The 114,824-nt window shown below is 60.0% G+C and carries 107 protein-coding genes, 1 other RNA gene and 1 pseudogene (1 of these 109 cut by a window edge); 41 read left to right on the plus strand and 68 right to left on the minus strand.

Annotated elements, in window-relative coordinates; genetic code table 11:
• The first annotated feature begins 56 nt into the window (after positions 1-56).
• Positions 57-395, plus strand: coding sequence for an ArsR/SmtB family transcription factor (locus ACN0SW_RS02805; protein WP_417726379.1), 339 nt, complete (start codon positions 57-59; stop codon positions 393-395).
• A 22-nt stretch (positions 396-417) separates the two neighbouring features.
• Here the strand turns inward: ACN0SW_RS02805 and ACN0SW_RS02810 are convergent, their stop codons facing one another.
• The 8 genes from ACN0SW_RS02810 to ACN0SW_RS02845 form a co-directional block, all read right to left on the minus strand.
• The gene (locus ACN0SW_RS02810; RefSeq protein WP_417726380.1) at positions 418-1,002 is read right to left on the minus strand and encodes a carboxymuconolactone decarboxylase family protein; all 585 of its coding nucleotides are present in this window, start codon (positions 1,000-1,002) and stop codon (positions 418-420) included.
• A 129-nt stretch (positions 1,003-1,131) separates the two neighbouring features.
• Complete coding sequence (locus ACN0SW_RS02815) at positions 1,132-2,367, minus strand: acyl-CoA dehydrogenase family protein (protein ID WP_417726381.1); 1,236 nt, start codon at positions 2,365-2,367, stop codon at positions 1,132-1,134.
• Between the two features lie 70 nt (positions 2,368-2,437).
• Positions 2,438-3,466, minus strand: coding sequence for a GlxA family transcriptional regulator (locus ACN0SW_RS02820; RefSeq protein WP_417726382.1), 1,029 nt, complete (start codon positions 3,464-3,466; stop codon positions 2,438-2,440).
• Positions 3,447-4,553: an ABC transporter ATP-binding protein gene (locus ACN0SW_RS02825; protein WP_417726383.1), complete on the minus strand. Its 1,107-nt coding sequence runs from the start codon at positions 4,551-4,553 to the stop codon at positions 3,447-3,449. The genes ACN0SW_RS02820 and ACN0SW_RS02825 overlap by 20 nt, the downstream gene beginning before the upstream one ends.
• Entirely contained in the window at positions 4,550-5,350 is an 801-nt protein-coding gene (locus ACN0SW_RS02830) for an ABC transporter permease (RefSeq protein ID WP_417726384.1), read from the minus strand. The genes ACN0SW_RS02825 and ACN0SW_RS02830 overlap by 4 nt, the downstream gene beginning before the upstream one ends.
• The gene (locus ACN0SW_RS02835; protein ID WP_417726385.1) at positions 5,347-6,189 is read right to left on the minus strand and encodes an ABC transporter permease; all 843 of its coding nucleotides are present in this window, start codon (positions 6,187-6,189) and stop codon (positions 5,347-5,349) included. Before ACN0SW_RS02835 ends, ACN0SW_RS02830 begins: the two co-directional genes overlap by 4 nt.
• A gap of 74 nt (positions 6,190-6,263) precedes the next feature.
• Positions 6,264-7,382 carry a polyamine ABC transporter substrate-binding protein gene (locus ACN0SW_RS02840; RefSeq protein ID WP_417726386.1) on the minus strand — a complete coding sequence of 373 codons (1,119 nt, stop codon included), beginning with the start codon at positions 7,380-7,382 and terminating at the stop codon, positions 6,264-6,266.
• 46 nt (positions 7,383-7,428) lie between these two features.
• On the minus strand, positions 7,429-8,229 hold the full coding sequence (locus tag ACN0SW_RS02845; RefSeq protein WP_417726387.1) for a creatininase: 801 nt from the start codon (positions 8,227-8,229) through the stop codon (positions 7,429-7,431).
• A gap of 94 nt (positions 8,230-8,323) precedes the next feature.
• On the opposite strand from ACN0SW_RS02845, the gene ACN0SW_RS02850 reads away from it, so the two are divergent.
• Both ACN0SW_RS02850 and ACN0SW_RS02855 read left to right on the plus strand, forming a co-directional pair.
• A complete protein-coding gene (locus ACN0SW_RS02850) occupies positions 8,324-9,214 on the plus strand; it encodes a LysR substrate-binding domain-containing protein (protein ID WP_417726388.1) in 891 nt (296 codons plus the stop codon).
• A 103-nt stretch (positions 9,215-9,317) separates the two neighbouring features.
• Positions 9,318-10,535 carry a M24 family metallopeptidase gene (locus ACN0SW_RS02855; protein ID WP_417726389.1) on the plus strand — a complete coding sequence of 406 codons (1,218 nt, stop codon included), beginning with the start codon at positions 9,318-9,320 and terminating at the stop codon, positions 10,533-10,535.
• 143 nt (positions 10,536-10,678) lie between these two features.
• Here ACN0SW_RS02855 and ACN0SW_RS02860 read toward each other — a convergent pair whose 3' ends face one another.
• Positions 10,679-11,593 (minus strand): threonine/serine dehydratase, encoded by a 915-nt coding sequence (locus tag ACN0SW_RS02860; RefSeq protein ID WP_417726390.1) that lies wholly within the window; start codon positions 11,591-11,593, stop codon positions 10,679-10,681.
• Positions 11,594-11,673: 80 nt separating this feature from the next.
• Between ACN0SW_RS02860 and ACN0SW_RS02865 the strand changes: the two genes are divergently transcribed.
• On the plus strand, positions 11,674-12,489 hold the full coding sequence (locus tag ACN0SW_RS02865; protein ID WP_417726391.1) for an LOG family protein: 816 nt from the start codon (positions 11,674-11,676) through the stop codon (positions 12,487-12,489).
• Positions 12,490-12,587: 98 nt separating this feature from the next.
• Here the strand turns inward: ACN0SW_RS02865 and ACN0SW_RS02870 are convergent, their stop codons facing one another.
• Positions 12,588-13,622 (minus strand): succinylglutamate desuccinylase/aspartoacylase family protein, encoded by a 1,035-nt coding sequence (locus tag ACN0SW_RS02870; protein ID WP_417726392.1) that lies wholly within the window; start codon positions 13,620-13,622, stop codon positions 12,588-12,590.
• Between the two features lie 237 nt (positions 13,623-13,859).
• Between ACN0SW_RS02870 and ACN0SW_RS02875 the strand changes: the two genes are divergently transcribed.
• Entirely contained in the window at positions 13,860-14,516 is a 657-nt protein-coding gene (locus ACN0SW_RS02875) for a class I SAM-dependent methyltransferase (RefSeq protein ID WP_417726393.1), read from the plus strand.
• Positions 14,513-15,115 (plus strand): methyltransferase, encoded by a 603-nt coding sequence (locus ACN0SW_RS02880; RefSeq protein ID WP_417726394.1) that lies wholly within the window; start codon positions 14,513-14,515, stop codon positions 15,113-15,115. The genes ACN0SW_RS02875 and ACN0SW_RS02880 overlap by 4 nt, the downstream gene beginning before the upstream one ends.
• A gap of 65 nt (positions 15,116-15,180) precedes the next feature.
• On the opposite strand, the gene ACN0SW_RS02885 is transcribed toward ACN0SW_RS02880, so the two are convergent.
• Positions 15,181-15,834, minus strand: coding sequence for a peroxiredoxin (locus ACN0SW_RS02885; RefSeq protein WP_417726395.1), 654 nt, complete (start codon positions 15,832-15,834; stop codon positions 15,181-15,183).
• Between the two features lie 133 nt (positions 15,835-15,967).
• On the opposite strand from ACN0SW_RS02885, the gene ACN0SW_RS02890 reads away from it, so the two are divergent.
• Complete coding sequence (locus ACN0SW_RS02890; protein WP_417726396.1) at positions 15,968-17,410, plus strand: aldehyde dehydrogenase family protein; 1,443 nt, start codon at positions 15,968-15,970, stop codon at positions 17,408-17,410.
• Between the two features lie 421 nt (positions 17,411-17,831).
• Here the strand turns inward: ACN0SW_RS02890 and ACN0SW_RS02895 are convergent, their stop codons facing one another.
• The 5 genes from ACN0SW_RS02895 to ACN0SW_RS02915 form a co-directional block, all read right to left on the minus strand.
• Positions 17,832-20,273 carry a GcvT family protein gene (locus tag ACN0SW_RS02895; protein ID WP_417726397.1) on the minus strand — a complete coding sequence of 814 codons (2,442 nt, stop codon included), beginning with the start codon at positions 20,271-20,273 and terminating at the stop codon, positions 17,832-17,834.
• An 8-nt stretch (positions 20,274-20,281) separates the two neighbouring features.
• A complete protein-coding gene (locus tag ACN0SW_RS02900) occupies positions 20,282-21,169 on the minus strand; it encodes a phosphotransferase (protein WP_417726398.1) in 888 nt (295 codons plus the stop codon).
• Entirely contained in the window at positions 21,166-23,010 is a 1,845-nt protein-coding gene (locus tag ACN0SW_RS02905) for an ABC transporter permease (protein WP_417726399.1), read from the minus strand. The genes ACN0SW_RS02900 and ACN0SW_RS02905 overlap by 4 nt, the downstream gene beginning before the upstream one ends.
• Positions 23,011-23,171: 161 nt before the next feature.
• Positions 23,172-24,203, minus strand: a complete 1,032-nt coding sequence (locus tag ACN0SW_RS02910; protein WP_417726655.1) for a quaternary amine ABC transporter ATP-binding protein — start codon at positions 24,201-24,203, stop codon at positions 23,172-23,174.
• 113 nt (positions 24,204-24,316) lie between these two features.
• Complete coding sequence (locus ACN0SW_RS02915) at positions 24,317-25,261, minus strand: ABC transporter substrate-binding protein (RefSeq protein ID WP_417726400.1); 945 nt, start codon at positions 25,259-25,261, stop codon at positions 24,317-24,319.
• Between the two features lie 199 nt (positions 25,262-25,460).
• Between ACN0SW_RS02915 and ACN0SW_RS02920 the strand changes: the two genes are divergently transcribed.
• Both ACN0SW_RS02920 and ACN0SW_RS02925 read left to right on the plus strand, forming a co-directional pair.
• Entirely contained in the window at positions 25,461-26,267 is an 807-nt protein-coding gene (locus tag ACN0SW_RS02920) for a DeoR/GlpR family DNA-binding transcription regulator (protein ID WP_417726401.1), read from the plus strand.
• 16 nt (positions 26,268-26,283) lie between these two features.
• Positions 26,284-27,063: an inositol monophosphatase family protein gene (locus ACN0SW_RS02925; RefSeq protein ID WP_417726402.1), complete on the plus strand. Its 780-nt coding sequence runs from the start codon at positions 26,284-26,286 to the stop codon at positions 27,061-27,063.
• Positions 27,064-27,117: 54 nt separating this feature from the next.
• Here ACN0SW_RS02925 and ACN0SW_RS02930 read toward each other — a convergent pair whose 3' ends face one another.
• Together ACN0SW_RS02930 and ACN0SW_RS02935 are read right to left on the minus strand one after the other, a co-directional pair.
• The gene (locus ACN0SW_RS02930) at positions 27,118-28,050 is read right to left on the minus strand and encodes a choline/ethanolamine kinase family protein (protein ID WP_417726403.1); all 933 of its coding nucleotides are present in this window, start codon (positions 28,048-28,050) and stop codon (positions 27,118-27,120) included.
• 27 nt (positions 28,051-28,077) lie between these two features.
• Complete coding sequence (locus ACN0SW_RS02935) at positions 28,078-30,501, minus strand: GcvT family protein (protein ID WP_417726404.1); 2,424 nt, start codon at positions 30,499-30,501, stop codon at positions 28,078-28,080.
• A gap of 156 nt (positions 30,502-30,657) precedes the next feature.
• Between ACN0SW_RS02935 and ACN0SW_RS02940 the strand changes: the two genes are divergently transcribed.
• A complete protein-coding gene (locus ACN0SW_RS02940) occupies positions 30,658-31,437 on the plus strand; it encodes a DeoR/GlpR family DNA-binding transcription regulator (protein ID WP_417726405.1) in 780 nt (259 codons plus the stop codon).
• Between the two features lie 136 nt (positions 31,438-31,573).
• Here the strand turns inward: ACN0SW_RS02940 and ACN0SW_RS02945 are convergent.
• The 10 genes and pseudogenes from ACN0SW_RS02945 to ACN0SW_RS02990 form a co-directional block, all read right to left on the minus strand.
• Positions 31,574-31,750 (minus strand): annotated as a pseudogene (locus ACN0SW_RS02945) (ISKra4 family transposase); the annotation flags it as partial.
• A 202-nt stretch (positions 31,751-31,952) separates the two neighbouring features.
• Positions 31,953-32,972 carry a cyclase family protein gene (locus ACN0SW_RS02950; protein ID WP_417726406.1) on the minus strand — a complete coding sequence of 340 codons (1,020 nt, stop codon included), beginning with the start codon at positions 32,970-32,972 and terminating at the stop codon, positions 31,953-31,955.
• Positions 32,969-34,093 carry an NAD-dependent epimerase/dehydratase family protein gene (locus tag ACN0SW_RS02955; RefSeq protein WP_417726407.1) on the minus strand — a complete coding sequence of 375 codons (1,125 nt, stop codon included), beginning with the start codon at positions 34,091-34,093 and terminating at the stop codon, positions 32,969-32,971. Before ACN0SW_RS02955 ends, ACN0SW_RS02950 begins: the two co-directional genes overlap by 4 nt.
• Before the next feature lie 3 nt (positions 34,094-34,096).
• Entirely contained in the window at positions 34,097-35,257 is a 1,161-nt protein-coding gene (locus ACN0SW_RS02960; protein ID WP_417726408.1) for an acyl-CoA dehydrogenase family protein, read from the minus strand.
• Between the two features lie 27 nt (positions 35,258-35,284).
• On the minus strand, positions 35,285-36,139 hold the full coding sequence (locus ACN0SW_RS02965) for a MaoC/PaaZ C-terminal domain-containing protein (protein WP_417726409.1): 855 nt from the start codon (positions 36,137-36,139) through the stop codon (positions 35,285-35,287).
• Entirely contained in the window at positions 36,139-37,053 is a 915-nt protein-coding gene (locus ACN0SW_RS02970; RefSeq protein WP_417726410.1) for an SDR family NAD(P)-dependent oxidoreductase, read from the minus strand. Before ACN0SW_RS02970 ends, ACN0SW_RS02965 begins: the two co-directional genes overlap by 1 nt.
• Positions 37,054-37,067: 14 nt before the next feature.
• The gene (locus ACN0SW_RS02975) at positions 37,068-38,225 is read right to left on the minus strand and encodes an acetyl-CoA acetyltransferase (protein ID WP_417726411.1); all 1,158 of its coding nucleotides are present in this window, start codon (positions 38,223-38,225) and stop codon (positions 37,068-37,070) included.
• Positions 38,222-38,602 carry a Zn-ribbon domain-containing OB-fold protein gene (locus tag ACN0SW_RS02980; RefSeq protein WP_417726412.1) on the minus strand — a complete coding sequence of 127 codons (381 nt, stop codon included), beginning with the start codon at positions 38,600-38,602 and terminating at the stop codon, positions 38,222-38,224. The genes ACN0SW_RS02975 and ACN0SW_RS02980 overlap by 4 nt, the downstream gene beginning before the upstream one ends.
• A complete protein-coding gene (locus ACN0SW_RS02985) occupies positions 38,602-39,162 on the minus strand; it encodes a hypothetical protein (protein WP_417726413.1) in 561 nt (186 codons plus the stop codon). Before ACN0SW_RS02985 ends, ACN0SW_RS02980 begins: the two co-directional genes overlap by 1 nt.
• A 3-nt stretch (positions 39,163-39,165) precedes the next feature.
• Positions 39,166-39,957, minus strand: a complete 792-nt coding sequence (locus ACN0SW_RS02990; RefSeq protein ID WP_417726414.1) for an enoyl-CoA hydratase/isomerase family protein — start codon at positions 39,955-39,957, stop codon at positions 39,166-39,168.
• A gap of 410 nt (positions 39,958-40,367) precedes the next feature.
• Between ACN0SW_RS02990 and ACN0SW_RS02995 the strand changes: the two genes are divergently transcribed.
• From ACN0SW_RS02995 to ACN0SW_RS03045, 11 genes are read left to right on the plus strand one after another with little or no spacing between them, the layout of a single operon-like run.
• Entirely contained in the window at positions 40,368-41,525 is a 1,158-nt protein-coding gene (locus ACN0SW_RS02995; protein ID WP_417726415.1) for an ABC transporter substrate-binding protein, read from the plus strand.
• Positions 41,526-41,550: 25 nt separating this feature from the next.
• Positions 41,551-42,336, plus strand: a complete 786-nt coding sequence (locus ACN0SW_RS03000; RefSeq protein ID WP_417726416.1) for an ABC transporter ATP-binding protein — start codon at positions 41,551-41,553, stop codon at positions 42,334-42,336.
• Positions 42,333-43,079: an ABC transporter ATP-binding protein gene (locus ACN0SW_RS03005; RefSeq protein ID WP_417726417.1), complete on the plus strand. Its 747-nt coding sequence runs from the start codon at positions 42,333-42,335 to the stop codon at positions 43,077-43,079. Before ACN0SW_RS03000 ends, ACN0SW_RS03005 begins: the two co-directional genes overlap by 4 nt.
• Positions 43,076-43,942, plus strand: a complete 867-nt coding sequence (locus tag ACN0SW_RS03010) for a branched-chain amino acid ABC transporter permease (protein ID WP_417726418.1) — start codon at positions 43,076-43,078, stop codon at positions 43,940-43,942. The genes ACN0SW_RS03005 and ACN0SW_RS03010 overlap by 4 nt, the downstream gene beginning before the upstream one ends.
• Before the next feature lies 1 nt (position 43,943).
• The gene (locus ACN0SW_RS03015; RefSeq protein WP_417726419.1) at positions 43,944-44,921 is read left to right on the plus strand and encodes a branched-chain amino acid ABC transporter permease; all 978 of its coding nucleotides are present in this window, start codon (positions 43,944-43,946) and stop codon (positions 44,919-44,921) included.
• Positions 44,918-46,093, plus strand: coding sequence for an acyl-CoA dehydrogenase family protein (locus ACN0SW_RS03020; RefSeq protein WP_417726420.1), 1,176 nt, complete (start codon positions 44,918-44,920; stop codon positions 46,091-46,093). Before ACN0SW_RS03015 ends, ACN0SW_RS03020 begins: the two co-directional genes overlap by 4 nt.
• Before the next feature lie 19 nt (positions 46,094-46,112).
• Positions 46,113-46,769: a TetR/AcrR family transcriptional regulator gene (locus ACN0SW_RS03025; protein WP_417726421.1), complete on the plus strand. Its 657-nt coding sequence runs from the start codon at positions 46,113-46,115 to the stop codon at positions 46,767-46,769.
• On the plus strand, positions 46,750-48,087 hold the full coding sequence (locus ACN0SW_RS03030) for a phenylacetate--CoA ligase family protein (protein ID WP_417726422.1): 1,338 nt from the start codon (positions 46,750-46,752) through the stop codon (positions 48,085-48,087). Before ACN0SW_RS03025 ends, ACN0SW_RS03030 begins: the two co-directional genes overlap by 20 nt.
• 2 nt (positions 48,088-48,089) lie before the next feature.
• Entirely contained in the window at positions 48,090-49,187 is a 1,098-nt protein-coding gene (locus ACN0SW_RS03035; protein ID WP_417726423.1) for a CoA transferase, read from the plus strand.
• Positions 49,184-50,002, plus strand: a complete 819-nt coding sequence (locus ACN0SW_RS03040) for an SDR family NAD(P)-dependent oxidoreductase (RefSeq protein WP_417726424.1) — start codon at positions 49,184-49,186, stop codon at positions 50,000-50,002. The genes ACN0SW_RS03035 and ACN0SW_RS03040 overlap by 4 nt, the downstream gene beginning before the upstream one ends.
• A complete protein-coding gene (locus ACN0SW_RS03045) occupies positions 49,995-51,164 on the plus strand; it encodes a CaiB/BaiF CoA transferase family protein (RefSeq protein ID WP_417726425.1) in 1,170 nt (389 codons plus the stop codon). The genes ACN0SW_RS03040 and ACN0SW_RS03045 overlap by 8 nt, the downstream gene beginning before the upstream one ends.
• Before the next feature lie 169 nt (positions 51,165-51,333).
• Here ACN0SW_RS03045 and preA read toward each other — a convergent pair whose 3' ends face one another.
• From preA to ACN0SW_RS03115, 14 genes are all read right to left on the minus strand, one after another.
• Positions 51,334-52,638 carry an NAD-dependent dihydropyrimidine dehydrogenase subunit PreA gene (gene preA / locus ACN0SW_RS03050; protein WP_417726426.1) on the minus strand — a complete coding sequence of 435 codons (1,305 nt, stop codon included), beginning with the start codon at positions 52,636-52,638 and terminating at the stop codon, positions 51,334-51,336.
• A 3-nt stretch (positions 52,639-52,641) separates the two neighbouring features.
• Positions 52,642-53,970: an NAD(P)-dependent oxidoreductase gene (locus ACN0SW_RS03055; RefSeq protein ID WP_417726427.1), complete on the minus strand. Its 1,329-nt coding sequence runs from the start codon at positions 53,968-53,970 to the stop codon at positions 52,642-52,644.
• Positions 53,971-54,263: 293 nt separating this feature from the next.
• The gene (locus tag ACN0SW_RS03060; RefSeq protein ID WP_417726428.1) at positions 54,264-55,031 is read right to left on the minus strand and encodes an FCD domain-containing protein; all 768 of its coding nucleotides are present in this window, start codon (positions 55,029-55,031) and stop codon (positions 54,264-54,266) included.
• Positions 55,032-55,201: 170 nt separating this feature from the next.
• Complete coding sequence (locus tag ACN0SW_RS03065) at positions 55,202-55,579, minus strand: Lin0512 family protein (RefSeq protein ID WP_417726429.1); 378 nt, start codon at positions 55,577-55,579, stop codon at positions 55,202-55,204.
• On the minus strand, positions 55,576-55,923 hold the full coding sequence (locus ACN0SW_RS03070) for a Lin0512 family protein (protein WP_417726430.1): 348 nt from the start codon (positions 55,921-55,923) through the stop codon (positions 55,576-55,578). The genes ACN0SW_RS03065 and ACN0SW_RS03070 overlap by 4 nt, the downstream gene beginning before the upstream one ends.
• Before the next feature lie 2 nt (positions 55,924-55,925).
• Positions 55,926-56,534, minus strand: a complete 609-nt coding sequence (gene cobO, locus ACN0SW_RS03075) for a cob(I)yrinic acid a,c-diamide adenosyltransferase (protein WP_417726431.1) — start codon at positions 56,532-56,534, stop codon at positions 55,926-55,928.
• 18 nt (positions 56,535-56,552) lie between these two features.
• Positions 56,553-57,269 carry an LrgB family protein gene (locus ACN0SW_RS03080; RefSeq protein WP_417726432.1) on the minus strand — a complete coding sequence of 239 codons (717 nt, stop codon included), beginning with the start codon at positions 57,267-57,269 and terminating at the stop codon, positions 56,553-56,555.
• Positions 57,266-57,625 carry a CidA/LrgA family protein gene (locus tag ACN0SW_RS03085; protein ID WP_417726433.1) on the minus strand — a complete coding sequence of 120 codons (360 nt, stop codon included), beginning with the start codon at positions 57,623-57,625 and terminating at the stop codon, positions 57,266-57,268. Before ACN0SW_RS03085 ends, ACN0SW_RS03080 begins: the two co-directional genes overlap by 4 nt.
• Before the next feature lie 101 nt (positions 57,626-57,726).
• Complete coding sequence (locus ACN0SW_RS03090; protein ID WP_417726434.1) at positions 57,727-58,665, minus strand: glycosyltransferase family 2 protein; 939 nt, start codon at positions 58,663-58,665, stop codon at positions 57,727-57,729.
• Between the two features lie 3 nt (positions 58,666-58,668).
• Positions 58,669-59,562, minus strand: a complete 894-nt coding sequence (rfbA, locus tag ACN0SW_RS03095; RefSeq protein WP_417726435.1) for a glucose-1-phosphate thymidylyltransferase RfbA — start codon at positions 59,560-59,562, stop codon at positions 58,669-58,671.
• Positions 59,559-60,404: a dTDP-4-dehydrorhamnose reductase gene (gene rfbD / locus ACN0SW_RS03100; RefSeq protein ID WP_417726436.1), complete on the minus strand. Its 846-nt coding sequence runs from the start codon at positions 60,402-60,404 to the stop codon at positions 59,559-59,561. Before rfbD ends, rfbA begins: the two co-directional genes overlap by 4 nt.
• A gap of 45 nt (positions 60,405-60,449) precedes the next feature.
• Entirely contained in the window at positions 60,450-61,499 is a 1,050-nt protein-coding gene (gene rfbB / locus ACN0SW_RS03105) for a dTDP-glucose 4,6-dehydratase (RefSeq protein WP_417726437.1), read from the minus strand.
• Positions 61,496-62,065, minus strand: a complete 570-nt coding sequence (gene rfbC / locus ACN0SW_RS03110; RefSeq protein WP_417726438.1) for a dTDP-4-dehydrorhamnose 3,5-epimerase — start codon at positions 62,063-62,065, stop codon at positions 61,496-61,498. Before rfbC ends, rfbB begins: the two co-directional genes overlap by 4 nt.
• Before the next feature lie 133 nt (positions 62,066-62,198).
• Positions 62,199-62,840 carry a TetR family transcriptional regulator C-terminal domain-containing protein gene (locus ACN0SW_RS03115; RefSeq protein ID WP_417726439.1) on the minus strand — a complete coding sequence of 214 codons (642 nt, stop codon included), beginning with the start codon at positions 62,838-62,840 and terminating at the stop codon, positions 62,199-62,201.
• 148 nt (positions 62,841-62,988) lie between these two features.
• Between ACN0SW_RS03115 and ACN0SW_RS03120 the strand changes: the two genes are divergently transcribed.
• From ACN0SW_RS03120 to ACN0SW_RS03150, 7 genes are all read left to right on the plus strand, one after another.
• Entirely contained in the window at positions 62,989-64,239 is a 1,251-nt protein-coding gene (locus ACN0SW_RS03120; RefSeq protein ID WP_417726440.1) for a Zn-dependent hydrolase, read from the plus strand.
• An 87-nt stretch (positions 64,240-64,326) separates the two neighbouring features.
• Positions 64,327-65,790, plus strand: a complete 1,464-nt coding sequence (hydA, locus tag ACN0SW_RS03125; RefSeq protein WP_417726441.1) for a dihydropyrimidinase — start codon at positions 64,327-64,329, stop codon at positions 65,788-65,790.
• 95 nt (positions 65,791-65,885) lie between these two features.
• A complete protein-coding gene (locus ACN0SW_RS03130) occupies positions 65,886-66,671 on the plus strand; it encodes an ABC transporter ATP-binding protein (RefSeq protein WP_417726442.1) in 786 nt (261 codons plus the stop codon).
• A gap of 198 nt (positions 66,672-66,869) precedes the next feature.
• The gene (locus tag ACN0SW_RS03135) at positions 66,870-67,745 is read left to right on the plus strand and encodes an ABC transporter permease (RefSeq protein ID WP_417726443.1); all 876 of its coding nucleotides are present in this window, start codon (positions 66,870-66,872) and stop codon (positions 67,743-67,745) included.
• Positions 67,745-68,590 carry an ABC transporter permease gene (locus ACN0SW_RS03140; protein ID WP_417726444.1) on the plus strand — a complete coding sequence of 282 codons (846 nt, stop codon included), beginning with the start codon at positions 67,745-67,747 and terminating at the stop codon, positions 68,588-68,590. The genes ACN0SW_RS03135 and ACN0SW_RS03140 overlap by 1 nt, the downstream gene beginning before the upstream one ends.
• Before the next feature lie 32 nt (positions 68,591-68,622).
• Entirely contained in the window at positions 68,623-69,615 is a 993-nt protein-coding gene (locus tag ACN0SW_RS03145) for an ABC transporter substrate-binding protein (RefSeq protein ID WP_417726445.1), read from the plus strand.
• Between the two features lie 253 nt (positions 69,616-69,868).
• Complete coding sequence (locus ACN0SW_RS03150; RefSeq protein WP_417726446.1) at positions 69,869-71,326, plus strand: serine hydrolase; 1,458 nt, start codon at positions 69,869-69,871, stop codon at positions 71,324-71,326.
• 64 nt (positions 71,327-71,390) lie between these two features.
• Here the strand turns inward: ACN0SW_RS03150 and ccoS are convergent, their stop codons facing one another.
• The 9 genes from ccoS to ccoN all read right to left on the minus strand — a co-directional run bounded on the left by ccoS (position 71,391) and on the right by ccoN (position 80,548).
• Complete coding sequence (gene ccoS / locus ACN0SW_RS03155) at positions 71,391-71,549, minus strand: cbb3-type cytochrome oxidase assembly protein CcoS (RefSeq protein ID WP_417726447.1); 159 nt, start codon at positions 71,547-71,549, stop codon at positions 71,391-71,393.
• Positions 71,550-71,552: 3 nt separating this feature from the next.
• Positions 71,553-73,736 carry a heavy metal translocating P-type ATPase gene (locus tag ACN0SW_RS03160; RefSeq protein WP_417726448.1) on the minus strand — a complete coding sequence of 728 codons (2,184 nt, stop codon included), beginning with the start codon at positions 73,734-73,736 and terminating at the stop codon, positions 71,553-71,555.
• Positions 73,737-73,739: 3 nt separating this feature from the next.
• Complete coding sequence (locus ACN0SW_RS03165) at positions 73,740-74,198, minus strand: FixH family protein (protein WP_417726449.1); 459 nt, start codon at positions 74,196-74,198, stop codon at positions 73,740-73,742.
• Entirely contained in the window at positions 74,195-75,637 is a 1,443-nt protein-coding gene (gene ccoG, locus ACN0SW_RS03170; protein ID WP_417726656.1) for a cytochrome c oxidase accessory protein CcoG, read from the minus strand. Before ccoG ends, ACN0SW_RS03165 begins: the two co-directional genes overlap by 4 nt.
• A 90-nt stretch (positions 75,638-75,727) precedes the next feature.
• The gene (locus tag ACN0SW_RS03175; protein WP_417726450.1) at positions 75,728-76,615 is read right to left on the minus strand and encodes a LysR family transcriptional regulator; all 888 of its coding nucleotides are present in this window, start codon (positions 76,613-76,615) and stop codon (positions 75,728-75,730) included.
• A gap of 511 nt (positions 76,616-77,126) precedes the next feature.
• A complete protein-coding gene (gene ccoP / locus ACN0SW_RS03180; RefSeq protein WP_417726451.1) occupies positions 77,127-77,993 on the minus strand; it encodes a cytochrome-c oxidase, cbb3-type subunit III in 867 nt (288 codons plus the stop codon).
• A gap of 3 nt (positions 77,994-77,996) precedes the next feature.
• Positions 77,997-78,191 (minus strand): cbb3-type cytochrome c oxidase subunit 3, encoded by a 195-nt coding sequence (locus ACN0SW_RS03185; RefSeq protein WP_417726452.1) that lies wholly within the window; start codon positions 78,189-78,191, stop codon positions 77,997-77,999.
• A 12-nt stretch (positions 78,192-78,203) separates the two neighbouring features.
• Positions 78,204-78,929: a cytochrome-c oxidase, cbb3-type subunit II gene (gene ccoO, locus ACN0SW_RS03190; protein ID WP_417726453.1), complete on the minus strand. Its 726-nt coding sequence runs from the start codon at positions 78,927-78,929 to the stop codon at positions 78,204-78,206.
• Between the two features lie 14 nt (positions 78,930-78,943).
• Positions 78,944-80,548 (minus strand): cytochrome-c oxidase, cbb3-type subunit I, encoded by a 1,605-nt coding sequence (ccoN, locus tag ACN0SW_RS03195; RefSeq protein WP_417726454.1) that lies wholly within the window; start codon positions 80,546-80,548, stop codon positions 78,944-78,946.
• Between the two features lie 202 nt (positions 80,549-80,750).
• Here ccoN and ACN0SW_RS03200 point away from each other — a divergent pair, with 202 nt between their 5' ends.
• On the plus strand, positions 80,751-81,590 hold the full coding sequence (locus tag ACN0SW_RS03200; protein WP_417726455.1) for a universal stress protein: 840 nt from the start codon (positions 80,751-80,753) through the stop codon (positions 81,588-81,590).
• A 187-nt stretch (positions 81,591-81,777) separates the two neighbouring features.
• Here the strand turns inward: ACN0SW_RS03200 and fnrL are convergent, their stop codons facing one another.
• Positions 81,778-82,524 (minus strand): transcriptional regulator FnrL, encoded by a 747-nt coding sequence (gene fnrL, locus ACN0SW_RS03205; protein ID WP_417726456.1) that lies wholly within the window; start codon positions 82,522-82,524, stop codon positions 81,778-81,780.
• Between the two features lie 83 nt (positions 82,525-82,607).
• Between fnrL and hemN the strand changes: the two genes are divergently transcribed.
• Positions 82,608-83,963, plus strand: coding sequence for an oxygen-independent coproporphyrinogen III oxidase (hemN, locus tag ACN0SW_RS03210; RefSeq protein WP_417726457.1), 1,356 nt, complete (start codon positions 82,608-82,610; stop codon positions 83,961-83,963).
• 4 nt (positions 83,964-83,967) lie between these two features.
• On the opposite strand, the gene ACN0SW_RS03215 is transcribed toward hemN, so the two are convergent.
• The 5 genes from ACN0SW_RS03215 to ACN0SW_RS03235 all read right to left on the minus strand — a co-directional run bounded on the left by ACN0SW_RS03215 (position 83,968) and on the right by ACN0SW_RS03235 (position 90,931).
• Positions 83,968-85,563: an ABC transporter ATP-binding protein gene (locus ACN0SW_RS03215; RefSeq protein WP_417726458.1), complete on the minus strand. Its 1,596-nt coding sequence runs from the start codon at positions 85,561-85,563 to the stop codon at positions 83,968-83,970.
• Positions 85,560-86,669 (minus strand): ABC transporter permease, encoded by a 1,110-nt coding sequence (locus ACN0SW_RS03220; RefSeq protein WP_417726459.1) that lies wholly within the window; start codon positions 86,667-86,669, stop codon positions 85,560-85,562. Before ACN0SW_RS03220 ends, ACN0SW_RS03215 begins: the two co-directional genes overlap by 4 nt.
• A gap of 4 nt (positions 86,670-86,673) precedes the next feature.
• Positions 86,674-87,768, minus strand: coding sequence for a microcin C ABC transporter permease YejB (locus ACN0SW_RS03225; protein WP_417726460.1), 1,095 nt, complete (start codon positions 87,766-87,768; stop codon positions 86,674-86,676).
• A gap of 18 nt (positions 87,769-87,786) precedes the next feature.
• Entirely contained in the window at positions 87,787-89,721 is a 1,935-nt protein-coding gene (locus ACN0SW_RS03230; RefSeq protein WP_417726461.1) for an extracellular solute-binding protein, read from the minus strand.
• 157 nt (positions 89,722-89,878) lie between these two features.
• On the minus strand, positions 89,879-90,931 hold the full coding sequence (locus ACN0SW_RS03235; RefSeq protein ID WP_417726462.1) for a c-type cytochrome: 1,053 nt from the start codon (positions 90,929-90,931) through the stop codon (positions 89,879-89,881).
• A gap of 119 nt (positions 90,932-91,050) precedes the next feature.
• Between ACN0SW_RS03235 and ACN0SW_RS03240 the strand changes: the two genes are divergently transcribed.
• Positions 91,051-91,893: a prephenate dehydratase gene (locus tag ACN0SW_RS03240; RefSeq protein WP_417726463.1), complete on the plus strand. Its 843-nt coding sequence runs from the start codon at positions 91,051-91,053 to the stop codon at positions 91,891-91,893.
• A gap of 6 nt (positions 91,894-91,899) precedes the next feature.
• On the opposite strand, the gene ACN0SW_RS03245 is transcribed toward ACN0SW_RS03240, so the two are convergent.
• Both ACN0SW_RS03245 and nudC read right to left on the minus strand, forming a co-directional pair.
• Positions 91,900-92,367: an SRPBCC family protein gene (locus tag ACN0SW_RS03245; RefSeq protein ID WP_417726464.1), complete on the minus strand. Its 468-nt coding sequence runs from the start codon at positions 92,365-92,367 to the stop codon at positions 91,900-91,902.
• Positions 92,368-92,422: 55 nt separating this feature from the next.
• Positions 92,423-93,394 (minus strand): NAD(+) diphosphatase, encoded by a 972-nt coding sequence (gene nudC, locus ACN0SW_RS03250; RefSeq protein ID WP_417726465.1) that lies wholly within the window; start codon positions 93,392-93,394, stop codon positions 92,423-92,425.
• Positions 93,395-93,629: 235 nt separating this feature from the next.
• On the opposite strand from nudC, the gene ACN0SW_RS03255 reads away from it, so the two are divergent.
• Positions 93,630-95,576: a bifunctional 2',3'-cyclic-nucleotide 2'-phosphodiesterase/3'-nucleotidase gene (locus tag ACN0SW_RS03255; RefSeq protein WP_417726466.1), complete on the plus strand. Its 1,947-nt coding sequence runs from the start codon at positions 93,630-93,632 to the stop codon at positions 95,574-95,576.
• Positions 95,574-95,672, plus strand: an RNA gene (gene ffs / locus ACN0SW_RS03260) — signal recognition particle sRNA small type. Before ACN0SW_RS03255 ends, ffs begins: the two co-directional genes overlap by 3 nt.
• A gap of 194 nt (positions 95,673-95,866) precedes the next feature.
• On the opposite strand, the gene ACN0SW_RS03265 is transcribed toward ffs, so the two are convergent.
• Positions 95,867-97,315 (minus strand): mannose-1-phosphate guanylyltransferase/mannose-6-phosphate isomerase, encoded by a 1,449-nt coding sequence (locus tag ACN0SW_RS03265; RefSeq protein ID WP_417726467.1) that lies wholly within the window; start codon positions 97,313-97,315, stop codon positions 95,867-95,869.
• An 804-nt stretch (positions 97,316-98,119) separates the two neighbouring features.
• On the opposite strand from ACN0SW_RS03265, the gene ACN0SW_RS03270 reads away from it, so the two are divergent.
• From ACN0SW_RS03270 to ACN0SW_RS03295, 6 genes are all read left to right on the plus strand, one after another.
• Positions 98,120-99,439, plus strand: a complete 1,320-nt coding sequence (locus ACN0SW_RS03270; protein WP_417726468.1) for a nucleotide sugar dehydrogenase — start codon at positions 98,120-98,122, stop codon at positions 99,437-99,439.
• A 14-nt stretch (positions 99,440-99,453) separates the two neighbouring features.
• Positions 99,454-101,394 (plus strand): glycosyltransferase, encoded by a 1,941-nt coding sequence (locus ACN0SW_RS03275; RefSeq protein ID WP_417726469.1) that lies wholly within the window; start codon positions 99,454-99,456, stop codon positions 101,392-101,394.
• A 96-nt stretch (positions 101,395-101,490) separates the two neighbouring features.
• Positions 101,491-102,375, plus strand: a complete 885-nt coding sequence (locus tag ACN0SW_RS03280) for a hypothetical protein (protein ID WP_417726470.1) — start codon at positions 101,491-101,493, stop codon at positions 102,373-102,375.
• A gap of 13 nt (positions 102,376-102,388) precedes the next feature.
• Positions 102,389-103,429, plus strand: a complete 1,041-nt coding sequence (locus ACN0SW_RS03285) for a GSCFA domain-containing protein (protein ID WP_417726471.1) — start codon at positions 102,389-102,391, stop codon at positions 103,427-103,429.
• A 36-nt stretch (positions 103,430-103,465) separates the two neighbouring features.
• On the plus strand, positions 103,466-104,143 hold the full coding sequence (locus tag ACN0SW_RS03290; RefSeq protein ID WP_417726472.1) for a hypothetical protein: 678 nt from the start codon (positions 103,466-103,468) through the stop codon (positions 104,141-104,143).
• Positions 104,143-105,708: a class I SAM-dependent methyltransferase gene (locus ACN0SW_RS03295; RefSeq protein ID WP_417726473.1), complete on the plus strand. Its 1,566-nt coding sequence runs from the start codon at positions 104,143-104,145 to the stop codon at positions 105,706-105,708. Before ACN0SW_RS03290 ends, ACN0SW_RS03295 begins: the two co-directional genes overlap by 1 nt.
• Positions 105,709-105,738: 30 nt before the next feature.
• Here the strand turns inward: ACN0SW_RS03295 and ACN0SW_RS03300 are convergent, their stop codons facing one another.
• The 6 genes from ACN0SW_RS03300 to dctP form a co-directional block, all read right to left on the minus strand.
• A complete protein-coding gene (locus tag ACN0SW_RS03300) occupies positions 105,739-106,419 on the minus strand; it encodes a hypothetical protein (RefSeq protein WP_417726474.1) in 681 nt (226 codons plus the stop codon).
• A 126-nt stretch (positions 106,420-106,545) separates the two neighbouring features.
• Positions 106,546-106,848, minus strand: a complete 303-nt coding sequence (locus ACN0SW_RS03305) for an SH3 domain-containing protein (protein ID WP_417726475.1) — start codon at positions 106,846-106,848, stop codon at positions 106,546-106,548.
• A 150-nt stretch (positions 106,849-106,998) separates the two neighbouring features.
• Positions 106,999-107,784, minus strand: a complete 786-nt coding sequence (locus tag ACN0SW_RS03310; protein WP_417726476.1) for an alpha/beta fold hydrolase — start codon at positions 107,782-107,784, stop codon at positions 106,999-107,001.
• Complete coding sequence (locus ACN0SW_RS03315) at positions 107,760-109,061, minus strand: TRAP transporter large permease (RefSeq protein WP_417726477.1); 1,302 nt, start codon at positions 109,059-109,061, stop codon at positions 107,760-107,762. Before ACN0SW_RS03315 ends, ACN0SW_RS03310 begins: the two co-directional genes overlap by 25 nt.
• Before the next feature lie 3 nt (positions 109,062-109,064).
• Complete coding sequence (locus ACN0SW_RS03320; RefSeq protein ID WP_417726478.1) at positions 109,065-109,568, minus strand: TRAP transporter small permease; 504 nt, start codon at positions 109,566-109,568, stop codon at positions 109,065-109,067.
• Positions 109,569-109,640: 72 nt separating this feature from the next.
• Entirely contained in the window at positions 109,641-110,630 is a 990-nt protein-coding gene (dctP, locus tag ACN0SW_RS03325; protein WP_417726479.1) for a TRAP transporter substrate-binding protein DctP, read from the minus strand.
• Between the two features lie 182 nt (positions 110,631-110,812).
• Here dctP and ACN0SW_RS03330 point away from each other — a divergent pair, with 182 nt between their 5' ends.
• Positions 110,813-111,697, plus strand: coding sequence for a LysR family transcriptional regulator (locus ACN0SW_RS03330; RefSeq protein WP_417726480.1), 885 nt, complete (start codon positions 110,813-110,815; stop codon positions 111,695-111,697).
• Positions 111,698-111,704: 7 nt separating this feature from the next.
• Here ACN0SW_RS03330 and ACN0SW_RS03335 read toward each other — a convergent pair whose 3' ends face one another.
• Entirely contained in the window at positions 111,705-112,964 is a 1,260-nt protein-coding gene (locus tag ACN0SW_RS03335) for a glycerate kinase type-2 family protein (RefSeq protein ID WP_417726481.1), read from the minus strand.
• A gap of 262 nt (positions 112,965-113,226) precedes the next feature.
• Here ACN0SW_RS03335 and ACN0SW_RS03340 point away from each other — a divergent pair, with 262 nt between their 5' ends.
• Positions 113,227-114,582, plus strand: a complete 1,356-nt coding sequence (locus ACN0SW_RS03340) for a hypothetical protein (protein ID WP_417726482.1) — start codon at positions 113,227-113,229, stop codon at positions 114,580-114,582.
• 53 nt (positions 114,583-114,635) lie between these two features.
• Here the strand turns inward: ACN0SW_RS03340 and rimO are convergent, their stop codons facing one another.
• Positions 114,636-114,824, minus strand: the final stretch of a protein-coding gene (gene rimO, locus ACN0SW_RS03345; protein ID WP_417726483.1) for a 30S ribosomal protein S12 methylthiotransferase RimO. It continues 1,188 nt past the right edge of the window; 189 of the gene's 1,377 nt are visible here — the last part of the coding sequence; the start codon falls outside the window, past its right edge — the gene reads right to left on this strand; the stop codon is at positions 114,636-114,638.

Genomic DNA, 114,824 nt, shown 5'->3' on the forward strand with positions numbered 1-114,824 from the left:
GCACAACGGATAAAAACGCCATACATACGTGCCAATTAAAATCAGGAATCCCGGAAATGCCACTTCCCGTTCTCGACGACACGCTTGATCCCACAGAAATGGATCGCATGGTCGATAATGCGACCACCGCCGCAAATTTCCTCAAGGCCATCAGCCATGAGGGGCGGTTGATGATTCTCTGTCATCTGGTATCGGGCGAGCGATCGGTGACGGAGCTTGAAACCCTGCTCTCGGCGCGTCAGGCGGCCGTGTCGCAACAGCTCTCGCGGCTACGCCTCGAAGGGTTGGTGACGGCGCGGCGCGATGGCAAGACGATTCATTACAGCCTTGCCGATGATCGCCCGCGCAAAGTGCTCGAAGTGGTTTACGAACTGTTCTGCGCCCCCAAAGCATAGGGGCGCAGTTATACGATTGCGCTCAGGCAGGCTCGACCGCCTTACCCACGGCAAACGGCGCGAACACATCATCCAGATCGGTGTGATTCACATGATTGGCGTAATTGCTGATCGTCTTGACAGCCATCGCCAGAATGATCTCCAAAACATGCACATCACCATAGCCTGCGGCCTTGAACGCCTCGGCTTCGGTCTTGGTCGGCAACCCGCGCGTCTCCCACATGTGATGGGTGAATTTGCGCAGCGCCTCCAGCTTGGCATCGCTTAGCGGCTTGCCATCGCGCAGCGCCTGCGTATGCGCCTCGCCCAGCTTGGACATCTTGATCGCCAGCATCGAATGCGCCGCGGTGCAATAGTCACAGCCATTGGCCAGCGAGACGGTCAGAAACACGACCTCTTGCTCGGGCGGGGTGAAATTGCCCGACTCGCGATAGAGCGCATAGCCATGCAGATAGGTGGACAGAAGGCCGGGGTTAACGGCCATGCCCCGATACATGTTGGGCACGAAACCCAGTTTGGCGCGCGCACCCTCCAACAGCTCTTTGGCCATACCCTCGGCCTGATCGTCGCTCACAGGCGATGTCTTCACTCGGAATTCAGCAGTCATGAAACTCTCCTTTTGCGTGTGATGTGGTCCATCCGCAGCTAATCAGAGGCTCCCGGATTTGAAACCACCAGACCCATCACCAAAGCGTGAGAAGCGTTCCCTGTCGCAGAGCGGCCTGTGCGAAAACGCTCAGACCTTTTCCTGAGTGTGCTTGCGCAACTCCGCGCGTGCCACCTGTCGCCGGTGCACCGCGTCGGGACCATCGGCAAGGCGCAACGTGCGCACATGCGTCCACATCGCCGCCAGCGGCACATCCTGTGAAATCCCCTGCGCCCCAAAGAGTTGAACGGCCTCGTCGATCACCTTGAGCGAGACACGCGGCGCCACGACCTTGATCTGACTGATCCAAGGTGCGGCCGCGCGGGCGTCGCCCTGATCCATCATCCAGGCCGCTTTGAGGCAGAGCAATCTGGCTTGCTCGATCTCCATGCGACATTCGGCGATGATATCGTAATTGGCCCCCAACTGCGCCAGAGGTTTGCCAAACGCCTCACGCGCCAGACTGCGTTTGCACATCATCTCAAGCGCCGCCTCGGCCTGACCGATGGCGCGCATGCAGTGGTGGATGCGCCCCGGCCCAAGACGCCCCTGAGCGATCTCGAACCCGCGCCCCTCGCCCAACAGGATGTTTTTCACCGGCACCCGCACAGACTCGAATTTGAAATGCATATGCCCATGCGGTGCGTCGTCATGGCCGTAAACCTGCATCGGGCGCAGCTTCTCGATGCCGGGGGTATCTGCAGGCACCACGATCATCGAATGGCGCTGGTGTTTGGGCATGTCTTCGCCGCCGGTTTTGACCATCACGATATAGACCTTGCAGCGCGGATCGCCCGCGCCGGTCGCCCACCATTTCTGACCGTTCAGCACATAATGATCGCCGTCTCGCACACAGGACATGGCGATATTGGTGGCATCTGAGCTGGCGACATCCGGCTCGGTCATCAGATACGCGCTGCGGATATCACCAGCCAAGAGCGGAGCAAGCCATTGCTCTTTCATCGCCTCGGTTCCGTAACGCTCGAACACCTCCATATTGCCGGTGTCGGGCGCATTGCAATTGAACACCTCGGCCCCCATCGGGGTCTTGCCCATTTCTTCCGCGAAATAGGCATATTCGACCGTTGTCAGGCCGAAACCCCGTGCACTGTCGGTCAGCCAGAAATTCCACAGCCCCGCCGCCTTGGCCTTGGCCTTGAGCCCTTCCAGAATCTCTGCCTGCCGGGGGGTATAGCCCCAGCGCTCGCCCTTGCCGATTTCGGCGTGATACGCGGCCTCGAGCGGCATGATCTCATCGCGCACCATGGCCGACACCCGCGCCAAGAGCGCGCGCATCTCGGGGCGCATTCCCAAATTCATGTCCATGTCGTGGCCCTTTCTGTCAGATACCTCAATTGACAACATTGAACGGGCAACGACAAGCGCTGTTGCGCGGTCAGCCCGCCTTGCGATACTGCCCCGGGGAATGACCAAACCGGCCGCGGAATGTCTTGATGAACACCATGGGCGAGGCAAAACCCGAGGCCATGGCGATTTCGGTCACACTGAGATCGGTTTCCCGCAACAGGCTGCGGCCATGATCAAGCCGCAGATCGCGGAAAAACCGGTAGGGCGTCTTGCGCAGGTATTTCACGAAAAGCCGCTCCATCTGGCGGCGCGAACAGCCTGCGGCTTCGGCCAATTCATCCATTCCCACCGGCGTTTCGATATTGGCCTGCATGACCTTGATCGCCCGAACAAGAAGCGGATTACGGCTGTCGAGCGCATTGCTGATCGAGGCGCGCTGTGGCCCGCGCTCGGCTCTGCGCTGCGAATAGAGGCACATATCGGCCACCACATCGGCAAAGGACCGGCCATAATCGGCCTCGATCATTTCCAGCATCATGTCGGTGGCCCCAACCCCACCGCCGCAGGTAAAGATACCGCCATCCACCTCAAAGGTGTTGCCTGTGACCTCCACCTCGGGGAATTTCTCGCGAAAGGCGGGCTGGTTTTCCCAATGCAACGTCGCGCGCCGCCCTTCCAGCAATCCGGCCTGCGCCAGCGCAATGGCTCCCGTGCAAATCGCCCCCACCCGTCCGCCAAACCGCGCATGCTGGCGTAAAAACGCCAGCAAATCCTTGTTGCCGGTTCCCGTGCGCACGGTGCCGCCACACACCACCAGATCGGTCTCACGCGGGAAGGGGCCAAGCGATTGGTCGACATTGACCGACATCGCACAGGAGCTAACCACCGGGCCGCCATCCTGCGAGGTGACGGTCCAGCGATAGAGCGGGCGTTGCGCCAGTTGGTTGGCTATGCGCAGCGGATCAAGCGCCGCGCTGAACGCCAGAAGCGTGAAATCGGGAAGCAGGTGAAAGACAAAATGCCGGGCCGGTTTGGTCGTCTCGATCGCAAAGAATGCAGCCCCTTGCGGCACGATTGCCTTGCGGTTCAGACTGGTGTCATTCTCCGGGCAGGACATGACAGGCTTCAGACTCCCAATGCAGAATCAGGGTGCTCCCTGGGTGCAGATCAATGGACGCCAGTTCACCATGACTTTTCTGAACCTTCAACTCTTCCCCTGTTTCCGTCTCAAGAAAGACAATGGCGGTGGCGCCGACAAACTCCTCCCCCACGACCCGCGCCCGAATACCCGGCACGCCCGAACGCTCGGGGCTGATCTGCATGTTCTCGGCACTGACCGTAAAGGTTACCGACTCGCCCGGCGATTTCGCAGGCCCATGCGTGGCATGAACCGCAAAACGGCCATGGTCCGTGTCGATAAGCCAGTCATCGCCGGATTTTTCAACAAGCTTGCCGGTAAAGATATTGGCCGAGCCAAGGAACTCTGCCACGAACCGATTGCGCGGCGCGTGATAGATTTCCTGCGGCGTGCCAATCTGTTCGATCTTTCCCCGGCTCATGATCACCACCCGATCCGCCATGGAAAACGCCTCGGACATGGAATGGGTGACATAGACGAATGTGATTCCCAAATCCTTTTGCAGGTTGGACAAGACCGCCTGCATCCGCACCTTGAGATGCGCATCAAGCGCCGAGAGCGGTTCATCCAAGAGCAGGATCTTGGGTTCCGTCACCAGCGCGCGGGCCAAGGCTACGCGCTGTCGCTGCCCCCCCGAGAGTTGCGAGATGTTGCGATCCGCGAATTCGAGGATCTGCATTTTATCCAGCCATTTACGCGCCCGCGCTATGCGCTCGGCCTTGGCGACCCCGCGCATCTTGAGGCTGAACTCGACGTTCTCCTGAACCGTGAGAAACGGGAACAGCGCGAGGCTCTGCCAGACCATCGGCGTGTCACGGTCCCATGTCGCCTTGCCGTTTACCCGCGCACCGTCGAGATAGATATTGCCCTCGCTTGGGTCCTCAAGCCCCGCCAGCATCCGCAGGGTCGTGGTCTTGCCGCATCCGGACGAACCCATGATCGCCAGAAACTCGCCGCGCCCGATCTCGAAATCCGCGCGCTCTACGGCGGTGAATTCACCGAACCTCTTGACCACGCCCTCAAGCCTGACAATGGCGTCAGATGTCACAGGGGTTTGCATGTTCATGACTTATCCTTTGTCGAATTGCGCAACAGCATCTGCGCCAGAATGATCAGCGTGATGGAACTCAGAAAGGCGAGCGAACCGATAGCATTAATCCGCGGGCTGACCTGTCCCTGAAGAAAGCCGAGGATTTTCACCGGCAGTGTTTCATTGAGGCCCGAAACGAACCACGCCACCGCGAATTCATCGAACGACACCGCCATGGTGATGAAAAGCGCGGCAAAGAGCGCAGGCTTGGTAAAGGGGATGATAACATGGCGCAGGGTAGCCCATTCATTGCCACCCAGGTTCCAGGATGCCGCCTCTAGGTCCGGGTCCATCTGCGACAGGCGCAGGCGGATGATGGCCATGGCAAAGGGGCTGCACATCACCCCATGCGCGATGATGATGGAAATAGCGCTGCCCGACAAGTTCACCCGCGACAGGAACGCCAGCATTGCCAGCCCCATGATCACCACTGGGATGGTGGGGGGCAACAGGGCCAGCGCGAGATAGACGTTCTTGCCGAAAAAATTGTAGCGGAAATCGGTGTAAGCCCCTCCAAACCCCAGCAGTGTGGCGATGATCGCCACGATCAGCCCAACAATGACCGTGTTGAAAAACCCGGCCCAGACGAACGGGTCCTCCCAGATCAGCCGGTACCATTCGGTCGAGAAATGCCCCAAGGGCAGCGATGGAAACCGGTCTGAGTTGAGCGAAAAAACGAAACTGCCTAAGATCGGCGCGAAGATGAAGAGAACGCAGGCGGCGATATGCAGTTTCAGCGCGGCGTTGATCAGGGGATTGCTGTTACCGGTCATTTGCCGCGCTCCTTATAGGCATAGGTGATGGCGCCAAAGGCCACGGTCAGCAGCGTGCCGATCATCATCAGCGCCACAACGGCGGCGCGCGGCCATTGCTGCCCGGATTTGGTGATATCGGTGATCAGGATCGAGAGCGTCGGCGGATTGCCTCCGCCCAGATAGAGCGGGCTCACGAAATCCCCGAACGACAGGATAAAGGCAAAGAGCGCCGCGATCACAAGGCCGACCCGCGCCGAGGGCACAATCACCGCCAGCACCGTGCGCAGCCGCCCGCAGCGCAGGTTATGCGCCGCCTCAACCAGATCGCGATTGACGAAATTGAGGCTGAAGACCTGCAGCAGGATCACCAGCGGCAAACAGAGCGTGACCATACCCACCAGCGTCCCGAATGTGGTATTGAGCATCCCAAACGGCCCCACGCCCAGCATGCCCAGCGCGGCATTGATGATCCCCCCATCTGACAGGAACACTTGCAACGCGTAAATACGCACGAGATAGCTGGTAAAAAACGGAATGATCAGAACAAAGATCACCCATTGCTTGACCCGTTCTGACAGTTTGAACGAAATCGCATAGGCCGCCGGAAAGGCGAGGGCGCTGGTCAAAACCGCGCTTGCCGTAGCCAGCATGGCGGTGCGCGCATAAGCGTCCCAAAAGGTGTTGCGCGTCAGGATACGCTCCCAGTTGCCGAAATTCAGATCCGGCAGCATCTGAAAATTGCGCACGGTCCAAAAGCTGATGGCAATCAGAAAGAGCAGCGGCACGGCAAAGAATGCCAACTGCCAGATCAGGAGTGGCAGCGACAAAACAAGCGAAAACAGGCTGGGTCGGGTCATAGAATGCAGCTTTCTCAGAGGCAAAAGCAGAGGTGCCGGGGTCTGGAGAGATGCGACCCCGGCAAGGTCCGGCATCAGGCGCCCTTGTAGTCGGACCAAAAGTCGTTCCAGTCCTCAAGGCTCTGTTGCACCGGCAGTTGGCGATACTGGATACGTCCTTCGCGGATCAAGTCCATCGCATTATGCTGACCCAAAACCATGTTCTGCCGCTTGGCCTCGGCGGGGTTGGTGGCGTTCAGCACCTCCCAACCCTTCTTACTGGGGACAAGTGCGGGATAGGCGGCCATATCGGCGGATTTCGCCTGACCCTCAGGCGAGGTGATCCATTGAATCCACTTGCGCGCCATTTCGTAATTCTGCGTGCCCTTGCCGATCGAAAAAGACTCGGTCCATTGCAAACCGCCCTCTTCGGGAATGGTGGTGCGCACCTTTGCCCCGTTCTTTTCCAGAACGCCGGTGATCCAGTCGCCGATGCCGGCAAAGGCCACCATCTGCCCGTCATTGAGCGACGAGAACGTGCCGCCATAGTCAAAGAACCCGCCGACCTGACCGCGCAGCGCCATCGTGGCCTCTTGCACTCTATCCCAGCCCGCCGCATCAATGTCATAGGCAGACGCATTGCCCGCCGAGAGACTCATTTGCCCAAGGTTCGGCAGGTGCCAGTCGAAATGCCCCAGCTTGCCGGTGACACGCGCATCCGAGAACACCGAATAGCTGGCCGCATCCTTTTCGCTCAGTACATCGGTGTTATGCGCAACGCCCAAGAAGCCAAAGCGCGTGATCACGGAATAGAGCGTGTCGCCCTGCCAATGGCCAGGGAATTTCTGGAACTCGGGGTAGAAATCGTCAAAGGCGTAATCGGCGGCATCCAGCGCCTCGATATAGCCTGCGGCATTCAACTGCTGCACATATTCGGCATCCGACAGGATCACGTCATAGGTGCCAGCCGGCGATTGCGCGATCAGGCCCAGCATGTTGTCGCCGCCGGTATAGTATTTCGGCGTGAACTTGACGTTATTTTCCTCTTCGAATGCACCAACGATATCGGGCTCTGCATGGCCATACCAGGCCAGCATCGACAGGTTGACGGTCTGCGCCGCCGCCCGGATTGACAGGAATGGCGTGGCCAATGCCGCACCTGCGGTCATTTTCAGCAGATGTCGGCGGGTCGGGGATTTTAAGGTCAAGGTCATTGGGTTCTCCATGTTGGAAGGCATTTATTTTTGATTTTCAATCGCGTCACTCGGCGGCCACCCGGTCGCGGGGTCCAAACTCTTTACGCAGCGCCGCAACAATGCCGCGCGTGCAGACGTCGAGCAGAATGTCGCCCTTTTCCGCCGTGGCGTTTTTGGGCGAAGACAATGTGCCGCTGGCAGGCGTCCACTCGGGATGCGGCGGATAGACGTCATAGGGCGGGAAACTGGCGGGCGCATGATCCACCGCCCGCTCCAGCGACACGAGATCTGGATAGAGCCGCAGCATCAGCGAGGTTTCCAAAACGCCGCCATGCTCGATATCCCAGCCCAGAAACCCCTCGGGATAGAGCCGCGCAATCGCCGCCTGATCGACAAAATCCCAATAGGACAGGACCACGACCTTGGTGTCATGAATGCCCGACCAGCCCAGTTCGCGCAGCGCAAGGTCGATGCCCTCGGCAATGAACCAGGAATTCTCGAAATGGCCATTCACGATGCAGATCTGACGATTGCCGTGGCGGGCAAACTCACGGATCACATCTTTGAGCGCGTTCACAAGGCTGGCACCATCAAGGCTGGTGGTGCCCGGAAAGAAATTGCCGCCGCCGGATTTCTGCTGCGATTTATAACCATAGGTAAAAGGCGGCGCGACAAGCCCGCCCACCGCCAGTGCCGCACGCCGTGCGAATTCCGTGGGCAAGAGCACATCGACATGCATCGGCATATGATGACCGTGCTGCTCCATCGACCCCAACGGGATCAGAATCGGCACAGCGCCCCCCTGGACCCGGCGCTGATAGGCGGGCCATGGCAATTCTGCTGCAAAAACGGTATCTTGGGCCATGCTGTCCTCTTTTCTGTAGGATTGCCTGACCGTAGAACAGCTTGCCTCATGCGCAAAATTCATAGTAGCAATGCATGAATAAGGATTCTTAATCATGCGCCATTTTGTGAACCTGCAAACCGACCTGATCCGCACCTTTGTCACGGTCGTGGACTTGGGAAACTACACCGAAACCGGACAGGTTCTGGGCCGCACACAGCCTGCAATTTCATTGCAAATCAAACGTCTAGAGGATCTAGTTGGTGCCAAGCTCTTGCAACACAAGGGCAAGATTCTGGAGTTGACGCCACAGGGTCATGCGCTGATCGGCTATGCCCGCGAGATGCTGCGCCTGAATGATCGCGCGGTCGCCAACCTGCACGAGGCGCAATTCATGGGCACGCTTCGAGTCGGGTTGCCCACGGATTACGCGATCGGATATTTCCAGCGCATCATCGCCGATTTCGCCCGCGCCAATCCCGAGGTCACCTTTGATATCCGCTGTGACTGGAGCCGCAATATCCTGAGCCAGCTGCATGTGGACGAACTGGACCTTGCCATTGCCATCACCGACACGATGCCCGCGCCTTATGTTTCGCTCTACTGGTCCGAACGCCCGTTCTGGGTTTGCGGGCGCGACTATCAATTCTCCCTCGACAAGCCGGTGCAGATCATCGCCCACCCCAAGGGTTGCTTCTACCGCAAGCGGATGATTGACGCGCTGAATACCGAAGGACGCGAATGGCGCCTCTGCTTCGAGAGCCCCGGCATCACGGCGGTGCAGAACGCGGTGCTTGACGGGATGGGCGTGACGGCGCTTACCAAAAAGACGCTGCTGCCCGGCATGCGCGTCCTCTCGCCAAAAGAGGGATTTCCGCCACTCGCCAATCTGCATGTCGGCCTCTTCTACAAGCACATCAAGGCCTCTGACGCCGCACTGAAACTGATCGAGCAGATCACCGAAGGCGTCAGCGCTTTTCGCAAACCGACCCATGCACGCAGTTAACACTGCATTTCTTATTCTTATTCTCGGATCAAACCTATTAATTATGTCTCTGACGGCTTTGCTGATAGCGGAGGAACATCCAAGCCAGTGAGGAGAGACCAAAATGCTTGACGACATGCTGCACATCACGGAATGGCACAACGGAGAAAAGGAGTTTTCGCCCTTTTCCGACAATGAAATGGCCCGCCGCCAGAACGAATTGCGCACCTGGATGGCGACAAACAACGTCGATGCGGCGCTGTTCACCTCTTATCATTGTATCAATTATTACTCAGGTTGGCTCTACTGCTATTTTGGCCGCAAATATGGCATGGTGATCGACCAGAAATCCGCCACAACGATTTCGGCGGGCATCGATGGGGGGCAACCATGGCGTCGGACCTTTGGCAGCAACGTCACCTATACCGACTGGCGGCGCGACAATTTCTACCGCGCGGTGCAAGGCCTGACCAAGGGCGCCCGCCGGGTGGGTATCGAGTTTGACCATGTCTCGCTCGACTATCGCCAACTGTTGCAGGATGCGCTGCCGGGCGTCGAACTCGTCGACGTGAGCCAGCCGTCAATGTGGATGCGCACCATCAAATCCGCCGAGGAAATCAAGCTGATCACCGAAGGCGCGCGGATCTGCGATGTCGGCGGATATGCGGTCGCGGGGGCCGTCAAGGCGGGCGTGCCCGAGCATGAGGTGGCCATTGCAGGCACCAATGCGATGATCCGTGAAATCGCCAAATCCTTCCCTTTTGTCGAGCTTATGGACACCTGGACATGGTTCCAGTCGGGCATCAACACCGACGGCGCGCATAACCCCGTGACCAATCGCGTGGTGCAATCCGGCGACATCCTCAGCCTCAACACCTTCCCGATGATCTTTGGCTATTACACCGCGCTGGAACGCACGCTTTTCTGCGACAGCGTCGATGACGCCAGCCTCGACATCTGGGAGAAAAACGTGGCCGTGCACCGTCGCGGGCTGGACCTGATGAAGCCCGGCGCGCGCTGCATGGATATCGCGATTGAGCTCAACGAGATGTATCGCGAATGGGATCTGCTCAAGTATCGCTCCTTCGGCTATGGCCATAGCTTTGGTGTGCTCAGCCACTACTATGGCCGCGAGGCGGGCGTGGAACTGCGCGAGGATATCGACACCGTGCTGAAACCCGGCATGGTCGTGTCGATGGAACCCATGGTGATGATCCCCGAAGGTCAGCCTGGTGCCGGCGGCTACCGCGAGCATGACATTCTGGTCATTGGCGAGGATGGGGCCGAGAACATCACCGGCTTCCCCTTTGGCCCCGAGCATAACATCGTCGGCAAAGGCTAAACGCCCTTGCGTGGCGTGGTTGAAATCGGAATTGCGGCGGCCAGCGTCCTGATGATGCTGGCCGCCGTGGCCCTCGCCCCTCAGGGCACAGACCGGCCCGCCATGGCGCTCCTCGTCGGGCCGCGCATCGTACGCGTGCCCGCCTATGCCAACGGATCGGGCGCGATATTGCCGCCGCAGATCAGAACCGCCACCCGCTCCCCCGGCGCAGGCTGGTAAGCCCCCGACAAAAGTGCGGCCAGCGCCGTGGCCCCCGCCGGCTCCACCAATTGCCGCAATTCCCGCCACAAGAGCGCCTGCGCCTCGAGGATGGCCGCGTCAGGTACCAGAACGCTCTGCACATCAGCCTCCTGCGCCAAATCAAAGCAAATGTCCCCGATTCGCCGCGCCCCCAGCGCATTGGCCGCCACCCCCGACACCGCGACATCCACAGGCTGACCCGCCGCCAGCGCCGCATGCAGCGCACAAGAGGTGTCCGGCTCGACCGCGACCACGCGACGTCGCGCGCCCAACCAGCCCAGCGCTCCGGCAATCAGACCGCCACCGCCCACGGCAATCAACACCGTGTCCGCCACCAGCCCCTGCTCCTCCCATTCCGCCATGACTGTGCCTTGTCCCGCCACCGTCGCCTCGGCATCATAGGGATGTACCTGTATCGCTCCGGTCGCGGCCTGCCATTCGGCGGCGCGCGCCGCCGCATCGGCATAAGCACCGGGAACCACCTGCAAATCGGCGCCTTGGGCCCGGATGAGCGCGATCTTGGCCGGACCTGCGATCTCGGGCACATAAATCCGGGCACGGTGCCCCAACCGCGCCGCCGCACAGGCCACCGCCGCCCCGTGATTACCCCCTGAGGCGGCGACGATTCCCGCTTCGGGCACCTCAGCCTGCAACAGCGTGTTAAACGCGCCACGCGCCTTGAAACTGCCGGTGTGCTGCATCTGCTCCAGCTTGAGCGCAACAGGGTATCCACCCAACGCGACCTGCATCACCGGCGTCCGCCGCACATGTCCCGAAATCCGCCCTGCCGCCTCTGAAATCGCCCGCTGCCAGCTCATCGCTCACACCTCTTTGCCTTTTCTTGATCCGTCAAACCCTATAGGCCTGAAATCAAAGACCCAAGCAAGGATCGCCCGCGATGAAAGACGACCGCCTCAGCCAATTCCGTGATGCAGGCTCTGACCGTTCCACCGCCGAACAGGTGCCAGACACCGCGCAAACCCGCGCGCCCGCCTATCGTCTGGCCTTTGCCGATCCCGATTTCATGTGCCGGGACGAATTGCGCCCCGTGCGGTTGCAACTGGAACTCTTGAAACCCGAGATGATCCTGAACGAGCGCGGTATTCAGAGCACGGTCGTGCTGTTTGGCGGCGCGCGAATTCCCGAACCCGCGCAAAAAGACACAGCCCGCACCAAGACACTGGCAGACCTCTCGCGCTATTACGACGAGGCCCGCAAATTCGCGCGGCTGATGACCGAAAAATCCATGGCCAGCTGCGGGCGTGAGTATGTGATTGCCACCGGCGGCGGGCCGGGCGTGATGGAGGCTGGCAATCGTGGGGCTGCCGATGCGGGCGGTGCCTCGATCGGGCTTAACATCGTGCTCCCCCATGAACAGGCGCCCAATGAATACGTAACTCCGGGCCTCTGCTTCAACTTTCACTATTTCGCCATCCGCAAGATGCATTTCCTGATGCGCGCGCGCGCCATCTGTGTCTTTCCCGGTGGCTTTGGCACGCTGGATGAGACGTTCGAGGCGCTGACCCTCATTCAGACCGACCGGATGAAGCGCGTGCCCTTCCTGCTCTTTGGCGCGGAATTCTGGCGGAGCATCATCAACTGGGAGGCGCTCTCGGAAGCGGGTACGATCAGCGCCGAAGATCTTGATCTGTTTCAATTCGTCGAAACGGCGGATGAGGCGATGGAAATCATCAACACATGGCCCGAAAGCTGAGAGGCGCAGGGGGGGCAAACCGCTCCTGAGCCGCCTTTTCGGGTCGTTCTGACATAAAGACTCACCGCGCACCGCCCCGCGCAACGTGGCGTTGCCGCTCAGATGATCTCATCCTCGTCAAACAGGGCAGCCGCCTCAAGATGGGCGCTGATGCCCTCGGCCGCCGCTTCGGCGCGTGGGGTCTCCGCCACATGGCAGAGCGCGTCGCCCTCATAGACCACCGGCAGGTTGGTGCGCCCGATGATGATCCCGGTCACATCCGCCACCACTTCGGTCTCGACATCGCCAAAGGCATTGGCAACCGCTCCCAGCACCGTGCCCGGTTGCACCGCATCACCTACCGACAGATAGCCCCGAAACAGCCCGCCGCGCGGCGCACGATACCAGCGCGAGCGCGCAGCGCGGATCGGCACACCGCGCGCGCGCGGCACGCTCTTGGCCCCGATCATGCCCAGATGTTTCATCACCCGCAGGATACCGCTGACGCCCGCGCGTGCTGCGAATTCGTCAAACCGCAGCCCCTCGCCGCCCTCATAGAGCAACACATCGACCCCCACCTGCTCGGCGGCCATGCGCAACGATCCGTCGCGCAGCTTTGACTCCATCATCACCGGCGCGCCAAAGGCGCGGCCAAGCTCTTCTAGCCGCGCATTGCCCGGCGTGAGGCGGATTTGCGGCAGGTTGGTGCGGTGGATCGCGGCGGAATGCAGGTCGATGCCCACATCGGCGCGCCGCACCACCTGCTCCATAAAGATATGCGCCAGTTGCGACGCCATCGACCCCTCACTCACCCCCGGAAACACCCGGTTGAGATCGCGCCGGTCCGGCAAATAGCGCTTGTGATTGAGAAACCCGAAGGTGTTGACAATCGGCACCGCCATCAGGGTGCCCGCGATCGACGTGAGCGGTGCGGCCTTGAGCAGGCGGCGCATGATCTCGACCCCGATCACCTCGTCACCATGAATAGCCGCCGACACGAACAGGACCGGCCCCGCCCGCCGCCCATGGATCACCTCGACCGATAGATTGACCGGCGTGTGATTGGACAGCGTGCTGACCGGGATATCCACCCGTGCCCGCGTTCCGGCCTCAACGGACATACCGCCGATATCAAAGGGTTTGCGCCGCGCCATGCCAACCTCATTCTGTCTGACACCAAAGGCTTAAAGCAATTTCAGGAAAAGTTGATAGATTTTTTCAGTTCGAAATTGCGACAAATCAAACAATTAGAGCCTATCGGCGTCTCAACGAAAAACCGAACGGCTCATGGCAATTCCGGTGGGGCGGCCCATGGCAAGCGCAGGCTGCACTCGCCCCGCACCCTGTCGTCTGATCTGGCCTTTTGCCGGCGTCCGTGCCACCTCTGTGCGATGAGCACGATCCCGCCTCAGCCTTGCCCTGTCTGCCGCGCTGCCGCTTGCGTGCCGTTTGGCCTGTTTGACAATCAGCCCTATTGGCGCTGTACGGCCTGTCAGGCACGCGGCCTCGATCCTGCGTGGTATCCCGACGCCCAAACCGAACAGGCGGTCTACCAGCAGCACGAAAACCGGATCGACGATCCCGGCTACCGCCGTTTCCTGTCCCGGCTGGCAGAGCCGCTGCGTGCACGGCTGGCCCCCGGTGCACAGGGGCTGGACTATGGCTGTGGTCCGGGGCCTGCGCTGGCCACGATGCTGACCGAGGCGGGGCATGACATGGCGCTCTATGATCCGTATTTTCACTGCGATCCTGAACCGCTGCACAAGACCTATGATTTCATCACCTGCACCGAGGTCGTCGAGCATTTTTACCACCCCGCCCATGAGTTCGACCGGCTGGGTGCGATGCTGCGTCCCGGGGGCTGGCTGGCGATCATGACCTGTTTTCAGACAGAGGATGCCCGCTTTGCGCGGTGGCATTACCGGATGGACCCGACGCATGTGGTATTCTACCGGGCCGAAACCTTCGCCCGGATTGCCGAAATGCGGGGTTGGTCCTGCACCATCCCCAGCAAGGATGTGGTGCTTTTGCAGATGCCCGTACCATGACAAGCGCCCTGCATCAAAGCCGCCTTGAGGCGGTGATCCAAGCCGTCACCGGAACCGGGGCGCAGACGGTTCTCGATCTGGGCTGCGGCGCAGGCGATCTTATTTTGCGTCTGGCCCCCCTCGCCCGGATCACACGCCTGACCGGGCTGGATATCGACCTTAACTCACTGCGGACCCTGCGAGAGCGGCTTGCCGACATACCCCCCAAAACGCGCGCCAAGGTGCAACTGGCGCAGGCCTCAATGACCGCCGCGCATCCCAACCTGCGCGGCTATGACTGCGCTTGCCTGGTGGAAACCATCGAACATCTGCCGCTTGGCGATCTCAACCGGCTGGAGCGTGCGCTCTTTGCCGATATGCGTCCCGGCCATGTGATCGTGACCACCCCCAACGCCGAGTTCAATCCGGTGCTGGGGGTGCCTGCACACAGATTTCGCCATCCGGGGCATCATTTCGAATGGGGACGGGCGCGGTTCAAAGGCTGGGCCGGGGGCGTGGCGGCGCGCAATGGCTATAGCGTCACCTGCCATGACATCGGCGGCACGCATCCCACTTTGGGCGGCGCGAGCCAGATGGCGGTGTTTCAGCGGCAGGGATGACCTGGGCCTTGAGCGTGACCCAAGCGAGAAGCCACGCTTGGGGCCAGCATCATCTCCACGCCAAACTACCCCTTAAGACTGGTCTTGCGCAGATACGGCAACACCGTCTCGAACGTGCCGAACTTGGCTTCGGCATCGGCATCGCTCAGGCTGGCCGGGATGATCACATCCTGCCCGACGGTCCAATCCGCAGGCGTCGCCACGCCGTTCTTGGATGTGGTCTGCAACGCATCGAGCGCGCGCAGCACCTCGGCGAAATTGCGCCCCACAGTCATCGGATAGGTCATGCTCAGCTTGAGCTGCTTGTCCGGCCCGATGATAAAGACAGAGCGCACCGTGGCGCTGTCATTGGGCGTGCGCCCGTCGGGCAGATAGGCCTCGGCGGGCAACATGTCGAACGCCTTGGACACCTCGAGCCCCGCATCGGCGATGATCGGAAAACGTGCGGCGCTGCCGCCCACCTTTTCGATATCACCCTTCCATTTACGGTGATCCTCAACCCCGTCCACCGACACGCCAATCACCTTGCAGCCGCGCTTGTCCCATTCGTCGGCCAACCGCGCCACGGCACCGAATTCAGTGGTGCAGACAGGCGTGAAATCCTTGGGATGCGAGAACAGGATCGCCCAAGCGTCGCCGATCCAGTCATGCAGCGAAATCTTGCCCAGATCAGTTTCAACCGTCAGATCCGGGATCACATCATTGATACGAAGGCCCATAGCCTGTCCTTTCCTGTTTTCCACCACGAGCGGCAACAATTTGATCAAATTATTGCCGCAGCGTCCTATTTCCAACCTTGCAGGTCGGCATATCCCCTGACACAGTGCCGCAAAATCACTGGAGGTCAACACCATGATCGAGAAACGTCAGTTCTACATCAATGGCGCTTGGGTTAATCCCCTCGCGGCAAAAGAGCACAAGGTCATCAACCCCTCAACCGAAGAGCCCTGCGCGGTGATCTCTCTGGGCGGGCAGGCGGATACCGATGCCGCGGTAGCGGCGGCCAAGGCGGCCTTTCCGGCATGGATGGCCACACCACACGCGGAACGCATTGCGTATGCCGAGAAAATTCTAGCAGCCTACAAGGCCCGCGAAGAAGATATGGCGCAGGCGATCAGCCTCGAGATGGGGGCGCCCATCGACATGGCGCGCGAACAGCAGGTCGGCGCCGGAAGCTGGCACATTGCCAATTTCATCCAAGCTGCGCGCGATTTCAGCTTTGACGAACCGCTCGGCGATCACGCGCCGAATGACCGGATCATCCACGAGGCGGTGGGTGTCGTTGGCATGATCACGCCGTGGAACTGGCCGATGAACCAGATTACGCTCAAGGTGATTGCGGCGCTGGTTGCGGGCTGCACCATGATCCTCAAACCTTCTGAGGAATCACCGCTCAACGCTGTGATCTTTGCCGAAATCGTCGATGCCGCGGGCTTGCCCAAGGGGGTGTTCAACCTTGTCAACGGCGATGGCGTGGGCGTGGGCAGCCAACTCACCGCGCATCCCGATGTGGACATGATCAGCTTTACCGGCTCGTCGCGCGCCGGGCGCATCATTTCCAAATCCGCCGCCGACACGCTCAAGCGCGTGAGCCTTGAATTGGGCGGCAAGGGCGCGAACCTGATCTTTGCCGATGCCGATGACAAGGCGGTCAAGCGCGGCGTGATCCGCTGCATGAACAACACCGGCCAATCCTGCAATGCGCCGACCCGTATGCTGGTGCAACGCGAGATTTACGACTCTGCGGTCGAGATTGCCGCCGAGGCTGCAAACGCGATTGCCGTAGGCCCCGCCAACGAGGCCGGGCGTCACATCGGCCCGGTGGTCAACGAGGTGCAGTTCAACAAGATTCAGGACCTCATCCAAAAGGGTATCGACGAGGGCGCGCGGCTGGTCGCGGGCGGCACCGGGCGGCCTGACGGGCTCAACCGGGGCTTTTATGTGAAGCCCACGATCTTTGCCGATGTCACCAACCAGATGACCATCGCACGCGAGGAAATTTTTGGTCCGGTCCTCGCGATCATCCCGTTTGATACCGAAGAGGATGGTATCGCCATCGCCAATGACACGCCTTACGGCCTCACCAACTATGTGCAGACCGGTGATCCGGCACGGGCCAACCGTCTGGCACGCGCCCTGCGCTCGGGCATGGTGGAAATGAACGGGCAATCTCGTGGCGCAGGCGCGCCCTTTGGCGGTATGAAGCTGTCAGGGCATGGGCGCGAAGGCGGAAAATGGGGCATCGAGGATTTCCTCGAAGTCAAATCCGTCTCAGGCTGGACCCCCGGCGCCTGAACCTTTGACGGGCGCGCCTTTGCCCTGCGCAACCCGCGTGACACCACGCGGCGCGAGGGCGCGCAGCCTGCGGGCATATTGTGGGCGGGAGTAAAAACTCTGGCCCACAATCGAAGGCCGGCACGGGCAGTTTTATAGTGCCCCAGCCCCCCGCCCACCACTTCGTTCCGTCCTAGTAATCGGCATTTCCCTCGTGGAGGATAGAAACCGACGCGGAACTGTGGGGGTCGTCGAGAAAAGACCGCCAGCACCGCCTTCAGCGCTGACAACACACCCATCTCACTCAACGCATTGGGATTTCCCGAAGCGGTGGGATCAGCCACCGCATGCGTCAGGCCGTGCGGCGTAACGGGTCGGGATGCGATCGGATGCGTGATAGCGGATCACCACCTCGCCCCTGCGCCGCGGCACCATGGCCCGGTCAACATTTGACCCGGCTCATTTTCGGGTCGTAAAGCGGGCCGAGCTGCACCTCGCACGGAACCCGGTCGGTGGCGACCTCAAGCTCGTATGCGCCGCTCAAGACGTAGTCGCGGTCGATGACCTCCTTCGAACGCACATAGCCATACCCGATGGACTTGCCGACAGTGTAACCAAAACCGCCGCTGGTCAGCCAGCCAACACGCTCGCCATTTCTGTAAATGGTCTCGCGCCCCGACAGAACGACCTCCGGCTGAGTGGTGAAACAAGCGAGAATCTTTTTCACGCCTTGATCGCGCTGTGTTTCGGCGGCGATGCGGCCCTTGAAGTCGATGTTCTTTTTCAACTTCACAGCCCAGTCCAGGCCAGCCTCCGCAGGCGTGTGATCCGCGCCGATATCGGACGCCCACGCCCGATAGCCCTTCTCCAGCCGCAGGCTCTCGATGGCGCGATAGCCTGCATCGCGCAAACCGTGCGGCATGCCTGCATCCATCAACGCGTCGTAAACCGCTGTTGCATACTCGACGGGCAGATGAAGCTCCCATCCCAGTTCGCCCACATAGGTAACGCGCAGCGCCTTGACCGGGCAGCCTGCGATTCCGATCATTCTTGCAGTCCCGAACCTGAAAGCCTCGCTCGACACATCGTCACGGGTCACAGCCTGAAGGATGTCACGCGCCTTTGGCCCCATCAGGGACAGTACCGCATAGGAAGAGGTCACGTCGACCACCTGCGCATTCATTCCCTTGGGTATGTTGCGGGAGATCCAGTCGAAATCATGGGTCGCGTAGCCGGTCCCCGTGACGATGTAGTATTCATCCTTCGCCACACGCACGGCGGTCAGGTCACACTCGATCCCGCCCCGGTCATTCAACATCTGCGTGTAAACAATAGACCCAACCGGCTTGGCCACGTCATTGGCCGCGATCCAGCTCAGCGCGGCCTCAGCATCGGGGCCTTTAAGCGTGAACTTGGCAAAAGACGTCTGATCGAACAAAACGGCAGCTTCGCGGCAGGCCTTATGCTCCTCGCCCACGGTATCGAACCAGTTCTGACGACCGAAGCTGTAGGCATCCTTGGCTTCCATCCCGTTCACGGCGAACCAGTTTGGCCGTTCCCATCCCAATTTTTCGCCGAAACACGCGCCCTTTGCGGACAGCTTGTCGTACAGCGGCGATTTGCGGCAGGGGCGACCCGAGCTGTGCTCTTCAAACGGCCAGGCCATCGTGTAGTGCTTGCCATAGGCCTCGATCGTGCGGGTTCGTACCCAGTCGGTATCGAAATGCGGCCGCCCAAAGCGGCGAATATCCACGGGCCAGAGATCGAACGGCGGCTCGCCCTTGGCAACCCATTCGGCCAGCGCCATGCCAGCACCGCCACCTGCGGCAATGCCATAGGCGTTGAACCCGGCACCCACGAAGAAGTTCTTCAGTTCCGGCGCTTCGCCGAGGATGAAATTGCCGTCCGGCGTGAAGCTCTCGGGCCCATTGACCAACTGCTTGATCCCCGCGGTTTCCAGTGCCGGAACGCGCCCCATGGCCAATTCCACCAGTTGTTCGAAATGATCAAAGTTTGACCCCAGCAGCGTGTAGTGGAAACCCTTCGGGATGCCGTTTACCGCCCAGGGAATCGGGTTCGCTTCGTACCCGCCCATCACGAGCCCGCCGACTTCCTCCTTGTAGTAGGTGAGCCGATCAGGATCGCGCAACGTCGGCAGGCCGGACGTGACACCGTCGATCTGTTCGGTCACCATGTATTGGTGCTCCATCGGCACCAGAGGCACGTTGACCCCTACAGTCTGGGCAAACGTCCGCGTCCACTGGCCCCCGCAAAGGATCACCTTCTCGCATTCAATAAAGCCTTTCTCGGTCATAACACCTTTGATGACGCCGTCTTCCAGCTCGATCTTCGTAACCTTGGTGTCCTCAAGGATCGTGGCGCCAGCCTGACGCGCGCCCTTGGCGAGCGACAGGGTGATGTCCGAGGGGTTGGCCTGCCCGTCAGTCGGCATATAGGCCGCGCCAACAACATCATCGACCGTCATCAGCGGCCAGAGTTCCTTGGCCTCGGACGGGGTCAATAGCTGCATGTCGAGGCCGAAGGAATGGGCCGTTGTCGCCTGCCGCTTCACCTCGGTCCAGCGTTCCTGATTACAGGCAAGTCGCAGCCCGCCGTTCATTTTCCATCCGGTGGCCTGACCCGTTTCCGCCTCAAGCTTGTTGTAGAGATCGACGGAATACCCCAACAGCTGGGTGATATTGGCATTCGAACGCAGTTGGCCGACAAGACCCGCTGCATGGAAGGTCGTACCCGACGTCAGCTTTTTGCGCTCAAGCAGGACAACGTCGGTCCAACCCATTTTGGCAAGGTGGTAAGCGGTCGAGCATCCTACGATCCCCCCGCCGATGATGACCGCTTTCGCGCTTGTCGGAAATGTGCTCATATTGATCCTCATATGGATTGGAAATCGGAAAGGGCCGTTTGAAAACGCGACAGGTTCTTTTCCGTGTAATCCGCGTATTCAAATGTGATGTCCGAGTGGATTTCTGAAACCATGCTCCACATCGTTTCCCGAAGGAGCGATGCGCATTTCATGGCGCGATAGCGGTTTTCGAGCTCATCCGTGAGCTGCGTCTCGAAATAGCTCTCGAGAAGCCAGCGTTCTTGTGCCGGGCTCAATTCGTTGTTCGAGGCAAGGCCCGCCAGATCGAAAAGCGGCGAGTTAAAGCCACCGTATTCCCAGTCAAGCAGCCATAGTCTGTCACCATCGTCTAGGAAATTTGCCGCCAGAAGATCATTGTGGCCGAGAACAATATCTACCTGTCCGATGGCGCGCTCCAGCATTGCGGCAGTTTTCAGCAGGTCATCAAGTCTCGGCACGTGGCGCGAGTTGTCCGCGCGCAGCGTTGCAGCGTAGTCGCGCAAGACATGGAAAACCCAGAATGTCAGAACCGGACCGCGCAGGTGCAATGGCGCCTCGCGGTGGCATTTTTTCAGTAGTGGCAGGATACGGGCCAGCATTTCATCGTTCCGTACCCCCGCCTCATCAAGAGTGGTGCCTTCGACGAATTCCAGCACCAGTATACCCGGCTCGGTATGGTGGATGGCCGGGGCGATACCGATCGCTTCGGCGGCACGATGCACCGCCTGTTCGTTGAAGCGCATGATCTGGTGCAGCGGAATATCCTGTCCGACCCGCACCACAAAGCGCCGCCCCGCATCGCTGAGCGCGACGTTGAAATTGGTGATCCCCCCGCCCAAAAGTTCGACCTGTTCCGGCGCGCTCCAGATCGCAAGTGACGTTGCCCGGTCATGCGCGGTTTGCTCTGCGGTGTTCATCTTTCCAGCCCCATATTTCTGCGCACTCGGTTTGCCGCCGCCGATAGGATGCGATCGGCAATGATCGCGATAAAGGCGATGGCAAGCCCCGCAACAATCCCCTGTCCGGAATTGGCCTTGGTCAGCGCGATATAAACTTCTTGGCCAAGGTCGCGTGTTCCAACCAGCGCGGTGATCACCAGCATCGACAAGGCAAGCATGATCGTCTGGTTCAATCCCAGCAACATCTCCGGAATGGCCATCGGCAGCTTTATTCGCCACAAAACCTGCCGTGGCGTACAACCAGACACGAGGCCGGCCTCGATCAGTTGCTGGTCGACATTTCGTATACCATGTGCGGCATAGCGCACCGCTGGGGCCATGGCATACAGCACCACGGCGATCATGGCCGAGAAGTCCCCCACCCTGAACAGCATCACCACCGGGATCAGATAGACAAAGCTGGGAAGCGTTTGCAGCGTATCCATCAGCGAGCCGATGACTCGGTTGGCCTTGTCGTTCTGGGCAGCAAAGATGCCCATCGGGATACCGATAGCAGAGGCGATCAGGACCGAAACCCCGCAGAGATAGACCGTAATCATCGCCTTGTCCCAAAGCCCTGCCGCAGCGATCAACGCGGTCAGTGAGCCGGTCAGCATCGCCAACCCAACGCCGCTCATGCGCCAGCCGATCAGCACCATGACCACGATGCCCCACGCCCACGGGATTCCGGTGAAAAAGTTCTTGATGGGCAGCAGCAGATAGGTCAGGAACACCGTCTTGACCGCTTCGAACGTGTCAAAGAAATGCACATTCATGTAACCCATCAGGTCCGACCAGAATGTCCCGGTCGAGAGGGTCGCAGCCTTGGGATAGGTCTGAACAGCTGCCGACAGACCACCCAGAAAGTAGGTGCAGACCGCCACCAACAGCACAGTCGCCAACCACGGATGCCGACCGATCACGTTTCGATCCGGATCCACCGCATGTGTGTCGGCCGGTCGGTTGGCAAAGGCCTGGCTCAGCCTGTCAAGCGCAATGGCCATGACCACGATGGCAAGCCCGGCCTCAATCCCGCCACCGATATCTAGGCGCCGCAGCGCGCCCAGCACATCAAAGCCAAGCCCCCCCGCCCCGATCATCGACGCGATGATGACCATATTAAGCGTTAGCATGATGACTTGGTTCACACCCACCATCAGCGTCGGCGCGGCCGAGGGTACGATCACCTTCCACATCATTTGCCACCGCGTGCAGCCGACCATGACCCCCACGTCCCTGACTTCCGACGGCACAGCTTGCAAGGCCATGACGGTCACCCGCACCATCGGCGGCATGGCATAGATGATGGTCGCCACCAGCGCGGCGACCGGCCCGAAACCGAAAAGAAAAAGGATCGGCACAAGATAGGCAAAGACCGGTACGGTCTGCATCAAATCGAGTATGGGGCGCAGCAGAGCCTCAAAGAGCGGCACCCGGTAAGCAAGAATACCAAGCAGCAGCCCACCCAACGATCCGATCGGCACGGCGATTAGCACCGACGCCAACGTGACCATGGCGCTCTGCCATTGTCCGAAAACCGCGAGATACAGGAAACAGCCGCCAACAAGCGCCGCGAGTTTCCAGTCACGGGCATAATGCGCCATTGCCGTCAGGGTAACGATGACCGCAATCCAGCTCAGGGACGGGGCGATTTCGACCGCCTGGTTGCCGAGCCCGACCGAGAAACCGTCGATCAGCAGGTCGCGCATGAAAAAATAGGGAAACTCGATCAGCGCTGCGATGAAGCGCGTGAGTTCGCGAAAGGTAAAGATGCCAAAGGTCGCGTCCTCCACCAGCCATTGCATGAAACGGCTGATCACGGACTCAGCCTTAAAAAGATATGCACTGGGGTATTTTATGATCCAGCGCGCATCGAGCGCCTTGTAAAGATCCCAAGAATAGCGGGAAAGCGCCCAGGTCAGAAAGAAGAGCGTCAGCCAAAACCAGCCGCTTCGCCCGGGAAGAAGGTGTTTGAGCCGCGTCATAAAGCCAGCTTTCGGCCGATAAGAACATCGACCACAGCCTGACGACCGATCGTGCCGACCGCGGCGCCCTCCTCGTCCACGACGACATATGGCAGTGCGCTGGCCTCGATCCGATCCGCGACCGCCTCGACCCGCAGATCAGCTTGCAACTCACCCGCCGTCTCGCCAACAGGCACGCCGGGTGTCATCACGCTGCGCAGCGAAAGAACCTTGGAGCGGGGAATGTGACGGGTGAATTCCTCGACATAATCGGTGGCCGGGTTGAGAACCAGTTCCTCAGGCGTGGCCACTTGTACCACCTCCCCGTCTTTCATGACGGCAATATGGTCGGCCAGCCGGATCGCCTCGTCGAAATCGTGGGTGATGAAAACGATCGTCTTGTGCAACATGCCCTGAAGCCGCAAAAACTCATCCTGCATTTCACGGCGAATAAGCGGATCGAGCGCCGAAAACGGCTCATCCAGGAACCAGAGATCGGGCTCGACGGCAAGCGAACGGGCGATGCCCACACGCTGCTGCTGCCCCCCCGAAAGCTGGCGCGGATAATAGCTTTCACGCCCTTTGAGGCCCACGAGGTCAATCACTTCCCGCGCACGCGCTTCGCGCTCCGCCCGTGGCACGCCCTGCACCTCAAGCGGAAAAGCGGCGTTCTGGAGAACGGTCAAATGTGGAAGCAGAGCGAAATGCTGGAACACCATGCCCATTTTCCGGCGCCTGATCTCGATCATCTCCTTGTCGGTCATCGACAAAAGGTTCCGTCCCTCAAAGAGGATCTCCCCCCCCGTGGGCTCGATCAGACGTGAAAGGCAACGCACGAGCGTGGATTTGCCCGAACCAGAAAGCCCCATGATGACAAATATCTCGCCCTGCCGGATTTGAACGCTGGCATCGCGGACAGCGCCAATCAGCCCCTGCGCCCGGATGTCCTCTGCGGTCAGTTTACCGCTCTTGCGCGCAAAGGCATCCTTCGCATTCGCGCCGTAGAGCTTCCAGACACCCCGGCAGTCCAGCAAGATCGATTTCTCCATGTCATCCTCGGGCACTGCTGCGCCTTTCGGGCCAAAGCCCGTTCAAGCGGAAACGAATTATCAGGGTTTTAGGGGCGGCGACCTGTGCGCCGCCCCGGGGATCGTCACGCCGGTCAGTCAGCGATCCACGCGGACCAAGTGTCTTTGTTGGCTGCAAGCCACGCATCGCTGACCTCGTCAACGGATTTGCCGTTGAGATCGACATCACCGACCATTGCGCCCATGTCTTCGTTGCTGATCGTAAAGGCCTCGACGGCCCTAGCAGCTCCGGGCCACGTCTGTTCCAACCCCGACCACGCGACTTTCCAGATCGGGCCCGTCGGCTTACCACAGTCATAGGCCAAGCTTGGATTGCTGCCCCAAGATGGGTCTTCGTAGCATTCCGTTGTGTAGGCAGGGAACTCCACGAAGCGGCCCTCATACTTGGTCGGCGCCCAATGCGGCGAATAAATCCAGAGAACGATGGGGGCCTTGCGCTGATACGCGCTCTCCAGCTCGGCAAAGAGCGCAGCGTCGGTACCGGCATGCACGACTTCAAAATCCATCTCGAGCGCCTCAATGCGCTCTTCGTCAAAGCCGCCCCAAGTGACCGGCCCCCCCAGATATCGGCCCATCGAACCGGTTTCAGGCGTCGAGAACTCTCTGGCGCAATCGTTGAGCGCCGTCCAGTCCGGCAGCCCCGGGCAGACCTCTTCCATATAGGAGGGATACCACCATTCCTCGATCGCCTTCATGCCTGTCTCGCCCATGTTGACGACATTTCCAGTCGCGACAGCCTCGTCCATCGCCTCGCGCCCGGTCGTTTCCCATATCTCCATCGCAACATGAAGGTCGCCGGTTTTGAGACCCGCGAATTGCGCGATGTAGTCAGCCTGAACATATTCGACATTGTACCCCGCCTCAGCGAGCACCTTGCCCATGATCGTCGTCGTCAAAAGCTGACCGCTCCAGTCATGCAAGGTCAGCTTGATCGGCTCCTGCGATTCCGCTTCAGCAAAGGCCGCGCCGGTCATGCCCAATCCGACAAGTGTTGCAGCTGCAAATTTCCTTATACGCATTTTCATTATCCCTGTTGTTTTTTGTTCCGCCCCGAATGCCATAACCGGCCGTCGATTCGCCCTATTGCTCCACTGAATTTCCAACGTTTTCCAACACAAATCAACATTTTTATTTCCACAATGTGGCTTTAGTGATGGATATTCGTTTGTTTATGTGGTTATTTGCGGCAAATCATTCAAAGACGCTCCAGAATCCCACATGTCAAACGATCCCACCCCACCTACGCCGGAAAGCAAGACGCTGCCGCTGTCATCGCGCGGGGCCGAGATCATCGAGCTGGTCGCCCGGGCCGGCGGGAGTATGCGCATCCAGTCAATCGCCGAGGCGCTGGAAGTGACCGAAGAGACCATACGGCGCAACGTTCGGCGCCTGTCCGACGAAGGGTTGGTACATAAGGTGCATGGCGGCGTCCTGCTGCAGCACGGATCAACCGAACTGAGCTTCACTCAGCGGATGGCGGAAAACCCTGCCCCGAAACAACGTATCGCGGCGCATGTGGCCGCGCTGATCGGCGATGGCTCCTCACTATTTCTGGATGTCGGCTCGACGACCGCTTTCATAGCAAAGGCGCTAATGGGGCATCATGAACTGCTGGTCGTGACGAACTCAATAGCGGTCGCCCACTGCCTCGCCGCACGCAACAACAACCGTGTTTTCATGCCCGGCGGCGAACTGCGCGGCCATGATGGCGGCATCTTCGGAGCACAGGCGCTGGACTTCGTAAAACAGTTCCGAACCGACTTTGCGGTCCTGTCTGCAGCAGCGATCAATGCACAAACCGGATTCATGCTCTTCGACATGGATGAGGCTGTCTATTCCCGCGCTATCATGGCAAACTCAAAGACCCGTATCCTCGCCGCCGACAACACCAAATTCGGTCGCGCCGCGCCGATTGCCATCGGTGCGCCATCGACCGTGGACCTACTGATTACCAACGCCCCGCCTCCCGAAGAAATCCAGAATGCCGCCCGGATGTGGGGCACGGAAATCGTCGTTGCGGGCTGAACCCGAAAGACAGACCATGCCACCTCTGACCGACCTGCACGCCCGTCTGGACAAGGCCCTAGAGATCACCGAGACCGCGAGTCGGATCTCGCTCACGCATTTCAATGGTGCGCTTGAAATTGTCACCAAGGCCGATGCCAGCCCCGTCACAATAGCGGATCAGGAAACCGAACGGTCAATTCGCGACGCATTGCAGAAAGCCTACCCCGACGACGGGCTCTTCGGTGAGGAGTACGGCATTGAGGGTCTTGGGAAAGAAACCGTCTGGGTGGTTGATCCGATCGACGGCACCCGTTCCTTCATCGCGGGCGTCCCGCTGTTCGGAATGCTGCTGGCGATGACACAAGGGCAGAAGCCCCTTTTGGGCATTTGCCGCTTGCCGGCCCTCGGCCAGGTCTACGCAGCGGCAAGAGGCATGGGCGCCACCCGAAACGGAACCAGCATTGCCGTGTCCGATTGCAGGACGATCGACGACGCAATGCTCTTTATCAACGAGGGCGAAAAGATTTATGCTGACGTACCAGCCGTGTTCGCGCGGCTCATGCAGGCCGGACGCCTCCGGCGTCTGTCATATGATTGTCAGCCTCATGCGCTCTTGGCAGAAGGCAAGATCGACGCGGTTGTCGACTATGATCTGAAACCCTACGATTTTCTTGCCATGGTCCCAATTATTGAAGAGGCCGGTGGCGTGATTACCGATTGGCAAGGCATGCCGCTCCATTTCCAATCCGAAGGTCGGGTCGTCAGTGCCGCCACACCAGAACTCCACGCCGAACTGATTGCGCTTCTGAACTAAAAAACGGGCGCGTGGGATCATCCACACGCCCGCAAGTCAGGGAGAGAGAACTATTCAGCCTCGGCGCACGGCTTCGACATGGCCAGCAAAAGCCGGATCCGTCATCAACGCTTTGCATCGCTCGAACCGGTTGATGGCATAGGCCCAGAAATCTTCTGCGGGGTTGCCATCTGCGTGCTGGATCAGCCCCCAGAGAGTCCACAGCAAATCGCACATAGCCTTGTAGATAACCGTTCGCCCAACCTGCTCGTCCGTGGGCGCCTTGCCAAAATAGGCGGTCAGCATCTCGATATCCTGCGCGTCCGTTAGCCCTGCCTCGACCGACAGATCGCCAAGATCCCAAAGCGGATCGTTCATCCCGGAATATTCGAAATCGACGATCCACATACGGTCGCCATCGTCGAGGAAGTTTTCGCACAATGGATCGCAATGGCTCGGCACAAGCGCGCCGGGTTTGTCGGCGAGAAGTTTCTTGATCGGCTCCGCCTCGGCGACGACTCCGGCGTAACCATCGGGCAGGTCCGTATCCTTGGAGGATAGCACCTTGAGGTAATCGCCGATCATCGAAAACAGTTCAAAGCGGAACTTGAAGGGCTCGTTTGCGTCGTGAAGCTGACGCAATGCGGCTCCGGCGCGGGCGGGCGCACCCGATCTGGACTGAAACAGGTCCGGCGTCATCGTGACGATACCCTCGACACATTCACAAACAAGGTTCCCGGAGGCCGCATCGTCCCAAAGCACTCGGGGCGCGACCCCGGTCTTGGCTGCAACCTTCGTGTTGTGGATTTCAACGGCCCGGTCGATATATTCCTCGGTGCCATCGCCCGGAATACGCACGATCACGCTGCGCCCCCCGGTTTCGACCCGGTACACAAGGTTCGTCAACCCGCCCAACCTTTGAACGCTCACGCTCTGCGGCGTGACATCCGCCAAGCCTTCGACCTTTTGCAGGACGTTCAAAACCCTTTCAATGTTATCCTCTGTCACCTCTCGCTACCCCTCTGGTATGGCCTCTCAGGCCTTCAGCCGGTCATCGGTCGGATCATAGAGCGGCCCGTCTACTCGGCGGATCGGATGTCGTTCGCCGAACACCTCCAGTTCAAAATCGTTCTCCCTGTCCAGCGCCGCTGGCAGGTACCCGAGGATGATCGTCTTGCCGACCGTATTGCCGTACCCCGCGCTGGAGGCCAGTGACACCACTTCGTTCCCGCGCAGGATAGTCTCGCCGCCGGTGATAGGCAGCTTGTCATCGCAAATGAAGGTGCAAAGCCGCCGTTCGGTTCCATTCGTTTTCTGCTGTTCTAGCACGGCGCGGCCGGTGTAATCGCCCTTGCTGGTCAAGTGGACACGGAACCCCAGCCCGGCCTCGACGGGCGTGTAATCTGGCGTGATGTCAGCGCTCCAGTAAAGATAACCCTTTTCCAGCCGCAGAGACTCGATCGCGCGGTAGCCGACGTCGCGAACTCCATGCGCCTGCCCGGCATCCCACAGGCAATCATAGACATGCCGCGCGAATTCGGTCGCCACATGCAGCTCCCACCCCAGTTCGCCAACATAACCGATACGCACCGCTTGAACATGGGCCGCACCCACGATGATCTCCTTCGCGGTGCCAAAGGGGAAAGCTTCATTTGACAGATCCATCTCGCTGACCGCCTGAAGCACGTTGCGCGCCTTTGGACCACAAATGTTGATCACGGCCCGGGCCGAGGTCATGTCGATCAGGTGCACTGAGCCATCCTTTGGCAGGGCGCGGCGAATCCAGTCACTGTCATGCACACCAAACCCGGACCCGGTGACGATATAAAACCGATCCCGACCCAGGCGCGTTATGGTCAGATCAGCCTCAATCCCGCCCATCTCGTTGCAAAGCTGGGTATAGATGACACTGCCCACGGGCTTGTCCATGTTGGACACGGCCATGCCCTGTATCGCCTCCAGCGCTCCCGCCCCGATCAGTTCGAACTTGGCAAAACTCGACTGGTCGATCAGCGCAACGCCCTCGCGCACCGCCTTGTGCTCTTCTGCGGCATACTGTTTCCAGCCGGGATTGATGAAATCCAGTTGATCGACCGGCTCGACACCTTCCGGCGCGAACCAGAGTGGGCGCTCCCACCCATTTTTCGAGCCGTAAACGGCACCATGGCCCTTCAACCGGTCATAAAGCGGGCTCAGGCGCAGATTGCGGGCGGTTTCCGCCTCCTGTCCAGGATAGCGCATCTTGTAGTGATGCGCATAATGCTCGACCGCACGCGGATACATAAAGGCGCGTGCCGAGTGGTGCGGGCTGAACCGACGCACATCAAGCGGCCACAGATCGAGACTGGGGCGACCTTCGACAATCCACTCCGCGATCATCTCGCCAGCACCGCCCCCGGCAGCAATGCCATAAAGGAAACCCGTCGACAGCATTAAGTTGTCCAGTTCCGGCGCCCAGCCCATGACAAAATCGCCATCAGCTGAATAAGGAATCGGGCCGTTGATGACCTGGCGGATACCCACTTCATTGACGACCGGTGTTACCAAGCCCGCCATTTCCGCCAGCGGCGCAAAACGGTCGAGGTTGTCCGGCAGCAATTGCCGTACAAATTCGCCGGGAATGCCGTTGTCGCCAAAGGGCAATGTACCTTCTTCATAGCCGCCGATGACCAGCCGCCCGCCCGCATCAGGTTTGTAATAAACCAGCCGCTCAGGGTCGCGCAACGTGGGAAGACCTTTCACCAATTCCGGATTCGGCAGCGGTTCAGTCACAATATACTGGTGCTCAACAGCGCAGGCCGGCACGGTAATGCCCAGCTTCGCGGCAAGCTCGCGGCTCCACATACCTGCGGCCAGGATGACGTTTTCGGCCTCATAATCGCCCTCGGTCGTCATGACCTTCGTGATACGTCGATCGGTGATCTCGAAATCCGTGACTTTCACACCCTGCCTGATCTGCGCACCGCGCCTGCGCGCCCCGGCAGCGATCGCCTGACACAGGCTTGCCGGGTCCACATGGCCGTCGGACGGGATGAAAGCGGCACCCTCAAGCCCTTTTGCATCAATGTAAGGGAAAAGCTTCTGTGCATCCGCTGGCGTGATGATCTCCATATCAAGCCCGAAACTGCGAGCCATCGTTGCCAGCCGCTTAGCCTCCAGTAGGCGTTCGCGCGTAGCAGCAAGCCGCAGACTTCCGACTTTCTTCCAGTCAAAGGCCATTCCGGTTTCCAGTTCAAGAGCATCGTACATCGCAACCGAGCGCTTTAGCATCCGTGTCGTGTTGCGCGATGAGCGCAATTGCCCGACCAGCCCCGCCGCATGCCAAGTGGCCCCTTCTGTAAGGGATGCCTTCTCAAGAAGCACGATGTCCCTCTCGCCGGACTTGGCCAGATGATAGGCAATGGAGCAGCCGATGATCCCGCCCCCGATGATAAGGTGTTTCGCCGCGTGCGTCGTCATGCCAATCGACCCTTCTGAGACATTGCAATGTCTCGAAATACACATCTCATTTCAACACAAAGCAACATTTATATTTAGTTTATGTTGTTTTTTGTTGCTTTTACGGGTCAATTTTCGCTCAAATTTTCACAAAAACCCGCATATACTAAGGGAATCATGTCAAAATACGAACACAACATCCTAAGTACAGTGAACCTGCGCGGTACGGTTTCGGTCGCGGAACTGGCGCGCATTCTCGACGTCTCGGATCAGACGATTCGACGCATCGTGAAGCCTCTGGTAGAGCGCGGCGAAGTGCGCAAGGTTCACGGCGCATTGGTCAGCACGCAGAAAGTGACAGACCCCCCGTTTCTTGCGCGCATGAATGAAAACCGCCCCGAAAAAGTCGCGATAGCGAACGCGGTGGCCGCGATGGTGAGCGACGGCGGTTCGGTCATGATCGACACGGGCTCAACCTCCGCCTTCGTGGCACAGGCGCTTGAGGCAAAGCAAAACCTCACAGTGGTGACGAACTCGGCCTACATCGCCAGCCAGCTCGCGCTGATAGAGGGAAACCGTGTTTTCATGGCTGGCACTCAACTACGCAACCACGACGGCGCCGCCTTCGATCGCGCAGCCTTTGAAGTAATTGGCAGCGTATCAGTCGAACTTGCCATTCTCTCGGCATCCTCAGCTCATCCTCTTCGCGGGTTCCTCGCATACGACCAATGCGAAGTCGATATCGCGAAAGCGATGATGGAGGTCTCCGCCAAGACGGTGATGGCGGTGGACCACACTAAATTCAACAAAGAAGGCGGGAATGCATCACTGCGCCTGCCAGAGCTCAGACCTCAAGACATTGTCGTTTGCGACAGGCGCCCAGACCGGGCATTCGATGATTTGTTGGGCGCACAAAATTTCATTGACGCAAACAGCCATAGAAAAAGCGCCAAATAGACCAAACTTGCCAGCATCAGACAAAGGCCCGCCAGTCTCTGAATGGGGCCCTCGCGCATTGTACTGAAGACCGCAAAGAGACTTACATTTCTCGGAAACCGCGTGCCTTGGGATGAGATCTGGCAAAACCCGGTGGTCACACGGTTAGTTTTGAGACGTTCAACCTGCCGTCAAGTACGGCGGCCCGTGGGACAACAACACGATGTGCGCCTTGGGGAGACCATCTCATGCGGCGCCTTTTGCCCATGCGGGTGTTGCCCATGTCATCGACGCAACCTTCTGCGCGGGACGATGAAACCGCAAGGCCGTTTCGGGAAACCGAGATTCTCGGGTCCCAACTCGCCAGGCGCACGGCGGAGACAACCGATATTGCGCCTCTGAAATTCGCCGTCGCTAAACGTCGTTTCGACAAAAAACTTACATCCAAACGGAACCGCTCATCCAGACCCGCCCGGGCGTCAGGATTTGAAGTTTGCGCCAAAACCTTTCACCCAAACTGATGCGTATGACCTGCCTCACACCGTTGCCACCGGCGTCAGCGGCGATCCGACAGAACCGGGCAAACGCAGCGGCGGTGCAGTCAGGAAAAAGGCCGAGCGTTTATGCTCCCGCAGGAACGCCGCCAGTTCGGCGAAATACCACAATTCGCCCAGATGGATGCCCTGCTTGAACAGGCACAGGTTGTGCAGCGGCAGAGCCGGAAAGCTGTTCCCCTCCGGAGTGCGGGCGGGATATGCCTCAACCGCAAAATTGTCGGCGCAAATCGCCACCACCCCGCTGTCGGTGATCCAATTCAGTAACTTGTCGTCACGTCCGTCCAATACCGAACAGGATCTGGCCAGAACATCGCCATCGGGTTTTTTATTCATCGATAGGATCAAATCCGCAAAGCCTGTGTAAAGGCACAGAAAATCTCCCGGCTCGATCTGGGCACCCTGCTCATCCAGCACGCTCATCAGATCGTCATACCCCACCAGATGCCGCTCGCGGCCCCAGCGCACCTCCAGATCCGCCAGAACACCACGCCCCTGCACACCGGACACCGCAAGGTTCTCGATCCCCAGCGCCTGCGCGCCCAGATTGTCGGCGCGGTCGTCAGGGCCGACAATGTCGATCCCGGCGCGGTAGCCGTTGTAATAGACTTTTTCCGGCACACCATCGCCATCGGCGTCAAACATCATTCCGACATGCGCCAGCGCATCCCATTGGGTGGAATACTGCGTGAATAGCGTCACAGAATCATCCGAGATGACATCGCAATAGCAGCCCGACACCTGACTCAATTCATAGTTGAAATTGTGACCATCACCGCGCGGCTCGTGATGGAACACGGGTTCGCGCCGCAGCGGAAACAGCGCGTTGCCGCCCGGATAATCCAAGGGTAGCGACAGACAGAAACTGCGCCCCTCGCGGATTTCACGGGCACCACGCAAGCGGGCCTCGGGGGTGATCAGGTTCATGCGCCCGATCTGATCGTTCGGGCCGAAATCGCCCCAGTTCGATCCCTCTGGGCGGTTCTTCCAACGTTTCGTCATTCTGGCGCTCCTTCTTTATATGTGGCAAGATCCGCCAGCGCCTTGGGGGCAGGCAGAAGGTTGCGATCCTGTAGATCCGCGATCAGGCGGCGGAACATCGCTTCGGTATCCATGCAGCCGTTAAAGCCGGCCTGCCGCAGTTTGATCGTGCTGACCAGCGCTGGCGCAGGCTCGCGTTTGGCATGCGTGGCAAAGGTGAAATCAGCGTAGTGATGCGAATGGCCGATCATCGCGGCAAGGTCCGGCTGCACAAGCGCGTGATCCTTGGAGATCTTGCGCCATATGCCCGCCCTAGCGGGCATGACGTCGGCCAGCACAGCCTTTTGCGGGGGGGCGACGGTCAGCCCCGTGGCCTCGGCGATGGTGGGCCAGACGTTCTGCCAGACATAGACATCACCATTGGTGATGTTGAACGTCTCGCCCACAGCACGGTCCGAAGTGGCCGCCCAGATCAGCGCATCTGCGATCAGCCCCGCATCGACCGCCTCCAGCAGATAGGCAGGCCCGCCGGGGAAGGACAGCCCGCGCCCCTCGGCGGCGCAGAGGGCGGCCCAGACGCCCAGCACCGGGATCAGGTTCATCGCCACACCGACGGCGCTTCCGAACACGACCTGCGGACGCCAGATGGTGAGGGTAACATGACCCTTGGCCGCCTGCGCACGCAGATAATCCTCTTGTAACCAATAGAAATTGGCGTGGTCGTGGCGCGGCCAGCTTTCACGCGCGGGCACCGGGAACGGGCGAATATGCACGCCATACGCCTTTGTGCCCTGAAACAGCGACACATGCGGGCGGTCGCCGCGCGCCGTCAGCGGCGCAATCACGGCGTCCAGCATGGCAAGATTGGTGTCCATCTGCGCCAAGGATTGCCACCCCTTGACCAGATCAGGCTCTTCAAACAGGGCCGCATAGACCACATGGGTTACAGGCGGCAACGCCTCCAGCGCGGCGCGGCTGGCGACGGGATCAGTCAGATCGACCGCCAGATGACGATATGCCGCCTCGACCGCCGGACGGCGGCGCGACAACGCTGTCACCTGCCAACCCTTGGCGGCGAAGGCGGCTATCGCCGCCTGACCTATGACACCCGACGCGCCTGCGATCAGAACGTGACCGGTCATGAGTTATCTCCGTTGATTGAATCGCCGACCGACCAGCCCTGCGGCGATATTCACTTTCTGGATGTCGATGGACCCGCCCGCGATGCCCCAGCCGAAACTGTCGCGCACGCGCCGTTCCATCCCGTATTCGCGCGCATAGCCATAACCGCCCATCAGCTGCATCGCGGCTGTCGTCACCTCGCGTGTGATCTCATTGGCCATGCACTTCGCCATCGCCGCCTCGTCCGATTTCGGCAATCCAGTGCCAGCATTGGCAGCGGCACGGTGGATCATCAGGCGCGACGCCTCGACCTTGATCGCCATTTCGGCCAGACGCATCTGAACCGCTTGAAAGTCGATGATTTCCTTGCCGAACTGGCTGCGGTCCTGAACATAGGTCTGCACCTGCTCCAGCGCGCCTGCCGCAACGCCCAGCGCCATGGTTGCATTGCCCAGACGCTCCAGATTGAACAGGCCCATCAGCTGAGAGAAGCCGCCAGCGCCGACCAGCAGATGTTCGCGCGGCACGCGCACCTCATCCAGCATAATGTCGGCGGAAGGCACGCCGCGAAAGCCCATAAGCCGCTCTTGCGGGCCAAAGGTCAGGCCGGGTGTGTCTTTATCCACAAAGACCGCGCCGATACCCTTGGCGCCGGGCGTGTCGTCAAAGCGGCAAAACACCACATAGCCCTGCGAATGACCCGCGCCCGAACACCAGCGCTTGGCGCCGTTTATCACAATCTCGTCGCCGTCGATCCGTGCGGTGGTGCGCAGATCGGTCAGCGCGGTGCCTGCACCCGGTTCGGACATGCAGATGGCGACCATCATCTTGCCCTGCACAGAGGCAGGAACAACGCGCGCCGCCAGATCGGGATGGCCCAGTGCCTCGACGATGCGCACCGGGCCAGCCGAGGTTTCGAATACCGGAAAGGCAACACCGACCGAGACCTTGGCGAATTCCTCCATCACCAGAAACGCATCGAGATGAGGCAGGCCCAGCCCGCCATGCTCCTCGCGCGTGTTGACGCCCAGCACCCCCAGATCGGCATAACGCGCCATCCAAGCATCGTTGATCGGATGGCCGGTTTCTTCGGTCTCGATCGCCAGCGCAGCAAGTTCAGCCCGCGCAAAACGGCGTGCGCTGTCCTGCAATTGCCTTTGATCGTCAGTCAGATTGAAATCCATTGGTTCCGTCTCACTCTTGTTAGCGGATTAGCTGAAATCAAACCGCCCGTTGCGCAGAACCTCGCGGTCCTCCACGCGGGCCGCGAAGGCGGCTTGCCCGGCCCCTTGGGGCCACATATCGATCGTGATCGCCTCACCGGGATAAACCGGGGCGGAGAATCGTCCCTCAAGGGCACGCACGCGGGTGCCATCGGCGGCGCAGAACCGGTCAATCAACGCGCGGCAGGCCATGCCGAACGTCGCCAGACCATGCAGGATGGGCCGGTCAAACCCGGCTCTTTGCGCGGTTGCGGGATCAGCGTGCAGCATGTTGTAGTCACCCGACAGACGATAGATCAGCGCCTGCTCAGGACGGGTCGTCAGCGTCACCGACGTCTCCGGCAGGTCCGTAGGCTGCGCATGGGGCTGGCGCGACGCCTTTGGCGTGCCACCAAAACCACCCGCACCGCGGCAAAAGATCGTCAGCCAGACCGTTGCATACGGCGCATCCGTCTCAGCGTCGCGGATCTCGCGCCGGGCCGTGACCAGCGCGCCCTTACCCTCGCCCTTGTCAACGATTTCCTCGATGTGGGTTTGGGCGATGATCTCGCCTGATACGGGCAGCGGGGCATGTATCTGCATGGCCTGCTCGCCATGCACAACCTTGGTATAATCGATGCCTGTCTCGGGACGTTTCATCCACGATCCGTCATGGCCCAGCACGTTGACCATTGTGGGCATCGCCTGCTGCTCGCGCTCGATCACGAAACGCAGCTGGTCCTCGTCCATCGGATCGGTGCCATATCCCAGACCCAGCGCATAAAGCGCAGTGTCGCGCCAGTCATAACGCCGACGCACCGGGTCGATATGCATGTTCAGCAGGACATCGGGATCAAGGGGCATCAGACCGGATCCCATGTGATCACATCCGCCGACCGCTCCAGTGGGGTCAGCCATGTGCCAAACGCATCTGGCAACATGTCCGCAAGCGCATCGGCAGTCCAGCCGTCACCACGATGCAGGGTGCGCACCGGGCGCGGCTGGCTAAAGAGGTAAATCTCGTTATTGCGGACAGAGAATATCTGACCGCTGATCTTTTCGGCCGCATCTGAACCGAGGAACGCCACCAGCGGCGCGATCTTTTCCGGCGTCATGCGCTTGAGCTTGTCAACGCGAATCTTGTCGGCTTCGGTTTCCGTCGGGATCGAGCTGACCATACGGCTCCAGGCAAAGGGCGCGATGCAGTTGGAGCGCACATTCGAACGCTGCATATCCATTGCGATCGACCTAGACAGACCGACAATGCCCATCTTGGCCGCCATATAATTGGCCTGTCCGAAATTGCCGATCAGCCCGGCGGTTGACGTCATGTGGACATAACTGCCGCTCTGCTGATCCTTGAAATGGGGGGCCGCCGCGCGGCTGACATTGAACGCGCCACGCAAATGGACGTTCAGCACCGCCTCGAACTGATCGGGCTGCATTTTGTGAAAAATCGCGTCACGCAGGATGCCCGCATTGTTCACGATCAAATCGACGCGCCCGTATGTGTCGATGGCTGTCTCGACAATCCGCTGCGCCGAATCCCATTCCGAAACAGAATCGGTATTGCCTACCGCCTCGCCACCCGCATCACGGATTGCCTGCGCCACCTCATTGGCAGCCGAGGCGTTTTCGACCTCGCCCTGAAGCGTGACACCAACATCATTGACCACAACCTTGGCGCCATCTGCTGCCAGCCCTTTGGCAATGGCCGCGCCTACGCCTTGGCCCGCGCCGGTGACGATGGCCACCTTGCCATCCAATATCTTGCTCATCTCACATCTCCTGTTCATAGTGTCGCGGCAGCGCCGAGGATCGCTGTTGCCTGACTGGACAAAACGCCGCCATTGGCATGCGCCAGCGCCACCTCGACACCGGCCACCTGCCGCGCGCCCGCATCGCCGCGCAATTGCGTGACGGCCTCCAACACGGTGAAAAGCCCGTACATGCCGGGATGGTTGCAGGACAGGCCGCCACCATTGGTGTTCACCGGCAGCGCGCCGCCCGGTGCAATGATCCCCGAAGCAACAAAATCGCCGCCTTCGCCCTTAGCGCAGAATCCCAGATCCTCAAGAAACATCAGCGTGCAGATGGTGAACGCATCATACAGCATCGCATGATCTACTTCGCCGATCGCCAGCCCCGCCTCACGCAGTGCCGCAGGGCCGGATATGGCGGCGGCGCTGGTGGTCAGGTCTGGCATTTGCGAAATCTGACGATGACTGACCGCAACGCCTGTACCCAGAATATACACCGGCGGGCGGGCCAGATCACGGGCCCGGTCGGCACGGGTCAGAACCAGCGCCGCGCCGCCATCGGTAACAAGGCAGCAATCCGCCTTGCTCAGAGGATCAGACACCATCCGCGCGCTCAACACATCGTCCAGCGCGAGCGGCCCGCGCTCTTGGGCATCAGGATTCATCTGCGCCCATGCGCGCGCGGCCAACGCCACCTGAGCCAGCTGTTCGCGGGTTGTGCCATAGACGTGCATGTGACGTGCAGCGGCCAGCGCATAGCTGGAAATCGGATAGCGCGGCTTGTACGGGGCCTCATAGGGTTGCGGGTCCGGCATTGGCACCAGCCGCCCGCCAGCGCTGGCTTGATTGGAGCCGTAGCAAATCAGCGCCACGTCGCACTGGCCAGAATTCAGCGCCGATACCGCGCTGCGCATATGGAACAGGAACGACGCGCCGCCCACCATGGTTCCATCCGCATGGCGCAGTTTCGGGCCTAGGCCCAAACGTTCCGCCACGTTCAGCACCGGCAGGCCAGAAGTAGAATGCGCACAATACAGCGCATCGACATCGCCCAGCTTCAACCCGCAATCCTCAAGCGCCAGAAATGCCGCCTCTTCCAACTGGTCATAGGCCGACCGTCCAGGCGCATACCAGCGCCGCGTATTGCCGATGCCCGCGATGGCTACCTTGCCGCGCAATGTATCGCTCATGCCCCGCCCTCCGGTGAAAAAACAACCCTCGGCGGCTCACCGGCCGCGACACGTGCCGTGACCGCCTGCCCGATGCGCACCGCCTCGGGATCGCCCTCGACACAGGCCATCATGCGCGGCCCTTCGGCCAGTTCGATGATCGAAACATCATGCCCGCCCTCGCGGCCACGCACGGTGGTCGTCGAGTAAACCGTCCCTTTGCCCGATGCCGGCACCATCTTCAGCATCGCGCCATGGCAGGCACGACAGATCACGGCGGGCGGGAATTGTGCTGCGCCGCAAGTGCCGCAGCACTGAATTACGAACTGCCCATCTGCCAAAGCGGCCTGCCACTGGGCATCGGGTCCGGGGTCATCAAAACGCGGATCTTGGGGCATTACGACGCCTCCTTAATAGACACTGAGTTAAACCAAGCAGCATAGGCCAACGCCTCGCCTGCGGGCAGATCACGCGCCGCGCGCCAGCCCCGGCGCAACCGATGCGCCATGGGCGCAAGCGCCTCGGCACGGCTGCGTGCCGCGTCAAACGGCGCGTCGGCGCGAGTGGCATGGCCGATCGCGATCAGCTCTGACAAGGGATCGGCGGCCAGCAACACGCGCCGCGCGTTCAATACACCCAGCCGGACTGCTGCAAGCTCGGCCAGAGCGGCAAAATCCGCGTCATTGCATGCGGCATTGGCACCAATGACGGCTACATCCGCCAGCAAAAGCAACGCAAAGCCGCGTGTGCCGATCGGTCCGTCCGCCAAAACTATCGGCAGGATCGGCGCATCAGTCAGCTGCAAAATCCAGCCTGCGGGCGCGTCCAGACCTGCAGAAAGATCGCCCGCGATCAGCAGGCATGCCGCATCGCGGGATGCCTTGCGTAGCGCGCCGGTCAGCGCCATGTCCTCGGCACCACCGTCAATTTCGACCACCTTTGACATAACCATTCCCATTGCTCAGCGCCCCTCAAAGCGGGGCTTGCGCTTTTCCAGAAAGGCGGCAATGCCCTCACTCGCATCAGCGCTGGCCAGCAGGCCGGACATCAGGGCGACTTCCTGCTCCAGCGCCGCGTTCAACGGTGCGCCCCAGGGCGCACGCATCGCGGCCTTGGCCGCGCGCGTGGCCAGCGGCGCTTTGGCGGCGATATCTTGCGCCAACTCAAGCGACGCAGCGGCCAGCGCACCTGCGGGCACCACCAGATCGGCAATCCCGGCGCGCCGCGCCGCGAAGGCGTCCAGCATGCCCCCTGTCAAGACCGCACGCGCCTGCGCACCCTGCCCGGCGCGCTGCGCCCATAGCTGCGTGCCACCCGCACCAGGAATGAACCCAAGATTGATCTCGGGCTGCGAGAACTGTGCAGTGTCGGCGGCGACTATCAGATCGCAGGCCAGCGCAATTTCGCAGCCACCGCCCAGACAATACCCCGCAACGGCCGCTACAACCGGCGTGCGGATTGCGCGGATCGCATCAAAGGCGCGACGGTTGACCGAATCAGGATAGGTGGCGGCGGTGTGGCCGGACAAAACGTCGAGATCCGCACCTGCGGAAAACACAGTGCACCCTCCGGTCAGGACGATGCAGCGCACATCCTGCGCCGCATCGCACGCGCCCATGATCTTCGCCAACTGCTCAAGCATCGGAACGCTCAGCGCATTGCGCGCGTCCGGCCTGCACAGTGTGACGACGCCAACGGCACCGCGCTGATCGAACCGGATCAAATCATCTGGGTCTGCGTGAATCGGTCTCATGGATTCTCCTCTCCGCAACAAGCTGACATACCGACTGGTATTTTAACAAGTAATATTTTCACAACCACCGAAAAAGGCGAAACGCGGTTATTTACCCAGGTCACAGGAATTTTCATATGCATGATCAATGTTTTTAGAGGTTAAATTACCAAAAATGAGGGAAAAAGACACTTCAGCGATACCACCTCACCCGTGAAGAGAGTGAAAATAAGATCAACAGAACGATTGACAGATCAACATACCCATTAGTATCTTAACTTCCAGTGGCATGGTGCGCTTGCCATCCTGGCGCGGCAATGCGCCCGCCAGCCAGCATACAAATCGGCACAGCGACAGGAGGGTCGCGCAGGTTTGGTGCGATGATCAAAATTGGTCGCACGCAAAATGCGACCACTCTAGGGAGAAAGAAAATGGTATTTTCGACATTCGCAAGGACTGCAGCCGCCGCCATGATAGCCGCAGGCTTGCTGGCATCCGGTGCGCAGGCGCAGGAGGATCCGATCAAGGTTGGTGTGATCTTCCCGCTCAGCGGCGGCGCCGGCCCTCAGGGCAAACATGTCAACTGGGCCATCGAAGCCATGGCCAAGATGATCAACGAGGATGGCGGCGTTCTGGGCCGCCAACTGGAGCTTATCAGCCGCGATGACGAATCGACCCCCGCCGTCGGCGTATCACGCGCGAACGAACTGATTTCCGAAGGCGTCGACGTGATCATCGAAGGCTGGAACAGCCCTGTGACTCTGGCAATGCAGCCGGTCATCGCCCGCGCGGGCATCATGGACATCACTGCAATCTCCAAGGCCGATCCGATCTTGTCGGGCGAGGGCAATCCGCTGGCCGTGCGCCTGAACAGCTCGAACGCTCAGGATGGGGCGGTCATTGCGCAATTCATTGCGGATGCGGGCGCCACGCGCATCGCCTTTCTGACCGAAAACGATGCCTATGGCACTGGCGCACAGGCCTCCATCGAGGCATCGCTAAAGGAGTTGGGGCATCAATACGAAAAGGTCGCAGAAGAGCTGTTCCCCTTCGATCAGGCCGATTTCCGCGTGCAGTTGTCGAACGTAAAATCGGCCAATCCTGACATCACCATCGCGATCAACGCCAACGAGGGGCTGGGCATGCCCGCCATCATCCGCCAGGCCAAACGCAGCCGTCTGCCCGGCTCTTTGATCGCAGCCGTTGGCACGGTGGCGCCCAGTGTGATCGAGGTTGCCGGCGACGCGTCCGAAGGATTGGTCGGCGCCGATATCTATTTCCCCAAAGTCGAGCCGTTTGCTTCGAACGAGGTCAACCAGCGCTTTATTGCGGCAACGGAAGAGCTGCACGATTATACGCCGGACAAGTTCATGGCCCTTGGTGCAACCGCGCTTCAGGTCTGGGCAATGGCCGCGAATAACGTCGAGAGCCTGGAGAAAGAGGCGGTGGCAAACCGTATCCGTGGCGGCAGCTTTGAAAACACCGTGCTTGGCGACATCACCTTTGGCGAGAACGGCCAGCTGAACAGCAACCATTACATCTTTGATGTGACCGATCAGAAGATCGTTGTTCGCAGCGGCGCCAACTGATCGCAGACAGGAGCGAGCGGGACCGATGGATAACATGTTCCAGACAGATGGTGGCACCCTCCGGGTCAAGGGCCTGCGCGTGGCCTTTGGCGCACTGGTGGCACTCGATGATGTCAACTGGGAAGTAAACCCAGGTGAAATCCTGGGCATCATCGGTCCCAACGGCGCAGGCAAAAGCACCTGCTATAATGCCACGACCAACATGGTGCAGCGCACCGGAAAAGTTGAAATTGACGGGCGCGACGTCACAAACGTGCCCGCCAGCCGTCTGGCCGCGTTGGGCCTGCGGCGCGCCTTCCAGCAGAATGCCTTTTTCACCCATCTGACGGTGCTGGAAAACATGATCGCTGTCATTCAGCCTGAGCACGGCACGGGCCTGCTGAGTACGATCCTGCGCCCCTTGTCCGAACACCGCAGGGCCGCGCATACCCGCCAGATCGCGGCAGATGCGCTGGCGCACATGGGCATACCGCCCGAGTTTCATCATCGCCTGCCGGGCGAGATCCCCTATGGCACGCAGCGCATGTTGTCGATTGCGCTGGCCAATGGCACCGGCGCGCGCATCCTGTTGCTGGACGAGCCAGCCGCCGGGCTTGGCGGTGAGGACATGCGCAAGCTGTGCGATCGCCTGCTGGCACTGCGCGCGGGCGGCATGGCTATCGTTGTCATCGAACATCACATGGACCTTGTCATGCAAATCACCGACCGCATTGTCGTGCTGGATCGTGGCAGACGGCTGGCCTACGGCACGCCCACGGAAATCCGCCATGATCCCCACGTTCTGGAAGCCTATCTGGGACGCGACGAATGAGCGCCCTCAGCCCCACCCCCCCCGTTCTTGAGGTACACAACCTGTCGGTTGTCTATGCCGGAAACCGCGCCCTGTCGGTCAAGCATTTTCAGTTGGCAGAGGGCGAACTGGCCGGTATCGTCGGTGCCAATGGCGCGGGCAAATCAACCTTTGCCAACGCCCTGCTGGGCTGGTCGCGCGGCGCGCCCAAGGTGACGGGCGACGTGCTGCTGGACGGCGAGTCGATCAACGCCCTATCCACGCCCGAACGGGTTCGCCGCGGTCTGCTGCTGATCCCGGAAAGCGATCTGGTCTTTGCCACCATGAGCGTTGCCGAAAATCTGGCCCATGCCGCCAATCCGGCGCAGGCAGGTGGCCGGCGGATTTACACCACAGACGAGATTTACGATCTTTTCCCCAATCTCGCTGAACGGCGCGATCATCTGGGCGGGCAACTGTCCGGCGGAGAGCGGCAGATGCTGGGCATTGCCCGCGCGCTGCGGCTGGCGCCGCGGATGCTGATGCTGGACGAGCCGTCGATCGGCCTTGCCCCCCGGCTGGTGTCGGTGGTTCTGCAAACCGTGCGCACGCTGGTAGACGAAGGGCTGACCGTCCTTTTGGTCGAGCAAAACGTCAAGGCCGCCATCCGCGCCGTTGATCGCCTGATCCTACTGGAGCGAGGCCAGATTCTGGCCGAAGGGCCGGTGGCCGAGATGAAGACAGATCCCCGCGTCGCAGACGCATATCTGGGAGCGGACTCATGAATTTTACCCAACAGCTTATCAACGGTCTGGTGCTGGGCCATTCCTATGCGCTGATTGCTATCGGCTGGACCGTTCTTCTGGGCGTTGCGCGGCTGGTCAATTTTGGCCACGGGCAGATGTATATGCTGGGCGCCTTCGTAACATGGTTTGTCATGTCGCGCTTTGGCCTGCCCTATATCGCCGCCATTCCCATTGCCATGGCGGTGGGTATTGGCGTCGGATATCTGATGCAGCGCACAATGTTGCAGCTGACCATCCGACAGGATCTGGTATCGGTGATGATCGTGACCTTGGGCTTTGGCCATGTGCTGGAGGGGGTCGCAGCGCTGTTCTTTGGCTCGACCGGGCAAATTTTGGATACGCCGCTATCGGTACGGGACATCTATATCGGGGATATCTGGATCACATGGCAGGATATCGCCATTATCATCGTCGCGATCCTGTTCTTTGCCTTCCTGAAATATGTGGTCGAGAAAACCCGTGTTGGCCGTCTGGTCCGCATGGTGGCCGAAGACCCCAAGCTGGCGCTGCTGGCCGGCATTGATATTCGCAAGGTTTATCTGGGCGTGTTTGCCTTCGAGGGCGCCGCCGTAGCCATTGCCGCCGCGCTGATTGCGCCGCGCACTCCGATCTTGACCTCGATGGGGTTCGATCAGGTCATTATCACCTTTGTCGTCGTGGTGCTGGGCGGGATCGGCAGCATTACCGGCAGCTATGTGGCCGGTATCGCACTTGGTCTTTTTGCTGCGTTCTTTGGTGCCTACGTCTCGGCGGCCTACTCGACAGCGGCAATGTTCGTCTTTTTGATTGTCGTGCTGGTGCTACGTCCCGGCGGCCTTGCTTCGCGCCCGGGGGCGCATTGACATGCGGATGATGACACCTCTTTCATGGCTGGCTGGCCTTGGTCTGATATTGGTCGCCCCTGCGCTGCTTGGCGGTTCGGGTGCCGTTTACTCGGCCTTTGTGCTGATCGCGATCTTTGCGGTCATGTCCTATGGCCTCGACGTTATCGTCTCGGATCTGGGCGAGGTCAGTCTGGCCCATCCCGTGTTCTTTGCCGCAGGTGCCTATGCATCGGCCATCGGATCGTCGCGCTGGGGGTTTGATCCTATCACGACCTTGCTGCTTGCCATTGCCGTCGCCGCAATCATTGCAGCAGGCATCGGCATCGTCACATTGCGCATGCGGGAGTTCGTCTTCTCGCTGGTCACCTATGCCGTCACGGTGGTGGGCATGACATTGGCCGCAAACTGGGCATTTCTGGGCGGCTCGGATGGCATTACAGGCATCCCTTTGTTCAAGATTTTCGGCTACAAGGCCCTTACGGACCGCGAATTGTGGCCGGTGGCCTGGTTGCTGCTGATCGCCACGCTGTATCTGGTGCGCTGTTTCCGCCGCTCGCGGCTGGGACAGGAAGCGATGACAGTGCATCTCAACCCGCGTCTTGCCACCATGTCGGGCATCGACCCGCACCGCGTGCGCATTCAGGTGTTCCTGTTTTCCGCGCCCATCACTGCGGCTGCCGGATGGCTCTATTCCTATCAGCGCGCCTATATCAGTGCCGATGTCGTCGACATGTATTTCCTGATCCTGATGCTGACCGCCGTGGTGCTGATTGGTCGGCGCATCCTGCTGGCCCCTCTCATCGGCGTGGCGTTGATTCTGTGTCAGGAGAAATTTCTGTCCTTCGGCGGCTATGTAGACCGGATCATTCTGGGATCGATTCTGATTGTCGTCCTGTCCTTCATGCCGCGCGGTCTGACCGGACCAGCCAGCGATGTGCTGCGCTGGCTCAAGCGCCGTGCCCAAAACATAACACCTAAAAAGGAGCCACTCCGGTGACTGTGATCTGGACCCCCAAACTGAATGACGAAGCGCAAAAATGGCATGATATTGCCGCGCGCCTGAGCGATGAAAAATTCGCCCCCCTCGCCGAAGAGCTGGACCGCGATCAACGCTATCCATGGGAGAGCATCGACGAGCTGGTGAAATCCGGCTTGGCCGGGCTGTTCATTCCCTCCGAATTCGGCGGCGGCGGCGCGCCCCTGACGGCCACCATCGCGGCGGTTGAACGTGTCGCCACCGCTTGCTCGTCCACCGCCGCGATCCTGTGCGCCTGCCAGCTGGGCGCGTTCCCGGTCCTTCTGGGCGGTCGCGACGATCAAAAGCACAAGTATCTGGGCGAGATGGCCCAAGGCACAGCCACCAGCTTTGCGTTGTCGGAACGCTCGACCGGATCGGATGCCGCTGCAATCACCGCCACAGCCGAACGCGAAGGCGAAGGCTGGCGTATCAAGGGCGAAAAATACTGGATCGGCAATGGCGGCGCCTCGCGGTATTATGTGGTGTTCGCCAAGACCGATCCCGAGGCGGGCGGGCGCGGCATCTCGGCGTTCATGGTCGACAAGGAAGCCGATGGCGTCAGCATTGACGAGCTGAGTGACAAGATGGGTATTCGCGGCACCCAAACCTCGAATCTCAAGCTGGACACTTGGGTGGCAAGCGACGCCCTGATCGGCGAAGAGGGTCGCGCGCTGCGACTGGCGCTGAAAACGCTGAACGTGGGCCGCATCATGGTGTCGGCACAGTCACTGGGTCTGGCGCTGGCGGCATACCGCACCGCCGCCGAACGCGCGGTCGAGCGGCACGCCTTTGGCAATCCGATCATCGACAATCAGGGAATCGGGTTCAAACTGGCCGATTTGGCAACCGAAATTTCGGGAGCGCGCCTGATGCTATACGAGGCCGCGCGCGCCTATGACGCCGGCGAGGATGTCACCAACCTCGGCGCGATGGCCAAACTTCACACCTCTGAAGTGTCGCACAAAGCGGCGGATGTGGCGGTGCAGGTCTGGGGTGGCTTTGGTTATTGCAAACCGAACCTCGCCGAACGGCTGTATCGCGACCAGCGAATTCTGGAAATCTACGAAGGCACATCCGAGATCCAGCGCCTTGTTCTGGCGCGCGCGGTGCGTAAAGAGGTGGAAAAGGCAGCGCAAGAGGCGTCTGCCTGACCACAACCGGAGAGTACCCATGTCCCGCGCCCAACCCACAACCGATGCCGCAGCAGCAGCCCGCGAAGAAATTTTACAGGCGGCGGCCGAGCTTTTCACCGATCTCGGCTACGCCATGACGTCGATCGACGCGATTGCCGAACGGTTGGGCGCGACCAAGGGACGTGTCTACTACTACTTCAAAAGCAAGGCCGACATCTTCTTTGACATTCAGCGCACCGCCATGGCCCGCCTGATGGCCGAGATCGAACCGATCGCGCGCAGCAACCTTGGCCCGGCTGACAAGCTGCGCGGCATGGCCGAGGCGCATCTGGGTATGCTGCTGGCCGATCTGCCGATCCAAAAGGTGTCGGTGCAGGGTCTTGAACGGTATCTGTTCCACTCATCGGGCTATCGCTATGTCAATGAATTGCGTGAAATCAATCAGTTGCGCGACACTTACGAGCAGATATTTGCCGAAGTCATCGATCAGGGCGCCCGCGAGGGCCTGTTCAGTGACATGCCCCCCCGCCTTTTAACCAAACCGTTCTTTGGCGCAATGAACTGGGTCACCGTCTGGTATCGACCGCGCAAAATACAGGACGCCCAAAGCAACCGCATGATCGTGGAAACACTGGTTTCCTTCGCCATGCAAGGTATTCAGAAGGAACCCGACCATGAGCCAAAATCAGGCTGAAACCCCTCATTCAGATACTGTCTGGGACGCCCGCGAGCTGTGGCCGCGCGACCGGATCACCGCCTATCAGACCGAACAGATGAAAGCGCAGTTGATCCGTGTGGGGCGCACCAGCGCACATTACCGCAAGGTTTTTGCCGAATGCGGCTTTGATCCTGAAACCTTCACATCGCTTGATGATCTGCGCCGCCTGCCACTGACGCGCAAAAAGGACTATGTGGCCGGTCTGGCCGAGGATCCCCCCTTTGGCACCTTCCGCGCGGTGGATATGGCAGACGCCGTGCGCGTGCATTTTTCCTCCGGTACGACTGCAGCGCCCGCCCCTGTGCTTTGGAGCGCGCATGACGCGGATCGCTGGGCGGACCTTTATGCGCGGTATCTGTATGCGCAGGGTTTGCGAAAAGCCGACGTATTCCACTGCATGTTCGGCTATTCATGGTTTGTCGGCGGCCTTGGTGCAACAATGGCAGCCCAGAAACTGGGCGCGCTGGTCATTCCCGGCGGGTCAGTCGACACGCAGCGCCAGATTGACACGATCTTGCAGTACAAGCCCCGCTGCGTCATCGGCACACCGTCGTTCATGGCCCATATCGCCGAGGCCGCTATCGCCCGCGGCATTAATCTGGCAACTTCCAGCGTCGAGATGGTCTGCGTCGGCGGTGAACCGGGCGCCAGCATCCCCGGCACCCGCGAAAAGATCGAGCGGCAATGGGGCGCCAAGATGTTTGACTGCTACGGTGCGCTGGAATGCCAGCCCATCGGCTGGGATACCGCCGCGCAGACCGGCCCGACACTGGCCGAGGATTTTATCTATGTTGAAATCCTTGATCCCAAGACGGACGACCCTGTGCCTGACGGCACGCCCGGCGTGCTGGTCCTGACCCATCTGGACAAAGAGGCCTGCCCGCTGGTGCGTTGGTGGACCGGTGACATCGTGGTACGCGACAGCACGCCCGCCGCTGACGGGCGCACACATGCCCGGCTGGTCGGCGGGGTCCATGGCCGTGGCGACGACATGCTGATCGTGCGGGGGGTGAACCTGTTTCCCAGCGCGGTCGAGGATGTTGTGCGCGCCCACCCCGGCACCACCAACGAATATGTTCTGGTCGTCAACGACAGTATGAAGGACCCCAACACCGGAATGCTGCGCCGCATTACATTACGGGTCGAGCGCGAGGACTCCACCGATAGCGGCCTCGGCGAGAGATTGAAGGCGGCGTTACGCACGCAGCTGAACGTCAGTTTCGACGTCGAGGTGTTGGATGCCGGCACCCTGCCCCGCACCGTCCACAAGGCAACCCGCGTCGTGAAGGAGTAACCATGCCTCCCCCCAAGCCCCTGACAGGCCGCCGCGTTATCGAATTCACGCAATTCATCGCAGGCCCGACAGCAGGTCAGTTGCTGGCCGATTTCGGCGCCGAAGTGATCAAGCTGGAACCGGCGCGCGGGGATGGATCGCGCGAATTGCCGGGAACGGAATTTGGCAGCGCTTATTTCAGGTGCTTCAACACGGGCAAAAGCAGCCTTGTTGTCGATATGGGCAGCGAAGCGGGGCGTGGGCAGTTCGAGACGCTTCTGGCCGGGGCCGACGCGCTTTTGTGCAACCTTGCGCCGGGCACCTTGCGCAAGCTGGGGCTGGACGGCGACAGCTTGCGCGCGCGGCATCCGCATCTGGTGGTCACGTTGATTTCCGGCTTTGGCCAGCAGGATGATCGCACCTGCATGGACACGATCGCGCAATGCGAAAGCGGGTTTGCCTGGATGAATGGCAATCTGGATGGCACGCCGCGCGTGTCCTCAAGCTGGCCGGTGGATTTCTATTCAGGCCTTTACGCCTCATACGCCACGGCGATGGCGCTGCTCGACCCGGCGACAAAAGGCACCGTCATCGACCTGACGATGATGGAGGTGGCCTCTGCCATGCTGCTCGGTCCTGCTGCAATTCTGGTGATGGAGGGCGCGCAGATCGGTTCGCCCTCAGGCAACCGCGACCGGGCATCGGCACCCTCTGGCGTTTATGGTTGCATTGATGGGCATGTCTATATCTACGGCGGTCTGGATGCCTATTGGGCTCGTCTGCGCCCCATTGTCGGCGGCGAGGACGCGCCCAAGGCCGAGCGGCTGGCTCGCGCCGACGCCTTCGACATGATGATCGAGAACTGGACGCGCCAGCACAGCGTCGAGCATGTGCTGGCCCAACTTGGCCCCAGCGGCATCCCGGCGGGCGCCGTGCGCAAACCGGCAGACGGCATTGCGCGCATTCAGGCGCTGCGCCCCGGTGGCGGCACTGTAGCGTTGCCGACCGGCGAACATGTCCCCAGTTTTCCCGCCCTTTTCGACGGTGCGCGCATTGCCCGCGCACCTGCGCCACCGCTCGGCAGCGCATCCCGGACTTCCAGCAAAGGATCAACCCCATGAGCATCTCAGAGTTCACACCGCAGCCGGTTCTGCGGGATGGTATTTTCACCGGACAAGGTGCCGTCGTCAGCGGCGCTGGCAGCGGCATCGGCCGCGCCATCGCACTGCGCCTGTGCGCGTTGGGAATGACCGTGACCGGCGTTGGCCGCCGCGAACAATCGCTGAAGGAAACCGCCGATCTGGCAGCGGACCTGCCCGGCAGCTTTCATTTCGAGGCACTGAACGTGCGCGACACCCAAGCGCTGGACGCGGCACTGGCCCGCGCCGGGGATCGGCATGGCATCAACCTGCTGGTGAACAATGCTGGCGGACAGTTCTTTGCTCCCGCGACCAAGATCAGCCGAAAGGGCTGGGATTCCGTGCTGGACCTGAACCTGAGTGCGGTCTTCTCTGCAACCAAGGCGGCCTACCCGTATCTCAAGGCGGCACGCGGTGCTGTCGTCAATATTTCGCTTTCCGGGATCAACCGCGGCTCCATGGGGCTGGCCCATTCGGTCGCCGCACGCGCCGGGGTACTGGGCCTGACCCGCACGTTGGCGCTGGAATGGGCGCAGGACGGCATTCGCCTGAACTGCCTCGGCCCCGGCACCGTTGTGACCGCAGGTCTGTCGGACGAGGCCGCGCGCCAGATGCTGGACAGCCTTGTCGCGGCCACACCCATGGGCCGCACCACAAGTGTCGAAGAGGTGGCAGAACTGACGGCCTTTTTGGCCAGCCCGGCAGGCGCACTGATGACAGGCCAGCTGATACAGATCGACGGCGCGGCACATCTGGGGCCGGGTCTCCACATGATCAGTGGTGGCAACGATGAGTGATCCCGCCCTCGCCGGTATCCGCGTGCTTGACCTATCGCGCGTCTTGGCCGGCCCCAGCTGCACCCAGACGCTGGCCGATCTGGGCGCGGAGGTCTGGAAGATAGAAAACCCGGCCTCCGGCGACGACACGCGCGGCTGGATGCCACCCGAACTGAACGGCGAATCGACTTATTTCACGTGCTGCAACCGCTCCAAAAAGTCGGTTGCAATCGACCTGAAATCACCCGAGGGGCAACAGACATTGCGCCAACTCGCCGCCAAGGCGGATGTGTTGGTCGAGAATTTCCGATCCGGCGCGCTGGCGGCCTTCGGCCTTGATCCGGAAACACTTGCGCAGGTCAACCCGCGCCTGATCTACTGCTCGGTATCGGGTTACGGGCGCAGTGGCCCGCGTACCGCCGAGGGCGGATATGATTTCACCATTCAGGCCGAAAGCGGTCTGATGGCAATCACCGGCCAGCCAGACGGCGAGCCGATGAAGCTGGGCGTTGCCATTTCTGATCTTGTCACCGGGATGAACGCGGTGCAGGCCATTCTGGCCGCCCTTATCGCGCGGGAACGGACTGGGCGGGGTCAGCATCTGGATATTGCGCTGTTCGATTCCGCCGTCGCGCTGCTGGCCAACGTCGCGTCCGGCTACCTTCAGACCGGCGAACAAAGCCCACGCTATGGCAACGCCCATGCGACGGTCGTGCCCTACCAGCTGTTTGGCACGGCTGACGGCACTCTGGCCCTTGCCTGTGGAAATGACGGCCAGTTCCGCGCATTGTGCAAAAACGTGTTGGACCTGCCCGATCTGCCGGACGATCCGCGCTATACCCGCAACCGTGATCGCGTGAACAATCGAGATACGCTTATCCCGTTATTGGAAGCCGCCTTTGCAACTCGCAATACCGCAGATTGGCTGACCGATCTCAAGTCCGCCAAAGTGCCGGGCGGCAAGGTTCGTACAGTGTCCGAGGTGTTCACGTCACCGGATGTCATAGAGCGGGGCATGATCACCGAGGTACCGGACGCGCTGCATGGCAAGCTGCGCCTGGTTCAGTCCCCATTGCGGTTCTCAGATACGCCGGTGCGGGCGCCTTCGGCACCGCCGCGTTTGGGCGAGCATACCAAAGAGGTTCTGCGCTGGCTCCACGATCAAGAGACCCAAGAGGCGTGACTTTCGGCTCATGCTGAAGCGGCTCATTCAGGGCTGACCGTGTCAAATGCAGACAAGCCTGCAAGCCCGGGACATCCCTTATGGCCCAACCGGCCGGGACGCGCCGCACGACCTGTCCCGGCCCCGTTGACCGACCCCGCTCACCGGCGGCATGATCTGATCTGCCGTTCTACTCCGCCGCACAGCGCCCCGGATTGTTGGGATGGGTGGTCCAATTGGCATACTCCTCCCGCACCACCTCGCCGGTGCGCGGATCGACCATGCCCGCCGCCATCCGCTCCATCGTGATACAGCCTTCGATGGGGCAGACATTGACGCAGAGGTTGCAGGCGACGCATTCGTCGTCCTTGACGGTAAAGACCCGGTCCTCGGACATCGCAATCGCCTGATGGCTGGTATCCTCGCAGGCGGCATAGCAGCGCCCGCATTTGATGCAATCGTCCTGACTGATCTTGGCCTTGGTGATGTAATTGAGGTTCAGGTCCTTCCAGTTGACCACATTGGGCACCGCGCGGCCAACCAATTGCTCGACCGAGGTGAAGCCCTTGTCGTCCATATAATGCGACAGCCCCGAAATCATCTCTTGCACGACCTTGAAACCATAGGTCATCGCCGCCGTGCAGACCTGCACATTGCCCGCGCCCAGCGCCATGAATTCCGCCGCATCGCGCCATGTGGTGACACCGCCGATGCCGCTGATCGGCAGGCCCGCCGTCGCCGGGTCGCGCGCAATCTCGGCCACCATGTTGAGCGCAATGGGTTTCACCGCTGGCCCACAATAGCCACCATGCGCGCCCTGCCCGTCAATCGTGGGCTGCGGTGCAAAAAGGTCGAGATCCACAGAGGTGATCGAATTGATCGTGTTGATCAGGCTGACGGCATCGGCCCCACCGTCCTTGGCGGCCTGCGCCGGTTTTCGGATGTCGGTAATATTCGGCGTCAGCTTGACGATCACCGGCAGGCTTGAGTGCTTCTTGCACCAATGCGCCACCTGCCCCACATATTCCGGCACCTGCCCCACGGCGCTTCCCATGCCGCGCTCGCTCATCCCGTGCGGGCATCCGAAATTCAGCTCCACCCCGTCGCATCCGGTATCCTCGACCCGGTGCAGGATGTCGCGCCAGGCGTCCTCGTTGACCGGCACCATCAGGCTGGCAATCAGCGCGCGATCCGGCCAGTCGCGCTTGACGCGGCGCATCTCTTCGAGGTTCACCTCCAGCGGGCGATCAGTGATCAACTCGATATTGTTGAGCCCCAAAAGCCGACGATCCGCGCCATAAACCACCCCATAGCGCGGGCCATTCACATTGACCACCGGCGGCCCAGCCTCGCCCAAGGTCTTCCACACGACCCCGCCCCAGCCCGCCTCGAAGGCGCGGCGCACGTTGTATTCCTTATCCGTCGGCGGCGCCGAGGCCAGCCAGAACGGGTTCGGCGATGTTATGCCAATGAAAGTGGTCGTAAGATCAGCCATGGCTCAGCCCTCCGCCATCAAGGTTGCGTGGATATCTTCAGCGGCATCGCGCCCTTCGGCCACCGCCGTCACGGTCAGGTCATCGCCCCCCGATGCACAATCGCCCCCCGCCCAGACCCCGGGCAGGGAGGTGCGCCCGAGGCCTGAAACGGCGATCTTGCGCCCGTCGAGCGCGGGCAGATCGGCGCCTTCCAACGTCTGGCCAATCGCCTTGAACACCTGATCTGCGACCAGACGGAACCGCGCGCCCGTGGGCTTGAGATCATCATCGCTATACTCAAACTCCACCTCGCGCACCGCCCCGTTGCCATGCACGGCGATGGGTGTGGCATTGGCCACGATCCGCACCCCCTTGGACGCGGCTAAATCCTGCTCAAAGCGGCTGGCGTTCATCCGGTCGCGCCCGCGCCGATAGACCAGCGTGACATTGAGCGCCCCCAAGAGTTTGGCCTGAACCGAGGCATCAACCGCCGTCATACCCCCGCCGATGACCACTACATCCCGCCCGATGGGCAGATCCGTCAGGTCCTCGGCCTGCCGCAGGTCTGCGATAAAATCCACCGCATCGCGCATCCCCTCACGATCCTCGCCGCTCAGACCCAGCGCATTGACCCCGCCAAGCCCGATCCCGAGGAACACCGCATCGTGACTCTGCTGCAATTCCGCCAGCGTGATCTCCCGCCCAAGGCGCTGCCCCGTAACCAGAGTGATCCCGCCGATCTGCATCAGCCACGCCACCTCTCGTGCGGCAAAGCTGTCGGTGCTCTTATAGGCCGCGATGCCGAATTCATTCAGACCGCCTGCCTTGGCGCGCTCATCATAGAGCGTGACGTCGTGGCCTTTCATCGCCAAACGATGCGCACAGGCCAGACCTGCGGGCCCGGCCCCAACCACTGCCACCCGCCGCCCTGTCGCGGCCGCGCGGGCAAATGGATGCCCGCCCTTTTCCATAAGCGTATCGGTGGCATAGCGCTGCAACCGCCCGATCAGCACCGGCTGGCCCTCGGCCGTCTCGCGCACGCAGGCCTGTTCACAGAGCGTTTCCGTGGGACAGACGCGGGCGCACATGCCGCCCAGAATATTCTGGCTCAGGATCGTCTTGGCCGCCGCCTCGGGAGTGCCAGTAGCGATCTGCCGGATAAAGAGTGGAATGTCGATCGAGGTGGGACAGGCAGTGATGCAGGGCGCATCATGGCAAAAGTAACACCGATCCGCCGCCACCAGCGCCTCGTGATCATCGAGCGGGGGATGCAGATCAGTGAAATTACCCTGCAAAACGGACGAATCAAGGCGGCCTGCGGTAATTCCGGGGGTGAGTTGACGATCTCTCATGGCTGTCTCCGGTCAAGGATGGCTGAGGATCAGTATTCCACGATTTAAAATTTTATCAATTGGTAAAATTTAGAACGGGCAAAAAAGAAACCCCTGACACCGGCGCCGGGCCACGGCGATGAAAATTGCGGCACGACTTGCGCGATGAGACAGCCATGGCTTCTGAATTGGTCTGGGCGTGCCCTGGCCTCGAACACCACGCCGTGCGGCGGGGCCGTGGGCACCTCGTATTGCGCGCATGGGGGCTTTGGGCCAGCAGCAGCACCACGCCAATCCCGGCGCGGCCTCTGACTTTACCGCAATTGCTCGTGTTCAAATCTCCGACGGGCAATCGCCTCGTTGCGGTTGGCCTTTTGCTGATCGACCAGCGCCTTTTCCACATAGTTGAGATGGTCGTTCACCGCCGCTCGCGCCGCCTCGGAATCGCGGGCCTGAATCGCAGCATTGATGGCGCGGTGCTGATCCAGCAGCGCGCCGCGCGTGGTGCGCTGCTTGAACATCACCTGCCGGTTATAAAACACCCCCTCGCGCAGCAATTGGAACATTGAGCGCATCATGTGCAGCATGATGACGTTATGACTGGCTTCGATGATCGCCATGTGAAACTCGGCATCGAGCCGCGCTTCGTCCGACGGATTGGTCTTCTTATGCGCGGCTTCCATCTTGTCCATCACGGTCTGGATCACCTGCAAATCGGTATCAGAGGCCAAACGCGCGGCGCGACTTGCCGCCAGCCCCTCCAGATCGCGGCGAAAGCCGATATAGTCGAACACCGCCTCGTCATGTTCGGCAAAGAGCCGGATCAGCGCATCGGAAAAGGCACTGCCCAGCACATCGGCCACATAGATGCCCGCGCCCGCCCGCGCGCTCAGCAGGCCCTTGTCCTGCAACTCCGCCACCGCCTCACGCAAGGAAGGGCGCGAGACACCCAGCTTCTCGGCCAGATCCCGCTCTGCCGGCAGACGTTCTCCGGGGCGCAAAATGCCTTGAAGAATGAGTTTTTCAATTTGCCGCGTTACGGCAGTCGAAAGCTTTTCGGGGGTGACTTTCTGAAATGGCATGCGCGCGACCTTACTGAATTGGTCATATCATATGACCGCACAGGGGACACAGCAAGCCCGCGCTTTTGTTTTGTCAGGCTGGGGCGCACGACATGCGGCCACAGCGATCAGACCCGGAATTTTGAAAAAATTCCGCTCAAGAAAATTTTAAATTTTCTTTTTCCACCGCCTTATCTTACCGATTTATCGCGCAAAACCCATTCCCCCACCTGCGTGGGAAAGAACGCCTCAACCGCCGCAGTGGCAATCACGAGGGTCTCGCCGCTGCCCGGATCGGTCACATTCTGCCCGCCGTGAACAACCTGAACGCTCGCCCGCCCGCGCGGCAACCCGGATTTCAGCGCTTCGGGATCAACGCGCTCGGGCTCTTGCACACCCACCGTGACCCTGACCTCCATGTCCCGGTGATCGAGCGGAGTATTCAGAAACATCGGGATCGTGGAATGCCGGATCGCATCCTCGATCGCGCGCATGGCAGCTTTTTGGTAATCCATGCCGTGCAGGTCATTACCCATGCCCATCTCGATAATGAAACGTTGCGTGCTCATGCCTTGGCCTCCATGTCGAACGAGACCGAGATGCAGGCATTGGCGATCACCGTGGGCTTGCCCACCGCACGCGGAATATCCAGGCCCCCCTGCCCCACATGCACCGTCACCTGACCATAGGGGAAAATCGCGCGCAACACCTCGACATCCACGTCACCCGGCGCCTGCACCGCAATATCCAGATCGATCAGCATGTCGCCTTTCTCGAACCCGAACAGCTCTGCCAGATTGATCGAATTGTGCCACAGCGCATCGCGCACCGCCCGCGCCGCCGCCTCGGTATAATCCTGACGACGCAGCGAGGTGCCCATGCCGAATTCGGTCAGCAAACGGGTTTTTGCCATGCTCAGAACTCCACCCCGATCTGCGCCTTGATGCCAGAACGGAACGGATGCTTGATCAGCTCCATTTCCGTGACCAGATCGGCAATCTCGATCAGCTCGTCCTTGGCGTTGCGCCCGGTCAATACGACATGGGTCATATGCGGCTTTTCCTCGGCCAGAAACTGCACCACCTCGTTGATGTCCAGATAATCGTAGCGCAGCGCGATGTTGATCTCATCCAGCAGCACCATCTTGTTGCTCTCATCGCGGATCAGCTCTTTGGCCTTGGCCCAGGCGGCTTGTGCCATCTCGGTGTCACGGGTGCGGTCCTGCGTCTCCCAGGTAAAGCCCTCACCCATGGTATGGAACGCGCAGACATCCGAGAATTTCGACAGAATCAGATCGCGCTCGCCGGTGCTCATGCCCCCCTTGATGAACTGCACCACGGCGCAGGGCATGCCATGCGCAATACAGCGAAAGATCATGCCAAACGCCGCCGAGGATTTGCCCTTCCCCTTGCCGGTATGAACGATGATCAAACCTCTCTCATCGGTCTTGGTGGCCATGATCTTGTCGCGGGCAGCCTTCTTCTTGGCCATTTTCATCGCGTGGCGATCGGGATCGTCGGTCATCAGCAGGCTCCTTGGCGGTCACATGAACAGGGACAAGACATAGGGCGCAATGAGGGCGGTTAGCAAGGCATTGAGCCCCATGCCAATCCCGGCGAACGCCCCCGCAGTCTGATTTACCTGAAAGGCGCGCGCGGTGCCGATCCCATGCGCGGTCACGCCCACGGCAAAGCCGCGCGCGCGCCAATCCCGGATGCGCAGCGCATTCATCAACGGCGTGACGATCACCGCACCGGTGATCCCTGTCAGGATCACGAGGCCGGCCGTCAGCGTGGGCAGGCCGCCCAATTGCTCGGAAATGCCGATCGCCACTGGGGCCGTGGCCGATTTGGGCGCGAGCGAGGCCAGTTGCGCCCCCGTCACCCCCAACGCCCGCGCAATCCAGAGCGCCGAGGCGATGGCCGTGACAGAACCCACGATCAGCGCGCCCAGCATCGGGATCATGGCGCGGCGGACATGGTGCAGATTGGCATAGAGCGGCCCGGCCAGCGCCACCGTCGCAGGCCCCAGCAGAAAATGCACAAATTGCGCCCCCTCGAAATAGGTCGCATAGGGCGTCCCCGTCAGCCAGAGCACCGCCCCCAGCAACAGCATCGCCACCAGCACCGGATTGACCAGCGGGCTGCCGTGGCTGGCACGAAACGCCGCATCCCCGATCAGATAGGCGACCAGCGTAGCGGTCAGCCACAAGAGTGGCTCTTCGCTGAGATAGGACCAGATTTCGGGCAGCGGGGTCATTCTTGGGCCTCGCGGGCACCCGTAAGCCGGGCAAGCGCCACAAAGGTCACCGCCCCCGCCGTCAGCGCCAGCGCCGTGCTCAGCACCAGCGCCGCCAGCAGCGCGGGGCCAGTCTGACCCAAGGCTTCGGCATGGCTGATCACCCCCACGCCAGCAGGCACAAAAAGCAAGGACAGATGCGCCAGAATGCCCTTGGTCGTATCCTGCATGCGCGTGGCCAGCGTGGGCCGCACAATGAACCCCACCAAGAGCAGGGCCATACCAATCACCGGCCCCGGCATGGGCAAGGATAACGCCCGCGAGAGCGCCTCACCGGCAAGTTGACAACTGAGGATGAGCGCGAGGTTGAATATCATCGCTATAGCCTTCCCAAAAAGCGTGTGCCGATGATAGAACGAACCGCTGCGTGACAAAAGAGCGGGCCTGCGCGCCGGATGCTCGGGCCAACCGACGGATCTCAGATCCGGTTCAGAACCAGCGACAGCCAGAGCGCAAAGGTACTGATCCGACTCTGACGATACAGGTCCAGACGCCGCAACCGCGCCAACCGGGCGGGCAGCGGGCCCCGGCGCATGGCTGCGAACTCTGCCAGAATTTCACGGTTCTGTGGTGTCAGATAGGGCTCAAGCCGCGACAAGGCCGCGATATTGACCTCGTTCCAGTCCCGAAAATGACCCTGCAACAATTGTCGTATCCGCCTCAGACGGGCCAGCCGCGTATCATTAGAGCCGATCTGATTCACATCATGCTGACGATAGAGCAGCGAGGGCGCATCGTCATGCACGACACTGCCCCCGGCCCCGGTCACAAGCTGATAGACCCACCAATCATGCACCACGACGCGCTCGACCTTCTGCGCGGCCTCCTCGACCAAACGCGCGGCGGCGGGATTGAGCAGGATCGTATTGCCCGACGCGACATTCTGCACCAGTGCGTTGCGAAACGACGGGGGGCGCGGCCGCGCCGCCGACAGGCGCCGATTGCCAAGAGCGGTATCCGTGATCCACGTCCGGCTGCAATAGAGCGCCGGATGCGCGTCATCATAGTCTGCGAGCGCCGCAATCCCGCGCGACAGCTTATCCGGCAACCAGACATCATCCTGATCACTAAACGCCAGCCAATGCCCCGCCCCTGCCACCTCCGGCGCACGCCGGATGAGCGACAGGAAATTCGCGGCCGGTCCCTTGCGCGGCCCGCTCAGGCACCGGGCCGGATACCGCTGGGAAAACTCGGCCAATATCTGCGGACTGCCATCGTCAGAGCCGTCATCGCTGGCCATGACAAGCCAGTTGCGATGATCCTGCGCGGCAATGCTCTGCAACTGTTCAGACAGATATGCGCTGCCGTTGTAGACTGCCAACAGGATTGCGACTTGTGGCGACTGCGGCCCATTCATGCCTCAGACCTTGGACCGACTGCCGTGCAGAAGCCGCTTCAGATAGGCACCATATTCGGTTTTCTTGAACAACTCGCTGCGGTGTTCGAGCGCCTCTGCATCGATCCACCCCTTGCCAAAGGCGATTTCCTCAGGGCAACCGACCTGCTGCCCCTGTCGCTGCTCCAGCGTGCGCACAAAATTTCCCGCATCCAGCAGGCTGGCATGGGTGCCGGTATCCAGCCACGCATAGCCACGCCCCATCATCTCGACCGAGAGCAGGCCTTCGGACAGATACATGTCCAACAGCGAAGTGATCTCCAGCTCTCCGCGCGCCGAGGGCTGGACCTCACGCGCGCGCTGCGGCGCATCGCCGTCAAGGAAATAGAGCCCCGTCACGGCAAAGTCTGATTTCGGCTCTTCGGGCTTTTCCACGATCGACACGGCGCGACCGTCCTTGTCGAACTCGACCACGCCATAGCGTTCCGGGTCAGCCACCCGGTAGCCAAAGACCGTGCCACCCTTCTCCTGCCGCGCGGCTCTTTCCAATTGCTCGGGCAAACCGTGGCCGTAAAATATGTTATCTCCCAACACCAGCGCCGACGCCTGCCCGTCCAGAAACGCCTCGGTCAATAGATAGGCCTGCGCCAGCCCGTCCGGCGAGGGCTGCATGACATAGCTGAATGACAGCCCCCATTGGCTGCCATCGCCCAACAGCCGCTCAAACTGCACCTGATCCTGCGGGGTGGTGATAATGGCAATCTCACGGATGCCCGCCAGCATCAGCGCCGTCAGCGGATAGTAAATCATCGGCTTGTCATAGACCGGCAAGAGCTGTTTGCTCAGCCCCATGGTGATCGGATAGAGCCGCGTGCCCGATCCCCCCGCCAATACGATGCCTTTGCGTGCCGTGGTCATGTTTGCTCCAGTTCTTTGAGAACGCGGGACACCCCCGCTCGCCAATCGGCCCGCTCGATCCCGAACTCCGATTTCAGCGTATCGCAATCGAGCCGCGAATTTTTCGGGCGGGCGGCAGGCGTCGGATAGGCCGTCGTGGGAATACCCGCAACCGTGGTCGCCCGGCCCGCACGCGCAAATATTTCACGCGCGAATTCGGCCCAGCTCACATCCGGCGCGCCGCTGAAATGATAGAGCCCGCCGGCGTGGCCTTGGACCATCGCCCGTCCCATCGTCAAAAGCGCTGACGCGATATCCGCCGCAGGCGTCGGCCCACCAATCTGATCCTCGACCACCGTCAGCGCGTCACGGGTGTCCGACAGGCGCAACATGGTTTTCACAAAATTATTGCCATGCGCGGAAAACACCCAAGAGGTGCGCAGGATCGCGCTTTGACCGCCCGCGGCGCGCACCGCCACCTCACCCGCCAGCTTGGAACGGCCATAGGCGTTGCAGGGCGCGACCGGGTCCGACGGCGCACGCGCGGTCGTGCCACTGCCATCAAACACATAATCGGTCGAGACATGGCAGAACGGAATGCCCAGTTCCGCACAGGCCCGCGCCATCGCGCCGGGTGCTTCTCCATTGATCACCGTTGCCAGCGCCTCTTCCTCTTCAGCGCGGTCCACGGCGGTATAGGCGGCGGCATTGATCACCAGATCAGGAGCGCTGTCGCGGATCGCAACCCCGCAGCTCTCAGGCCGGGACAGATCGGCCTCGGCCCGCCCCAGAGCGATCACCGGGGCCAACGCCCGCAGTTCGGTCGCCACTTGGCCTGTGCTGCCGAATACAAGGATCTTCATACCGCCATCCTTCTTGCCGCTACCGCCCTTGGACGGGGGCGTTCCTCAGGCCGTGCCCAGCCGCTTGCCCACACCCTCGCGCGCCTCAAGGGCCCGCCACCAGCTTTCGTTCTCCAGATACCAAACCACGGTCCGCCGCAGCCCCTCTTCGACCGTCACCGACGGCCGCCATCCCAACTCCTCCCGGATGCGGGACGGGTCAATGGCATAGCGCGCGTCATGTCCCGGACGATCAGCGACATAGGTGATCTGCGAAGCATAGGACGCCCCATCGCTGCGCGTACGCAACGCGTCCAAAATGGTACACAATGTACGCACCATGTCCAGATTGCTCAGCTCATTCTCGCCGCCGATATTATAGGAGCGCCCCACCTCTCCATGCTCCAGCACCCTCAACAGCGCCTCGGCGTGGTCCTCGACATAGAGCCAGTCCCGCACATTCGAGCCATCACCATAAATCGGCAGGGGTTTGCCCGCCAAAGCATTGAGAATCATCACCGGAATGAGCTTTTCAGGAAAGTGGAACGGCCCGTAATTATTGGAACAATTGGTGATCAGCACCGGCAGACCGTATGTCTCATGCCAAGCCCGCACGAGATGATCCGACGCCGCCTTAGAGGCCGAATAGGGGCTGCGCGGATCATAGGGTGTGTCTTCGGTGAACTTGACCGAAGGATCAGCGGGCAAAGAGCCGTAAACCTCGTCGGTGGAGATATGCTGAAACCGAAAACTATCTGTTTTTCCAATGGCTTGCCAATATGCGCGGGCGGCCTCAAGCAGGTTGTAGGTGCCCGTGATATTGGTCTCGACAAAGGTGCCCGGCCCGTCAATGGAACGATCGACATGGCTCTCGGCGGCCAGATGCATCACCGCGTCGGGCGCATATTGGCTGAACACCCTGTCCAGCGCGGCGCGGTCCCGAATGTCGGCATGCACAAATGTATAGAGCGGACTCTGCGCCACACTCGCCACGTTTTCCAGACAGGCGGCATAGGTCAGCGCATCAAGATTGATCACCTCATGCCCCTGCGCCACCGCCAACCGCACCACAGCCGACCCGATAAACCCGGCCCCTCCTGTAACCAACAACCTCACGCGGCACCGCCATAGACAAAGGGGCTGACGAAATCACGCAACAGCGGCGCGGCCGCATCCTTGTCGCTCAGCACCGCCACCCCCGGCGCGACGCCCCAGTCAATTCCGATATCGGGATCGTCGAACCGCACCGCGCCGTCACAGTCGGGCGCATAATAATCCGAGCATTTATAGATGATCTCGGTCATCGGCTCTCGGGTTATGAACCCATGCAAAAATCCTTCGGGAACAAGAAGTTGCCGACCATTCTCGAAACTCAGGTCAACCCCGACCCACTGTCCATAGGTCGGACTTCCAAGCCGAATATCAACCGCGACATCAAATAATGCTCCACGCCCACAACGCACCAGCTTGGCCTGTGCATGCGGCGGCGATTGAAAATGCAGCCCCCGGACCGTGCCCACCTGTTCCGAGAGCGAATGATTGTCTTGCACGAAATCGATGTCGATCCCGGCCTCAGCCAAACGCCGACGGTTCCAGCTTTCGCTAAAGAACCCACGCGGATCACCGTGGCGTGCAGGTGCAAGAATGACAACGCCGGATAAAGAAGTCTGCTCAATGCGCATCGTACTCGTATTGCCTCGTCTTGAATGGGCCCGGTGCCCGGTGCCTCAAATATCTTTCGCCTTGTGACAAATCCCGGCGTTTTTTTCCAGAGACAATGTTTGGCCTTAATAGCGCACCGACATCTTGCCGCGCTCAGGCAAGGCCCCTCTCGGGTGTCAAAAGCCTCCGAAACATCGCGTCCAGATGCACCATTGCCTCCGCATGCACATCGCGCGCGCCCATCAGCACGCCAACCTGCGCCTCGAAATCCGCATAATGCTGGGTCGTGGCCCAGATCGAAAAGAGCAGGTGACGGGGATCGACCGGCGCAAGCCTGCCCTGCGCGATCCACCCCTCAATCAGCGCCGCCGTCTGATCCACCAACGGTTTCAGCACGCTTTCCAGATCCGGCCCCATACGCGGCGCACCTTGCAGGATTTCATTGGCAAAAAGGCGGCTCTCGCGCGGCAGGTCGCGCGACATGTCCAGTTTACGGCGCACATAGGTCAGGATTTCCTCAAGCGGATCCCCTTCAGGATCAATCGCGTGCAAGGGGGCGAGCCACGCCTCCAGCAGTTGATTAAGCAGCGTCACATGGATCTCCTCTTTTCCCTCGAAATAATAGAGGATATTGGGTTTGCTCAGCCCCGCCTCAGCCGCGATCTGATCCAGCGTCGTGCCACGATACCCATGCGCCGAGAACACCTCGAGCGCAGCCTCCAGAATCAGCTTGCGGTTGCGCAACTGGATGCGGCTGGGCTTGCGACTGGCCTGCACGGCAGGGGCTTGTGGCATCCTTATCCTTTCTCTTGGAGGGCGCGTTTTTTGATCACCCCGGCCTCCAGCTTAGCCAGATCGGCGCTCTCACCCAAGACGAATCTTGACAGCGCCCATGCCCCACGCAATCGTAAGTTTACCAAATGGTAAAAAAGCGAGCAAGCACATGTCGGCACCTGGCGAAAACCTCAAGATCAACAGCGAACGGCTCTGGGACAGCCTTATGGAGATGGCGCAGATCGGGCCAGGTATCGCGGGCGGCAACAACCGCCAGACCCTGACCGATGCAGACGCCAAAGGGCGCGTGCTGTTTCAAACATGGTGCGAGACAGCGGGCCTCAGCATGGGGGTGGACGAGATGGGCAATATGTTTGCCCGGCGTGAGGGCACGGACCCAGAGGCGCTCCCGGTCTATATCGGCAGCCATCTGGATACACAGCCCACGGGCGGCAAATATGACGGCGTGCTGGGTGTGCTGGCAGGGCTGGAAATCATCCGTACCCTCAACGATCTTGATATCAAAACGCGCCATCCCATCGTCATCACCAACTGGACCAATGAGGAGGGCACGCGCTTTGCCCCCGCGATGCTGGCCTCGGGCGTTTTTGCAGGCGTGCTTGAGCGGGATTGGGCCTACGACCGGGTCGATGCACAAGGCAAACGCTTTGGCGACGAGTTGGAGCGGATCGGCTGGAAAGGCCCGGAAAAGGTGGGCGCGCGCCAGATGCACGCCTTCTTCGAACTGCATATCGAACAGGGGCCAATTTTGGAGGCCGAGGCCAAGCAAATCGGCGTCGTGACCCACGGGCAGGGCCTGCGCTGGATCGAATGCACCGTGACCGGCAAAGGGAGCCACACCGGCTCGACCCCCATGTACATGCGCCGCAACGCAGGTCGGGCTCTGGCGCGGGTGACGGAACTGGTGCATGAAATTGCCCTGCAATATCAACCCAATGCAGTGGGCGCGATTGGCCATATCGACGTTTATCCCAACAGCCGCAACATTATTCCGGAAAAGGTGGTGTTCACCGTCGATTTCCGCTCCCATGTGCTCGACACGTTGGAGGCGATGGTCGAGGAACTGCTCGAAACCGCCCCCGGCCTCTGCGCCGATGTGGGGGTGAAATTCTCCTCCGAGATGGCTGGTTCCTTTGACCCGCCCGCCTTTGACGAGGCCCTCGTCGCCCGCGTGCGCGACGCCGCCGACCGGCTGGGCTATAGCCATATGAACATCGTCTCAGGCGCCGGCCACGATGCCTGTTGGATCAACAAGGTTTACCCCACCACAATGGTCATGTGCCCCTGCAAGGACGGGCTCAGCCACAATGAAGCCGAAGAAATCACCCCTGACTGGGCCCGCGCGGGCGCGGATGTGCTCTTGCACGCGGTGTTGGAAACGGCGGAGGTGGTGGAATGATTGGGGGCCAGCCCCCAAACCCCCGAGGTATTTTTGGCCAGATGAACGCCCGCACGACAGACAGACAGACAGACAGGGAGAAAATCCATGACCACCAAAGTCATCAAGAACGGCACTGTCGTCACCGCCGATCGCACATGGAAGGCCGATGTGCTGATCGAGGGCGAGACGATCAAACAGATCGGTGAGGATCTGAAGGGCGACACCACCATCGACGCAACCGACGCCTATGTGATCCCCGGCGGCATCGACCCGCACACCCACCTGGAAATGCCATTTATGGGTACCACCGCGGCCGAAACATTCGAGACCGGCACATGGGCGGCGGCCTGTGGCGGCACCACGATGCTGGTGGATTTCTGCCTGCCCGGTGCCGACGGCAGCATCAAAAACGCCATCAACGAATGGCACCGCAAATCCGCGCCGCAGATTTGCAGCGACATCGGCTATCACATGGCGATCACCGGCTGGAATGAGAACGTGTTTTCCGAAATGGAAGACGCGGTGAACATGGGCGTCAACTCGTTCAAGCATTTCATGGCCTATAAAGGCGCGCTGATGATCGAGGATGATGAGATGTTCGCCTCGTTTAAGCGCTGCGCCGAACTCGGCGCGCTACCGATGGTGCATGCCGAAAACGGCGATCTGGTCGCCGAGATGCAGCAGAAATATTTCGATCAGGGCATCACCGGCCCCGAGGGCCACGCCTATTCCCGCCCCCCCGAATTCGAGGGCGAGGCCGCTAATCGCGCCATCTGCATCGCGGATGCGGCAGGGGTGCCGCTCTATATCGTGCATGTCTCTTGTGAACAGGCGCACGAGGCGATCCGGCGCGCACGGCAAAAGGGCATGCGCGTTTACGGCGAGCCGCTGGTGCAATTCCTGACGCTCGACGAGTCTGAGTATTTCAACAAGGATTGGGACCACGCCGCGCGCCGCGTGATGTCGCCACCCTTCCGGTCCAAGGATCATCAGAACAGCCTCTGGGCAGGGTTGCAGGCCGGATCGTTGCAAGTGGTCGCCACCGATCACGCGGCCTTTTCCACCGCACAGAAACGCGCCGGGCGGCATGATTTCCGCATCATCCCCAACGGCTCTAACGGGCTCGAGGAACGTTTGGCGGTGCTCTGGACGCATGGCGTGGAAACCGGACGGCTCACGCTGAATGAATTCGTCGCCGTGACCTCCTCCAACGTCGCCAAGATCCTGAACATCTACCCAAAAAAGGGCGCGATTGTTGAGGGCGCCGATGCCGATATCGTGGTCTGGGACCCCAAGATCACCAAGACGATCAGCGCCTCCAACCACCATTCCATCCTCGATTACAACGTCTTCGAGGGGTTCGAGGTCAAGGCGCAACCGCGCTATACCCTCAGCCGCGGCGAGGTGATCTGGGCCTGGGGTCAGAATTCGCAGCCGCAGCCAGGGCGGGGCCGCTTCGTGCCGCGCCCGGCCTTCCCCTCTGCGCATCAGGCGCTCAGCAAATGGAAGGCACTCACCGCCCCCAAGATGATCCAGCGCGACCCGCTGAATATCCCGGCGGGGATCTGAAAATCCGGCGCGCGCGGCAGAGATCGCCGGGCGCGCCTCTTGACAAGAACGGGCCAGCCGGGCGCAGTAGCCCTCGAGCCAGCAGGGGGTAGGGTTTGAGCAGCAATACAGTCATCAGCGCGCGCAACCTGTCGCTGACCTTTCAGACCGGCGATGGGCCGGTGCATGCGCTCAAGGACGTGAGCCTTGAGGTCACCAAGGGCGATTTCGTGAGCTTCATCGGTCCCTCGGGCTGTGGAAAGACCACCTTTCTGCGCTGCATGGCGGATCTCGAACATCCCACCGGGGGCAACATGAGCGTGAACGGTGTCAGCGCCGAAGCGGCGCGCAAAGCGCGCGCCTATGGTTATGTGTTTCAGGCGGCCGGACTCTATCCATGGCGCACCATCGGCGGCAATATCCGCCTGCCGCTCGAAATCATGGGTTACGATCGCATGGATCAGGACGCACGGGTGAAACGGGTGCTGGACCTTGTGGATCTGGCGGGTTTCGAGCGGAAATTCCCATGGCAACTTTCGGGTGGCATGCAGCAACGCGCCAGCATCGCCCGCGCTCTGGCGTTTGACGCCGATCTTTTGTTGATGGACGAACCCTTTGGCGCGCTTGACGAAATTGTACGCGACCACCTCAACGAGCAGCTCTTGCAGCTCTGGAAGCGAACAAACAAGACAATCTGTTTCGTCACCCACTCGATCCCCGAAGCGGTTTATCTCAGCACCAAGATCGTGGTCATGTCGCCGCGCCCCGGCCGCATCACCGATGTGATCGAGAGCCCCCTGCCCCATGATCGCCCGCTCGACATCCGCGAAACGCCGGAGTTCCTTGCAATCGCCCATCGTGTCCGCGAGGGACTGCGCGCGGGGCATGGCGATGCGGTCTGAGGCAACCCGCCTGCAAAGCGCCCCCTCCCGTCTGACAGGGAGAGGGACTTTCACCGTTCACGGTCATCGGCTCTCCAGCCTGTACCGTGTACTGATAAAACCACCAATTTCTTTCAGCGTTCTTAAAATACTCAAAACCTGCGCACGGATTGAGCGCCGCGATTTGAGTATTTATGGAACAGTGAAACCAGTGGGGGCATGATGCGCAATCTCCTGCCCGTTCTCACCATCGTCGCCGCCCTCCTTGCGCTCTGGTATGCCGCCGCCGTGGCGCTCAACGCGCAATGGGCGCGCGATCAGGCGGCGCGCGCGGGCGCGACTTTGACCCTCAGCGCGCTGGTGGCCGACACATGGTCGCAGGACAAGCCCAAGCTGCCCGCCCCGCATCAGGTGGCAACCGAGATTTGGGCCACCACCGGCGCCATGGTGCTGGAAGGGCGCGGATTTTCAAAACGCTCGCTCTTCTATCACAGCTGGATCACCTTCAGCGCCACAGCGCTTGGGTTTGTCCTTGGCACAGCCCTTGGCGTCGCGCTGGCCATCGGCATTGTCTACAACCGCACCATGGACATGAGCGTGATGCCATGGGTTATCGCCTCTCAGACCATTCCCATCCTCGCCATCGCGCCGATGATCATCGTGGTGCTCAATGCCGTAGGCATTTCCGGGCTGCTGCCCAAGGCTATGATCTCGATGTATCTGTCGTTCTTTCCGGTCGTGGTGGGCATGGTTAAGGGTCTGCGCAGCCCCGCACTCATGCAACTCGACCAGATGCGGACGTGGAATGCGAGTGCCGCCCAGACTTTCTGGCGGTTACGCCTGCCCTCGTCGATGCCCTATCTCTTTACCTCGCTCAAGGTCGGCATGGCCGCGAGCCTTGTCGGCGCCATCGTCGGAGAATTGCCAACCGGCGCGGTCGCGGGCCTCGGCGCGCGCCTGCTCGCCGGGAGCTATTATGGCCAGACGATCCAGATCTGGTCGGCCTTAATCATGGCGGCAACGCTGGCGGCGGCTTTGGTGGGAGTGATCGGCCTCATCCAACGGATCACGCTCAGACGGATGGGGATGATGTGATGGGGTGGTTGGCGCTTGGATTGTCGGCTTGGGTGCTTGGATGGTGGCTCAATTCCCACCTGTCGCAGCGTCCCAAAACACGGGCCACCCAGCTGTTGGTGCCGGTGATCTTTGGCCTCACCGTGGTGCTGATCTGGGAATGTCTCGTGCGCGGCCTGTCCATTTCCCCTGTTCTCCTGCCTGCCCCCACCGCCATTGCCGCGACCTTTGCCAAGTCCACCCATATCCTCTGGGCTGATTTCGTGCAGACCGCCCTCAAGGGCGCGCTGACGGGCTATATCATGGGCTGCGGTGCGGCCTTCCTGACCGCCATCGCCATCGACCGCTTCCCTTTCCTCCAACGCGGCCTCCTGCCGGTGGGTAATTTCGTCGCCGCCCTGCCGATCATCGGCATGGCCCCCATTCTGGTGATGTGGTTCGGCTTTGACTGGCAGTCCAAGGCGGCGGTCGTCGTGGTTATGGTGTTCTTTCCAATGCTCGTGAACACCGTGCAAGGCCTGACCGATACCGACGCCATGCAGCGCGACCTGATGCGCACCTATGCAGCGGGCTATTGGCAAACCTTGTTCAAGCTGCGCCTGCCCGCCGCGATGCCCTTTGTCTTCAACGGTCTCAAGATCGCGACGACACTGGCGCTGATCGGGGCGATTGTGGCAGAGTTCTTTGGCTCGCCCATCAAGGGCATGGGATTCCGCATTTCGACCTCGGTCGGGCAATTGGCGCTCGATCTGGTCTGGGCCGAAATCGTGGTCGCGGCCATCGCGGGCTCTGGATTTTACGGCGCCGTGGCGCTCTTGGAAAAGGCGGTGACCTTTTGGCACCCGTCACAAAGAGGCCGGGCATAAGACAAAGAAACCACCAACATGGGAGACGACAAATGAAGACACTGATGGGAACCCTCAGCTTCGCGGCGCTGACCAGCCTCGCGGGTATGGCGCAGGCGGCGGATGATCTGACACTGCAACTCAAATGGGTGACGCAGGCGCAGTTTGCGGGCTATTATGTGGCCCTCGACAAGGGCTTTTACGAGGAAGAAGACCTGAACGTCACGATCAAGCCGGGCGGGCCGGACATCGCGCCCACGCAGGTGATCGCAGGCGGCGGCGCGGATGTGACCGTGGAGTGGATGCCCGCCGCCCTTTCAGCACGCGAAAAGGGCCTGCCGCTGGTGAATATCGCGCAGCCTTTCAAATCCTCGGGCATGATGCTGACCTGCCTCAAGGAAACCGGCGTCACCGGGCCTGCGGATTTTCCGGGCCGGACCTTGGGGGTCTGGTTCTTTGGCAATGAATTCCCGTTCCTGTCGTGGATGAGCCAATTAGGCATTCCCACCGAAGGCGGGGCCGAGGGCGTGACCGTCCTCAAACAGGGCTTCAACGTTGATCCGCTGTTGCAAAAACAGGCGGATTGCATCTCGACCATGACCTATAATGAATATTGGCAGGTGATTGACGCAGGCATCACCGAGGATCAGCTGATCACCTTCAAATACGAGGATCAGGGCGTTGCCACACTCGAAGACGGCCTCTATGTGCTGGAAGACAAGCTGAGCGATCCTGCCGAGGTGGACAAGCTCACGCGCTTTGTGCGCGCCTCGATGAAGGGCTGGAAATGGGCCGAGGAAAACCCAAAGGACGCGGCGATGATCGTTCTCGACAATGACGCCACCGGCGCGCAGACCGAAGAGCATCAGATCCGCATGATGACCGAAGTGGCCAAACTGACCGCAGGCTCCAACGGCGCGCTGGATCCGGCCGATTTTGAGCGCACGGTGCAATCGTTGCTCTCTGGCGGATCGGACCCGGTGATCAGCGCACATCCCGGCGATGCAGCCTGGACCCATGCGATCACCGACGCCGCGTTGAACTGACCTCGCAGGGGGTTCAAACCCATGGCCCGGAGCACCCGCCCGGGCCATTTACATGCAATAGATCAAACGGTGCCGCAGCCCACCGTCATTGATCTAGGGGACACGCTCCCAGACCCCACCACATATTGACATAGCGCCTCAAAAACCTATGCAAATGAATACTTTAATTGAAATCACACCTGTGATAGACTGCTTTGCATAAATCAATGCCAGTCGGATAACCGGCGGCGCGAGGCAGTAAAAGAGCGGTTCTATGAAAAGACGGGGCAGGCAGCCAGTCCGTTGGGGGCTGGTGGCGTTCGCAACAGTTTGGATGCTGATCATCGTGCCGTTGAGCGCGGCGGCCGCACCCTATGCGGCATTTGTAATGGACGCCCGCAACGGAGAAGTGCTCTATTCCAATAACGCCGACGCACGGCTGCACCCGGCCTCTCTGACCAAGATGATGACGCTCTATGTCGTGTTTGAAGCCATCGAGAACGGTGAAATCAGTCTGGATGACAAGGTGCAGATTTCCAGACATGCCGCGAACGAGCCGCCGAGCAAGCTGGGGCTGCGCGCGGGCAGCACGATTGCCCTGCGCTACCTGATCCGCGCCGCAGCAGTCAAATCCGCCAATGATGCGGCCACCGCATTGGGTGAGGCGATCGAAGGGTCCGAAGCTCAGTTTGCGCGCCGGATGAATCGCACGGCCAAAGCGCTTGGCATGAACCGCAGCACGTTCAAGAACGCCAATGGCCTGACTGAAAACGGACATTTGTCAACGGCCCGTGACATGTCGATTCTCGGACGGCATCTGTTCTATGACTACCCGGAATATTACAATCTCTTCTCACGCATTACCGCCGATGCAGGCATTGCGCCGGTCAGCCATACCAACCGCCGCCTGCTCGAAGCCTATCGTGGCGCCGACGGGATCAAGACTGGCTATACCCGCGCCGCGGGCTTTAACCTGACCGCAAGCGCGGAACGGAACGGCGAGCGGATCATCGCCACGGTCTTTGGCGGACAATCTACCGCGTCCCGCAATGCCAAAGTGGCGGAACTCCTTGATCTGGGGTTCCAAAAGGCACCGACACGCGTTGCCGTGCATCGTCCGGCACGTCCGCCCTATCTGGGCAAGCTCGGCACGGCCCCCGTGATGATCGCTGCAGGCGATGACCGCCCCGCGATTGCCGCGAAAACGGTGCGGCTGACGACCGCAGCCGCAGTCGTCAAGAGCCTGAGACCGCAATCGCGCCCTCTGCCCCAAGTGGCGCCGTCCGTCATAGCCGCGCGGGACGATATCGAGCGCGCGCTGCTGGCCGCGCAGCAGGTTGCCAGCGCCACGCCAGACGCAACCGCCCCCGCCCAAGGCAGCATGGCAGTCACGTCTGAAACACGCCCAGAGCTGCGCCCGACCGATATCGTTCTGGCGAGTGCACTGGCCTCTGAACCTGAACCAGAGGTGGTCACCCGTGTCTCGACGTCAGGCGGGCGGCATTGGGGCATCAATGTTGGCCGCTACCCAAGCGAGTACAAAGCGCGTCAGGTGTTGCTCAAGACCGCGCTCAATGAAATGGCCACGCTTGACGGCAGTCTGCGCAAGGTGGTCCAGCGTCCCGCCGGGTTTGATGCGAATTTCATGGGTATGACACGCGAAAGCGCAGATCTCGCCTGTCGTCGTCTTCAGGCCAAGAAAATCACCTGCTTTATGATCGGGCCAAGCTAAGACGTCGGTACATTGGGGGCCAGCCCCCAAACCCCCGAGGTATTTTCGGCCAGATGAAACTGGCTCAGGGTTTGGGATGATCATCCCATTCATCCGACAGGATGCGTCGTGCATCGCCCTCGGGGTCGTCATACTGGTTCGAGCGCACAGTATAGACAAAAGCCACAAGACCCACCCCACCAAGAATTAGGGAAATCGGGATCAGGTAGGTGAGAATATTCATCGCTTACCTCAGGCGCAGGGCGTTGAGGGACACGGTAATCGAACTGAGCGACATGGCCAAGGCAGCGATCAGCGGCGAGCAGAGCCCCACCACAGCCAGCGGGACCGCGATGACATTGTAGACCGTAGCAATCGTGAAGTTTTCACGGATGCGGCGGGTGGCGGACTGCGCCGTTACGCAAGCTGCCGCAATCGGTGTGAGGTCATTACCCAAGAGCACGATGTCAGACGCCACACGCGCGGCATCCAGTGCCGTGGCGGGCGAAATCGACACATGCGCCCCCGCCAGCGCCGCCGTATCGTTCAGCCCGTCCCCCACCATCAGCACATGCGCGCCCTCAGCAGTCAATGCCGCCACGCGCGCCGCCTTATCGGCGGGCAACGCCTCGGCCATCCAATGCGGGATGCCTAGACGCATGGCCAGAGAGTCAACCGCTGGCGTGGTATCGCCTGAAATCAGAATGACCCGCTTGCCCTGATCCATCAGCCCCTGCACCGCCTCTGCCGCGCCGGGGCGCAGCGCATCAGCAAAGAGAAAGGCCACGGGCGGTTCCTCACCGATTTTGAGGAAGGTTGCAGTTTCTGCAAGACCCTGCGCCCCGGTCCAGCTTGCACGACCCAACCGCACCTCTTGGCCCTTGAACTCTGCCTTTGTACCGTATCCCGGTACTTCTGTAACATCTGTAACATCCGCCGCCGCAAACCCGGCGTCTCTCGCCGCGCGGGAAATCGACTGCGCCAAGGGGTGCGACGATCCCTGTGCCAAGGCCAGCGCCAACTCCAGAACCGGACGCGGCATGCCGTCCAGATTGGTCAGTTGCGGCATGCCGGTGGTCAGTGTGCCAGTCTTGTCAAACACCACCGTATCAACCTGCGCCAGACGTTCGAGCGCGGTTTCATGCTTGATCAGCATACCGCGCCGAAAAAGCCGACCAGAGGCCGCCGTCGTCACCGCAGGCACCGCAAGGCCAAGCGCGCAAGGGCATGTGATGATCAGAACCGCCGCCGCAATATTGAGAGCCGTACGAACGTCCCATGTATAGAAATACCAACCCGCAAAGCTGAGACCCGCGAGGATATGCACCCCCGGCGCATAGAGTTTGGCGGCGCTGTCCGCGAGCGAGGTATAACGCGAACGCCCGGATTCCGCGATAGCCACAAGATCGGCCATCCGGTGCAGCGAGGTTTCCGCCCCCACCGCCGTCGCACGAATGGTGAGCGGCCCGGTAAGATTGACCTCTCCGGCGCTGACCACCTGTCCTACACCGGCAAACACGGGCAACGTTTCACCGGTGAGAAGCGAGCGGTCAATCTCGGACGTGCCGCTGACAATTTGGCCATCCACCGGCATGCGCCCGCCCGGACGCACAAGGATAAGATCGCCCACAGCCAGAAGCGCCACGTTGACCTGCTCCTCCTCCCCGTCCACCAGACGAATTGCGCGTGGCACCTCAAGGGCTGTCAGCTCTTCGGCGGCGGAGCGGGCAATCGCCCGCGTCCGGTGATCGAGGTAGCGACCTGCGAGCAAAAAGAACGTGAGGGCGAGCGCGGCGTCAAAATAAGCGTGCTCACCCGAAAGCATGGTTTCCCACAAAGAGGTGACGATCGCCAGAACAATGGCCAGAACGATCGGCACATCCATGTTGAGCCGCCCATTGCGCAGGGCCGCCCATGCATTGCGAAAGAATGGCACGCCGGAAAAGGCAATCGCAGGCAGGGTGATCGCGGCAGAAATCCAGTGGAACATGTCGCGCGTCGCGGCTTCGGCCCCTGACCAGACCGAGACCGACAAGAGCATGACATTCATGCTGGCAAACCCCGCCACGGCCAGACGCATCAAGAGGTCGCGCCCGGCGCGGTCATTGGCCGTGGCATTGAGCGTGCCCTGATCCAGCTCATAGGCCTCATAGCCCAGCCCCTCGACCAGCGCGCGCATTTCTTCGGCTGTCACGTCGGGGGCGGCGTCGATGCTGGCGCGCTTGAGAGTCAGGTTGACACGCGCCGACTTGACCTGCGGATGCCCGTTCAAGGCACGCTCGATCTTTGAGATGCAGGCCGAGCAGTGGATCGTCGGCAAAGAGAGAGCGATCTGCGCATTAGGCAGGGCACGCGCCGCCAAAGCTTCTGCCGCCGGGGCGGCGGCACAGGCCGGACAAGCCGAGGGCGAGGGGCGCATCGTCGCGGTCATGAACTATTCCTTGTGCAGGACAACGCGCTGCTGAAAGAGGGTTCCATCGCGATCCCATGCCTTCATGCGGATGTTCCAGTTGCCATTGCCAAGGGCCACGGGGGCGACATAGGCATGCCCATCATAGTGAAAATCCGGTGTCTGGTCCTCATAAACATGGGTCGCACGCCCAACCGTAGCCTCCAGCCGGTCTACCTTGACCGGATTACCCCCATCATCGGTAATGCTGAGGACAAGAACGCCCCCCGCATGATCCGCCGACACGGTCCAGCCCAGCCCCTCTTGGGCGGACTTTCGCGCGTCGAATTCCTGGCTGGCGACATAGGAATTCTTGACCTCCAGCCCCGGAAACGTGCGCACCGCTGAATAGGCCAACACCAGATTGACGCTGATTATCACCGAAAAGGCCGCAACGAACCCGATCAACACATGTTTTCCGGTGATTTGACGCTCTGCCATCATTCGTCCTTTCCGTTGAAAACCGTATCCTTATAGGCGCGCTCACCACTCGTCAGATCCTCAATCCAGAGACGCACGTCACTGCGTTCTTCTGTTGCGGGCTCCGATCCCGGAGGTGCGATCAGATACACCCGTTGCAGATGCATTTCATCGGCAGGGACGCTGATTCTGCCATCGGCTGTGCCTTCCAGCTCCACCAAAATCGACGGGTCACCTTTGACCGTAACCTCAAAGGCGCGCTCGTCATGGTGCATGTTGCGGATGCGCACCTCATAGGTGTTGCGGATCGACCCATCGGACAGGGTCACAAAAGTCGGATTGCGCACGGGTGCAACAGTAAGGTCGATCTCTGACCGGATGAACAATGCAAAGACCAGCCCGATCCCTACAAACGACCAGAGCGCGGTGTAGAGGATGGTGCGCGGGCGTAGAACGTGCTTGAAGATGGGCTTTGGCTTGCCGCCCGCGCGCTCGGACACCTCGTCGGTAAAGGCCATATAGTCGATCAGGCCGCGCGGCTTGCCGATCTTGGCCATGATATCATCGCAGGCGTCAATACAGAGCGCACAGGTGATGCATTCCAACTGTTGACCATCGCGGATGTCAATCCCGACCGGGCAGACGTTGACGCAGGCCATGCAGTCGATGCAATCCCCCTGCGGCTCGCCCGCCTTGACCGCCTCGGAATTCTTGCGTGGCTCGCCACGCCATTCACGGTAGCCGACGGTCAGCGTGTCCTCATCCATCATCGCGGCCTGAATGCGTGGCCAAGGGCAGGCATAGATGCAGATCTGTTCACGCGCGAAGCCGCCAAAGAAAAAGGTCGTGCCAGTCAGCACCGCAACCGTCGTGTAGGCGATAGGATGGGCATTCAGCGTAAAGAAATCCGCCAGCAATGTCGGCGCATCGGTGAAATAGAACACCCACGCGCCGCCAGTGGCCAGCGCGATCAAAGCCCAAGTGATCCACTTGGTCAGCCTCAGCCGCACCTTGCGCAGATCCCAGTTCTTTTGTCGGTGCAGACGCAGGCGGGCATTGCGATCCCCCTCAATCCAACGCTCGACCAGAATGAAGAGGTCGGTCCACACGGTTTGCGGGCAGGTATATCCACACCAGACCCGGCCCAGTGCCGAGGTAAAAAGAAACAGCCCCAACCCCGCCATAACCAAGAGACCCGCGACGAAATAGAACTCATGTGGCCAAATTTCGATCCAGAAGAAAAAAAACCGCCGGTTCGCCAGATCAAGAAGCACCGCCTGATCCGGCAGCGCCGCGCCGCGATCCCATCGAATCCACGGCGTGATATAGTAGATCCCCAAGGTGACAATCATGATCACCCATTTCAGGTTTCGGAACTTGCCATAGACTTTCTTGGGAAAGACCGGCTCGCGCGCAGCGTAAAGGGATTGCGGTTCTGTCGGATGGGAATCAGCCACGGAAATCCTCCGGTATATTCATCATGTTGATCGTCTTTTGTCAGGGCTTGGATACAAGAGCTTTGACCTGCATCAAATTCTGAATCCCAAATCGATCTATTGCCATTGTGTTCCCTGTCGAGCAATTCGCCGCAACCAAGTGACAAACGCCTTGGCAGCTGGGCGCAAAACGGTGGGACGGGTTACGATATGATAACCGCTTTGCGTGTCTTCCTCGAACAAAAGCCGCAGTCGACCCGCCGCGATATCCTGACGCACCCAATCGTGCACTGTAACGGCAACACCCTGCCCGTTGCGCAAGCCGTCAAGCAACAGATTGCCGGGCACCTGCAGCAGTCCGGCGACCCGCTCCTTGACGACCCCCCTTTGGCGCAACCAATCACTTGCCTCATTGGTGCCATACTCCTGCAACCATGGCAGATCGACGAGATCTTCTGGGCAATTGATCCGCACTCCATCAACCAGGTGCGGCGCAGCTACGGCGACGATGGGCGAATGAAACAACAATTCCGCCTCTAGCCCCGGCCACACCCCAGTGCCGTAACGGATGGCGATATCGATGCCGCCCGGTTCAAGGTGAACAAGACGCGGACTCGGATCAATCATCAGGTCGATCTGCGGATGCGCCTGACGAAAGTCGCTCAGACGCGGCATCAACCAATGCGCCGCGAAACTGGGTGTGGTCGAAATCTGCAACGGCCTGTTCGCATCGGCCCCGGTCAGCGCCTCGACCGCCCGCGCAATCGCGCCGAACCCCAGTGACAGCGCGTCAGCCAAATCCTGTCCTTCTGATGTCAGACGCAATTGTCTGCCAGAACGGTCAACAAGCGCCACCCCCAGATGCGATTCCAATTGCTTGATCTGCTGGCTCACGGCCGCGTGGCTTACGTTCAATCGCGCACCCGCCGCGGCTGTGCCGCCGGTTTCGGCCAATGCCGCAAACGCGCGCAACGCGGTCAGAGAGGGCAGGGACAACCAATCCATTATGTTAGATTACCTTACAAGTGAGAAATTTTCCAGAGTCGCGTGCCATTCGGACTTACCGCATATTAAAGGCATGAAAAGCAAATAGGAAAGGATGGAACAATGTTTGGAATTCTCGCTAATACTTTCAGGACAGCAACCCGTACAAACACCCGGTACGACACCATGCCCCACGGTTACGGTCGGGCGCATTGGTCACCTGCAGAGCGTTTTGACGCCCGCTCCGGTGCTGAAATCGAGGCGCATCTTCATGCCCGCCGCCGTGACTGAGCGGCGCGCGCCCGGCACCAGATGGCCATGGCGTGGCGGACGGTGGGCCTCCTCATCCACATACCAGAGAACTCCCGTCGGCCATAGAAAAAGCCCCGCTTTGGGGCCTGATGATTGACAGTGCGGTTCTTTTTGGTGGTAATCGGCACCGGTCCTTCCAGGAAACGCGCGAACAGGACGGAACGACCGGTGCCTAGCCCCGGACCCTGTCATGCAGCAGGGTCCGGGGTGTTCTTCTGGGCTATTCGCCCCCGCCCAACTGGTGGACATAGATCGCCACGGCGCGGATTTCCGCCTCGCTCAGATCGGCCCCACCCATCGGCGGCATCAGGCCAAAGCGCGAATTGGTCACAGTCTCCTTGATCGTGTCGAACGACCCGCCATAGAGCCAGATCGCATCGGCCAGATTAGGTGCCCCCTGATAGATATCACCCTCTCCCGCCTCGCCATGGCAGGCCACGCAATTGTCCATGAACACGGTCTCGCCTTCGGCGACTAGGGACGCATCCTGCGGTGTGCCCGACATGGACATCACATAGTTGACGACCTGATCAATCTGCGCGGGCTCCAGCATCTCGCCAAAGGCGGGCATCTGCGAATAGCGCGCATCGGCATCCACTTCGTTGCGGATACCATGGGCGATCGTGGCATGAATATCCTCGATCGTGCCGCCCCAGAGCCAGTCATTGTCCAGAAGGTTGGGATAACCCTTGGCCCCTGCCGCACCCGAGCCATGGCACTGCGCGCACCATGTCTTGAACACCGCATTGCCTGCCGATGTCGCATAGCCCTGCAACTCCGGATCGCCGGAAATTTCTGTCAACTCGACCGTTTCCAGCCTGGCGTTGATCGCGGCGTTGGCAGCTTCAGCCTCGGCCAGTTCAGCGGCCACATTGGCGCGCGTCGACCAGCCCTTGTAGCCGGCCGTCGCCCCCTGAACCAGCGGCCACGCCGGATAGGCGACCACATACCACAGAGCCCAGACGATACAGGCATAGAACGTCCACAGCCACCAGCGCGGCAGGGGATTGTTGTATTCCTCAATCCCGTCCCATTGATGGCCTGTGGTTTCGACCTCTTTGTTCTTCTTATTAGGTTGTTTGGCCATGACTCATGCCTCCTCGTGCCGGGCGCCATGGGCGGGGGCCGGTCTGTCTTCATGCCGGAACGGGATGGTTGACGGGCTCTCATAGCTCTTGGTGGCACCGGGGCGGAATACCCAGAGTACGACGCCTACAAAGAAGGCGAAGAGCGCCATCAACATCCAGCTGTCGGCAAATTCACGTAACAGGGAATAGGTTTCCATTGATCCGCTCCTTTACCGGCTTGCGACGGGGGTGAAGGTCGAGAAATCAACCAGCGTGCCCAGCATTTGCAGATAGGCAATCAGCGCATCTGCCTCTGAAATCCCCGGCTGCCCGTCAAAATTGCGCACCTGCGCGTTGGGATAGCGGGCCAACAGACCATCGGTATCGCCATCCGGATCGGCTTGCACCTTGAAATCGGCCTTGGCGCTCTCGATCATTTCGTCGGTATAGGGCACGCCCACCAAACGATGCGTCTTGATCAAATCCTCGATATGCTCGGGCTCGATCATCCGGTTCTCAAGAAATCCATACTTTGGCATCACCGACTCCGGCACCACCGACTGCGGATCGCGCAGGTGGTCGACGTGCCACTCATCCGAATAACGCCCCCCGACACGGGCCAGATCCGGCCCCGTGCGCTTGGAACCCCACTGGTGCGGGTGGTCATATTTCGACTCTGCCGCCAATGAATAATGGCCATAGCGCTCGACCTCATCGCGCATGGGGCGGATCATCTGGCTGTGGCAGACATAACAGCCTTCGCGCAGATAGATATCCCGCCCGGTCAGTTCCAGCGGGGAATAGGGGCGCATGCCCTCGACATCCTCGATGGTATTTTCAAGCCAGAACAGCGGGGCGATCTGAACGATCCCCCCAATGGTGACCACAAGAAAGGCAAAGATCGCCAAAAGCGTGACGTTCTTTTCCAGGATTGCGTGTTTGTCCAGAATTGCCATCTCTCCGGCCCTCCTTATTCAGCCGGGACTGCGCTGTTCGTGGCCTCAACGGCCGGCGAACGTTTCACAGTCATCCAGAGGTTATAGCACATGATAATTGCACCCGAGAGGAACATGACCCCACCCAGACCGCGCACCACATACATCGGCAGCTTGGCCGCCACAGTGTCGGCAAACGAGTTCACGAGGAAACCATTGGCATCGACTTCGCGCCACATCAGGCCTTCCATGATCCCCGTCACCCACATGGAAGCGGCGTAGAGAATGATACCGATGGTCGCGAGCCAGAAGTGCCAGCTTACAAGGCTGAGCGAATAGAGCCGCTCACGGTTCCAGAGCTTGGGCACAAGGAAGTAGAGCGCGCCAAAGGTGATCATCCCGTTCCAGCCAAGCGCACCGGAATGCACATGCCCGATGGTCCAGTCGGTGTAATGGCTCAGACTGTTGACCGCGCGGATCGACATCATCGGCCCTTCAAAGGTAGACATGCCGTAGAACCCGATTGAGATCACCATCATCCGGATCACCGGATCGGTGCGCAGCTTGTCCCATGCGCCCGAGAGCGTCATCAGACCGTTGATCATGCCACCCCAGGACGGCATCCACAGCACGATCGAGAACACCATGCCAAGGGTCGAGGCCCAGTCCGGCAGCGCCGTGTAGTGCAGATGGTGCGGACCGGCCCAAATATAAATAAAGATAAGCGCCCAGAAGTGGATGATCGACAGCTTGTAGCTATAAACCGGGCGCTCCGCCTGCTTTGGCACAAAGTAATACATCATGCCAAGGAAACCTGCGGTCAGGAAAAAGCCTACGGCGTTGTGCCCGTACCACCACTGCGTCATGGCATCCTGCACGCCCGAAAAGACCTGCACCGATTTAGAGCCAAAGATCGACACCGGAATGCTCAGGTTGTTCACCACATGCAACATCGCGACGGTGATGATAAACGACAGATAGAACCAGTTGGCCACATAGATATGCGGCTCCTTGCGCTTGACGATCGTTCCCAGAAACACAGCCAGATAGGCCAACCAGACAACCGTCAGCCAGAGATCGACATACCATTCGGGTTCGGCATATTCCTTGGATTGCGTGGCACCCAGCAGATAGCCCGTGGCCGCCAGCACGATCACCAGCTGATAGCCCCAGAACACGAACCAAGCAAGGTTACCCCCCCAGAGGCGCGCCGCACTTGTGCGCTGCACAACATAAAAAGAAGTTGCGATCAGCGCGTTACCGCCAAAGGCAAAAATTACCGCCGAGGTGTGCAGCGGACGCAGCCGACCAAAATTTGCATATCCCTGCGCCCAATCGAAATTGAGCTGCGGAAAGGCAAGTTGAAAGGCAATGAACGTACCTGCGAGAAATCCGACAACGCCCCAAAGACATGTTGCGATCACCCCGGCGCGAACGACGCCATCCATATATTCACCCGACAGGTCCGTTCGGGCCGTTGGTTCATCGGTGTGGCGTAGTATCCACAAAAATAACCCACCCGACACCAGCGCGACCGTCAGCGCATTAACCAGATAGGCCAGATCGCGCGCATAATTGGCCGCGATCAACGCCAGAAGCGTGATCAGACCAAGCGCGACCAGCTTGATATAATTCGTCATGTTGCGTCCCTTCGTCTTTTTCTGCCCGAGTCGCCCTGACCCGCGCAGGCGCGTTAGACTGTGCCCGTAATGCTTGGGTCGGTCTCAACTATCCTTGATCTGTATCAAAACGCGCATGTTGATCGTTTGATCCGCGTCAAGGCACCCCAGTCATTACACTCATAAGGTGACATAACGTGCAACACATTCAAAGGAATGCGACATGACATACAACAGCCTGTTTTCTGTGTTGACCGATGAGTCTCTGGTTGAGGAAGCCCTCTCTCACGCCATGGCCACGGCAACTCAGCATGACGCACATCTCGATGTGCTCTGCCTTGGCGTAGATCGAAGCCAGTCTGGGTATTATTATTCTGGCGCCAGCGCCATCGTGCTTCAGGAAACCATCGCCCGCGCACAAGAAGAGGGCGCGGCCATTGAGGCCAAGGCGCGTGCCGTGCTTAAAAATTCATCATTGCGGTGGGGCATTGAAAGTGGTGTCTCTCAACTGGCCGATCTGGGACGCCATGTGGCCGCGCGGGCGCGGTTTTCCGATTTGGTGATTCTGCCACAGCCCTATGGCACCGGGCGCGGTTCCGAACTCGAACCAGTCACCGAATCGGCGTTGTTTGAGGGGGGCACGCCCGTTCTGATCGCGCCGACCGGCGGCAAGCCTGTGCCCAATCCCAACCGAATCATGGTCGGTTGGAACGAAAGCAGCGAAGCTTTGGGCGCGGTGCGTGCCGCCCTGCCCCTGCTCAGAGAGGCCGATGTGGTGCATGTGGTGGTGATCGATCCCCCCTCCCACGGGCCGAACCGCTCCGACCCCGGCGGGCTCTTGTCGCAATTCCTCTCGCGTCACGGCGTCAAGGTCGAGATCGACGTGCTTTCGAAAACCCTGCCGCGCGTCTCGGACGTGCTCTTGCGCCATGTGCGCGACATGGATGCCGATTTGGTGGTGATGGGAGCCTACGGCCACTCGCGCTTCCGCGAGGCGATCTTTGGCGGTGCCACGCGCTATATGCTGGAACAGGCCACCGTGCCGGTCTTCATGGCGCATTAGACTCGGGAACACCCGCCCCAGGCCTGATCCGGGGCGGGTGTTTCAGTTGACCACACTATACCTGAGAATGCGTTTTCTTGGTCGATCATGACACCCTGCACAAACCTGCTTATGCCGGATTGGGGGCCAGCCCCCAAACCCCCGAGGTATTTCTGGCCAGATGAAGCGGCAAGGCAGGTGCCTGACCTCAGACCAACATGCCGCCGTCGCTGTCATCCCCGGCCTCTTCCAGCAGGCGGTTGAAGTCAGGAATGGTCACACGGCGCTTGCCTTCAAGCTCGATCACCCCGTCCTTTTTCAGCGCCGAGACCTGTCGGCTCACCGTTTCCAGCGTCAAGCCCAGATAATCCGCCATCGCCTCGCGTGTCAGCGGCAGGTCAAACACCAGCGGCCCACGCGTGCCGTTCATGTTGAGCGTGGCATCGCGCCGCGCGATGATCGCCATCAACGAGGCGATTTTTTCGCGCGCGGTCTTGCGGCCAAGGACCAGCATCCATTCGCGCGCGGCATCCAGTTCGTCCAGCGTCATTTCAAGCAGGCGCTGCGCGATATGTGGCGTCCGCGCCAATATCTCTTCAAACGGTTTCTTGCGGAAACAGCACATGACGATATCCGTCACCGCCACCACATCATAGGCAGCACTGTCGCGCCCCGGACGGCCCACAAAATCACTGGGCAACAGCAACCCCACCATCTGAGTGCGCCCGTCTTCCATCGTCTGGGTGAGCGTGGCAATCCCCGACACCACCGAGCCCACAAAATCCATCGGATCGCCAGACCAGATCAGCGTCTGACCCGATTCGTAGCTGCGATAGTACTTAATCTGATCCAGCAGTTCCAATTCATCGGATTCACAGCGCGCGCAGACGGCCCGATGTCGGATTGGGCAATCACCGCATTGCTGCGGTACGAGCGAAGCTTTCTCTTTCAACATTGGGCGTTCACTTTTCGGGGCGCTTCAGGGGGCGGTTGATTTAAATCAATGCAAGCCGGTCTCTTTTTTTCAATCGTAGGCGTATGGATACAAAAACTCAACTAGGCAAACTGGGTCTCTTTGACGCCAAAGTGCCACGCTACACCAGCTACCCGACCGCACCTCACTTTGATCGCACTGTGGGGTCGGATCATTTTAGCAACTGGATCAACGAGATACCAGAGGGCGCGGAGATTTCTCTCTATGTGCATGTGCCGTTCTGTCGGCGGCTCTGCTGGTTCTGCGCCTGTCGAACACAAGGCACACTATCCGATGCGCCCGTGGCCGCCTATCTTGAGACGCTGAAGACCGAGATCGCAATGCTGGGCCAGCACCTGCCGCGCGGCGTGCGCCTGTCCCGCCTGCATTGGGGGGGCGGCACGCCCACCCTGCTCTCGCCCGGTATGATGAGTGAATTGGCCGGTGCCATCCGCGACATCGCCCCTTTTACCGATGCCACCGAGTTTTCGGTCGAGATCGACCCGAACGAGATCGACGGCCCACGTCTTGATGCGCTGGCACGCGCAGGCATGAACCGCGCCTCAATCGGGGTGCAGGATTTTGACGAACAGATCCAACAAAGTATCGGTCGGATGCAAGGCTATGACATCACCCGCCAAGCTGTAGACGAGATCCGCGCGCGTGGCGTCAGGAGCCTCAACGCCGATATCCTCTATGGCCTGCCACATCAGAATCAGACACGCATCACCGAGAGCGTGCAGAAACTCTTGTCGCTCAATCCCGACCGCGTGGCGCTCTATGGTTATGCGCATGTGCCTTGGATGGCCAAGCGGCAACAGATGATCCCCTCGGATGCCCTGCCCACGCCGCAGGAACGTCTGGCGCTGTTCGAGACCGCGCGCCACCTGTTTCTCTGGGACAATTATGATGAAATCGGCATCGACCATTTCGCCATCGCCTCCGACGGGCTGAGCGTGGCACAAAAGGCCGGGCTGTTGCGCCGCAATTTCCAAGGCTATACCGACGATACCGCCGAGGTACTGATCGGTGTAGGCGCCTCCTCTATCTCGCGCTTTCCACAGGGATATGCCCAGAATGCGGCCGCCACCGGCGCCCATACCGGTGCCATCCGCGAAGGCCGCTTCTCAACCACGCGGGGCCATGTCTTTTCTCCCGAGGACAAGATGCGCGCGCGGATGATCGAGATGCTGATGTGCGATTTCCGCATTGATAGCGCCGAAATCTTTCGCGATTTTGATATCCCCGCCGCAGAGTTGCAGGCGATGCTATCCGCCGTGGAACGTCGGTTTGACGGGCACTTGGCCCTCGACGCCGCCGGTCTCACCATCCCGCCCGAAGCACGGCCTCTGACCCGCATGATCGCGCGCCAGTTCGACGCCTATGAGATGAACGAGCAGGGACACAGTTCGGCAATCTGAGGGGTCAGGCTTCGGCGCGCCCCTCAAGCGCTGCCGCCAACAGCTTGCGCGCATAATTGGTCTGCGGCGCAGTAAACAGCGCCTCGGCCTCACCAGCCTCGACCACATCGCCGTCCTTCATTACCAGCACCCGGTGGCTCATGGCGCGCACCACATGCAGGTCGTGACTGATAAAGAGATAGGCCAGCCCGTATTTCACCTGCAAGGCGCGCAGGAGATCGACGATCTGCACTTGCACGGTCATATCAAGCGCGCTCGTCGGCTCATCCAGCACCACCAGCTTGGGCCGCAGGATCATGGCACGCGCAATCGCAATGCGCTGTCGCTGCCCACCTGAAAATTCATGCGGATAGCGGTCCATCATGCCGGGGTTCAACCCGACTTCTTCCATCACCTCGGCCACCAACTCGCGCTCGGGTCGCCGATCTGGGTTGCCATGCACGCCCAGCCCCTCGGCAATGATCTGCGCGGCGGTCATACGGGGGCTGAGGCTGCCGAACGGGTCTTGAAACACGATCTGCATTTCGGCCCGACGCTTGCGCAGCTCTCGCGTCGACCAGCCATGCACATCCTGCCCGGCAAAGCGGATCTTTCCCTCGGACCCAATCAACCGCATGATTGCCAGCGCCAATGTGGTCTTGCCCGAGCCGGATTCACCCACAATTCCCAATGTCTCGCCCGCACGCACCCGCAGGCTGGCGGCATTGACCGCCTTCACATGACCCACTGTGCGTTTCAGAAACCCTTTCTGGATCGGGAACCAGACGCGCAAATTCTCGGTCTCTGCCACCACACCCGCATCGTCTGGAACGGGCGCGGGCACGCCCACCGCCCGCGCCCCCAAGAGCTTGCGGGTATACGCATGCTTGGGCGCGGCAAAGACATCTGCCACCGGCCCGCTCTCAACGATCTCACCATCCTTCATCACGCAGACCCGGTCAGCAATGCGCTGCACGATCCCCAGATCATGCGTGATGAACAAAAGACCCATGCCCTCTTCACGTTTCAATTCCGCGAGCAGTTCCAGAATCTGCGCCTGAATGGTCACATCAAGCGCGGTCGTCGGCTCATCCGCAATCAGGATGTCTGGCTTGTTGGCCAGCGCCATCGCAATCATCACCCGCTGTCGCTGTCCGCCCGACAATTGATGCGGATAGGCCCCCAGACGGCTTGCAGCCTCGCGGATACCCACGCGCTCCAGCAACTCCACGATCCGTCCCTGCGCCGCCGCACCGGTTAATCCCTGATGCAATTCAAGGCTTTCGCGCAGTTGTTTTTCGAGCGTGTGCAGCGGGTTGAGCGATGTCATCGGCTCTTGAAAGATAAAGCTGATGTCGTTGCCGCGCACATTGCGCAGACGCCGGTCATCAGCGCCGATCATCTCTTGCCCGTCATAAAGCACAGAGCCGGTAACCTCTGCCGATGCCCCCAACAGCGACACGGTCGAGAGCGCCGTCACCGATTTGCCCGATCCGCTCTCGCCCACCAGTGCAACGGTCTCGCCCCGGTCCAGAGCAAACGACACCCCCTTGACCGCCGGGATCACCTGCCCGTCCTGCCTGAAACTGATCCGCAGGTCTTTGACCTCAAGCACACTCATTCAAAGGTCTTTCTGGGGTCAAAGGCATCGCGTACGCCTTCAAAGATGAAAACGAGCAGCGACAGCATGATGGCAAAGGCGAAAAAGGCGGTAAACGCGAGCCACGGCGCTTGCAAGTTCTGCTTGGCCTGCAAGGTCAACTCTCCCAATGAGGGCGAGGACGACGGCAGACCAAAGCCCAGAAAATCAAGGCCCGCCAACAACGATATCGTGCCAGTGATTACAAAGGGCAGCATGGTCAGCGTCGCCACCATCGCATTTGGCAGCATATGGCGGAACATGATCGTCAGGTTGCTGACCCCCAGCGCTTTGGCCGCGCGCACATACTCAAGATTGCGCGCACGCAGGAATTCTGCCCGCACCACACCCACAAGAGCCATCCAGCCAAAGAGCACGGTAATCACCACCAACAGCCAGAAACTTCGGGGCAGGATCGCAAAGAGGATGATGATCACATAGAGCTGCGGTGTGGATGACCAGATTTCGATGATCCGCTGAAAAATCAGATCTGTGCGCCCACCAAAATAACCCTGCACAGCCCCCGCCGCGATACCAACCACCGAAGACAACGCCGTCACGATCAGCGTGAACAGCACCGACAGCCGGAAACCATAAATCACCCGCGCCAGCACGTCGCGCTTGGTGTCATCAGTGCCCAGCCAATTTTGCGCATTGGGCGGCAAAGGGGCCGCGCCCGGGCGGTCCACCGTTGTGTTGTAGCTATAGGGAATGACCGGCCAGATCGCCCAGCCCTTGTCAATCGCTTCCCCCTCGACCACCCCATCCTCGGCATCCGCAATGACACCTTCGGGATCGTCGAAACAGATATCCAGCCCTCCCGACGCGATCAGGCAGCGCACTTCGGGATCACGGTAAATCGCCTCGGTCTCGAAATCGCCACCGAACGCCGTTTCAGGGTAAAACCTGAAAATCGGCATATAAAACTCGCCCCGATATTGCAGCAGGATCGGTTTATCATTGGCCACGAACTCGGCAAAGAGCGTGACGGTGAACACGAGGGAAAATAGGATCAGCGACCAGAACGCCCGGCCATTGCGACGGAAATTGCGCCAGCGGCGTTGATTGAGCGGCGACAGGCGGATCATGATCTCAGCCCTCCCGCTTTTCAAAGTCGATGCGCGGATCAACCAGCACATACATCAGATCGCTCAGGATACCGACCACCAGACCGATCAGACCGAACAGAAACAGCGTGCCAAACATCACCGGATAATCGCGCCCGACCGCCGCCTCGAACCCTAACCGCCCCAACCCATCGAGACTGAAAATCGTCTCGATCAAAACTGAGCCGCCAAAGAACACCCCGATGAACACCGCCGGAAAGCCCGCGATCACAATGAGCATGGCATTGCGGAACACATGGCCATAGAGCACCCGACGCTCGGACAACCCCTTGGCCCGCGCAGTCATTACATAATGTTTCTTGATCTCGTCCAGAAAACTGTTCTTGGTCAGCAGCGTCAGCGTGGCGAATGCCGAAATCGTCGAGGCGATAACCGGCAGGGCGATATGCCAGAGGTAATCGCCGATCTTGCCCAATAGGCTCAACTGCTCGAAATTGTCTGAGGTGAGGCCGCGCAGCGGGAATATCTGAAAATAACTGCCCCCCGCGAACAGCACCAACAGCATGATTGCAAAGAGAAACGCCGGAATCGCATAGGCCACAATGATCACGCCAGAGGTCCAAGTGTCAAACTTGGTGCCATCACGCACGGCCTTGGCCACGCCCAGTGGGATCGACACGATATAGGCGATCAGCGTGGACCACAGACCAAGCGTGATGCTGACCGGCATTTTCTCCAGCACCAGATCCAGCACTTCGATCTTGCGGAAATAGCTCTCTCCAAAATCGAACCGCATGTAATTCCACATCATGCTGAAAAACCGCTCCAATGGCGGTTTATCAAGGCCGAATTGCTCTTCCAATTCCTTGATCAGTTCCGGCGGCAGCCCCCGCGCCCCGAGGTATTGATCATTGCCTCCGGCGGCGCCTACCATCTCTTGCCCGGTGTCTGCGCCAGAACCCGAAAAGCTCTCGAACACATTGCCTTGCCCTTGCATGTTGGCAATCATCTGCTCGACCGGGCCACCCGGTACGAATTGCACGAGGGCAAAGTTGATAACCATGATGCCAAAGAGCGTGGGCACGATCAGCAACAGCCGTCGCAGAATATAGGCCCCCATGTCAGTGGCTCCCCCGGATCACAGCGCGCCCGCAGCCTTGAGCGCCTCGGCTTTGTCGGCGTCATACCACCAGAAATCCAGCACGCCCGCCGCATAGGGCGGCAGCGGATCAGGGTAGGCATACATATCCCAATAGGCGACCCAGCTTTTGTCCAGATACCATGTCGGGATCATGAAAAACTCATAGCGCAAGGCCCGGTCCAGCGCCGTCAGGGCCACGTCCTGCTCTTCCGTGCTGCCCGACTCGAGCGCGCGGTCGATTATTGCATCCACCATCGGGCTTGCCAGACCGGCGGGGTTGAACAGGCTGAACGCGGCCTCTTGGCTGCCATACCTCTGATGCAGCCCGGTGCCGGCCTCTAGAAACGCCACATAGCTGTCAAAAATCAGATCATAATCGCGATCCCGCTCACGGGCGGTGTATTGCGCGGCGTCGATCTTGTCGAACTTGGCGTCAATCCCCATCAATTGCAGGTTGCTGACGAAACTCTCGACCACCGCCGACATGGTGGCGGAACCAGAGGCGGAAATCGGAATCTCGATCTTGAGCACGTCACCAGCCGCATTACGGCGCTGGCCGTCACTGCCCACGGGCCAGCCTGCCTCATCCAACAGGTTCATCGCCGCACGCAGATTGCGCCGGTCATTCAGCCGCTCACCATTCGATGTGTGCGCCATCACCGCCGGTGCGGTCAGCATATCTTCGGGGACCAGATCGCCGAGGGATTTGAGCAACTCCAATTCCGCCCCCTGAGGCACGCCCTTGGCCTCTAGCGGTGTATCCTGCACAAAAGAGTTGCGCTGCCGAAACAGCCCGTATTGCAGCGAAGCATTGGTCCATTCGAAATTGAACCCCAGAGCAATCGCTTGGCGCACCCGTTTATCCTGCAACACCTCGCGGCCCAGATTGAACACAAAACCCGACGGCGTCGGCGGCAAGCCGTCGGGCAGTTCCGCCTTGACCACATGGCCTGCATTGGCCGCCGGGAAATCATATCCTGTGGCCCATGTCTTGGAATTGCCCTCTGGCCGGAACGTGTAAATCCCCGCCTTGAACGCCTCAAAGGCCGCATTGTCATCCGCGAAATACTCGATCCGGATACGGTCGAAATTGTGCCGGCCCTTGTTGATCGGCAAATGCCAGCCCCAATAGTCCGGGTTGCGCTCATACACGATGTTACGATTCACGTCATAGCTCTTGACCTGATAGGGACCGGATCCCGGCGCCGCCTCCAGCCGTGGCTCATCCAGCCGCGCGCCTGTTTCCTCATACCATTTGCGCGGAAAAACCGGCGTTCCACCCACCTGATCAATCAGCGACCGCCGTGAAATCCCTTCGGCAAAGGTAAACTTGACCCGGTGATCATCCAGCGCTTCGGCACTCAGCACCCTGCGCTTGACCGCATCGGCATAGGATTTCAGCCCCTGCTCCAGAAAGAGATTGTGCGAGAAAACCACATCATGCGCCGTGACCGGCGTGCCGTCGGCAAACTTGGCCTCGGGACGCATGTGGAAAATCACCCAAGTCTTGCCCGCGTCATACTCCAGCCGCTCCGCCAAGAGACCGTAACCCTCGTTATACCGATCCCCCGGCAATGGTTCGCCACTGGCCTCAGAGGCCCCCAAGAGACTCTCGTAAACCATCCAAGACAGCCGCCCGGCGCGACCCTTGCGCGAATAGGGGTTCATCGAGTCGAACGTGCCCGGCGCATAGAGCGAGATTTCGCCGCCCTTGGGGGCGTCCGGGTTTACATAATCGAAATGCGGATAATCGGCAGGGTATTTCAGATCGCCATAAAACGAATACCCGTGCGACGTGATGATCTCTTCCTCGGCCCAGGCCGCCTGTGCGATCAGCACAGCGATTGACAGTCCCGCCAAGGCCAACAGTGCGCGCGCCAGCACAAATCCTGAATGTGTCCGGGCCTCGGCCAAGGTTTGCTGTCTGGTCATCACATCCTCCTCCTGCCGCACCCATTATCTGGTGCTTGATCCGTCGCTGGCAAGCTAAGGAGGGGGCGCGGGTTGTTCAAGCTCCGATCCAGTCCTCTGCCCATGAAAAAGGCCGCCGCCCTCGGGGGGCAGCGGCCTCTCGCAAATGTGACGCGGCTTAGTTGCCAGCGCTTTGCAGGTAACCGATCAGGTTGGCGCGGTCCTGCTCATCCTTGAGCCCCGGAAAGCCCATGCGGTTGCCGGGGGCAAATGCACGCGGGTTCTCGATCCAGCTGCTCAGCTTTTCAACAGTCCATGTACCGTCCAGCCCCTTGAGCGCATCGGAATAGGTGAAACCGTCAACGCTGGCAATGTCACGCCCGACCACATCATGGAGGGATGGCCCAGCGCCGTTCTTACCGTCTTCCAGCTTGTGGCATGCACCGCAGCGGCGGAACAGTTTTTCACCGGCGGCCAAATCAGCCGCAGCGACCAGCGCTGCAAAATCCGACCCGCCGGCTTCTGCGGCGGCAGGTTCCGCAACGGCGGGGGCGGCTTCTGCCGCAGCAGGCTCCACAGCGGCAGCAGCTTCCTCAGCGGCGGGTGCGGCTTCTGCCGCAGGTTCTTCAACAGCAGCAGGCTCTGCTGCCGCTTGTTCAACTGCGGTCTCAGCTGCGGCGGCCTCTTCAACCGGCATTTCGAATGTCGTGCCATCGGTCTGATCAAGATAGGCGATCAGGTCGGCGCGATCCTCGGCCTTGCGCATCCCCGCATAACCCATCGTGGTGCCGGGCGCATACCCTTTGGGGCTCTCAAGAAAACCATTCAACTCGACCGGGGTCCAGACCTGCGCAACCTCGGTCAGCGCGCCCGAATAGGATCCATAGCTGTCAACCGATCCGACATTCCGACCGACCACACCATAGAGATACGGGCCCGCCTTGTTTTCGCCCTGTACCACCGAGTGACACGCGGCACAGTTGCGAAACAGTTTTTCGCCATTCACCGGATCAGCCGCAGCCATCAGCGCACCGATGCTCGGGCCTTCGTCCACGGCCGCTTCCGAGGCCCCGTCGTCGCCAGTATCGACCACATAACCCTGCGCGTGATCGTCGCCGTGACCGCCGCCTGTCGAGTAGATCGACTCTGCCGCCCAATTGCCCAAAAGGAACACCAGCAGCGCGCCACACAGCGCGCCAGCGGTCTTTGTCATTGTCATTGTGTCGAACATAGGCCCGTTTCCATTTGATCCGTCGTTGGCCGCGTATCTATCCGCTTCCCCTACCGGCGCGCAAGGTGTAGTTTCCGCGACCAAACGCCCGAGAGGGCCAAAAACACGGAAAATCGCAGATGACCAACCGCATCGCCTTTCAGGGAGAGCCCGGCGCCTACTCACATCAGGCCTGTGCCGAGACCTATCCCACGATGGAGGCTATGCCCTGTCGCACCTTTGAGGATGCAATTTCAGCGGTGCGCGAGGGTCAGGCCGATCTGGCGATGCTACCCGTGGAAAACTCCACCTTTGGCCGCGTGGCCGACATTCACCACCTCTTGCCCGAATCGGGTCTGCACATCGTGGCAGAGGCATTCGTGCGGGTGCATATCAATCTTTTGGCCCTGCCCGGCATCCGACTCGATGAAATTGAGTGCGCGATGAGTCACACGATGCTCTTGGGTCAGTGCCGTGCCTTTTTGGAACGGCACGGCATCCACCGGATCACCGGTGCGGATACCGCAGGTTCTGCCCGTCATGTGGCCGAGGCCAAACAGCCGGAAATGGCAGCACTCGCCAGCGAGCTTGCGGGTGAAATCTATGGTCTCGACGTCATCGCCCGCCATATCGAGGATCAGGGCAACAACACCACGCGATTCCTTGTAATGGCGCGAGAGCCCGATTTTTCGCGGCGTGGCGATGACGGGATGATGACGACATTTGTCTTTCAGGTGCGCAACATCCCCGCCGCACTCTACAAGGCCATGGGCGGCTTTGCCACCAACGGGGTCAACATGACCAAACTCGAGAGCTATATGGTCAGCGGGTCATTCACCGCGACCCAGTTCTACGCAGACATAGAGGGCCATCCCGATGATCCATCGGTTGCCCGCGCTCTGGATGAACTGGATTATTTCACGTCGAACGTCACAATTCTGGGCGTCTACCCCGCCGATCCGCGCAGGCACGATTCCGACTGATCCCTGTCAGGCGGATTGCTGGTAACGTTCTTCGACCTCCATCGCGTATTCGGCCACCCGGACCTTGAACCGCTTGGTCAGATTGCTGCGCGCCAGCTTGAGCGATTGCATCATCAACCGCGCAGCCAGACTGCGCGGCTGCAGAACCAGTGTCACGCTCATCCGTGTGCGCCCGCGCGAGAGCGCAACCAAATCCGCAATCATCTGCCCCTCTATCGAGGCCGACACCAACCCAAGGGTGATCCCATTGGGCGGATCATACTCGGCCACATTGACATCAAGCGTGCGCTGCTTGCCCCGCAGCTTAAAAACCGCATGCCAGCTCACGCCGACCCCCGGCGCTCTTAAGGTGTCGGTGCGCTTGATATCCGCACCTCGCCGTAGGGCAGATCGCTCAAAACCCTGAAAGTCGGTGATCTCCGCGAACACCCGCTCAATCGGAGCCTCGATATCTTCCTTGCTGGTAAATTGCATCCCCAGACCGCCCTTGTGTTTTTGTTATCGTTTTGTGCCCAACATCATTGTTGCGTCAATCCAGACAGTCAGCAAGCCAGTTCTCAAGCAGGAAATGCGCAATCGCCCCCTTGCGCGCCGGCAAGAGGAACGGATGCTCTCCGGCAAAGGCCGACAGGATGTCCTCGCGGCTCATCCAGAGCGCGTCTTCGATTTCGTTGGGGTCAATGGTGATCTCATCGCTTAACGCCTCGCCCCGGCAGCCGAACATCAGCGAGGCCGGAAACGGCCAAGGCTGACTTGCCAGATAGCTGACCCGTCCCACCTTGATGCCCGCCTCTTCCCAGACTTCGCGACGAACCGCCGCCTCAATGGTCTCGCCCGGCTCGATAAACCCGGCCAAGAGCGAATACATCCCCTCTGGCCAACTCGGTGATCGCCCCATCAAGACAGAATTTCCACGGGTTATCAGCATGATAACCACCGGATCGGTGCGCGGGAAATGCTGACCTCCACAATGATCGCAGGCGCGCTGCCAGCCCGCCCGGATCATCCGGCTTTCCTGACCGCAACGCGCGCAGAACCGATGCGTGACATGCCAGCCGAACACAGCCTTGGCGGTGGCCGCCAGTTCGGCATCACGCGGGCTGAGCCGGGTCATCACCCGCCGCAACTCGGCAAAGACAGTGGCCTCCGGCAGATCAGGATGCACCTGTTCGCTGGCATCAAGGAAGGTATCAAGCTGATCGGGCTCCAAACCGGGGGGCACCCAGGCCGAAATATCATGCGCTAGAATCAGAGCGCCACCCTCGTCGCGTCCCAAGAGGATTGGCGGCACCTTGTAGCGCGCCAGAACCGGATGATCCGGCGCAAGTTCGATCAGCGCATCCAGCGTTTCGGCACGCAACAGCGGCTTGCCACGCCACAGCACAATCGACCGCACGCGGCCCTCGGCCACCGCCGCCGTGATCGCGGCCTCGTTACCGCGCATTTCGTCCGCCCGGTCGAGCGCCGATCCGCCGAATGTCACACTCTCTGCATTCCGCATCGTCTGCCTCCCCTGTCTGCCCCTTCTACACAACGCCCCTGACTGCAAGACAAGCCCCAAGCAGCAGAAAGCACAGGCAAATCACAACTTTTGCAACTTATAGTGTATTGAAACCATTTCACGGCCATGCAACGCTTCCCAAGCCCAAGGCATATTTTGTAATGTTAGCTTGTGGATAAGGTTCTCAGTCAGCGGTCGCGCCGGGCACCGTAACCAGCATCAGAGCGTTTCCAATTTGACCACGTGTAACCCTCAGTTTCCGATACTGCCGCCCCGCGATACGGCCCTGCATCTGCGTCTTTTGCAGACGACGGATGTCCACGGCCATCTCCTACCCTACGATTACTTCACCAATCGGCCAGACTGCCCTTGGGGGCTGGCGCGTCTCGCCACGCTGATCCGCAGAGCCCGGTCAGAGGACGGAGCGGCCAACTGCCTGCTCTTTGACACTGGCGATTTCCTCCAAGGCACGGCGCTCACGGATCTGACCGCGCAACCCGGCAGCGGCTGGCAGGCTCCGCATCCGGTCATCGCCGCGATGAACCAGTTGGCCTATGACGCAGCCACACTTGGCAATCATGAGTTTAACTTTGGTCTCGACTGGCTGACGGGCACGCTGAGCCAAGCACGATTTCCACTGACCTGCTGCAATGTCATCACCAGCCGGGGCGACAGCCCGGCCAAGGATACCACGCTCTTGCCGCCCTATCTGCTACTGACCCGACAGATGCGCGATACCAGTGGGCAGCATCACACTCTGCGCATTGGCGTTCTTGGCCTCGTGCCGCCGCAAATCATGACATGGGATCACGCCCGGCTCTCGGGCCGCATTGATGTCCGCGACATGGTCGAGAGCGCACGCGATTGGGTGCCCGTGCTGCGGGCAGCCGGGGCTGACATCGTGATTGTGCTCGCCCATACCGGCGTGGATCCGGGCCCCGGTCGCCCAATGATGGAAAACGCCGCGAGGGCCCTCGCCCGCCTGCCCGGCATTGACGTCCTGCTTGCAGGTCACAGCCACAAACACTTTCCGGGACCGGATCATCACGGCATCACCGGGGCAGACACGGCAGCCGGTACTCTGCATGACACACCGTGCCTGATGGCCGGGTTTCGCGGGGACCATTTGGGTCAGCTTGATCTGACCCTGACCCGCAACGCAACAGGCGCGTGGAACATGACCAACCATCACGCAGCACTCCTCCCTGCCGCCAGTGCCCCGCCCTGCCCCACGCTCTGCGCCATGCTTGGGCCGGCTCATGCCCATACGCTGTCCCTCACCGCGCGTGAAATCGGCCGGACCGGTGCGCCGCTACACAGCTATCTGGCCCTCCTGCCCAACAATCTTGCTTTGCAACTTGTGAATGATGCGCAACGCGCAGCACTGGGCGATGCCCTCGCGGACAGCCCCTATTCCGACCTGCCGCTTCTGTCCGCCACAGCCCCCTTCAAAACCGGCGGGCACGGCGGCCCTTCGCATTTCACCGACATTCCCGAAGGCCCGCTGCGCCTGCGCAACATCGCCGATCTCTACGGCTTTCCCAACACACTGGCTGGCGTGCTGGTAACCGGGGCTGAATTGCACGACTGGCTGGAACGCGCCGCGATCTGCTTTCATCGCCTATCCCCTGAAAAGCCGGATCAACCGCTTCTTGATCCGGCAGTTCCGGGGCATGATTTCGACGTGATCGACGGTCTCAGTTACAGCATCGACCTGAGCCAGCCTGCGCGCTATGACCTCTACGGCGCGCTGAAACATCCCAAGGCCCAGCGCATCCACGATCTGCGCCATGCAGGTCAGCCCGTCATGGACAAAGACCGCTTTGTCGTCGCAACCAACAGCTACCGCGCGCACGGGGGCGGCCCGTTTGCACCTCTGGCAGAGCATGGTTTGATCTACTCTGGCACCCGGCCTGTGCGCGATCTCTTGGCCACTTACATTGCAGCGCGCGGATACATCAGGCCAGCATCCCGTCCCACATGGCGCTTTGTCCCCCTGCCGGGAACCACCGTGACGATAGAGACCGGCCCCGGCCTGCGCGCGCACCCTCAGGACATCACCGCCTTGGGCGCGACCGATCTCGGTCTGACCGAGGCAGGGTTTCTGCGCCTGCGCCTGCCTCTTAGCGCAGAGCAGCCAACCCTTGCACATCCCGAACCAGCGGCCTATATGATGCGGTGAGAGGTTGGCGCGGGCAGGCACCTCGCCAACCCGGTCAGATCCGGAAGGAAGCAGCCGTAACGAGCCTCGCTTGGGTCGTTGTCCAGCCTCTCACCCTCCCCATCTTAACCCTTCAAAGGTTCAAGCCTCTTACTGTCTGAGGTCAGCGCCCTTGGGGCAGATCTGAGACATCAGACACCGCAGGAATTTGACGTCTCCTAACGTCGGGATCGGAAAATCGGCGCCGGAACGCCCATACGTTACGCCGAAAGGCTAAGGTTGAACTTACTGATGCCTGGCACAGCAAGCTCTCAGGCCTTGGCCCCCTGCCCGCGCGCATACACGTCCTCGTAGCGGATAATATCATCCTCGCCGAGATAGCTGCCGGTTTGCACTTCGATCAGGACCATAGGCACCTTACCGGGATTTTCCATCCGGTGAGCAGCGCCGAGAGGGATATAGACAGACTGGTTTTCGCTCACCAGCTTGACCTCGTTATTGACGGTCACGCGGGCGGTGCCCTCAACCACGATCCAATGTTCCGAGCGGTGGTGATGGCTCTGCAGGCTAAGCGCTGCGCCGGGATGGACATGGATGCGCTTGACCTGAAACCGCGACCCCGACACGAGGCTCTCAAACCACCCCCAGGGGCGATAGTCACGCGGCAGGATTTCGGCCTGCGATGCGCCCTTGGCCTTGAGGACCGCCACCGCCTGCTTGACCTCTTGCGCCCGGTCCTTGTGCGCGACCAACACCGCATCCGGCATCGCGACGGCGATGATATCCTTCAGTCCGATCCCCACCAGCGCCTGCTGGCTGTCTTCGGCCCGCAACAGGCTGTCGGTGCAATCAACCGCCGTTGCCGGGCCCGAGGTGACCACGCCATCCGCATCTGGCCCGGCCTCGCGCCAGACCGCATCCCAGCCCCCCAGATCTGACCAACTGCCCCCATAGGGAACAACCGTCAGATTGCTGGCCTTTTCCATCACCGCATAGTCAATCGAGATATCGTCGCAGGCACTCCACGCCGCTGGCGCCAGACGCAGAAAACCCAGATCTTTTTCCGCCCCATCGAGCGCGGCCTGCACAGAGGCCAGCAAAGCCGGTTGATGGGTCTCAAAAGCGGCAAGGATCGCATCGGTGGAAAACAGGAATATCCCCGCATTCCAAAGATGCAGCCCCCCTGAGAGCAGCTTTTGTGCCGTGGCCGCGTCTGGCTTTTCAACAAAGCCCTTCAAAGGCTGTGCCACGGCAGCAAACGCCTCGCCCGGCGCGCTCGACAATGCCAGCCAGCCATAGCCTGTCTCAGCCCGGTCCGGCCGAATGCCAAAGGTCACAAGCTGCCCGGCCTCCGCCGCCGGAATTGCCGCCGAGACGGCCGCGCGAAACGCCTCGGCATCAGGAATAACGTGATCCGATGGCGCCACCAGCATCAGCGCACCGGGTTCGCGGGCATGCAGCGCTAATGCGCCTGCAAGGATCGCCGGCGCGGTATTCCGCCCCGAAGGTTCGATCAACGTGGCGGCGGCGGCGATTTCCACAGCGGCCAGCTGCTCTAACACGACAAAGCGGTAATCTGACGCGGTGATCACCATCGGCGCGGCGAAGCCCACCCCCGAAAGCCGCCGTGCCGAGGCCTGAAACAGGCTCTCGTTGCCGGTCAACTGGGTGAACTGTTTGGGATAGCTTTTGCGCGACAAAGGCCAGAGCCGGGTGCCAGAACCGCCGCAGAGCAAGAGCGGGTAAATATCCTGTGGCATGATCAAAACCTCCCTCAGCCCGCGTCAACCGCGAAAAGCGCCCAAATGCTCTCAAAACCATTGATAGGTGCCTGCAAGTCCCGCTTCAACCCCGTCACTTTGTGCAAGCATTTGGCACGCAGGAGTTTTAAGAGCCAAGCAACGCGCGACCTGATCCGACACCGGACCTTTCATGAGGTTCCACAGCCAATGGCCTCTGACCCAAGCAGCAACACGTCCGGGCCCCCGAGGTACCGACCAGAGACCGGCTTGCGCAATCACAGGACCAATGCGTGCGGTTGCCATCCTCTACCTACACGGAAACAGTCAAGATTCTCCGAAAAGTGATCAAACAAAGATGTTTCACACAGCATAAGCCCCGTGGTCTGTCACCAAAATCAAACGTCGTCACGCGGTGTTCGGGTCAGATCAGGGTTGTGATCCCAGATCGAATTGCGCATATATTATTCCGCCATTGAACAGCTTGGCATCAACGGTTGAGGGCCGACCAAATGGCCCCCAAGCGGCCGAGCGAGATGATCGACGTATCACCGGGCAACAAGGAAGTAAGAAAAACCGCTATGCTCGTCCCAACTCCCCATTCAGGCTCAGCGTTTCCTGTTCGCACACGATCAGATCGATTTTATTCGCGCAACGCGCGCCGTTGCAACGCCTCATACCGTCATGTCTAGGGTCCAGATATCCCGCCTCCAGAGAAACGATACCGCCTGAATGTCGACGCGCAAAATTGCGATATAAAGACGCGCCACAATGCAAAAATGTGCCTTCAAAGCCTAAAGTAAGCTTAAACCACACATATGAAAGATGATCGAGCGTATGCCCACACCCGCGCATCAACCAGAATTTCTGCCTCCCCAAGCGACCCGAATTGCTGTGATTGGATTGGGATATGTCGGCCTGCCTCTTGCTGCTGCATTGGGCAAAATTTACGACACGATTGGGTTCGATCTAAAAACCAACCGGGTTGTGGAACTCAACGCTGGCCATGACTCAACGGGCGAACTTGATGGGGCCACTCTCGCTGAAGCGTCAAAGCTTCGCTTTTCAAGCACCGAAGCCGATCTCGACACATGCAATGTCTTTATAGTTGCGGTCCCGACACCGGTGGACTCGTCCAGAAACCCCGACCTTACCCCGTTGATTTCTGCATCCAGCACAATTGGGCGGCATATCAGCCGTGGCGACGTTGTGATTTACGAATCGACCGTTTACCCCGGCGCCACCGAGGAAGAGTGCATTCCAGTCGTAGAAGCTGTCTCGGGCCTTAAATACAATCAGGACTTTTTCGCAGGATACAGCCCCGAGCGGATCAACCCCGGCGACAAGACACGCCCCCTGACCAAGATCACAAAGGTCACATCGGGCTCCACACCCGAAGTGGCGGAATTTGTCGATCAGCTTTACTCCAGCATTATCGAAGCTGGCACCTTCAGGGCCTCTTCGATCCGTGTGGCCGAAGCCTCGAAAGTCATCGAGAACACGCAGCGTGACGTGAACATCGCCCTGATCAACGAACTGTCGATCGTATTTTCACACCTCGGGATCGACACAAACGAGGTGCTGGACGCAGCCGCGACCAAATGGAACTTCATCCGCCTCAGCCCGGGTCTGGTGGGGGGGCACTGTATTGGCGTCGACCCGTATTACCTTGTTCATAAATCGATGGCAGTTGGCCATATCCCAGACATCATCCGAACCGCGCGCGAGATCAACGACGGCATGCCGCGAAATGCCGTCAACCGGCTGGTCAAGGCCATGATTCAGCGCGACTTGCGGGTCAAAGGCGCGAAGGTTCTCCTCGCTGGCTTTACGTTCAAGGAAAACTGCCCCGACACGCGAAACACGAAAGTAATCGATCTGGTCAGCAACCTCAGGTCTTATGGCATGGACATCGACATCGTGGACACATGGGCCGACCCTGCCGAGGTGCAAGAGGAATACGGCCAAACCATCTCGACCACTTTGCCCGAAACCGGCAGCTATGACGTCGTCATTCTGGCCGTTGCCCATAGCGATATGATCGAGGAGGGCGCGGCCCGCCTACGACGGCTGATGACAGCTGACGGTGTGCTCTTCGACATGAAGGCGGCGTTTTCGAAGGATCAAAGCGACCTGCGCCTTTGATGGGAGACCCAACAATGAACACTCCAGACACCCTGAAAAAAGACGCGGAGAATATCCGAAAATCAGGTGATTTCGATGCGGATTGGTACCTGAAAACCTACCCGGATGTGGCGGCCTTAGGCATGGACCCGGCAGAGCATTATTTGCAGTATGGCAGGATGCTGGGCCGGCCACCTCGTCCCGAGAGCGCGGCTTTGCCAGTACAAGAGCCTTCGTCAACAACGTTGCCGCCACTGGCCGAAGCGTATTCATCCCAAAGTTTGCAGGCGTATTTGGGTCCTTCTGAACTGCCGGTGAACAAACGAGCTGCGGATTTACCTCGGGTTTCGGTTGTGATGACGTCGCACAATGCTGAAGACACGATTGAGAATGCGGTCACCTCGCTGATCAACCAATCATGGCCCAATATTGAAATCATCGTCTGCGACGACCGAAGCACCGACTCCACATGGAGTATCTTGCTGGAGTTGCGCCGTCGCAGTCCCAAGACATTGAAAATCATCCGGCTCGAATGCAACAGTGGGACTTACATTGCTAAGAATATCGCAATTGAGTCCGCGAGCGGTGAGTTCATCTTGTTCCAGGATTCCGATGACTATTCCCACCCCGACCGCGTAATGGTGCAGGTGCTACCATTGCTTGAGGATCGGAACCTGCTAGCGACCCGAACTAAATATTGCCGTTTTGATCCGGAAACAGGGCGCATCATCCCGGTGGCGGGTCTGTTATCGAAATACGGGCTGATCACGCTGGCCGTGCGGCGCAAGGTGTTTGCCGAAATTGGATACTTCGACGCGGTCCGTCGCGCAGGTGACGACGAATGGTATCAAAGGCTCCTGCACCTTTATGGCAAAAGTGTCGTAAAGGGGCTTGATGTCACTTTGTATCTGGCAGAACTACGCCAAAATTCTCTTATCGCAGACATGCTCACCTTCAACGTGGACGGTTCCGTAGAACAAAACAGTTCACGGGCACGACGAACCTACGTCGACCAATTTCAGTCCCGTTTTGCAGACAAGTCCAAGAACGCGCTGTGGTACCGGACAGCCTTTTCCGCCGTGCCGAGTATTCCTGTGGAAGAGTATCCTGACACCATCGCCGCGTTGCGTCCGAACGCTTGCCCTGTATTTGCGTCGGTATGCAGCATCCCGCGCAGGAAGGATCAACTGGCGCATGTTGTCAGGCGAATTCTGCCGCAGGTCGATCATCTTTACGTCTATCTGGACAAATATGACGATACGCCTGATTTTCTAAAGAATAATCCGGCAATCACCGTCTGGCATGCACGGGACTTCGACCGGGATTTCCGGGACAATGGAAAATTCCTTGCCTATGACGAACTGAAAAAACGCCATAAGCCGTTTTATTATGTTACCTGCGATGACGATCTGGTTTATCCGCATGACTACGTCCGCACCTTGATCGACCGGATTGAGACCTATGAGAGAAAGGTCATCGCAGGGGTTCACGGAGTGGTCTGCGAGGAACATCCGAAGGCCTATTTTCAGCACAGGTTTCTGTATCATTTCATTTGGGACAGCCCTTCCAAACCTAGGCTTGTCAACAATCTTGGAACAGGAACGACCGCCTTTCATTCCGACCTTTTTGAAAGTCTTGACCCGCGAGCTTGGTCAGTCGGCGGCATGGTCGATATCTTTTTTGCCAAAGAAGCCCGCAGGGCCAATGTTCCGATGCTGTCGATCGACCGCAAAGCATTCTGGTTACGCGAAGCGGAAATGCCACAGGACAATCCCACACTGTTCAACGAGTTTAACGAGAAGGAGAAAATCATTCTTCAGCATCTGAATGAATGTGCCCCGTTGGGATACAAGGGAATTCTCAGTGTTCTTGAGCATCAACCAGAACCTCTGCGGACCAGTCTGCACCGGCTGCTGCCAACTGTTGCGAACAGCGTTTCAGTTGAACAGACACTTCACAGATTGCGAGGACGGTGATCGGCTGAAAAGTCAGAAACCACCTTACGTAAACACCGCTAAAGCAAAACATACGTTACATGGAAAACATCCCGGAGTTTTTAATGAGATCTGCACGTGACTGATAAAACCGATATCATTATCCGCGAGGGCACGCGCATTCCGGTCAGGACACGGACGGGATCGACCAAGGCCTTGGTGGTATTGTTTCACGGCGGCATGAAGCGAGACAAGCGGGAGTTTCCGTTCTTTCAGCCCTTCTTTCCGCTGTCAGCCCACCAAATGGCGATTTCCGATCCGACAATGTATGCCGATCCGACAATGCCGACCGGGTGGTACATCGGGTCCGAAGGCGAAAATCTGCCACAGCATCTTTCGAGGCTGATCCAGGAAGAGGCAGAGCGGCTGGGATGCACCCGTACAATCTATGTGGGCGGGTCGGCGGGCGGATTTGCGGCGTTGATGTATTCCCGTCTTCATCCCGGTAGCATTGCCATCGCAGCCAACCCACAGACCCGATTGCAAAGCTATTTTATCCCGTCGGGGGTGAACCTGCTGCGTCGGGTCTGTTGGCCATCGGCAGATACTGTCGAAGCGTTGGCACGCATCGCGCCCATTGATGTCTGCACACAGTATGAGCAAGGTTTTGATAATCATGTAATCTACATTCAGAGTGCCGGGGACCATGATCATATGTGCGGTCAATTGGCACCGTTCCTTGCCGCGATAGATGCCGCCCATTCTAACCGCGTGGTATTTGATGTCGGGTATTGGGGAATTCCGGGACACAGCGGTTCGGCTCCACCGCGCGCATGGTTGCCTTGGGTACGCGCGGCGCTCGTTTCTCCAAGTCTGCGCTCAGAGGATCTGCTCACAACCCGATATGGGCTGGAGCAACAGGCTGAGGCGAAAACGTCCTTGCCTGCAGAAGCTCTCAAAGGAGTCGATCCCGCCGACATCCGCCGCGCCGAATTACTGCGCGATCTTGCGTTGAGATCCTAATGGGAGGACCACGATGACCAACAATCCTTACAAATCCCTACCCAAGAAAGCCTTTTGGCGGCCCGCAGTCGCGGAGCGCCATTATGCGGATCTCGAAGATCTCTGGCAGCCATTCGAGCTGAAGAAAGCGCACAAGGTCGCAACCGCTGGCAGTTGTTTTGCACAACATATCGGCAACAATCTGGCCCAGCGTGGCGCCAATTTTATGGATATGGAACCCGCCCCGCCAGTTTTCGACTCTGAGGCGGAAGCGCGTCGTTGGGGCTTTGGGGTCTTCTCTTGCCGCTATGGCAACATCTACACGACGCGCCAACTCATCCAGCTCTTGGACGAGGCGTTCGGCAACCGTACCCCCGCCGAACGGGTCTGGGAAAAGCAGGGCCGCTTCTTTGACGCCCTCCGCCCGAGCGTAGACCCGGTAGGCCAAGACAGCGCCGAAACCGTTATCGCTCTGCGCGAGCGGCATCTTGCAAAAGTCCGTGAGATGTTCGAAACTCTCGATCTTTTCGTATTCACCCTTGGCTTGACTGAAGGATGGGAAAGCGTCGCGGACGGCACCATGTTCCCCATGGCACCGGGGACCCTCGCAGGTAGCTATGAGCCAAGCAAATACCGCTTCCACAACCTGCGTCACTCCGAGATTCTGGCCGATTTGATCGGCGTGCGTGAACGGCTCAAGGCGGTCAATCCCGGGGCGCGCACCCTGCTCACCGTATCTCCCGTGCCGCTCACGGCGACAGCCACCGAACATCACGTCCTGTCCGCCGCCGTCTATTCCAAGTCGGTCCTGCGCGGTGTGGCGGGCGAGATGGCCGAGGATTTTGAGGATGTCACCTATTTCCCATCCTATGAAATCATTTCATCGCACCCATCGGGCGGTATGTTTTTCAACCCGGATCAGCGGACGGTCAATCAGTTCGGAGTTGACTACGTCATGAAGCATTTCTTCTCTGGACCGCTCGCCGAGGAGTTCGGCGCGGGGCACACTGCGGATGAGGACGGTGATCTGGACCTGATCTGTGATGAGGAACGTCTCGAAGACGCGCTTGACTAAGATAGAAGAGTATAGCGACTAAGGGAGCTAAAGCGCTTGAACGCATTTGATACAGAACGTCCCAAGCTTTCTTTTCCCGAGAAAGAAGCTGCGTATCTGAAAACGATCTACACGTCTGCCCAAGTCATTTTGGAATATGGCTCAGGCGGCTCGACCGTGCTTGCTGCGTCGATGCCCGACAAGCTGATATTCAGCGTCGAATCTGACCGGCTCTGGGCGATGCACCTCCAAGCCCATATCGATGCCGAGAATCTGCCATCCCCGGCCACAGTGTATCACGCTGATATCGGTCCCACCGGCACCTGGGGGCGGCCATTGGACAATACGAACTGGGCCCGATTTCACACCTACCCTCTCGCGATATGGGATGAGCCTTTCTTCCGCCATCCGGATGTCGTTCTGATTGACGGCCGCTTTCGCGCGGCCTGTATGATGACGACCCTCGCACGCATCACCCGCCCGGTCACCGTGCTCTTCGATGATTATACCGAACGCGTGCCGTATCATGTGGTTGAAGACTGGATAAAGCCGCGCGAAACGGTTGGACGCATGGCTGTTTTCGATGCGGTGCCGGGGCGATTAGGCCAAGAGGCTCTGAGCCGGATCAACGATGCACTTGCGCAGGCAACCTATTCGTCGCAGGAGGCATTCTATGAAATGCATGCCGCAGACGCGATTGCGCAGCGATTAGAGAAAAAGAAGGACCGCGGATAATGAGTGTCAGCAAACAATCCTCTGAAACCATGGTCGCCACAACGACACACGAATTTTTCGCACCCGCGACGATAAAGCCTTTGTTCTGGCGTCCCCGTTTCCGCGCCAGTTCACCCGTTCAGCTTCACGCACCACTTTTGCTTTGGTTGGCCGCAGATGCGCGTGTGCGACAAGTTGGTGTGCTTGGGGTCGGCGACGGCTTTGCGCACTTTCTGTTCTGTCAGGCAATTGACAAGTTAAACATTCAGGGTCGCTGCACAGGCTTTGGATTCTGGAAAGACCAAAAGACGGGCGCGGCGCTGGCGCAGCCACCCTCCTTGCTGACCGAACACGCCGAGCAATTTTATGAGGACATTTCAGATATCAGGCCCTTCCTCAACTCGACAGACGCCGTCGAGAATATTGCCGAGCAGAGCCTTGATCTTCTTTTTGTCGATCTGAATGCACTGGCAGAAGGGGATCACCCGCATATTGAAGAATTGATAAGACGGTTGCGAAGCAACGCAATTTTGATCGTCCATGCAACAAACGCACTCTGGCAGGGCGCGGAGCATAGCGCCGCCTTGGCCAAGCAGCTTGGGCGTCTCGACAGGCTGGAATTTCGCAACGGTGATGGGTTGAGTGTCTTTCCCATCGGCCAAGAGCAGTCGGCCCGCCTGAAAAGTCTCATGACCGCGCGCGAGAATGGGGAAGTTTCCGGCGATATTCAGCTTGTCTTTCGCCGACTCGGACAGAGTTTGGCTGCGATCGAGGAAGCACGCATCCTAAAGTCCAAGAGCGCCGCTTCCTCCAAAGCGCTGTCCGAAGTGCAGGAACAACTGAAAAGCATAAAACAAGAGCTTGCAGACCTACGCGAGGCCTATGACCAGCGCTCGCGCAAGGTTTCTGAAACTCAGAGTTTAATTTTTGATCTGCAAACCAGCCTTACGTCTACGTCTGGTGAAAAAATACAGCTCGAAAAGTCCCTGGCCACCGCCGAGAGCACACTTGCAGCCGCCCAAGCAGAGCTTAAGAGCCAGAATGAAGAACGCATAGCAGCGCAAGCAGCAACCCGTGCGGCGATTGACCGTGCCGAAGAGGCCGAGGCAGCACTGGAAACCGCCCAAGCGGAGCTTAAGAACAAAAGCGAGGATCTCATAGCGGCGCAAGCGGCAACCCATGAGGCGATTGGCCGTGCCGAAAATGCCGAAGCGGCACTGGAAACCGCCCAAGCGGAAGTGAACGCAGCACAGAAACATCGAAACGCCGAGTCAGAGCGTGCAGCGCAGTTGGACTTACAGATCAAGGCAACGCAACAGGCCTTAAATATGGAAAAGGCGACCCGGTTTGAAGAAACCGCAGCTTTGACCCGCATGCTGGAAAAGGCGCGCGCCGAGGTGAAAACGGCAAAAGCCGGATGGAAGACCGAGTCAGAGCGTGCGGCGCAACTTGAACTGAATATCAGCGAAGCATCCCAGACTATTGAATCCCTCAGATTTCAGAATGAGGAATTGTTGAACAGCACCTCATGGAAAATGACTGCGCCGATACGCACCGTCAAAACGGCTTTCTCAAAGGAAAAGTGATCAACAAAGACGTGTCCGCGATGGCGTGGATCAGTACCCGCAATACCGCGACCGCACGTCTCGGCGCGGTATCGTGAACCTCTCGGCATCGGCCTTGGGATACCTTGGCGCGCTCGGAAAACCGGCGGTCTCACCCGGCGGAGAAACCTGACGGGGCACATCGAACCTGAAGGACTGACAAATCAACTGATCCTTGAGACCGGCATCGCGTAGCGGGCCGGGCTTACGGTTCAAAAGGCTGACAATATGGCCAGCCTTGATTCCCAGCCCCCGGGTTTCAAATCTCAAGGCGTCTCGCAGCTCGAAAACTTCCGTTTCTGCGCCCGGTCCGAACAGGTCATCCTCGCCCTGCCAGTTTGCTCCGGTCGCAAATCTCAACCTGTAGACCCCCGGCGGCACCAGAACCTTAAAGACGCTACCACCCTTGATATAGGCGGCCAAAGCGGCCTTGCCCGAGAGTGCATCCAGCAAGGTCAGCAGATAATCCTGCCCCGGCGGCGTCTTGACCTGCAGGGGAAACACCGCAGGCAATCCGGTCCTGTTCCACATCAACCCGGCAGGCGGGACCGGGTGCGCCGCATCACTGTGCGCGCGCGCAAGCGGCGCTTGCACACAAAACAGCAGCGCCACAAACCCCGCAAGAACTCCGCTCCGGATCGGTGTCATCCCATCAGCCTCATCGCCTGACGCCGCAAGACGCCGGGCGGCCATGCTCTGACCGCATTTTATCAGCCGCCAGGCTGCGGTTGAAGACCGGGATGTGTCATGACCTCGCCCCTCCCGAACGAACGCAGCGCCATCCACATGGTCAACGTTCTGGCTTGGCGCGGGCTGGTCTCACAATTTTCGCAGATAGGCCCAAGAGACATATCCCCTGAGCCCGCGCGCGCGTTCCAAATAGACGTCACACCAGCGCGTTCCCCCTGTCTGCTGACAGCTCTGGACCCGCAACACGGTTCCATTCGGAAGACCTACGATCACGATATAGCCGGTCCCCGGCCCCGCACGCATCTTGAGCATGTCATCGCCCTCGACACCATGAACCTCATAGCGCCCAAGCGAGGCCGCGACCACGGGGGAGGCCCCAAGGAACATGTGCATCACACCCGCCGCCAGCGCGACAAAAACAGCTTTGCGCATCACAATCTCCCGCGTGCTCCCTCATGGGTCTTTGTACCCTCTTGAGGAGACGAACGGAATAGGCCCCGGATCATCAAGCGCCTGCTACTCCCGTCTCGGGCCAGCGCTTTCCCCATGCCTGACCGGGCCACCCGATCACGCCCGGCAGACCTAGGGCGTAATGAAATCCTCCAGCAGCGCATGAAACAAGGCGGGCTTTTCCAGATGTACGGCATGGGCGGTGCCCGGCACCACGGCCAGCACGGCATCGGGTAACCCCTGCCACAGCGCCTCGACCTGCGGCCAGCGATAGGACCTGTCCCCGTCCCCCCAGAGCACCAGGGTCGGCATGCTCAGTCGCTTCAACGCGCCGCGCCCGTCCCAATGGCTCATGGCGTCCAGCCCTGCCAGCGCCGCCCGCTCACTCGCCTGCGCCCCCAGTTCCGCGACGATCCCAAACCCTCTGGCCGCGGCCCCGGCACGAAACCATGTGGCCCCGATCCGCCGGATCGTGCTCGCCACCCCCTCACTGCGGATTCTCTCGCGCGAGGTTTCCAGCAATTCAAAACGGTCGGGCATCGCACCTAATGGCCCGGTCCCATAGAGGATGAGGCGCGCAATACGCTCGGGATGCGTTGCGGCCATGTCCTGCACGATCATGCCCCCCATAGAGTGCCCCAGCAGGGTAATCGTCCCCAGCCCCAGATCGTCCAGTAGATCCACCACCGCCGCGCCAAAGCTGGCGATGCGATCAGCGGGCGGCAAATTGGCAGAGCCCGCATAGCCCGGAAGGTCGGGGGCAATCACGTCATACCGATCCGCAAACCGTGCGATTTCCGCCTCCCATTGCGCCGAGCCCCCCAAATAGCCATGCACAAGGACCAGCGGCGTGCCCACGCCCGCCCGCCGATAGCTCAGGCCCCGGCGACTGATCAACGCATCTGATCGGGCAGCCACAATGCGGTCTCCGGCAAAAGGATAAGGATAACGATCAAGAGAATGAGCGCGCCGATAAAGGGCAGACAGCCCATGATCACATCACCGACGGTGACCTGCCCGCGCCCGATCCCTTGAATCACATAGAGATTGAGCCCCACAGGCGGCGTCAGCACCGCAATTTCCATGGTGATCGTATAGACCACCCCAAACCACACAAGGTCGAACCCGGCCGCCGCCATCAACGGAAAAATCGTCGGCAGCGTGATGAATGTCATCGACACCGGTTCAAGGAACATGCCCAACACGATGTAAAAAATCAGAACGATGCTCAGCACCACATAAGGCGAGAGATCGAAACTCAGAAACAACTCGGTGAACTGTTGCGGCACACGGTAATAGGTCAGAACAAACCCAAACAGCACCCCGGCAGACAGCAAAAGACCCAAATACCCCATGGTCCGCATGGTGGCGAAAAGCGCGTCTTTGAACCCCTGCCATTTCAGCCCACCGACACCAAAGGCAAGCAACACAGTCAACAGCGCGGCCACCGCCGCCGCCTCTGTGGGGGTGGCAATCCCGGCATAAATCGCCACGGTGATCACCAATCCGATCAAGGCAATCGGCGCAATGGTGGCGGCGATCTGGACAAGGCCCATTTTCACCGCCGTTTCACGGTCCGGAATATCTCCCGGCTTCAGAATGCCCCAGATCAGCACCACCATCGCAAAAGAGGTGACAAGGATGAGCCCCGGAATGACCCCCGCGATAAAGAGATCACCAATGCTCTGATCCGTGACAATGCCATAAAACAGCAGGATCAGGCTGGGCGGGATCAGCACACTCAATGTGCCCCCCGCCGCCAGAACGCCCGACGACAGCCGCTTGCCATAGCCCAATCGCAACATCTCGGGCAGGGCCACGCCGCCAATCGTCAACGCCCCCACCATGGACGACCCACAGACCGCGCCAAACCCCGCGCAAGCCCCGATCGAGCCATAGGCAGCAGAACCGCGCACCCGCACGCCTTGGTGCAGGAATTGATAGAGGTTCGGGCCAATCGTCGATTTGCCAATCAGTTCGCCCAAGAATACAAACAGCGGCACCGCCAGCAGGATATAGTCGATCCACACCCCCCAGAGCTTGAGTTCCGCCGAGACGATAGAGGTATCAAAACTCTGGATTTGCCAAAGAAACGGCAAGGAGGCCGCCGCCAGAGCAAAGGGAATCGGCAGGCCAATGGCGATCAGGAACATCAACAGGCCCAGCAGTCCCAGACCGACTTCATACCATTCCATCGCTCAAACCTCCGTTGCCGGGGTGCGGATCAACCGAAGGAGCCGCAGCGCTGCGTAAATCGAAAAAAGCACGAGGGCCAACGCACCCGGTGCCCAAAAGGCATAGCGCGGCCATAGCAGGATTTCGGACGAGGCACCCGAGTTGAACGATCGAAGTGTCGCGCTCACACCTGCCAGAGAAAAGAACAGACCCACCCCCAGCATCACGCACAGATTGACCAGCGCCGCCGCCTTGCGCCACAGAGGTGGCAGGATGTCAGTCAGCATCGTAACCTTGGGATAGGCATCCTCGCGCATCGCATAGGCCAGACCCGCAAAAGCGACGGGAAACAGCAAAAGCGCGGTGGCCTCCGTCACCATCCGGTCAGGCGCACCCAACGCGTAGCGGGTAAAGACGCCGTAGCTGATCCAGACCATCTGCACGAGGATCACGATGGCCCCTGCAGCCGCCAGCCAGACAACAGCGCGTTCCACATGGCCAATCAATCGGTCGAGACCGGTTTGCATGACGTGCCTCCCTTTGCTTGATATGCTGCGCCAGCGACCGCCGGGGGGACCCGGCGCTCGCTGGCTGTCAGGTCACGGCTTGTGCTGTGCAAAAAGCGCGCGCACCTTACCGGCGAGTTCGGGACCGCACGCTGCATCAACGGTTTCGTCCCACTTGCCCTGAACACTGGCAATCAGCTCCATGCGCTTGTCCTGAGAGATCGAAACCGCCGCGCCGCCGCCTTTCATCACCGCATTGCCAACACGCTGATCAACCCAATCCTCATAGCGCGGCTTGAGCCATTCTTCGGTTTCGCTGGCAGCCGCCATCACTGCGGCCTGCTCATCGGCAGTCATGCTGTCGAACTTTTCCTTGTTCATCATATACTGGATATTGCCATAAAACAGGTTGGCATTGACCATATAGGGCATGACATCCCACAGCTTCCAACTGGAATAGGTGGCAACCCCCATGTTGATCCCGTCGACCACACCGCGCTCTGCCGATTGAAACACTTCCTTGGGGGCCACAAACACCGGCGCGCCGCCCCATGTCTCGATCATCAAACTGACAAGCGGACCGATCGAACGGACTTGCTTGCCCCCAAGATCACCCAGATCGCCAATCGGCTCTTCAAACCACCATTCCTGATCATAGGAATAGTTCGAATTGAACACCGGCACGAGGTTGATCGCCGCCGCCTCATCGCGCACCAGATCGGCATAGGTCGCGTCCATCTCGATCTGGCCGTCCAGATCAACCGCCACCGGATAGAGCGAGGTCACCCGGTAGCAGGGCAGCCGTTCATCGGCGGGCATCCAGCTCATGTCCGAAACACCGCCCTGAACCGCATCCACACCCTCGGACCAGCCGTGCAATGTGGCGGACGGGAAAATCTCGACCTTGACGCTGCCGCCGGTTTTTTCCGCAACCAGATCAGCGAAATGTGCGAAACCATCATAGCGGATATCGGCCTCGTTCACATAGGTCGACAGGCGGATCGTCGTCTCGGCCCATGCGGGTACCGCCACCGTCAATCCAAGCGCGGTGGTAGCAATCAGTCCTTGCAGGGAAACTTTCATCTCTCTCTCCTTGTTGGATACATCGCGAGACCGTTCATGCGGCCTTCGTCCTTGGGCATCTGCCTTGAAAGGATGCTAGGGCAGACCCCCACGAGTCGGCCAATTCAAACATTTCATAAAACTATTCCGATCTTGCATGATTATGGCGATTGGCGCAGTCTGACCGCAAGAGAAGGGGCAGCATGGATATCAACTGGCTGCGCGACTTTGTTTGCTTGGGACGGACGCTGAATTTCACCCGCGCAGCAGAAGAGCGTAACATCACCCAATCGGCCTTCAGCCGCCGCATCCGGTCGCTGGAAAACTGGATCGGCGTGCCGCTGATCGACCGCGCCAACTATCCGGTGCAACTCTCCGAGGCGGGGAGGCAATTCTTGCCGGTGGCGCAACAGACCGTCGCGGATCTCACCGATACCCGCCAAGCCATCCGCGAGCGTGCGCGCGGCCATGCCAGCTTTCAACGCTTTGCCGCGCTGCATGCCATCTCGGTCAATTTCCTACAACCGCGCATGGCGGCACTAGAGCGGGACTATCCCGATCTGCGCACCCGCGTCATATCTGACAGCCTCACAGCCTGCTGCCAGTTGCTGAGCGAAGGAGGGTGCGAATTTCTGCTCTATTACCGCCATCAGGACGTATCCCCGATCCTCGATGAGACCCGTTTCAAACGCAAAGACATCTGCGAAGAGCGCCTGATCCCAGTGGCCCAGCATGAGGCCGCAGCCCGCCTCGGCTGGTCCCTGCCGCCGCGCGCCGGCCAAGAGGTACCGTATCTCAGCTACGATCCCAACACCTTTCTGGGAACGGTCGTGGATCAGACCATCGGCAACCGCCGCCCGGCGCTCGACCTGCGCTACATGGATGCGCTGGCCGAGGCCCTGAAGCGCCGCACGCTGGCTGGGGCGGGGCTGGCATGGCTGCCGGAATTCTCAATCCGTCAGGAACTGGCCGACGGCACGCTGGTCCGCCTTGGCGGACGCGACTGGACTGCGACGATGACGATCTCGCTCTTCTGCTCGCCCGAGCGGCTGGATGATCTGGGCCGCATGATCTGGGATCAGTTCTGAGCGCCGCTCACACAGGCGCGACCAATATCGCGCGGAAATCGTTGACATTGGTCAGCGTCGGCCCCGTCACCACCTGCCCGCCAATCGCGCCAAAGAACCCATGTGCATCGTTGATCGCCAAGGCCTTCTCGGGGTCGACCCCGGCGGAGGCGGCCCGCGCCAAGGTCTCCGGGCCGATCACCGCCCCCGCCACCTCGGCCGCGCCATCCACTCCGTCGGTGTCACAGGCCAGCGCGTGAATCCCCGCCGCCCCCCGCAAGGCCAGCGCCAGCGCCAACGCATATTCCGCGTTGGGCCCGCCCACACCATCGCCGCGCCGCGTCACCGTCAACTCACCGCCAGACAGCAGCAGCACCGGCGCATCGCCCATTGCCAGCCCCGCCTGCACCTCGCGCGCCAGCGCCGCATGCGTCGCGGCCACATCCCGCGCTTCGCCCTCCAGCGCATCGCCAAGGAAACGCACGCTCAATCCCTCAGCCCGCGCCACCTCGGCCGCCGCCTCCAGCGATTGCACAGGGGCGGCATAGATCACATTCTCGACCTGGGCCAACCGCGCATCCCCCGGCGGCACCACGCCGCTCTGCCCGCTCAGCACTGCCCGCGCCGACAGCGGCAGATCAATCCCGTAGCGCGCCACGATCGCCAGCGCCTCAGCCGCCGTGCTGGCCTCGCCCACCGTCGGCCCCGATCCGATCATCCCCGGATCATCCCCCGGCACATCCGAAATGAGCAGCGCATGCATCCGCGCCGGATAGGCCGCCGCCGCCAATTGCCCCCCCTTGACGCGGCTCAGATGCTTGCGCAGCACATTCATTTGGCCAATCGGCGCGCCCGAGGCCAGCAGCGCCGCGTTCACCGCCTGTTTGTCAGCCAGCGTCATCTCTCCCGCGGGCTGCACCAACAGCGACGAGGCCCCGCCCGAGATCAGCGCCAGCACCATGTCATCCTCGCCCAATCCCCGCAACAGCTCCAGCATCCGCGCCGTGGCCTGCATCCCCGCCGCATCCGGCACCGGATGCGCCGCCTCGACGATCTCGACGCCCTTGCAGGGCCGGGCATAGCCATAGCGTGTGATCACCAGCCCCTCGCAGGGGCCCCATTGCGCCTCGACCGCCTCGGCCATGCGCGCACTGGCCTTGCCTGCGCCGATCACGACCATACGGCCCTTGGGGCGCGCGGGCAGATAGGGGCCAAGGCTCTGCATCGGGTCGGCCACGGCCACCGCCCGGTCAAACAGGCGGCGCAACAGGGTCTGGGGATCGGTCATGTTCTGGGGTCTCCGCTTATATCGCGCGCACCCTAGCTTGACCCGCGCGGGTGGGAAAGCCCCTCAACAGCGCGTTCGACGCGCTACGATCTGGCGACGCAACGCAGATGCTTTATAACGACAAAAACCGTGTGCCGCCTCAATCGCACGAGGGGATTCCTTGCGGTGCAGAGTGAACGAGGAAATGCTTTCACAACTATTTTGATTGAGCTTTCAGCCATCCGTCGCCTACTCTCTCATGAGTTATCATAAGGATGTTTCCATGGATCGCCCTGATTATCTGATTCAAGGAGAGACTGCCCGTCTCTTTCCTGTCCTAGCCACAACGTCCAAGGAAGGCCGCACCACCTCGATCGTTCTGGCATGTATTTCAAAGGTGGAAGAATTCGGAACGGAGTTGATGGTCAGTTTAGGCCAGCGTGTCGGCAAACGCACGACACTACAGACCTACACAGAAGTTGTATTCAAAAATGAAAAAGTAAAACTGAAGGATCGCCCCGATGGCTTGATCGTCATGCAAAACGGCACAAAGCAGTGGCGCGCTCTTGTCGAGGCCAAGGTCGGCAATGTCGAACTTGGTGCTGAGCAGATTGAAAGGTATCGTGAAATTGCAAAGGAGCAGGGCGTTGATTGCGTTATCACCATTTCAAATCAATTTGCGACCACTCCGGAAAATCACCCGATTGAGGACGTTCGCAAAAGCCGCTCAAAAATCCCAGTATATCATTGGTCGTGGATGTCCATTCTGACGACAACGGATATTCTGTTGAACAAGGACGCAATAGCAGACGACGATCAGAAACTGCTCCTGAACGAGCTACGGCGCTTTCTGACGCATGAAAGCGCGGGCGTTAAAGGCTTTGATCGGATGCCCCCTGAGTGGGCAGAGGTCAATCGCTTGATCTCAGCCGGTGGCAGAATTCCTGCCAAATCGACAGAGGCTACAATCGTGTTAGATGCTTGGCATCAGGAAACCCGAGACCTGTCACTTATTCTCAGTCGTCAGACAGAAACCACCGTGCAGGAAAAATTGCCAAAGAAGCATCGCCAAGACCCAGCTGAGCGGCGCAAGGATGAATTGCTCACACTCAAGGAAGTCGGGCAACTCCGCTCAACTCTGGAAATCCCAGGTGCCGCTGGATCTTTGGAAATTGTCGCGGATATTGCACGGCGCACGCTCGACATTGGAATGACGCTCCGAGCACCGGAGGACAAGGTATCTTCCAAGACGCGTGTAAATTGGCTCTTGCGCCAGATAAAAACTGACAAACACGATGAGCTTTTTGTCCGACTCAAATGGCCAGGTCGGAGCGAAGCCACGCAATTTCCCCTATCCGAGTTGATTGGAGACCCCGCCGTTTGTGAAAAAGACAAAGCAGGCCTTCAGGTTCTTAGCTTTCATGTGTTCATGGCTAGGCGATTGGGAGCAAAGTTCACTCAACAAGTGAACTTCATAAAGGAATTGGAAGAAGCGGTGCCATTCTTTTATCGCGAAGTCGGTCAGAACCTCGCCGAATGGAGAAAACCCGCGCCGCGCATCAAGGAAGACAAGCCATCCGCCGTGGATGTAAATGTGGCGGCTTTACAGGAAGACGCCGAAGAGGACGTGGACGAGTAACTTCATTACCGGTCGCCACCCCTGCATTCCGGAAGCGCTCCCCCAGACCGCTTCTATTCCCCCAACCGCCCCCACAAATCATACTCCCCCGCCTCATCCACCACGACCGTGACGATATCGCCCACGGCGATCCCCTCAGTCCCCTCGTCAATAAAGAGGTTCCCGTCGATTTCCGGCGCGTCCGCCTTGGTGCGGCAGGTGGCGATGCCGTCTTCGTCGATCTCATCGACGATCACTTCTTG

This window comes from Roseovarius sp. (assembly GCF_048262375.1).
Classification (GTDB): domain Bacteria; phylum Pseudomonadota; class Alphaproteobacteria; order Rhodobacterales; family Rhodobacteraceae; genus Roseovarius.

Excerpts from the sequence above, each read along its gene's own strand:
- ACN0SW_RS02805 (WP_417726379.1), top strand. The coding sequence starts at position 57 with ATGCCACTTCCCGTTCTCGACGACACGCTTGATCCCACAGAAATGGAT.
- ACN0SW_RS02810 (WP_417726380.1), bottom strand. The coding sequence starts at position 1,002 with ATGACTGCTGAATTCCGAGTGAAGACATCGCCTGTGAGCGACGATCAG.
- ACN0SW_RS02815 (WP_417726381.1), bottom strand. The coding sequence starts at position 2,367 with ATGGACATGAATTTGGGAATGCGCCCCGAGATGCGCGCGCTCTTGGCG.
- ACN0SW_RS02820 (WP_417726382.1), bottom strand. The coding sequence starts at position 3,466 with ATGTCCTGCCCGGAGAATGACACCAGTCTGAACCGCAAGGCAATCGTG.
- ACN0SW_RS02825 (WP_417726383.1), bottom strand. The coding sequence starts at position 4,553 with ATGAACATGCAAACCCCTGTGACATCTGACGCCATTGTCAGGCTTGAG.
- ACN0SW_RS02830 (WP_417726384.1), bottom strand. The coding sequence starts at position 5,350 with ATGACCGGTAACAGCAATCCCCTGATCAACGCCGCGCTGAAACTGCAT.
- ACN0SW_RS02835 (WP_417726385.1), bottom strand. The coding sequence starts at position 6,189 with ATGACCCGACCCAGCCTGTTTTCGCTTGTTTTGTCGCTGCCACTCCTG.
- ACN0SW_RS02840 (WP_417726386.1), bottom strand. The coding sequence starts at position 7,382 with ATGACCTTGACCTTAAAATCCCCGACCCGCCGACATCTGCTGAAAATG.
- ACN0SW_RS02845 (WP_417726387.1), bottom strand. The coding sequence starts at position 8,229 with ATGGCCCAAGATACCGTTTTTGCAGCAGAATTGCCATGGCCCGCCTAT.
- ACN0SW_RS02850 (WP_417726388.1), top strand. The coding sequence starts at position 8,324 with ATGCGCCATTTTGTGAACCTGCAAACCGACCTGATCCGCACCTTTGTC.
- ACN0SW_RS02855 (WP_417726389.1), top strand. The coding sequence starts at position 9,318 with ATGCTTGACGACATGCTGCACATCACGGAATGGCACAACGGAGAAAAG.
- ACN0SW_RS02860 (WP_417726390.1), bottom strand. The coding sequence starts at position 11,593 with ATGAGCTGGCAGCGGGCGATTTCAGAGGCGGCAGGGCGGATTTCGGGA.
- ACN0SW_RS02865 (WP_417726391.1), top strand. The coding sequence starts at position 11,674 with ATGAAAGACGACCGCCTCAGCCAATTCCGTGATGCAGGCTCTGACCGT.
- ACN0SW_RS02870 (WP_417726392.1), bottom strand. The coding sequence starts at position 13,622 with ATGGCGCGGCGCAAACCCTTTGATATCGGCGGTATGTCCGTTGAGGCC.
- ACN0SW_RS02875 (WP_417726393.1), top strand. The coding sequence starts at position 13,860 with ATGAGCACGATCCCGCCTCAGCCTTGCCCTGTCTGCCGCGCTGCCGCT.
- ACN0SW_RS02880 (WP_417726394.1), top strand. The coding sequence starts at position 14,513 with ATGACAAGCGCCCTGCATCAAAGCCGCCTTGAGGCGGTGATCCAAGCC.
- ACN0SW_RS02885 (WP_417726395.1), bottom strand. The coding sequence starts at position 15,834 with ATGGGCCTTCGTATCAATGATGTGATCCCGGATCTGACGGTTGAAACT.
- ACN0SW_RS02890 (WP_417726396.1), top strand. The coding sequence starts at position 15,968 with ATGATCGAGAAACGTCAGTTCTACATCAATGGCGCTTGGGTTAATCCC.
- ACN0SW_RS02895 (WP_417726397.1), bottom strand. The coding sequence starts at position 20,273 with ATGAGCACATTTCCGACAAGCGCGAAAGCGGTCATCATCGGCGGGGGG.
- ACN0SW_RS02900 (WP_417726398.1), bottom strand. The coding sequence starts at position 21,169 with ATGAACACCGCAGAGCAAACCGCGCATGACCGGGCAACGTCACTTGCG.
- ACN0SW_RS02910 (WP_417726655.1), bottom strand. The coding sequence starts at position 24,203 with ATGGAGAAATCGATCTTGCTGGACTGCCGGGGTGTCTGGAAGCTCTAC.
- ACN0SW_RS02915 (WP_417726400.1), bottom strand. The coding sequence starts at position 25,261 with ATGCGTATAAGGAAATTTGCAGCTGCAACACTTGTCGGATTGGGCATG.
- ACN0SW_RS02920 (WP_417726401.1), top strand. The coding sequence starts at position 25,461 with ATGTCAAACGATCCCACCCCACCTACGCCGGAAAGCAAGACGCTGCCG.
- ACN0SW_RS02925 (WP_417726402.1), top strand. The coding sequence starts at position 26,284 with ATGCCACCTCTGACCGACCTGCACGCCCGTCTGGACAAGGCCCTAGAG.
- ACN0SW_RS02935 (WP_417726404.1), bottom strand. The coding sequence starts at position 30,501 with ATGACGACGCACGCGGCGAAACACCTTATCATCGGGGGCGGGATCATC.
- ACN0SW_RS02940 (WP_417726405.1), top strand. The coding sequence starts at position 30,658 with ATGTCAAAATACGAACACAACATCCTAAGTACAGTGAACCTGCGCGGT.
- ACN0SW_RS02950 (WP_417726406.1), bottom strand. The coding sequence starts at position 32,972 with ATGACGAAACGTTGGAAGAACCGCCCAGAGGGATCGAACTGGGGCGAT.
- ACN0SW_RS02955 (WP_417726407.1), bottom strand. The coding sequence starts at position 34,093 with ATGACCGGTCACGTTCTGATCGCAGGCGCGTCGGGTGTCATAGGTCAG.
- ACN0SW_RS02960 (WP_417726408.1), bottom strand. The coding sequence starts at position 35,257 with ATGGATTTCAATCTGACTGACGATCAAAGGCAATTGCAGGACAGCGCA.
- ACN0SW_RS02965 (WP_417726409.1), bottom strand. The coding sequence starts at position 36,139 with ATGCCCCTTGATCCCGATGTCCTGCTGAACATGCATATCGACCCGGTG.
- ACN0SW_RS02970 (WP_417726410.1), bottom strand. The coding sequence starts at position 37,053 with ATGAGCAAGATATTGGATGGCAAGGTGGCCATCGTCACCGGCGCGGGC.
- ACN0SW_RS02975 (WP_417726411.1), bottom strand. The coding sequence starts at position 38,225 with ATGAGCGATACATTGCGCGGCAAGGTAGCCATCGCGGGCATCGGCAAT.
- ACN0SW_RS02980 (WP_417726412.1), bottom strand. The coding sequence starts at position 38,602 with ATGCCCCAAGATCCGCGTTTTGATGACCCCGGACCCGATGCCCAGTGG.
- ACN0SW_RS02985 (WP_417726413.1), bottom strand. The coding sequence starts at position 39,162 with ATGGGAATGGTTATGTCAAAGGTGGTCGAAATTGACGGTGGTGCCGAG.
- ACN0SW_RS02990 (WP_417726414.1), bottom strand. The coding sequence starts at position 39,957 with ATGAGACCGATTCACGCAGACCCAGATGATTTGATCCGGTTCGATCAG.
- ACN0SW_RS02995 (WP_417726415.1), top strand. The coding sequence starts at position 40,368 with ATGGTATTTTCGACATTCGCAAGGACTGCAGCCGCCGCCATGATAGCC.
- ACN0SW_RS03000 (WP_417726416.1), top strand. The coding sequence starts at position 41,551 with ATGGATAACATGTTCCAGACAGATGGTGGCACCCTCCGGGTCAAGGGC.
- ACN0SW_RS03005 (WP_417726417.1), top strand. The coding sequence starts at position 42,333 with ATGAGCGCCCTCAGCCCCACCCCCCCCGTTCTTGAGGTACACAACCTG.
- ACN0SW_RS03010 (WP_417726418.1), top strand. The coding sequence starts at position 43,076 with ATGAATTTTACCCAACAGCTTATCAACGGTCTGGTGCTGGGCCATTCC.
- ACN0SW_RS03015 (WP_417726419.1), top strand. The coding sequence starts at position 43,944 with ATGCGGATGATGACACCTCTTTCATGGCTGGCTGGCCTTGGTCTGATA.
- ACN0SW_RS03025 (WP_417726421.1), top strand. The coding sequence starts at position 46,113 with ATGTCCCGCGCCCAACCCACAACCGATGCCGCAGCAGCAGCCCGCGAA.
- ACN0SW_RS03030 (WP_417726422.1), top strand. The coding sequence starts at position 46,750 with ATGAGCCAAAATCAGGCTGAAACCCCTCATTCAGATACTGTCTGGGAC.
- ACN0SW_RS03035 (WP_417726423.1), top strand. The coding sequence starts at position 48,090 with ATGCCTCCCCCCAAGCCCCTGACAGGCCGCCGCGTTATCGAATTCACG.
- ACN0SW_RS03040 (WP_417726424.1), top strand. The coding sequence starts at position 49,184 with ATGAGCATCTCAGAGTTCACACCGCAGCCGGTTCTGCGGGATGGTATT.
- ACN0SW_RS03045 (WP_417726425.1), top strand. The coding sequence starts at position 49,995 with ATGAGTGATCCCGCCCTCGCCGGTATCCGCGTGCTTGACCTATCGCGC.
- preA (WP_417726426.1), bottom strand. The coding sequence starts at position 52,638 with ATGGCTGATCTTACGACCACTTTCATTGGCATAACATCGCCGAACCCG.
- ACN0SW_RS03055 (WP_417726427.1), bottom strand. The coding sequence starts at position 53,970 with ATGAGAGATCGTCAACTCACCCCCGGAATTACCGCAGGCCGCCTTGAT.
- ACN0SW_RS03060 (WP_417726428.1), bottom strand. The coding sequence starts at position 55,031 with ATGCCATTTCAGAAAGTCACCCCCGAAAAGCTTTCGACTGCCGTAACG.
- ACN0SW_RS03065 (WP_417726429.1), bottom strand. The coding sequence starts at position 55,579 with ATGAGCACGCAACGTTTCATTATCGAGATGGGCATGGGTAATGACCTG.
- ACN0SW_RS03070 (WP_417726430.1), bottom strand. The coding sequence starts at position 55,923 with ATGGCAAAAACCCGTTTGCTGACCGAATTCGGCATGGGCACCTCGCTG.
- cobO (WP_417726431.1), bottom strand. The coding sequence starts at position 56,534 with ATGACCGACGATCCCGATCGCCACGCGATGAAAATGGCCAAGAAGAAG.
- ACN0SW_RS03080 (WP_417726432.1), bottom strand. The coding sequence starts at position 57,269 with ATGACCCCGCTGCCCGAAATCTGGTCCTATCTCAGCGAAGAGCCACTC.
- ACN0SW_RS03085 (WP_417726433.1), bottom strand. The coding sequence starts at position 57,625 with ATGATATTCAACCTCGCGCTCATCCTCAGTTGTCAACTTGCCGGTGAG.
- ACN0SW_RS03090 (WP_417726434.1), bottom strand. The coding sequence starts at position 58,665 with ATGAATGGGCCGCAGTCGCCACAAGTCGCAATCCTGTTGGCAGTCTAC.
- rfbA (WP_417726435.1), bottom strand. The coding sequence starts at position 59,562 with ATGACCACGGCACGCAAAGGCATCGTATTGGCGGGGGGATCGGGCACG.
- rfbD (WP_417726436.1), bottom strand. The coding sequence starts at position 60,404 with ATGAAGATCCTTGTATTCGGCAGCACAGGCCAAGTGGCGACCGAACTG.
- rfbC (WP_417726438.1), bottom strand. The coding sequence starts at position 62,065 with ATGCGCATTGAGCAGACTTCTTTATCCGGCGTTGTCATTCTTGCACCT.
- ACN0SW_RS03115 (WP_417726439.1), bottom strand. The coding sequence starts at position 62,840 with ATGCCACAAGCCCCTGCCGTGCAGGCCAGTCGCAAGCCCAGCCGCATC.
- ACN0SW_RS03120 (WP_417726440.1), top strand. The coding sequence starts at position 62,989 with ATGTCGGCACCTGGCGAAAACCTCAAGATCAACAGCGAACGGCTCTGG.
- hydA (WP_417726441.1), top strand. The coding sequence starts at position 64,327 with ATGACCACCAAAGTCATCAAGAACGGCACTGTCGTCACCGCCGATCGC.
- ACN0SW_RS03135 (WP_417726443.1), top strand. The coding sequence starts at position 66,870 with ATGATGCGCAATCTCCTGCCCGTTCTCACCATCGTCGCCGCCCTCCTT.
- ACN0SW_RS03140 (WP_417726444.1), top strand. The coding sequence starts at position 67,745 with ATGGGGTGGTTGGCGCTTGGATTGTCGGCTTGGGTGCTTGGATGGTGG.
- ACN0SW_RS03145 (WP_417726445.1), top strand. The coding sequence starts at position 68,623 with ATGAAGACACTGATGGGAACCCTCAGCTTCGCGGCGCTGACCAGCCTC.
- ACN0SW_RS03150 (WP_417726446.1), top strand. The coding sequence starts at position 69,869 with ATGAAAAGACGGGGCAGGCAGCCAGTCCGTTGGGGGCTGGTGGCGTTC.
- ccoS (WP_417726447.1), bottom strand. The coding sequence starts at position 71,549 with ATGAATATTCTCACCTACCTGATCCCGATTTCCCTAATTCTTGGTGGG.
- ACN0SW_RS03160 (WP_417726448.1), bottom strand. The coding sequence starts at position 73,736 with ATGACCGCGACGATGCGCCCCTCGCCCTCGGCTTGTCCGGCCTGTGCC.
- ACN0SW_RS03165 (WP_417726449.1), bottom strand. The coding sequence starts at position 74,198 with ATGATGGCAGAGCGTCAAATCACCGGAAAACATGTGTTGATCGGGTTC.
- ACN0SW_RS03175 (WP_417726450.1), bottom strand. The coding sequence starts at position 76,615 with ATGGATTGGTTGTCCCTGCCCTCTCTGACCGCGTTGCGCGCGTTTGCG.
- ccoP (WP_417726451.1), bottom strand. The coding sequence starts at position 77,993 with ATGGCCAAACAACCTAATAAGAAGAACAAAGAGGTCGAAACCACAGGC.
- ACN0SW_RS03185 (WP_417726452.1), bottom strand. The coding sequence starts at position 78,191 with ATGGAAACCTATTCCCTGTTACGTGAATTTGCCGACAGCTGGATGTTG.
- ccoO (WP_417726453.1), bottom strand. The coding sequence starts at position 78,929 with ATGGCAATTCTGGACAAACACGCAATCCTGGAAAAGAACGTCACGCTT.
- ccoN (WP_417726454.1), bottom strand. The coding sequence starts at position 80,548 with ATGACGAATTATATCAAGCTGGTCGCGCTTGGTCTGATCACGCTTCTG.
- ACN0SW_RS03200 (WP_417726455.1), top strand. The coding sequence starts at position 80,751 with ATGACATACAACAGCCTGTTTTCTGTGTTGACCGATGAGTCTCTGGTT.
- fnrL (WP_417726456.1), bottom strand. The coding sequence starts at position 82,524 with ATGTTGAAAGAGAAAGCTTCGCTCGTACCGCAGCAATGCGGTGATTGC.
- hemN (WP_417726457.1), top strand. The coding sequence starts at position 82,608 with ATGGATACAAAAACTCAACTAGGCAAACTGGGTCTCTTTGACGCCAAA.
- ACN0SW_RS03215 (WP_417726458.1), bottom strand. The coding sequence starts at position 85,563 with ATGAGTGTGCTTGAGGTCAAAGACCTGCGGATCAGTTTCAGGCAGGAC.
- ACN0SW_RS03220 (WP_417726459.1), bottom strand. The coding sequence starts at position 86,669 with ATGATCCGCCTGTCGCCGCTCAATCAACGCCGCTGGCGCAATTTCCGT.
- ACN0SW_RS03225 (WP_417726460.1), bottom strand. The coding sequence starts at position 87,768 with ATGGGGGCCTATATTCTGCGACGGCTGTTGCTGATCGTGCCCACGCTC.
- ACN0SW_RS03230 (WP_417726461.1), bottom strand. The coding sequence starts at position 89,721 with ATGACCAGACAGCAAACCTTGGCCGAGGCCCGGACACATTCAGGATTT.
- ACN0SW_RS03235 (WP_417726462.1), bottom strand. The coding sequence starts at position 90,931 with ATGTTCGACACAATGACAATGACAAAGACCGCTGGCGCGCTGTGTGGC.
- ACN0SW_RS03240 (WP_417726463.1), top strand. The coding sequence starts at position 91,051 with ATGACCAACCGCATCGCCTTTCAGGGAGAGCCCGGCGCCTACTCACAT.
- ACN0SW_RS03245 (WP_417726464.1), bottom strand. The coding sequence starts at position 92,367 with ATGCAATTTACCAGCAAGGAAGATATCGAGGCTCCGATTGAGCGGGTG.
- nudC (WP_417726465.1), bottom strand. The coding sequence starts at position 93,394 with ATGCGGAATGCAGAGAGTGTGACATTCGGCGGATCGGCGCTCGACCGG.
- ACN0SW_RS03265 (WP_417726467.1), bottom strand. The coding sequence starts at position 97,315 with ATGCCACAGGATATTTACCCGCTCTTGCTCTGCGGCGGTTCTGGCACC.
- ACN0SW_RS03270 (WP_417726468.1), top strand. The coding sequence starts at position 98,120 with ATGATCGAGCGTATGCCCACACCCGCGCATCAACCAGAATTTCTGCCT.
- ACN0SW_RS03275 (WP_417726469.1), top strand. The coding sequence starts at position 99,454 with ATGAACACTCCAGACACCCTGAAAAAAGACGCGGAGAATATCCGAAAA.
- ACN0SW_RS03285 (WP_417726471.1), top strand. The coding sequence starts at position 102,389 with ATGACCAACAATCCTTACAAATCCCTACCCAAGAAAGCCTTTTGGCGG.
- ACN0SW_RS03295 (WP_417726473.1), top strand. The coding sequence starts at position 104,143 with ATGAGTGTCAGCAAACAATCCTCTGAAACCATGGTCGCCACAACGACA.
- ACN0SW_RS03300 (WP_417726474.1), bottom strand. The coding sequence starts at position 106,419 with ATGGCCGCCCGGCGTCTTGCGGCGTCAGGCGATGAGGCTGATGGGATG.
- ACN0SW_RS03305 (WP_417726475.1), bottom strand. The coding sequence starts at position 106,848 with ATGCGCAAAGCTGTTTTTGTCGCGCTGGCGGCGGGTGTGATGCACATG.
- ACN0SW_RS03315 (WP_417726477.1), bottom strand. The coding sequence starts at position 109,061 with ATGGAATGGTATGAAGTCGGTCTGGGACTGCTGGGCCTGTTGATGTTC.
- ACN0SW_RS03320 (WP_417726478.1), bottom strand. The coding sequence starts at position 109,568 with ATGCAAACCGGTCTCGACCGATTGATTGGCCATGTGGAACGCGCTGTT.
- dctP (WP_417726479.1), bottom strand. The coding sequence starts at position 110,630 with ATGAAAGTTTCCCTGCAAGGACTGATTGCTACCACCGCGCTTGGATTG.
- ACN0SW_RS03330 (WP_417726480.1), top strand. The coding sequence starts at position 110,813 with ATGGATATCAACTGGCTGCGCGACTTTGTTTGCTTGGGACGGACGCTG.
- ACN0SW_RS03335 (WP_417726481.1), bottom strand. The coding sequence starts at position 112,964 with ATGACCGATCCCCAGACCCTGTTGCGCCGCCTGTTTGACCGGGCGGTG.
- ACN0SW_RS03340 (WP_417726482.1), top strand. The coding sequence starts at position 113,227 with ATGGATCGCCCTGATTATCTGATTCAAGGAGAGACTGCCCGTCTCTTT.